Below are 115,343 nucleotides of genomic sequence, written 5' to 3'. Positions count from 1 at the left end.
TCCAAAAATCTTTTCTCACATTGATAAAGAAGGAACAACCTATACTATTCGTATATTACCGCTAGGTGGTTATGTCCGTATGGCTGGTTGGGGTGATGATAAGACTGAAATTAAGACAGGGACGCCGGCTAGCCTTACTTTAAATAAAGAAGGCATTGTAACTCGTATTAATTTATCAGGAAAACAATTAGACAATACTTCTTTACCAATCAATGTAACAGCTTATGATTTAGAAGGTAAACTAACTATCACAGGATTGGTCTTAAGTGAGACAAAAACCTATAGTGTTGATCACGATGCTACTATCATTGAGGAGGATGGTACTGAAATTCGTATTGCTCCCTTAGATGTGCAGTATCAGAATGCTTCTGTATGGGGGCGCTTAATTACCAATTTTGCAGGTCCGATGAATAATTTTATTTTAGGTCTTGTAGTCTTTATTGCACTTGCTTTTGTTCAAGGAGGTGTTCAAGATTTATCAACCAATCAGGTCCGTGTATCAGAAAATGGTCCTGCTGCTAGTGCAGGTTTAAAAAATAATGACCGTATTTTACAAATAGGGTCGCACAAAGTTTCTAACTGGGAACAGTTGACAGCAGCAGTAGAAAAGTCAACTAGTCATTTAGAAAAAAACCAAAAACTTGCCCTTAAAATTAAGAGCAAAGAGGTGGTGAAAACGATCAACGTTAAGCCACAGAAAGTTGATAAATCCTACATCATCGGTATTATGCCAGTTCTAAAGACAAGCTTTAAAGACAAGCTTTTAGGTGGATTTAAACTAGCATGGGAAAGTTTCTTTAGAATTTTAAATGAATTAAAGAAACTTATTGCTCATTTTAGTATTAATAAATTGGGAGGTCCAGTAGCTCTCTATCAGGCTAGTAGCCAAGCTGCTAAAAATGGTTTCGTCACAGTTCTCAACTTAATGGGATTAATCTCTATCAACTTAGGTATTATGAATCTCATCCCTATACCAGCCCTTGACGGGGGTAAGATAGTGATGAATATTTTAGAAGCCATTCGTCGCAAACCACTTAAACAAGAAACAGAAACTTATATTACGCTCGCTGGGGTAGCAGTTATGTTAGTATTAATGATTGCTGTAACCTGGAACGATATCATGCGAGCTTTCTTCTAAAAGATAATAAAACGTGAAAGGAAATACGAATTTTTCAATTGCAATTCTCAATTGAAAAAGAATCAACTTTGATTAGTCGTATCTTATTGTAATGAAACAAAGTAAAATGCTTATTCCAACACTTCGCGAAATGCCAAGTGATGCTCAGGTTATCAGCCATGCTCTTATGGTTCGTGCAGGATATGTCCGCCAAGTTTCGGCTGGAATCTATGCTTATTTGCCTCTAGCTAACCGTACTATTGAAAAATTTAAAACAATTATGCGTCAAGAATTTGAGAAGATTGGTGCAGTTGAAATGTTAGCTCCAGCTCTTCTTACAGCAGATTTATGGCGTGAATCTGGGCGCTACGAAACATATGGTGAAGACCTTTATAAATTAAAGAATCGTGATCAATCGGATTTTATCTTAGGACCAACTCATGAAGAGACTTTCACAACTCTTGTTCGTGATGCAGTAAAATCTTATAAGCAGTTACCACTAAACCTTTATCAAATTCAGTCTAAATATCGTGATGAGAAGCGTCCTCGTAATGGACTTCTTCGAACACGTGAATTTATCATGAAAGATGGATACAGCTTCCACAAAGATTATGAGGACCTTGATGTCACTTATGAAGATTACCGTAAAGCATATGAAGCCATCTTCACACGTGCTGGACTTGACTTTAAAGGTATTATAGGTGACGGAGGTGCTATGGGAGGTAAAGATAGTCAAGAATTTATGGCAGTAACTCCCAATCGTACAGATTTAAATCGTTGGTTAGTCCTTGATAAAACTATTCCTTCTATTGATGATATTCCAGAGGATGTTTTAGAAGAAATTAAGGCAGAACTCTCGGCTTGGCTAGTTTCTGGTGAGGACACTATTGCATACTCCACTGAATCAAGCTATGCTGCTAACCTTGAGATGGCAACGAATGAGTACAAACCATCTACTAAGGCTGCTACCTTTGAAGAAGTAACAAAAGTAGAAACTCCTAACTGCAAATCAATTGATGAGGTAGCTGGATTTTTATCAATTGATGAAAATCAAACTATCAAGACACTATTGTTTATTGCTGATGAACAGCCCGTGGTTGCTTTACTAGTTGGTAACGATCAAGTCAATGATGTGAAGTTAAAAAATTATTTAGCGGCTGATTTCTTAGAGCCTGCAAGTGAAGAGCAAGCAAAAGAGATTTTTGGTGCAGGTTTTGGTTCTCTTGGGCCAGTTAACCTACCTGAGTCTGTTAAAATTATTGCTGATCGTAAAGTTCAAGACCTTGCTAATGCTGTGTCTGGTGCTAACCAAGATGGTTATCATTTTACTGGAGTTAATCCAGAACGTGATTTCACAGCTGAATACGTTGATATTCGTGAAGTAAAAGAAGGGGAGATTTCTCCAGACGGTAAAGGTACTCTGAAATTTGCTCGTGGTATTGAAATTGGACATATCTTTAAACTAGGTACCCGTTATTCAGATAGTATGGGAGCAAACATCCTTGATGAAAATGGCCGCTCAAATCCTATTGTTATGGGGTGTTATGGTATTGGTGTTAGTCGTATTCTCTCAGCTGTCATTGAACAACATGCCCGACTTTTTGTGAATAAGACACCAAAAGGAGCTTATCGCTTTGCTTGGGGGATTAATTTCCCAGAAGAATTAGCCCCATTTGATGTACATTTGATTACTGTCAATGTCAAAGATCAAGAGTCACAAGACCTTACTGAGAAAATTGAAGCTGATTTGATGCTTAAAGGTTATGAAGTCCTGACAGACGATCGTAATGAACGTGTTGGTTCTAAATTCTCAGACAGTGACTTAATTGGACTTCCAATTCGAGTAACTGTTGGGAAGAAAGCTTCTGAAGGTATCGTTGAAGTGAAAATTAAAGCAAGTGGTGATACGATTGAGGTTCACGCTGATAACTTAATTGAAACTTTAGAGATTCTAACAAAAAAATAAGCCGATAAAAAAGTTAGTCTAATGTGCTAACTTTTTTATATGGAGTGAAATTTAGTATAGTTCTTATTGGTAAAAAGCAACTGCCTTTTGTTATAATGAAATGATATTTTAGAAAGGAGCCATCATGAAAAGTCGAAAAAAAGATAAATTGGTATTGAGGTTAACAACAACACTATTAGTTTTTGGTTTGGGTGGGGTTTGGTTTTACAATTATAAAAATGATAATGTCGAACCGACAGTCACTAGTGCATCGGATCAAACGACGACTTTTATTCAAACGATTTCCCCAACAGCTATTGAAATTTCTAAGACCTATGATTTGTATGCGTCAGTCTTATTAGCACAAGCTATTTTGGAATCATCCAGTGGACAATCAGATTTGTCTAAGGCTCCTAATTATAACCTCTTTGGCATCAAAGGAGAATATAAAGGTAAATCTGTTCAAATGCCTACTTTAGAAGATGATGGGAAAGGCAATATGACTCAAATCCAAGCTCCTTTTCGCGCCTATCCAAATTATTCTGCTTCACTATATGATTATGCTGAGTTAGTATCTAGTCAAAAGTATGCATCTGTTTGGAAATCAAATACTTCTTCTTATAAGGATGCTACTGCAGCTCTAACAGGTCTTTATGCGACAGATACTGCTTATGCTAGTAAATTAAACCAAATTATTGAAACCTACAGTCTAGATGCTTATGATAAATAGTTTCAGTTAAGAGAGTGTTGTTAAGAAGGCTAATAAATGCCTTTTTTAACAGCCTCCTTTTGTTATCTCGAAATATTTACAGATATGTGATAAAATGGAAGTAAGATATTCAGGAGAAAACTATGTCAGAATTGTTCAAGAAACTTATGGATCAGATTGAAATGCCGCTTGAAATTAAGAATTCAAGTGTTTTTTCGTCTGCTGATATTATCGAGGTAAAGGTTCATTCTCTATCACGCTTATGGGAATTTCATTTTTCATTTCCAGAATTATTGCCAATTGAGGTGTATCGTGAATTACAAACTCGTTTAGTGAATAGTTTTGAAAAAGCAGATATAAAGGCTACTTTTGATATAAGAGCAGAAACTATTGATTTTTCTGATGATCTGCTACAGGATTATTATCAACAAGCTTTTTGTGAACCCTTGTGTAATAGTGCAAGTTTTAAGAGTTCTTTTTCACAATTAAAAGTTCATTACAATGGCAGTCAGATGATTATTTCTGCACCTCAATTTGTCAATAATAATCATTTTCGTCAGAATCATTTGCCGCGTTTGGAACAACAATTTTCATTGTTTGGATTTGGTAAACTTGCTATTGATATGGTTTCTGATGAACAAATGACGCAAGACTTAAAATCATCATTTGAAACTAATCGCGAGCAATTGCTTGAAAAAGCTAACCAAGAGGCTATGCAAGCCTTGGAAGCACAAAAATCACTAGAAGATTCAGCGCCTCCATCAGAAGAAGTGACACCAACTCAAAATTATGATTTCAAAGAGCGTATCAAACAACGTCAAGCTGGCTTTGAAAAAGCAGAGATTACACCCATGATTGAGGTGACAACAGAAGAAAATCGTATCGTTTTTGAAGGAATGGTTTTTAGTGTTGAACGAAAAACAACCCGCACTGGACGTCATATCATTAATTTTAAGATGACTGATTATACCTCAAGTTTTGCTATGCAAAAGTGGGCTAAAGATGATGAAGAATTGAAGAAGTACGATATGATTTCTAAAGGTTCGTGGTTGCGAGTCAGAGGGAATATTGAGAACAATAACTTTACTAAATCTTTGACAATGAATGTTCAAGATATCAAAGAGATTGTGCATCATGAACGTAAAGACTTAATGCCAGCAGATCAAAAACGTGTGGAATTTCATGCTCATACCAATATGTCAACGATGGATGCTTTACCAACTGTCGAGAGCCTCATTGATACTGCAGCTAAGTGGGGACACCCAGCTATTGCAATTACTGACCATGCCAATGTTCAAAGTTTTCCGCACGGCTACCACAGAGCAAAAAAAGCAGGTATAAAAGCAATTTTTGGATTAGAGGCAAATATTGTTGAAGATAAAGTGCCTATTTCCTACAACGAAGTTGATATGAATTTGCACGAAGCAACTTATGTTGTATTTGATGTGGAAACTACAGGTCTTTCTGCAGCTAATAATGACCTAATTCAGATTGCAGCATCAAAAATGTTCAAGGGTAATATTATTGAGCAATTTGATGAGTTTATTGACCCAGGTCATCCTCTTTCTGCCTTTACAACTGAGTTGACAGGTATTACGGATAATCATGTCAGAGGTTCAAAACCTATTTTACAAGTCCTTCAGGAATTTCAGAATTTTTGTCAAGGTACGGTTTTAGTTGCGCATAATGCAACCTTTGACGTTGGTTTTATGAATGCGAATTATGAACGTCATAATCTGCCTTTGATCACACAGCCAGTCATTGATACCTTAGAATTTGCAAGAAATCTTTATCCTGAATATAAGCGTCATGGTTTGGGGCCTCTAACCAAACGTTTCCAAGTTGCTTTGGAACATCATCATATGGCCAACTACGATGCTGAAGCAACGGGTCGCTTACTCTTTATTTTCTTAAAAGAGGCGCGGGAAAATCGTGATGTGACTAATTTGATGGAGCTCAATACTAAATTGGTAGCTGAAGACTCTTACAAAAAGGCACGCATAAAGCATGCAACCATTTATGTCCAAAATCAGGTTGGACTTAAAAATATATTTAAGTTAGTTAGCCTTTCAAATGTTAAATATTTTGAAGGGGTGGCAAGAATTCCTAGATCAGTTTTAGATGCTCACAGAGAAGGTCTCTTGCTAGGTACTGCCTGTTCTGATGGAGAAGTTTTTGATGCCTTGTTATCAAATGGAATTGATGCAGCAGTGACCCTAGCTAAATATTATGATTTTATTGAAGTCATGCCACCTGCTATTTATCGCCCCTTGGTGGTACGTGATTTAATTAAAGATGAGGCGGGGATTCAACAAATTATTAGAGACCTAATAGAGGTCGGTCGGCGTTTAGATAAGCCTGTTTTAGCTACGGGAAATGTTCATTATATTGAGCCTGAAGATGAGATTTACCGTGAGATTATTGTTCGTAGTCTTGGACAAGGTGCCATGATTAATAGGACTATAGGTCGTGGGGAGGATGCTCAACCAGCGCCTTTGCCAAAAGCACATTTCCGCACAACAAATGAGATGTTAGATGAATTTGCCTTTCTTGGTAAAGATTTAGCCTATGAGATCGTTGTAACCAATACGAATACTTTTGCAGATCGATTTGAAGACGTTGAAGTTGTAAAAGGGGATCTCTATACCCCGTTTGTTGATCGTGCTGAAGAACGAGTTGCTGAATTAACTTATGCTAAAGCATTCGAAATATATGGTAATCCTCTTCCTGATATTATTGATTTACGTATCGAAAAAGAGTTAGCATCTATACTTGGTAATGGATTTGCCGTTATCTATCTTGCTTCGCAAATGTTGGTGCAACGTTCTAATGAACGTGGTTATCTAGTAGGATCACGTGGGTCTGTTGGGTCGAGTTTTGTAGCGACCATGATAGGAATTACTGAAGTTAATCCAATGCCACCTCATTATGTTTGCCCAAATTGTCAGCATTCTGAATTTATCACAGATGGTTCTTGTGGTTCAGGCTATGATTTACCAAATAAAAATTGTCCTAAATGTGGTACTTTGTACAAGAAAGATGGACAGGATATTCCGTTTGAAACTTTCTTAGGATTTGATGGAGATAAGGTTCCTGATATTGATCTGAATTTCTCTGGAGATGATCAACCTTCTGCTCACTTAGACGTTCGTGATATCTTTGGAGAAGAATATGCTTTTCGTGCAGGAACGGTAGGTACCGTAGCTGAAAAAACTGCCTTTGGTTTTGTCAAAGGTTACGAACGAGATTACAATAAATTTTATAACGATGCAGAGGTCGAACGGTTAGCGACTGGTGCTGCGGGAGTTAAACGTTCTACAGGTCAACACCCCGGTGGTATTGTTGTTATTCCTAACTATATGGATGTTTATGATTTTACTCCGGTTCAATATCCAGCAGATGATATGACAGCTGCTTGGCAGACAACTCACTTCAATTTCCATGATATTGATGAGAATGTCTTGAAGTTAGATATTCTAGGACATGATGATCCTACTATGATTCGTAAACTTCAGGATTTATCAGGAATTGATCCATCAAATATCCTTCCAGATGATCCAGACGTTATGAAGTTATTTTCTGGTACGGAAGTTTTAGGAGTGACAGAAGAGCAAATTGGAACTCCTACAGGAATGCTTGGTATTCCAGAGTTTGGTACGAACTTTGTTCGTGGTATGGTGAACGAAACCCATCCAACCACATTTGCAGAATTGTTGCAACTGTCAGGGCTATCACATGGTACGGATGTTTGGTTAGGTAATGCTCAAGACTTAATCAAGGAAGGTATTGCTACCTTATCAACTGTTATTGGTTGTCGTGATGACATCATGGTTTATTTAATGCACGCTGGCCTACAACCAAAGATGGCCTTTACAATCATGGAGCGCGTGCGTAAGGGGTTATGGTTGAAAATTTCAGAAGATGAGCGTAATGGTTATATCCAAGCAATGCGTGATAATAATGTCCCGGATTGGTATATTGAATCGTGTGGAAAAATCAAGTATATGTTCCCTAAAGCCCATGCAGCAGCCTATGTTTTAATGGCATTACGTGTGGCGTACTTTAAAGTACATTATCCAATATTTTATTATTGTGCTTATTTTTCTATTCGCGCCAAAGCTTTTGAATTACGCACAATGAGTGCTGGACTTGATGCCGTTAAGGCGCGCATGAAGGATATCACTGAGAAGCGTCAGCGTAATGAGGCGACGAATGTCGAAAATGATCTTTTTACGACATTAGAGTTGGTTAATGAAATGCTTGAGCGTGGCTTTAAATTTGGGAAATTAGATCTTTATCGTAGCCATGCGACTGACTTTATTATTGAAGAGGATACGCTAATCCCTCCATTTGTTGCTATGGAAGGCTTGGGAGAAAACGTTGCAAAACAGATAGTTCGGGCACGTGAAGATGGTGAATTTTTATCAAAAACAGAGCTTCGTAAACGAGGAGGAGTCTCAAGTACCTTAGTTGAAAAATTTGATGAGATGGGTATTTTGGGAAATTTACCAGAAGACAATCAGTTGAGTCTTTTTGATGATTTCTTCTAAGTAATAAGGTTGAGTAGTTACTCAACCTTATTATTTGCCAGCTGCTTTTGATAGGGCAAAGATGATATTCTTGCTTGAAATAACTAATTAGTGATAAAATAAGAAAAAATACGTTTGGGAGATGAAATGGGAAACTTTAAAAATTCAGCGGTTAAATCTATGGTTGTCATGCGAAAAGCATTTAGAACAATAGACGGAAAAGTCTCAGAATCATTTAAAGAATTTGAATTAACACCAACTCAGTTTGCAGTTTTGGATGTTCTCTATGCTAAAGGCACAATGAAAATTGGAGAATTGATTGAAAATATGCTTGCTACATCAGGTAATATGACTGTTGTTATTAAAAATATGGAAAAAAAGGGATGGGTATTACGCCATTCTTGTCCGAATGATAAGAGAGCCTTTTTGGTGAGTTTAACAACTGAAGGAGAAGAAGTGATAAAAAAAGCTCTACCAGAGCATATTAAACGTGTAGAAGATGCTTTTTCAGTCTTAACAGAAACAGAGCAAGAAGACTTGATTAACCTTTTAAAAAAATTTAAAACCTTGTGAGTCACATTCTTTGACTTTACGATATAGTGGTAATATAATTACTACATAGTAATAAATAACTTTAATCTAATTCATATGTCACTAGAACAAATGTAGTAAGATATCTGAGATTGAAGAACAAGGAGAAAAAATATGTCATTTTTGGAAGAATTAAAAAACCGTCGCTCTATTTACGCTCTTGGTCGCAATACAGAAGTTTCTGATGAGAAAATTGTAGAGATTATTAAAGAGGCAGTTCGCCAATCCCCATCTGCTTTTAATAGTCAAACTTCCCGTGTTGTCATTTTATTGAATGATGAAGTTACTAAGTTCTGGGATGAATTGGTTGCTAATGATTTGGTAGAAACAATGAAAGTACAAGGTGCTCCAGAGACAGCTATTGCTGGAACTAAGGAAAAATTAGCTAGTTTTGGAGCTTCAAAGGGAACAGTACTCTTCTTTGAAGATCAAGATGTTGTCAAATCTCTTCAAGAACAATTCGTTCTTTATGCGGATAACTTTCCAGTTTGGTCTGAGCAATCAACAGGTATTGCCTCAGTAAATACTTGGACAGCCCTTTCTGCAGAACTTGGACTTGGTGGTAATTTACAACATTACAATCCAGTTATTGATGCATCAGTACAAGCTGTTTATGGTGTTCCAGCTAGTTGGAAACTTCGTGGACAACTAAATTTTGGTTCAATCGAAGCTGAAACAGGAGAAAAAGAATTCATGAATGATGATGACCGCTTTAAAGTCATCGGATAATACTGTACAAAAAAAGGCAAGGATAGCAATGACACTGCATCTATGAAATAAAATGAAAAAACACTCCTACTTCTAGTAAAATAGAGGTAGGAGTGTTTTTAGTATATTCAAAAAAGCTACAATTCGCTTGATACAGAGACTTCTGTTATTTGATGTAGATATTTGAAAGGTTAATTCGTGTTCGTTTCTCCTTTTTCGGGATTTTCACTTAGTTTCATTTCTCCTTCTTTTAATTGTGAATAGAATGTTTCATTCAAATTTAGACTTTTTGTAAACTCTGTATACTCATGCTTGAATAATTTATCTTTTTGTAGTAGTTCTTCATATTCTTTCTCTAGATAATTTCGTATATTCTTTTCCCCAGGATTTTGTGTATTCTCTGGGATTTTTGATAATAATTCTTTATATTTATCAATCAAGTTGTTTTTTTCTGTTACTGAAACAAAATCATTGTTTTCAGCTGGAGTCTCCCTCTCTTTTACTGAATTTTCTCTTGGTTTTTCTTCTTTTTTGAGATTATCACTCGGTTTCATTTCTTCTTTCTTTAATTGTAGGTAGAATGATTCATTTAAATTTAGACTTTCTTTAAATTCTGCATGTTCATGCTCAAATAAATTATCTTTCTTTAATATTTCTTCATATTCATTTTTCAAATAATCTCTTATGTTTTTTTCTCCTGGATTTTGTGTGTTTTCAGGAATCTGTGACAATAATTTTTTATACTTATCTATCAGCTCGTTTTTTTCTTTTTCTGTTACTGGTACAAAATCATCTTTTGGTTTTTTATCTTTTAGAGCTGCAGATTCATTAATAAATAACATAGATTTGCTTCCATTATTATGTATCCAATTTTCAAACGCTTCATTTGATTCCATATACTTAACTTTAAATCTATTATTTGTTTTTGCGGGATCATAAACGTCATAACCATCTATACAGTATTCTTTAATAAAATCGGAATACGTTGTTTTGTAATTACCATTTTTCCAATATGTACTGGCTGTGATATCTATGATATGCCAACTTCTATTATAATACGCTCTCACAGCTGCATGAGATATTCCTTGAGGACTTTTACCAGAAACGACATAACTAGGTATCCCCATAATATTAAATGCCCTAGCGGCTGTTACACTATAGCCAACGCACATAGCAAGTTTTCTTTCTGTTACAGAAAATAAATCTGAAGCTCTGTAATATTCTGTGTCGACATTTCTAGCTCTGTAAGCTTCATTGTCATAATTAGTTATTTCACCTATATATTTAGTGAAAGCAATTACTTTTTCTTCATCTGTTAAGTTTTGATTATTAGCTCCAGATTTAACTATTAAATCTAGAATTTTTTGGTCATTTTCTTTTATTTTATCTTCACTAATATTAATGTTTGAAGAATATGAAGAATCTTTTGAATTATTTTCAAAGGCAAACTTATTATCTATAGATAATGTTTTAGTGTAAATAGGGATACCATTTACGCCCATATAATCAACTGGTTTACCCATAGATAACCCTGATGATTTCAATCTTTCCATGATAAAGTTTTCATCCTTAATTTCAAACGTAGAATGAACGGTATCATATGGGAACTTTCCTCTCTCAGTTAGCCTTTTTTGGGTTATCGTCTTAAATTCCTCTATATTTTTAAGTAATTTATGTTTTTTATTCATCAAGAATACTGTTGTATCATGTGCGATTTTCCCATTTAATTTGACAAAGACATATTCTTCATTTCTTTCTTTTTTTAATGTAGATTGGATATTTTTAATTTCTTCTAAATTGATAAGGTTTTTGTAATAGCCTTTATCACCTAAAATCCAAACATTAAAACCTTTGAAATTTGGTATCTCTGTTTTATACCTATTTAACTCTTGAATAAACTTATCTTCACTGTTTTTTTCAACTAGATTAGTTTCTTGAATATTATTTTGATTAGCATATGATATATTTAAATCAGATAGGTTGAATAATGTTGAAGCTACAGCAAATGATAAAACACAAGTTAATTTTAATCTTTTTTTCTTCATTTTTTAAAAATCTCCTCATTTATTAATAAATAAATAATAGCATATTAAAAAATGTTTTTCAATAAAAATCTTGGATTAATTTTGATTTTAAATGCATCTATTTAAATAGGTGATTATAAAGAGATATAACAGTAAAACGAGTCGTTATAAAAAATAAAATCGGTCAAATTAGAAAGGAGGTTTAGAATGTCTAAAAAATGACTATTAATGATATCACTCAACTATCAAAACTTCAAAATAACGGTACACCCAAAAGCTGAGACGCAGGAAAAATACTTCTGTTGAAATCTAATAAACTATAATCAGAAATGTTTTTAATTATGTTTAAAAAATGTATTTGATAGGAGCTAAGTTAGCCTGTGTTGAGATAGGAAAAGCGGGTAAGCCTGATAGGTCATTGCTAAGTTTTTGGATATAAAAATGATATCAAATCTATTATTTGCTGAAATGATATGAGAATGATGAGCTTCACTACTTATATCAATCTGCGGGCAAGTAGTATATCTTTGGTGAAGACATGGATCAGTTGTCGGAAGTAGAACGGTTATGTCTACAGGAAGATTAGCTAAAATTATCTCGGTCTGATAAGAAAATCGAGATAATGAGTCTGATTAAGATAAACGGTACTACAGAAAAATGGCTTTATAAAAGTTCTTTTCTTCTGTCTCATGATTGAGGTGTGGGGGTGCCTTGTCTTTTTATTGTGTTAATTCAGATTTAGCTGTATTTTGTATTGTTTAGCCATTTCTGTGATTTTATCAAATTCCCCCAAAGCTGCTAGTTTATTGAACTCTCCACCAATACCAATGGCTGTTACTCCAGATAGAAACCAGTCTTTGGCATTTGTGAGATTTACCCCACCAGTCACCATAATTTGTACTTGAGGTAAAGGTGCTTTTAGTGATGAGATGAAAGATGTTCCTAGAGTACCTCCTGGGAATATTTTAATTATTTCACAACCAGCTTCAAGTGCTGTTGTTATCTCTGATAAGGTCATGCAACCTGGTAAATAAGGAATAGCATAACGATTACATAATTTAGCAGTCTGTAGATTAAATGCGGGAGATACAATAAACTTTGCTCCTGCTAAAATAGCCATTCGGGCAGTTTCTGAGTCTAGAACAGTTCCTGCCCCAACGACAACTTGTTCTTGGTTAGTATATTGTGTGACTAGTTGTTCAATGACTTGGCTAGCTTTGCTATTAGTATAGGCGATTTCGATAGCAGAAATACCACCTTTTATGCATGCTTGAGCAGCTTGAAAAGCTTCTTCTTTGCTATTTCCACGAATGACAGCAACTATTTTTCCTTGCATTAATTGCAACAAAATCTTTGATTTTATCATAATTCTCCCTTTTAACGAATAATGTCTTTCGATTGATTTAGTACTTTGTTAACTGCGGCAACGGTCTCAAACATATTGTCTCCTTCCAAAGCACATTTTAAAGATGCACTAGCGACAGCGAAATCAATGACTGTCTTGCTGTCTGAGTGCTGAAGTAGTTGATATAGCGCTCCAGCCACAAAAGCATCTCCGCTTCCAATTCTCTGGTTTACAGCTGTGGTGATTTCTTTTGAAGTGACAAACTCTTGTTTACGATTTGCTATGTAAGCTTGGTAGTGATTTCGTCCCCATTCATCCTGTAGACGTTTAGTATGGAAAATGACTTGAAAGTCAAAGTGATTTATAAGAGAAATCATACGTTCTTTGATGTCCTCTATTGTAGCTTCATCGCGATTGAAGAAGGTAGTGTCCTGTGAGTCAACCATAAGAGGTTCAATACCAAAACAAATATCCGCAAAGGTAGCGAACTGAGAAAAAAGGATTTTGGCATTTTTAGGAGAAATTAGTTTACTGCGAAAATTGAGATCTAAGGAGATTGTTATCTCTCTTTTTTTAGCTTCTTTTAAAAGAAGCAATGTTATCTCTTGAATAGACTCATCCAATGATAGTGTAATGCCACTAAAATGAAAGAGAGAAACTCCTTCAAATAATTGATCGAAATCAATTTGGTTTATCCTAAAGTCATGTAAACTACTATGATCGCGGTCGTAGACCACCTCACCTTTTCTGCAAGCAAAGGAATTTTCTAAGAAATATAACCCAACACGTTCTCCAACACACTGAATAGAATGAGTATCAATACCCTGTGCTTTTAAAAATTGAAGAAAACTATTACCTATGGGATTATTGGGTAAGGCTGAGAGGAGTTTAGTATCTTGCCCAAAGCCTTGTAGAGCTCTTGCGATATTAACTTCAGAGCCACCATAGAATAGTTTAGTTGAGATACTATCTGCAAAATAGTCATTTTCTTTTGGAGTGATGCGAATGAGAGGTTCACCGAAAAAAAGAATCTTAGACATAAAAGTCCTTTCTAAAACAGACGCTTTAGTCTAAGACAGATTTCAAGTAGTCTGCTATATTTTGATTTTGGCAATTAGCGAAGAAATATTCTTGGAAATGCTCCCCAGAAATGGTTTCCTTTAAGAAATCTTGATCAATTTCTTTTAAAACAGAGAGTAAATCTCTGTAAGTAATCTGTTTTACTTCGCTAAGGATACGTGCGTTGCGTTGCTCAGGCACAGCCCTCTCTTTAGGGTATCCCCCTCCTTTTTCATCTTCGAAAAGACGTTCAAATAAATACCTCAGATTCAATTCAGCTCCCCAACCAAATCCTTTAGCAAAAGGAAGAGAAAGAGCATTTCCTCCGTTTACTTGAGAGAATAAGTAAGCGTCGACAGGATCAGCAGCGAATCCACAGACTACTCCAGGAAAACTATTACAAGCAAGCATCGCTCCAATTCCTGTCCCACAGCCTGTAATAACAAAATCTGCAGCACCGCTATTAAGTAAAATAGCAGTCAGTAAACCATTTTGTACATAAGTTAGCTGGCTTTCTTCTTCTTTGCCATACATCCCGTAGTTGAAAACATCAAATCCTTTTTTGTCAGAAACCGCTTTCAATTCTTTGTAGATAATAGTATTTTTACTTGCTTGGCTATTTTCGTTGATTAATGCAATTTTCATTTATATTACTCCTTTATTATTGAGGTTGTTTACCGATGTAAGCTAAAATACCGCCATCTACATAGAGTATGTGACCATTGATAAAGTTTGATGCATCGCTAGCAAGGAAGATAGCTGGTGCACCTAAATCTTCTGCCTCACCCCAGCGAGCGGCAGGTGTTTTAGCGATGATAAATTGGTCGAATGGATGACGTGAACCATCATCTTGACGTTCACGAAGGGGAGCTGTTTGTGGTGTGGCAATATAGCCGGGCCCGATACCGTTACATTGGATGTTAGCAGAACCGTATTCAGAAGCGATGTTCTTGGTTAACATTTTAAGTCCCCCTTTGGCAGCAGCATAGGCAGCAACTGTTTCGCGTCCAAGCTCACTCATCATGGAGCAAATATTGATGATTTTACCATGTCCTTTTTGGATCATTCCAGGTAATACCGCTTTTGATACGATAAAGGGAGCATTCAAATCAATATCAATAACTTGTCGAAAATCTGCAGCGCTCATCTCTAGCATAGGGGTGCGTTTTATAATACCTGCGTTGTTAACTAGAATATCAATTACCCCAACATCTTGAGAAATTTTGTTCACCATTTCGTTGATTCCATCTTCATCTGTAACATCACAAACATACCCATGGGCCTTAATGCCAAGTTTTTTATAGGCGGAGATGCCTTTGTCAACGAGTTCCTGCTTAATATCATTGAAGACAATAGTTGCTCCAGCTCTAGCAAAAGCAGTTGCTATTGAAAAACCAATGCCGTAAGAAGCGCCTGTTATTAAGGCGACTTTACCTTCTAGTGAAAAGTTGTCTTTTAAGAATTGTTCAGTCATAATATGACCTCCGTAAAAAAATTCAGGAAGTAAACCTGTTTACATGAATAGTAACAAAGTAAACCGGTTTTGTCAACCATAGAGTTCTTCTCCTATAAAACTTGGCAACATATATAATAAAGCTTTATCTAAGTTATGATTCTTAAAGATAAAAAAGACATCATTATAAAAAATCAAGTAAACTGCTCAAAAAATATAAAAAAGATGTTGACACCCAAAAATGAAAGCGCTATAATCTGATTATAAAAGTAAACCGGTAAACTCAAGAGGAGAAAATATGATAAAAATTATTATTGTAGCACACGGCAACTTTCCAGATGGTATTTTAAGCTCTTTAGAACTTATTGCTGGGCATCAGAAATATGTTGTTGGTATTAACTTTATTGCAGGCATGTCTTCTAATGATGTTAGAGTTGCATTGCAAAGAGAGGTTATCGATTTCAAAGAAATTTTAGTATTGACTGATTTGCTAGGTGGGACTCCTTTCAATGTTTCTTCCGCCTTATCAGTAGAATATACAGATAAAAAGATAAAAGTTTTATCGGGTTTGAACCTTTCAATGTTAATGGAAGCTGTTTTATCTAGAACGATGTTTGAACATGTAGATGACCTTGTTGATAAAGTTGTAACATCATCTCATGAAGGAATTGTTGATTTTTCTACTTGCCTTGCTACACAAACTGCAGAAGCAACTTTTGAGGGAGGCATTTAATAATGATGAAAATAAAACCGGTCAAGGTTGAGTCAATTGAAAATCCAAAGCGTTTTTTAAACAGTAGATTATTAACTAAGATTGAAGTTGAGGAAGCGATTGAAAAAGCCTTGAAGCAACTTTATATTAATATTGATTACTTTGGTGAAGAGTATCCAACGCCTGCAACATTCAATAATACTTATAAAGTTATGGATAACACAGAATGGACAAATGGTTTTTGGACAGGGTGCTTGTGGTTAGCTTATGAGTATAATCAGGATAAAAAGTTAAAAAACATAGCCCACAAAAATGTATTGTCATTTCTAAATCGTATTAATAATCGTATAGCATTAGATCACCACGACTTAGGATTTCTTTACACACCATCTTGTACAGCAGAATATCGTATCAATGGTGATGCTAAAGCTTTAGAAGCCACTATAAAAGCTGCAGATAAATTGATGGAGCGCTATCAAGAAAAAGGTGGATTTATTCAGGCTTGGGGAGAACTCGGGTATAAGGAACACTATCGCTTAATTATCGATTGCTTACTTAATATCCAACTCTTATTTTTTGCTTATGAACAGACAGGTGATGAAAAGTATAGACAAGTTGCGGTGAATCACTTCTACGCTTCAGCTAACAATGTGGTGCGTGATGATTCTTCTGCTTTTCATACTTTTTATTTCGACCCAGAAACTGGAGAACCGTTAAAAGGTGTCACACGACAGGGTTATAGTGATGAGTCATCTTGGGCAAGAGGGCAAGCATGGGGCATCTACGGTATTCCGCTTAGTTACCGGAAAATGAAAGATTATCAGCAGATTATCCTTTTTAAAGGTATGACAAACTATTTTCTAAATCGTTTACCTGAAGACAAGGTATCCTATTGGGACCTTATTTTTACGGATGGCTCGGGTCAGCCTAGAGATACATCCGCAACAGCAACAGCTGTGTGTGGGATTCATGAGATGCTTAAACATTTACCAGAAGTAGATCCTGATAAAGAGACATACAAATATGCTATGCATACAATGCTTCGTAGTCTGATTGAACAGTATAGTAATAGTGAATTTATAGCAGGACGTCCTCTTCTATTGCACGGTGTGTATTCGTGGCATTCAGGTAAAGGAGTAGATGAAGGTAATATTTGGGGAGATTATTATTACTTAGAAGCCTTAATAAGATTCTATAAAGACTGGGAACTTTATTGGTAAGAGTATTTTACTAACAAAATAAACAATAAATAATAGAAAACAAGGAGGTCAGAAATGGCAGCAGGACCAAATATTGTAATGACACGTGTTGATGAGCGTCTTATTCATGGACAAGGACAACTTTGGGTGAAATTTTTAAGTTGTAATACTGTTATTGTGGCAAATGATGATGTCTCCAAAGATCATCTTCAACAAACGTTAATGAAGACGGTGGTGCCAGAATCAATTGCATTGCGATTTTTTGATATTCAAAAAGTCATTGATATTATTCACAAGGCTAACCCAGCACAGACGATTTTTATAATTGTTAAAGATTTGAAAGATGTCTATAGACTTGTAGCAGGGGGCGTCCCAATTAAAGAGATTAATATTGGAAATATTCATAATGGAGAAGGTAAAGAGCAGGTAAGTCGCTCTATCTTCTTAGGGGTGAAGGATAAAGAGATAATTAGAAAATTAAACCAAGAATATCACATTGCATTTAATACTAAAACAACTCCAACAGGTAACGATGGTGCTGTGGAAGTTAATATTTTAGATTATATTTAGTTGGACAAACTTACTATCATATAAAGGAGAAAAATATGGATATTAGTATTCTTCAGGCTGTCTTAATTGGACTGTGGACGGCTTTCTGTTTTAGTGGCATGTTGCTTGGCCTCTATACAAATCGTTGTATCGTTCTCTCTCTAGGCGTTGGTGTTATTTTAGGAGATATTCAAACAGCTTTGGCAGTTGGAGCAATATCTGAACTGGCTTACATGGGATTTGGTGTGGGAGCGGGAGGGACAGTTCCTCCAAACCCAATCGGTCCTGGGATTTTTGGAACTTTGATGGCTATTACAACAGCTGGAACTAAAGGAAAAATCACACCGGAAGCTGCTCTTGCATTATCAACCCCAATTGCAGTTGGTATTCAATTTCTTCAAACAGCAACTTATACTGCTTTTGCAGGTGCGCCTGAAACAGCTAAAAAAGCTTTGCAAGCAGGTAATTTCCGAGGATTTAAAATTGCAGCAAATGGTACAATTTGGGCATTCGCTGGATTGGGATTTGGTTTAGGAGTACTGGGTGCTCTTTCAACGCAAACTTTGACAGATTTATTTGCTCTCATTCCCCCTGTTTTGCTTAATGGTCTAACCTTAGCTGGGAAAATGCTTCCTGCAATTGGTTTTGCGATGATTCTCTCTGTAATGGCTAAAAAAGAACTCATTCCTTATATCCTACTTGGATATGTTCTAGCTGTTTATTTTGGTTTGCCAGTTCTAACTCCAACAGCAAATGGAGACGGAGTTTTAACATCAGTGACTACTAACAGTGTGCTTGGGGTTCCAACTATCGGAGTAGCTATAATTGCAACAATATTTGCTTTGCTTGATATTTTCAGAAAACCAGCTGCACCTACTAAAGAAACTAAGACAGAAGGAGAAAACCAAGATGACTAGATCTAAAAAATTAGCAAAAAGTGATTACACTAAAACAGCTTTACGTGCCTTTTATTTACAAAATGGCTTTAATTACAGTAACTATCAAGGTCTTGGTTATGCTAATGTCATATATCCAGCTCTCAAAAAATATTATGGAGATGACAAAAAAGCTTTAGCGGGAGCTCTAGAAGAAAATGTGGAGTTTTACAATACAAACCCTCATTTCTTACCTTTTGTAACTAGTTTACATTTAGCAATGCTTGATAATGAGCGGCCAGAAGAAGAAATTCGCGGTATTAAGATGGCGCTTATGGGTCCTCTTGCAGGTATCGGTGATTCTTTATCACAATTTTGCTTAGCACCCTTGTTCTCAACGATTGCCGCCTCTTTAGCGACAGATGGTTTGGTGATGGGACCGATTCTGTTCTTTGTGGCTATGAATACTATTTTAACGGGAATTAAATTAGTTACTGGCATGTATGGTTATCGTCTTGGGACCAGTTTTATTGATAAATTGAGTGAACAAATGTCAGTTATCTCACGAGCAGCTAATATCGTTGGTGTAACGGTCATCTCAAGTTTAGCTGCAACACAAGTTAAGCTTACAATCCCTTACACTTTTGCTCCAGAAAAAGTAACTAGTACAACGCAAAAGATTGTTACTGTCCAAGGTATGCTTGATAAAATTGCACCAGCTCTACTTCCAGCACTCTACACTTTCCTTATGTTTTACCTTATTAAAAATAAAAAATGGACAACTTATAAGTTAGTTATCCTTACAGTTATTATTGGTATCCTTGGTAGCTGGTTAGGTATTTTAGCTTAATAAAATTTTGATAAATAAGGATTATGACATATCAATGACATAGTCCTTTTTATATCGGACGAGGACGTTTTGTAAAAAAATGAAAGATCGCTTATATAATAAATTCAAGGATTTTGATAGGGAATTTTGTCAAAAGTATATTAAAACATACCAATCTAATGCCTATCAAGAAATGAAAGCCTCTGTTAATTTGATGATGAGGAACACTTTTGTATTTAATGATAATTGGGATATGGAACCTTGTTCTAAAGCATATTGTCTTGATCCTTTGGAGTGGGATAATCCAGTAACAGATGATCCAGAATGGTTGTATATGCTAAATCGTCAAACTTATCTTTTTAAATTCCTGGTGGTCTACATTGTTGAAGGCGATAAGTCTTATCTTAGACAAATGAAATATTTTATGTACCATTGGATTGATTGTCAATTTACACTAAAGCCAGAAGGGGCGGTAAGTCGTACTATTGATACTGGGATACGTTGCATGTCATGGCTCAAAGTTTTGATTTTTTTAGATTATTTTGGATTAATAACAGAAACTAAAAAAATTAAACTATTAACTAGTTTACGGGAGCAGATAACTTATATGAGGGACTATTATCGTGAAAAAGATAGTCTAAGTAACTGGGGAATTTTACAAACAACAGCAATATTGGCGTGTTTATACTATTATGAAGATGAATTAAACCTACCTGAAATTCAGAGTTTTGCTGAAGAAGAATTATTACTTCAAATCAAGCTTCAAATTTTAGATGACGGGAGCCAGTATGAACAATCAATTATGTATCATGTAGAAGTCTTGAAGTCCTTAATGGAACTAGTTATCCTTGCGCCTAAATATTATCTACCATTAGAAGAAACTATTGAAAAAATGGTTACCTATCTAATTGCTATGACTGGTCCGGATTATTGTCAACTAGCTATAGGGGACAGTGATGTGACCGATACTCGTGATATTCTAACTTTGGCAACACTTGTGTTGAAATCTTCTAAAACAAAATCATTTTCTTTTGATAATGTTAATTTAGAAACTTTACTTTTGTTTGGGAAGCCATCAATTTATCTTTTTGAAGAAATACCGCGTGCAACAATAGGTGAGTCTGCTTATCTTTTTCCAGATTCTGGTCATGTGTGTTTACGTGATGATAGGCGTTATATATTTTTTAAGAACGGTCCATTTGGTAGCGCTCATACTCATAGTGATAATAATAGTGTTTGTCTCTATGATAAAAAGAAACCTATTTTCATTGATGCAGGAAGATATACTTACAAAGAAGAACAACTAAGGTATGATTTTAAACGTTCGACTAGTCATTCAACATGTACCCTTGATGGGCAATCCTTAGAAATGATCAAGGACTCTTGGACATACAATTCTTATCCAAAATGTGACTATTGTCAGCTGACTTCAAAGGATAGGTATCATTTAGTCGAAGGACAACTACATGTCCAAAGAGCTTCTGATATCTATTACCATAAGCGATGGTTGTTAACTTTACCGCAGGCCATTACCTTAGTTATTGATAAGGTGAATTGTCCAGGAGAGCATGTTTTAACAAATCAATATATTTTAGATGATCAGGTCATTTATGAAAATGGGCTTGTTAACGACTTGAAATTAGTAAGTCCTACGACCTTTAATCTAGAAGATTGCCTTATTTCTAAGCGGTATAATCAATTGACAGAAAGTCATAAATTAGTTAAGAAAATAAAATTTGTTGATGAGGTGATGGATTATACCTTGATAGTTGATCGGAACTGTCAGGTGAAATGTGTTCCTTTAGTGCAAACGAACAGTCATAAGGAACTAAGTAATAGCATTGCATTTGATATTAGGTCTCAAGACTTTCATTATTTAATTGGAGTGCATATGGATGATATTATCTTTGGGGATAAACTCTATTTGATGCAAGGGATAAAATGCAAAGGAAAAGTCATTGTATATGATAAAAATAATGGCAAAATGAGTCGTTTAAAAAATTAAGAGGGCTATTATTATGCTATACTAGTACTATATTAACCATAAAAAAATAAAATCAGTAAAATTAGAAAGGAGGTTTGTTATGTCTAAAAAAATGACCATTAATGACATCGCTCAATTATCAAAAACTTCCAAAACAACGGTTTCTTTTTTCTTGAATCAAAAATTTGAAAAAATGTCGGATGAGACGAGGCAACGTATTCAAGAGGTGATTGATGAAACAGGTTATAGACCAAGTACGATAGCAAGAAGTCTAAATTCTAAAAAAACAAAACTACTAGGTGTCTTAATTGGAGATATAACAAACACATTTTCAAATCAAATTGTAAAAGGAATTGAGCACATCACCAAACAAAAAGGCTATCAAATTATTGTGGGTAATAGTAATTACGATGCCAAAAGTGAAGAAGATTATATTGAAAATATGTTAAATTTAGGTGTTGATGGTTTCATTATTCAGCCTACATCAAATTTTCGAAAGTATTCTCGTATTTTAAAAGAAAAAAAGAAACCAATGGTATTTTTTGATAGTCAACTTTATGAACATAAGACGAGTTGGGTTAAGGCTAATAACTATGATGCTGTTTATGATATGACACAGGAGTGTCTAAATCGAGGGTATAAAAAGTTTATTATGATTACTGCTGATACGAGCTTGCTTAGTACACGTATTGAGAGAGCTTCGGGATTCATGGATGCTTTAAAGGACAATGGTTTCGGTTATGACACTTTGGTGATTGAAGATGATGATCATTCAAAAAGTGATATAGAAGACTTTCTAAAAGCGGTAGTTCCAGATAAGGAGGAGACATTAGTATTTGCACCAAATTGTTGGGCTTTACCAATGGTTTTTACTGCCATGAAAAATCTCAATTTTGATATGCCACGAGTTGGTTTAGTTGGGTTTGACAATATTGAATGGACAGACTTTTCATCTCCTAAAGTGTCAACAATTGTCCAGCCGGCTTATGAAGAAGGTGAACAAGTAGCACAGATTTTGATTAATCGTATTGAAGGAGATGACTCCGTCGATAACCAACAGATTGTAGATTGCCAGATGTTTTGGAAAGAGTCGACTTTTTAAAAAAGATTTCTTATTTATTTGCTATTAAAAAATAAAACCTAGAGAAAATTATCTCTAGGTTATTTGTCCTTATTCTAAAATAAGTAAGCCTTCTTTGACAGCGAAAGGATTTTTCTCATTGATACGGTCGTAAAACATAATACCATCAATGTGGTCAATTTCATGTTGAACAACAATAGAGTTGTAACCTTTTAATTTGAGTCGATGTTTTTCACCAGTTTTGTCGAAATATTCAATAGTTACACGCGCGTGGCGGACGACATAGCCAGGTACTTCACGATCTACTGATAGGCATCCCTCCCCGTCAGATAAAGCAGCATCTTGAACAGAATGCGATACAACTTTAGGGTTGTACATTACTTCTTGGAGGCTATAAGCTTCTTTAGGTGGATTTCCTTGAGCATCCTCAACGTTTGGAACAAGGACGGCAATGATGCGTTTTGAGATGTCTAATTGTGGTGCGGCTAAACCAACACCACCACGTAAGCCTAGCTTCTCAGCCATAATTGGATCTTGAGAGTGTTTTAAAAATTGCATCATTTTTTCTCCGAGAATTTCTTCTTTCTCAGAAAGTGGGAATGTGACTTCTTCAGCCACTTTGCGAAGGGTTGGATTGCCTTCGCGGATAATGTCATTCATGTCAATTAAATGACTAGCTTTTACTAATTTATCAATAGCAGACATATTTTCTCCTAACTGTATTCTCTGATTTAGTTTAGCATAAAATAATTAAATGATAAAGCTACGCTTCATGGCTGAATATTTAATGATTCTAGTGCGAAACGATTTTTGATAAAGTATTTTGGTTTTTCTTTTTGGATAAGGCCTTCTTTGACCATATCATGGATAACTCTTAATAAATGACGATAACTGACGCCAAACGAATCAGCTAAACTACTTAGTTCAAGGTGAAAGCAACCTTGTTCTTCAATTGCTAAAATATGACTTGCAAGTAACTCTTTGACGGTATACCCTAAATTAGTAGACGCTTTGATGTTTTGATCATGAAAAGCCTGAGCTAGCTCTTGACTAAGTTTTAGGAGGAAAGTTGCGTCTGTTAACAGTTTCTCTTTCCGTCCTTTAAGTGATAATTGAATGACTGTAAGATCCTCTAAGGCAATAACAGATGATACAATTTGTCTATTAGTCAAAAGTTCAATATCACCAATCAGTGTTGGTTTTGTTTTAATATCTAAAATATGTTCTTTGCCATTAAAGAGTCGACGTACAATTTTAAAACGTCCCTTGACGATGTAGTGCAAGTATTCTAATTGTTCTCCCTGTTTACATACGGGTTGGCCAGCAGTTAGGGTGATTACTTGTAAATCCTTGAAATAATGTTTTGGAAAGATAGTCTCCAAACAGTAGTCTTGGCAGTAGTTTTCTATATCCATGTATTGACTCCCTATTTGAGATAGTTTTAGGACATATGTCATATATTTCTAGTTTAATATTGATTATACTTTATTTATCTAAAAAAAGACATCAGAAAGAGGTATTGTCACTTGAAAATCTTTATGGAGAAGCTAAGTTTACTCTCTTTATCACTTATCTTGCTATCAACTTTTTCGACATCACCAGCCCTACCACAAATGATATCTTATTATAGAGATAAGGGCTTACCATCACCCCAAGTTGAATTATTATTTTCAATTCCTTCAATGGCTATTATCTTCATCTTGCTTATCACACCTTGGTTAAGTAAAAAACTTTCTGAGAAACATATGATTATCTTTGGGCTATTGCTAACAGCATTAGGGGGAGGATTGCCGGTTGTCAGTCAGAGCTACCTTTTAGTATTTGTATCGCGTCTTTTATTGGGGAGTGGTATTGGTTTTATTAATGCTAGGGCCATTAGTGTGATTAGTGAATATTATCAAGGCAAAGAAAGAAGAAAACTCTTAGGATTAAGGGGGTCCTTTGAAGTTTTAGGAAATGCTGGTTTGACAGCTTTAGTTGGGCTGTTGTTGACTTTTGGTTGGTCCAAATCATTTATGATTTATTTTTTAGCTTTACCAATCTTAGTTCTATATCTTGTTTTTGCGCCTAAGAAAGTGGTGAAAGATACAAATGACAAGATTAAAACTAAAGGTCAAAAAATCCCTAAAGCTGATTTGACTTATATTGTCGCCTTAGCTATTTTAGCAGGATTTGTCATAACTATAAATACTGGGATTAATCTTAGGATACCTCTGCTAGTAGTAGAATTTGGTTTGGGTACGCCAGCTCAAGCTAGTCTTGTTCTTAGTGCGATGATGCTTATGGGAATAATAGCAGGTATGAGTTTTGGTCAGTTGATAGCTATGTTTCATAAACAATTAATTCCAATCTGCCTTGTCTTATTTTCTTTAACATTGCTTGGAGTTGGATTGCCTTCTAATCTAATGGTACTAACAATTAGTGCGATGGCGTCAGGTTTCCTTTACAGCCTGATGGTCACTGCTGTATTTAGCCTAGTAGCAGACCGTGTTGAATATTCGTTGGTTGGTTCTGCAACGACATTAGTTTTAGTATTTTGTAATATTGGTGGAGCTAGTGCGGCTATTCTTCTGTCTTGTTTTGATCATTTACTAGGACAAATAAATGCAGTTTTCTATGTTTATGCTATTTTGAGTTTAGCAGTTGGTATGATTTATTTCTTTAAACGCCTATTTTTTAAGAAAATGTAATGTATATTAACTAAAAAGGGCTTGACAATCATTGTCAAGCTCTCTTCATTTTTCTTCTTCTGGGTAGGTAAATCCCCATTCTTGACGTAGCTGTGTCATGATATCCATAACGTCTTTGGTATAGTTTAAGTACATGTGGTTAGTTTTTCCTGAAACGGCTTCTTCCATATCAGCTACCTCATATTGGAGAGCATTTTCAGTTTTGCCAGCTTCGAGAATATCTTGATGCCCATCCTCAGTATAAGTGATAACTGCCTTTTGTCCTCGCGGATATTCAAAAAGTTCAATGTAGCCTTTATCGTAAGCGATAGTTGCTCGTTTAGGTTGTTTTGCATGTAAACTAAGGCTGACAGTCGCCATCTCATTTGCTGGATTGGTTAGTAGGATACCAACTTGTTCATCAACCCCTGTTGGTGCAAATGTAACTTGAGAGGTAATGTTGTGAGGTGCTTCTGACATAAACCAGCGAATACAAGAAAGTGCATAAACACCAATGTCCAGCAAAGCACCGCCTGCTAGGTCACGACTGAAAAAACGGTTAGTCATATCATATTCTTTATAACTTCCGAAATTCATTTGAATCATTTTTAACGGTCCTAATTTTCCACTATCAACTAATGTTTTTAATTGGCGGTAAATTGGCATATGAAAAATAGTCATGGCTTCAGCTAAGACAACATGGTTAGTTTCGGCTAAATCTATGGCTTCTTTAAGTTCAGTGCTGTTTAAAGTAATAGATTTTTCGCAAAGAACGTGCTTACCATTTGCTAAAGCCTTTCGTAAAAATGAGATGTGAGTATTGTGGGGAGTAGAGATATAAATGATATCCACTTCAGGGTCTTCAAATACTTGATCTATGTGATCATAAACTTTTTGGATACCATATTTGTTAGCAAATTCAAGTCCTTTGTCGTAAGTTCTATTAGCTACAGAATATAATTTTTGTCCACGTGCTTCCAGTGCTTGGGCTAATTCGTTGGCAATAACGCCGGTTCCAAGCGTTGCCCAATTATAATATTTGTCAATCATAACAACCTCCTTGTTGGTTTATAGTATAGCAAAAATAACAAAATGATATTTAGAGAAAGCACCAATATGAGAGTATTTTTAATAGTCAAACTCTGAATTTTCTGTTAGACTGTAAGAGATTACATATGAGATATTAAGGAGAAAATAATGATAAAATATCAAGATGATTTTTACCAAGCGGTTAATGGGGAGTGGGCTAAGACAGCTGTTATTCCTGATGACAAACCAAGGACAGGTGGTTTTTCTGATCTTGCTGATGACATTGAAGCATTAATGCTGTCAACGACAGATAAGTGGCTGGCTGATGAAAATAAACCAAGTGATACGATTTTAAATCATTTTATTGCTTTTCATAAAATGACAGCTGATTATCAAAAACGTGAAGAGGTAGGAGTATCACCAGTATTACCATTAATTGAAGAATATAAAGGCCTACAATCTTTCTCTGAGTTTGCATCAAAAGTTGCAGAATATGAACTAGAAGGTAAACCAAATGAATTTCCATTTGGTGTGGCTCCTGACTTTATGAATGCTCAATTGAATGTACTCTGGGCTGAAGCGCCTGGGATTATTTTACCAGATACAACTTATTATAGTGAAGATAATGAAAAAGGAAAGGAACTCCTTGCTCTTTGGCGTAAAAGTCAAGAAGACTTACTGCCTTTGTTTGGTCTTTCAGAACAGGAAATTAAAGATATCTTGGATAAGGTTTTAGCATTGGATGCAAAATTGGCACAATATGTCTTATCTCGCGAAGAGAGTTCGGAATATGTTAAACTTTACCATCCTTATAACTGGGAAGATTTCACAAAATTAGCACCTGAACTTCCATTAGATGCGATTTTCCAAAAGATATTAGGACAAAAACCAGATAAAGTTATTGTTCCTGAAGAACGTTTCTGGACAGAATTTGCATCTGACTATTACTCAGAATCTAATTGGGAATTATTAAAGGCAGATCTTATTTTATCAGCTGCGAATGCCTATAATGCTTACTTAACTGATGATATTCGTATCAAATCGGGAGTTTACAGTCGAGCTTTATCAGGCACACCACAAGCAATGGATAAGAAAAAAGCAGCTTACTACCTTGCTTCAGGACCTTACAATCAAGCTCTAGGTCTGTGGTATGCAGGGGAAAAATTCTCTCCAGAAGCTAAAGCTGATGTTGAGCATAAGATTGCAACGATGATTGATGTCTATAAGTCACGCTTAGAAAAGGCGGATTGGCTTGCACAGTCAACGCGAGAAAAAGCTATTGTGAAACTTAATGTTATCACACCACATATTGGATACCCTGAGAAACTACCAGAGACTTATACTAAAAAAATCATTGATCCTAAACTATCGCTTGTCGAAAATGCTACTAATTTAGACAAAATTTCAATAGCCTATGGTTGGAGTAAATGGAATAAACCAGTTGATAGAAGTGAATGGCATATGCCTGCCCACATGGTCAATGCGTATTATGATCCACAACAAAACCAAATTGTCTTCCCAGCAGCCATTTTACAAGCACCATTTTATGCTTTAGAGCAAAGTTCATCAGCAAATTATGGGGGAATTGGTGCAGTGATTGCACATGAAATATCACACGCTTTTGACACTAATGGAGCTTCATTTGATGAACATGGAAGTTTGAATAATTGGTGGACTGATGAAGATTTTGAAGCTTTCAAAAAACTTACAGATAAAGTAGTTGAACAGTTTGATGGACTAGAATCTTATGGCGCAAAAGTCAATGGTAAACTAACAGTATCAGAAAATGTTGCAGATTTAGGTGGAGTTGCTTGTGCTTTAGAAGCTGCGCAGCGTGAGTCAGATTTTTCAGCGAGAGATTTCTTTATTAACTTTGCGACAATTTGGCGTATGAAGGCACGTGATGAGTATATGCAAATGTTAGCTAGTGTAGATGTTCACGCCCCAGCACAATGGCGAACTAATATTACAGTAACGAATTTTGAAGAATTCCATAAAGAGTTTGATGTTAAAGATGGTGATAACATGTGGCGTCCAGTTGAAAAACGTGTTATTATTTGGTAACTCTAAATGATAAACTCCCGTTACTCAGATGAGTAGCAGGAGTATTTTTTTATTCTTTTATAGATAAAGATAATGTAGTAGTGTCAACGCTTATCTCAGCTCCAATAGTCACTGTCAAAAGAGGTTGGGTGTGCGCAAAATCCATATCATAAATAACAGGAATTTCCTTGAAAATAGCATGTTTTGAAAGGATATATTCAAAGACTTGTGGAGTCATGCCGCATTCTTTAGGAAAGCGCCCCATAAGAATAGCTTGTGGATGAGGATAAGCTTGTAAAATTGCAGCAAGGTTGCGGTCAAATTCATAAAAATTACTTTCCTCAGCCTCTTCAATCAAGAGGACATAGCGTTCAATTTTCGGTGCATAAGGAGTACCTTGAAGTAGGCCAAACGTAGAGAGATTACCTCCGATAATCGTACCGGAAGCTTTTCCGTGATTATAAATTTTCCATTCTGTTGGGAAAAATTGGCGTGGTTTGCTGGGATCATACCAGGGATCACTAGACCATTCTTCACTAGGCCAAAGTTCATAGTGGTTTTCTGTCATGGCAGTAAGCCAAGCTTGTGTTTGGTAAGGTTGACCTTCCTTCATTTTGAAAGAAGAATAAGCAGGGCCCATGTAAGTTTGAATTTTTGCTTTGGCAAAAATAGCATTAAGGAATGCCGTTGAATCTGAGTAACCACAAATTATTTTGGGATTCTTAGAGATTAAATCATAATCTAAATATGGTAAAAGCTCGTTGGAATTGAATCCGCCAATGGTTGCTAATATGGCATCAACAGAAGGGTCGGCAAATGCTTCATGTAAATCTTCTACACGGCTAGCAATCGAAGCAGAATAGAGGATATCATTTTCTAGATAGTGCTTAGAGAATGACACTTGAAATCCCAGCTTTTCTAGTACTTCTTTGGCTAATAGGTTAGCCTCAAAACCATCCAGACGTTCAATGGAAGAAGAGGGACTAAGAACACGAATGTGGCTGCCTTTTGTTAATTTTTTCATTGGTTAACCTCCTATTTAAATTGTTGTTAGTCTACCACATATGGAGATAATGAGCAACGATATTCTTAAATTCTATCAATTTAAGAAATGCGTGTTATACTAGAGATAGCCGATGAAAGAAAAAATACTTATTATTAATAATTTGGTTATTAAATAGGAGGTTATGATGTCTCAATTATCTTTGGAAGAACGATTGAATCGACTAAAAGATAAATACCTTTCTTCTAAAAATCAAGAATTTTCAAATGTTCACTTAAGTAAAGTAAAGAAGAAAAAGAAGAAATTAATAATACTTGAAAAAGAAAGATGTCGCTGTCGATTGGAGAGAGAAGATACTAAAAAAATCGATGATAAAATTGAGAAATTGAAGAAAGAATTGATAGATGTTATGAAGGAGGAATAATATGGAAGAAACTATTCTAATAGTCAGCTTTCTCCTGTTTTTGATTTTATCTAATGTTATCAATAGGATATTTCCTAAATTACCATTACCATTTATCCAGTTGGTCTTTGGGATTCTCTCTGGCTTAGTTTTTCATAAGTCACAAGTCCATATCGATCCTGAGTTATTCCTTGCCTTTGTTATTGCTCCTTTGAACTTTAGGGAAGGTCAAGAAAGTGATATTGGTAGTTTTATAAAGTATCGGACTATTATTCTTTACTTAATCTTACCAACGGTATTTTTAACAGCTATTGTCGTTGGTTATGTAGCAGGGCACCTTTTGCCAGTTAGTTTACCACTTGCGGCATGCTTTGCGCTTGGAGCAGCCTTAGGCCCAACAGATGCCGTTGCCTTTATATCGATTGCTAAGAGGTTTCAATTTCCTAAACGAGCAGAGAATATCCTCAAATTGGAAGGTCTTTTAAATGACGCTAGTGGTCTAGTTTCCTTCCAGTTTGCTTTAACAGCCCTTGTAACAGGTTATTTCTCCTTAGCAAAAGCTAGTCTCAAGTTAGCATTGGCCATAGTGGGTGGTTTTTTAATTGGCTTGCTTTTTGCTTTTCTAATGAGGTTATGTCTCACTGTCCTAGAGAAATTTGATGCTGCTGATGTTACAGGGGCTCTACTTTTGGAATTAACCTTACCTTTTGTTGCTTATTTCGTTGCTGATTTGTTGGGATTTTCAGCTATTATTGCGGTGGTAGTGGCAGGAGTAATGCAAGCAAATCGTTTGAAAAAAGTGACTCTCTTTGATGCTCAAGTAGATCGCGTTACCTCTGTTATTTGGGAAACCTTAAATTTTATTTTAAATGGTTTAGTTTTCTTAATATTTGGAAGAGAACTGACACGTATCATTGGTCCTCTTTTAACAAGTAACGCTTATAGTAATTTTGATCTTATTAGTATTGTTGTTTTAGTTACTTGCACACTTTTTCTAGTCCGCTTTCTAGCAGTTTCTTGCTTTTATGCTTGGAGATCTTTCAAATACCATAAATCATTTAAAAAGTATTGGGGAGAGATTCAACTGTTGACTTTTTCAGGAGTTAAAGGAAGTGTTTCCATAGCAACAATACTCTTATTACCCAAGCACTCAGTCATAGGAGAGTTGGGGTATAGTTTGATTCTTTTCACTGTTGGTGCAGTAACGCTAATGAGTTTTTTAACGGGACTTTTAGTATTACCAAAGTTAGCGCCTCCCTTACAGGTGAAAGATGATTATTTAATACGTCTATCAATTTTAACAAAAGTATTATCTGTCTTAGAAGAAGACGGTAAGAGTTCTGAAAATCAAGCTTCATTTTATGCAGTTATAGATAATTACAATAGCCGTATTCGTCATCTCATTTTAGAACAAGAATCTAGTGACATTAAGAAGGACTTAGCTGAATTGCAACTGATGATGCTTAGTATAGAAAGCGACGGGCTTGAAGCTGCTTATCGTTATAGCAATATTTCTATCAAAGAATATCGTATTTACCAGCGTTATTTAAAATACTTAGAACGTCAAGTTAATCGTAGCTTTGTGTCAAATATCACTTATAGTTTAACGATTCTTATGCGTGTTATTCGTGGTATTGTTCATGAGTTTTTAACATTTGGACAAGGAATACGAAATCGGAAAAAACATTTCAAAAATAGGAAACGGTTGTTAGCAGAAGTCAATCGTCAGCACTTAACAGATTTGTACTTATCAAATAATGAGCTCATTTTAGAAACGCTAGAAGATATGGAAGGTTATTATAATGCAACTTTGATAGATTTCTTACAAAATGAACGCATTCGAGACGCAGAATTAATTAAATCAGGTTTATTTGTAGAACGTGTCATTGCACGCATAACGCCAGATATTTTAAATGAAACTCTAAGAGGATATTACTTGGAACGCAGAACAATCTCTGAATTTGAAAGGGACGGTTTAATTAGTTCTAAAGAGTCTCAAATTTTAAGGGATAATGTCAATGAATTAGAAAGCTATTCATTAAGAGATAGTCAATCTTCTATACCTTATCAATTATTGGATTTAAAAAAATAATTCTGATAACAAAAAAATCAACGAACAATCGTTGATTTTTTGTTATCTTTGGATAAAATCTTTTATATTTAAGGCGGTAGACGGATTTGAACCGACGATCAAGCTTTTGCAGAGCCGTGCCTTACCACTTGGCTATACCGCCATAACAGATAATATTCTATCGAAAAAAAAAAGATTCGTCAAGCCTCTTTCGTAAAATAGCCAATTTTAGCTCTTAAACTTCCTCATATTACCCAAAAAAAGAGATTGATACCTATTGTATCAATCTCTTTTAGATTATTGTCTGATTAAATAATCAAATGCGCCAATGGCAGCTGTGGCACCAGACCCCATGGAAATAATGATTTGCTTGTAGGCAGCATCTGTACAGTCACCTGCAGCAAAAATACCAGGGATATTTGTTGAGCCAAATTTATCAACGACAATTTCTTGACGTTCATTGAGTTCAATGCCGCTATCCTTGAGCCAAGAAGTACTTGGTACAAGACCAATTTGTACAAAAACACCTTCTAAATCAATGTGTTTTTCTTCGTTTTTATCACGATCGGTATAGTTTAAACCAGTGACATGATCTTCACCAACGATATCTTTAGTAGCAACATTCTTAAGAATAGTTAAATTGTCAGTTTTAGCTGCTCGTTCTTGCAGTACTTGGTCTGCTTTGAGCTCAGGTAAGAATTCTAGGACTGTAACATGTTTAGTGACACCGGCTAGATCTAAAGCAGCTTCCATACCTGAATTACCACCACCTATAACAGCAACATCTTTTCCTTCGAAAAGAGGGCCATCACAATGTGGACAGTAAGTAACACCTTTATTGCGGAATTCTTCCTCGCCAGGAACGTTGATATTTCGCCACTTAGCACCCAGAGCTAGGATAGCAGTTTTAGCTTGTAAAATAGCTCCGTTAGCCAGTGTGACCTCAACTAATTCTTTTTTCTCAATGCCAGTTGCTAATTGACTCTTGATAATATCAATATCGTAAGATTTGGTATGCTCTTCAATTTGAGCCATCAATTTAGGGCCTTCTGTGTACAGTGTACCAATCATGTTCTCAATACCAACTGTTTCGATAACTTGTCCACCAAAAGTTTCTGCTAAAATACCTGTTTTTAACCCTTTACGGGCGGCATAAATTGCAGCACTATTACCTGCAGGACCACCACCAATAACTAGAACATCATAGACACCTTTGTCAGCAAATGCTTCAGCATCAAGAGGTCCATCTAGTTGTTCTAAAAGCTGTTCAATTGTAGCACGACCAGAAGTAAATTCTTCTTGGTCCTTATAAACAGTAGGAACAGACATGATACCTTTTGATTTGACTTCGTCTTGATACATGCCTCCTTCAATCATAGTATGAGTGATATTTGGATTCAAAACAGCCATTATATTAAAGGCTTGAACGACATCTGGACAATTATGGCAAGTTAATGAAACATAAGTTTCTAGATTGATAGTTTTCTCAATCCCCTTAATTCGTTTGATAATATCTTCATCAACTTTTGGTGCGCGACCAGAGACTTGCAACAAAGCTAAAATGAAAGATGTGAATTCATGCCCCATTGGCAAGCCTGAAAAAATAACGCGACTTTCTTGCCCTTTTTTTGCAATCCCAAAACTAGGTTGACGTTTTAAATGTGTTGATTCAAGGCTGATACGATCAGACATAGCGACAATTTCATCTAGAAAATCCTTTACTTTTTGAGAATTATCGTTATCTCCTAAATCAGCTTGTAATACAATATCAGATTCTAGCAAATCTAAATATTGCGCTAATTGAGCCTTGATTTCTTTATCTAAGACCATGGATTACCTCCTGGTTATTAAATTTTACCTACAAGGTCTAAACTAGGAGTTAAAGTTTCAGCTCCTTCTTTCCATTTAGCTGGACAAACTTCACCTGGATGTTGGCGGATGTATTGAGCAGCACGGACTTTATCAATGAGAGTACTTGCATCACGTCCGATGCCATCAGCATTAATTTCCATCATTTGGATGACACCGTCTGGATCAATGATAAATGTACCACGTTGTGCTAGACCGTCTTGACCAAGGACATCAAAACCTTGTGAAATAAGGTGTGAAGGGTCACCAATCATAGGATATGTGATAGTACCAACGACATCTGAGTCATCATGCCATGCTTTATGAACAAAATGAGTATCAGTAGAGACAGAATAAACTTCTACATCAAGAGATTTAAGTGTTTCATATTGCTCTTGAAGGTCACCAAGTTCAGTTGGGCAAACAAATGAAAAGTCTGCTGGGTAGAAACAAAAAACTGCCCATTTTCCTTTAACGTCTTCATTTGTAACAGTGATGAATTTTCCATCGTGATAAGCTTGAGCTGAAAATTCAATAATTTCTTTTCCGACTAATGACATAATAATGTCCTCCTTTATTTTTTAATAGCCTAATTATAAACGAAATACTTTTAAATCTCCAATAAAAACGTTTACATTTTTCTAAGAAAAGTATGATTTTTCTAATAGAGTAGAAGATTTTATAGCTTGTCAAATCTAACTTTTTTTGATAAACTATTATAGTTGCTTAAAGTGACAAATACTCATCTTAGATCAATTGTGGTCTTGTTGCCGAAAGGTTAGGCTGCAAGTCGAAGTCTGAGAGAGGAAAAAACATTTTTAAAGGAGAACTTACTCATGGCAGTAATTTCAATGAAACAACTTCTTGAGGCTGGTGTTCACTTTGGTCACCAAACTCGTCGCTGGAACCCTAAGATGGCTAAGTACATCTTCACAGAACGTAATGGTATCCACGTTATCGACCTTCAACAAACTGTAAAATTAGCTGACCAAGCTTACGAATTTGTTCGTGATGCTGCAGCAAACGATGCAGTTATCTTGTTTGTTGGTACTAAGAAACAAGCAGCTGAAGCTGTTGCTGAAGAAGCTAAACGTGCTGGTCAATACTTCATTAACCACCGTTGGTTAGGTGGAACTCTTACTAACTGGGGAACTATCCAAAAACGTATTGCTCGTTTGAAAGAAATCAAACGTATGGAAGAAGAAGGAACTTTTGAACTTCTTCCTAAGAAAGAAGTTGCATTGTTAAACAAACAACGTGCACGTCTTGAAAAATTCTTGGGTGGTATCGAAGATATGCCACGCATCCCAGATGTAATGTATGTTGTTGACCCACATAAAGAGCAAATCGCTGTTAAAGAAGCTAAAAAACTTGGTATTCCAGTTGTAGCTATGGTTGACACTAACGCTGATCCAGATGATATCGATGTTATCATCCCAGCAAACGATGACGCTATTCGCGCCGTTAAATTAATTACTTCTAAATTAGCTGATGCAGTTATTGAAGGTCGTCAAGGTGAAGATGCTGACATTGACTTCGCTCAAGAAGCACAAGCAGATTCAATTGAAGAAATCGTTGAAGTAGTTGAAGGATCAAACAACGACTAACATTTAATTTATTGTAAATCCTAAAACGGGGCAGATGCAAACCGCTCTGTCTCGTTTTTTTAATCATTATTTGAAATTAAGAGGAGAACGAAAATGGCAGAAATCACAGCTAAACTTGTAAAAGAATTGCGTGAAAAATCAGGTGCAGGCGTTATGGACGCTAAAAAAGCATTAGTAGAAACTGATGGTGACCTTGATAAAGCGATTGAATTACTTCGCGAAAAAGGTATGGCTAAAGCAGCTAAAAAAGCAGACCGTGTTGCTGCTGAAGGTTTAACAGGTGTTTATGTTGATGGTAACGTTGCAGCAGTTATTGAAGTTAACGCTGAGACTGACTTTGTTGCTAAAAACGACCAATTTGTAACATTAGTTAATGAAACTGCTAAAGTTATTGCAGAAGGACGTCCTTCAAACAATGAAGAAGCACTTGCTTTAACAATGCCTTCAGGTGAAACTTTAGAACAAGCATTTGTAACTGCAACTGCTACAATTGGTGAAAAAATTTCATTCCGTCGCTTCGCTTTAGTTGAAAAAACTGATGAGCAACATTTTGGTGCATACCAACATAATGGTGGACGTATCGGAGTAATTACTGTTGTTGAAGGTGGCGACGATGCACTTGCTAAACAAGTATCAATGCACGTTGCAGCTATGAAGCCAACTGTTCTTTCATATACTGAACTTGATGCACAATTTGTTCATGATGAATTAGCTCAGTTGAACCACAAAATTGAGCAAGACAACGAGAGTCGTGCTATGGTTAACAAACCAGCTCTTCCATTCCTTAAATATGGATCAAAAGCTCAATTGACTGATGAAGTTATTGCCCAAGCAGAAGAAGACATCAAAGCAGAATTAGCTGCAGAAGGTAAACCAGAAAAAATCTGGGATAAAATCGTTCCAGGTAAAATGGATCGTTTCATGCTTGACAACACTAAAGTTGACCAAGAGTACACACTCCTTGCTCAAGTTTACATCATGGATGATAGCAAAACAGTTGAAGCTTATCTTGAGTCAGTAAATGCTAAAGCAGTTGCTTTCGTACGTTTTGAAGTTGGAGAAGGTATTGAGAAAGCTTCTAACGACTTTGAAGCAGAAGTTGCAGCTACAATGGCAGCAGCACTTGAAAAATAATTAACACTCGCTTTATATTATAATTTGGCAGCAAAATGTTGTCAGTAAATATATTTTAAAATAAGACACTTGGCTTAAGTCAAGTGTCTTATTTTGGTATCGAATTGGTGGATTGGCAAATATTAAAAAAGGAGAGACAGTCATCTCACCTTAACTTTTCTAGAATAGGTTGAAGCCGATAATGGATAATGTTCCCATGATGCATCCAGCTAGTATAACACCTAGCATAACAGCAATAACACTATGTTTAAATTCCCAATCTAGGAGGCTAGCTGCAAGTGTGCCAGTCCATGCTCCTGTTCCGGGTAAGGGAATGCCTACAAACAATAGCAAGGCAATAAACAATCCTTTTTCTCCAGCTACTTTTTCAAGTTTTTGACCACCGCTATGTCCTTTTTTAAGGCACCATGTGAAAAACTTACCAGTATAAGGTTTATCTGCTCCCCATTCTAGAACTTTGCGAGCAAAGAAGAAGATGATAGGTACAGGTAGCATGTTTCCAACAACACCGATAGCTAGCGCTTCCCACAAAGGTATTCCATTAGCGATTGCAAATGGCACAGCTCCTCGTAGTTCCACTAAGGGAATCATTGAAATCAAAAATGTAATAATGTAATTCATTAAATAAAACCTTTCTATGGTATTATTCCATTTTATCTTATCTTGCTAGTAATGACAACTAAAATCCGCGGTCATTCTAGTTTTACTATCCTTAGATAGATTTCATTTCCGTATCTTTTAAAAATTTGATATAATAATAGTCAGTTATAGTCAAAGAGGAAGGAGTGAATTTGTGGCCATAAAAAATACTTCCGATAATATTGAAGAATATATAAAATCATTATTAGAACAATCAGGAATTGCTGAAATAAAGCGTTCCAATTTAGCTGATACTTTTCAAGTTGTTCCTAGTCAGATTAACTATGTCATTAAGACACGGTTTACTGAAAGCCGTGGTTATGTGGTTGAGAGTAAACGAGGTGGTGGAGGTTACATCCGCATTGCTAAGGTTCATTTTTCTGATCAACACCAATTATTTGGAAATATGTTATCAACGATTGGCGAGCGTATCAGTGAACAAGTCTTTGATGATTTGATTCAATTATTATTCGATGAAGAGATAATTACAGAACGTGAAGGAAATTTGATTCTGGCGACATCAGGTGATGACGTCTTAGGAGAGCAAGCCTCTGTTATTAGAGCTCGTATGCTCCGTAAATTATTACAACGATTAGATAGAAAAGGATTCCATTTATGAGTCATTATTCCATAAAATTACAAGAAGTATTCAGATTGGCGCAATTTCAAGCAGCACGCTATGAAAGTCACTATTTAGAAAGCTGGCATCTTCTTTTAGCAATGGTTTTAGTTCATGATTCAGTAGCTGGTTTGACATTTGCTGAATATGAGTCTGAAGTTGCAATTGAAGAGTACGAAGCAGCAACAATTTTAGCTTTAGGTAGAGCACCGAAAGAAGAGATTACCAATTATCAATTTTTAGAGCAATCACCAGCTTTGAAAAAGATCTTAAAGTTAGCAGAAAATATTAGTATCGTAGTAGGAGCTGAAGATGTGGGTACTGAACATGTCTTGCTTGCTATGTTGGTTAATAAAGATTTATTAGCCACACGTATCTTAGAATTAGTTGGCTTTAGAGGTCAAGACGATGGTGAATCAGTTCGTATGGTTGATTTACGTAAGGCTCTAGAACGTCATGCCGGTTTTACAAAAGATGATATCAAAGCAATTTATGAATTACGTAATCCTAAAAAAGCAAAGTCGGGTGCTTCTTTTTCTGATATGATGAAACCACCAAGTACTGCTGGTGATTTAGCTGATTTCACACGTGATTTATCACAGATGGCGGTTGATGGGGAAATTGAACCTGTTATTGGGCGTGATAAAGAAATTTCACGTATGGTCCAAGTCTTAAGTCGTAAAACAAAGAATAATCCTGTCTTAGTTGGAGATGCGGGTGTCGGTAAAACAGCTTTGGCGTACGGTCTAGCACAACGTATTGCTAATGGAAATATTCCTTATGAGCTTAGAGATATGCGTGTTCTAGAGTTAGATATGATGAGCGTTGTTGCTGGAACTCGTTTTCGTGGTGATTTTGAGGAACGTATGAATCAAATCATTGCAGATATTGAAGAAGACGGTCATATTATTCTTTTCATTGATGAACTGCATACTATTATGGGTTCTGGCTCTGGTATTGATAGCACACTTGATGCTGCTAATATTTTAAAACCAGCTTTGGCTCGAGGCACTTTACGCACTGTTGGAGCAACAACTCAAGAGGAATATCAAAAGCATATTGAAAAAGATGCTGCTTTATCCCGTCGCTTTGCAAAAGTTTTAGTAGAAGAACCAAATCTTGAAGACGCATATGAAATTCTACTTGGATTGAAGCCAGCGTATGAAGCCTTTCATAATGTTACTATTTCAGATGAAGCAGTTATGACTGCTGTAAAAGTGGCTCATCGTTATTTGACAAGTAAGAATTTACCAGACTCAGCTATAGACTTACTTGATGAAGCTTCTGCCACTGTGCAAATGATGATTAAGAAAAATGCTCCTTCGCTTTTAACAGAAGTTGACCAAGCTATTTTAGATGATGATATGAAATCTGCTTCTAAAGCTCTAAAAGCAAGTCATAAGGGTAAAAAGCGTAAGCCTATTGCCGTAACAGAAGATCATATTATGGCAACTCTCAGTCGTCTATCTGGTATTCCTGTTGAAAAATTGACACAAGCTGATAGTAAAAAATACCTCAATTTAGAAAAAGAATTGCATAAACGTGTTATCGGTCAAGATGATGCAGTTACTGCCATTAGTCGTGCTATCCGTCGCAATCAATCTGGCATTCGTACTGGTAAGCGTCCTATTGGTTCCTTTATGTTCTTGGGACCAACTGGTGTTGGTAAGACAGAGTTAGCAAAAGCCTTGGCAGAAGTGTTGTTTGATGATGAATCAGCCCTAATTCGTTTTGATATGTCGGAATATATGGAAAAATTCGCAGCTTCTCGCCTGAATGGGGCACCTCCAGGTTATGTTGGTTATGATGAAGGAGGAGAGTTGACTGAAAAAGTACGCAATAAACCATATTCAGTTTTACTTTTTGATGAAGTTGAAAAAGCTCATCCAGATATTTTTAATGTATTATTACAAGTGCTTGATGATGGCGTTTTAACAGATAGTCGAGGACGAAAAGTTGACTTTTCAAATACTATAATCATTATGACTTCTAATTTAGGAGCAACTGCATTACGTGACGATAAAACAGTTGGTTTTGGAGCTAAGGATATCAGCCATGATTATACTGCTATGCAAAAACGTATTATGGAGGAGCTTAAAAAAGCTTATCGACCGGAGTTTATCAATCGTATTGATGAGAAAGTTGTATTCCATAGTCTCAGTCAAGATAATATGCGTGAAGTTGTGAAAATTATGGTTAAACCTTTAATTTTAGCGCTTAAAGATAAAGGTATGGATCTGAAATTCCAGCCTTCAGCCTTGAAACACTTGGCAGAGGATGGCTATGATATAGAAATGGGTGCTCGTCCACTGCGTAGAACTATTCAAACGCAAGTAGAGGATCATTTATCAGAACTACTATTGGCAAATCAAGTGAAAGAGGGGCAAGTAATTAAGATTGGCGTATCCAAAGGCAAATTGAAATTTGATATTGCAAAATCATAAAACATTCCAGTACCGATGGGTACTGGAATTTTAATATAAAAAGAAAACGTCCAAAATATTTTGGACATTTTCTTATAGATTTATGAAAAGTAAAAGGATCTATATCTAACAATTGCACTTGTAGATATAGGTACGACTGAAAGTCGTTGAAAAATTTTAGGATAAATATATTATAATATCCTAATCTTTTGCTAACTTAAAATAAATCTAAAGATTACCTTAAGATTTCAATCGCTTTTGTAACCACACAATGTCATGCCATTGTTCAAATTTAAATCCGATTTTTGGGAAATGTGCGACTTGATTAAATCCTCTTTTTTTGTGGAATGCAATACTTATATCATTTGGTAAACTGATACAAGCGAGTAGATTAACATACCCTTGGCTAACTAATTCTTTCTCCAATGTATCATATAGTTGGCTACCAATTTTTTTGCTACGTGCATCTTTATCAAGGTAAATAGAAAGCTCGCAAGTCCAGTCATAGGCAGCTCTAGCGTAGTAAGTTGAAGCATATGCATAACCTAATATTTTCCCATTTTCTTCAGCAACTAAATATGGGAAAGATTTGCTGATATTTTTGATACGATTAGTGAATTCCGATATACTAGGAATATCGTATTCAAACGTTATTGTAGTGTCAGCAACGTAGGGAGCATAGATAGCAAGTAATTCTTTAGCATCTGAGGGTAGGACAGGTCTTATAATCATAGATATCACCTAATTATAGTAAATCAAGTTTTTGCAATTCGGAATCAATAGTGTCAAGGACGTGTTGAAGATCCTCTGGATTTTTGACGAAATCAAGTTTGTTACCATCAATCCGAATTTTAGGTGAAACGTCGTAATTTTCATACCATTCTGGATATTCAGAATGGACTTGTTTGTAGTAGTCGTATAACTCTGGGTTAGAATCAACTTGCTCAAAGCTGCGTCCTCGTTTGTCAATACGTTCTAACATTTTATCAAATGAAACATCAATGTAGACTAGCAAATCAGGTCTCTTCTTAGGCATACCTTCTAATTCTTCCAACATATTTGCAAGAAGTTCTTTATAGATATCTAGCTCTGTTTTAGTCACATTTCCATTCTTATAATTTAGAGTGAGGAATAGTTCATCTTCAAAAATAGAACGATCCAAAACATTGTTGTTAGCCTTATAGGCTTCTTTTATAGATTGGAATCGTTTATTTAAAAAGAATATTTGTAGTAAAAAAGCATATTTTTTGGGATCTTGATAGTAAAGATCTAAAACTGGGTTATTATCAACCGCCTCATAGAAAACATCTGTCCCTAGGTGTTGTCCTAGAGCAGCTGCAAGGGAGCTTTTACCTGCTCCAATGGTTCCAGCTAAAACAATCAACATAATTCTCCTTAATTCTGTTATGCTAAAATAATTTGTTATACTTTTGAGTTTTCATTACACAATGATTTATGCTAAATTTGTACAGAGATAGGAAAAAACAGTCAAAGGACTGTTTTTGATTTAGCGTAAACCTGCAAAAAGTTCTTGAACTTCTGCTAGTGTTTCTGCACGTGAAACAGCTCCTCTAATTTTTGCTGCGCCTGATTTTCCACGCAGATAATGAGGTGCTAACCCTCGAAATTCACGAACGGCAATAGTTTCACCTTTTAAATTAACTAGTCGAGTGAGATGATCCTCGGCAACATCTAACATCTTCTCAAATGGTAGGTCAGGAAGGATTTCGCCTGTTTCAAAGAAATGATTAATCTGTGTAAAGATGTAAGGATTGCTACGAGCACCACGTCCAACCATTATAGCGTCAGCTCCAATCTCTTCAATCATAAATTTGGCATCGTGAACAGTACGAATGTCACCATTAGCAATAAAAGGAATACTAGTAACAGCTTTAGCGACCTTGCCAAGTGTTTCATGGTCACACGTGCCAGTATACATTTGTTCACGCGTTCGACCGTGCATAGCAAGTGCAGATACACCAGCAGATTCGGCAGCGAGTGCATTTTCTACAGCATTAGATGAGTCAGACCATCCTGTACGCATTTTTACTGTTAATGGAATGTTAAGTACAGACGTTACCTCTTTAACAATATGATAAATTTTTTCAGGGTCACGTAACCATTTAGCTCCCGCTTCATTTTTAACAACTTTGTTAACTGGACATCCCATATTGATGTCTACGATATCTGCTTTCGTATTACTTTGGATAAAGTCAGCTGCACGTTTTAAGCCTTCTGCATCGCCACCAAATAGTTGAATTGACATAGGATGTTCATTTTCATCGATATGGAGCATATGTAAGGTCTTTTCGTTGTTATAAAGTAACCCTTTCTCAGAAATCATTTCCATAACAACGAGACCAGCACCAAATTCTTTAGCGATAGTACGAAAAGCAGAATTAGTAATACCTGCCATCGGTGCTAGTACGGTACGATGAGGAATTTCAACCTTCCCAATCATAAATGAACTATTTAATTGAGTCATTAATTATCTTCTCCAAATCTTCTTCTGTGAAATAGTAAGTCTGGTTGCAAAATTGACAAGTAATTTCAACACCTTTATCTTCATCCTTCATGGCTTGCAATTCTTTAGTTCCTAAAGTCAATAGAGCGGCTTCAAAACGTTCTTTTGAACAGTCACAGTAGAAGGCTAAAGAGTCTTCCGATAAGCGCTTGTAGTCGTCTTCTCCGTAAATAGCTGAAAGGAGAGATTCTATATGATTTTCAGACTCTAGCAGACTTGAAATAGAAGGCATCTCCTGAATGCGTTTTTCATAGCGAGAAATTTCTTCGTCAGAAGCACCTGGGAGCACCTGAAGCATGAATCCACCTGCAACTTTAACCTTATCCTCGTCATCTAAGAGGACATTTAAACCGATGGCAGAAGGTGTTTGCTCACTTTCGGTTAAATAATAAGCAAAATCTTCTCCAATTTCTCCTGTAATTAGTGGAGTTGTTGAAGTGTAAGGTTGCCCAGTTCCGTAATCGGTAATAACGACAAAGTGTCCATTCCCCATGAAAGGTCCAACTAAGACCTCTCCAGTAGCTGTTTTCTTGATATCAACACCCGTATTTTGGATGTAACCTTTAACATTTCCTTTAGTATCAGCTACAGAAATAATATGACCAAAAGAGCTATCTCCAATAACCTTGACAGTTACTTTACTATTTCCTTTTTGATTTGCTGCTAAAATTTGATTTGCAATTAATGTTCTCCCAAGAGCTACAGTAGAACTTGAAAGTGTCTGATGTTTTTCTTGAGCTGTTCTTACAGTTTCTGTACAATCAAGGACATAAGCCCGGAAAGAACCGGAAGTTGAAATTGATTTTATAATTTTATCCATAAGTCATATTATAGCATAAAAGGCTTATTTTGCATTGGAGATAGTCAGGAAAATATAGATGAAAACGGTATAAATTAATGATATAAAAACGATACTGTGTTTTACAGTATCGTTTTTATTTAGTGGATATGATAGTAAGTTAAGACTCATCAACTTTTTCTTGGGTAGATTTACCTTCGTTGAGTAAGGCTTCAACTATTTTTTTATCACGAATTTTGACAGAATCATTGATTGTTTCAGCCGATTTAATAACAGCAGATTCTAATTGGGCACGTTCCTTACGTCCTTTGTCTATGGCAGCGATAATACCATTATTTTGAGCCACTAAGCTTTCAGCTAATGCAGTGACAGATTTAATAGAAACAGTGGGGCTTTGTGCGGTCTTCTCTAACATCGGAATCGCTTCTTTACTAGTTTCAGCCAGCATCTGCAATGCTGCATTATTAGCGTTGACAATAGCATCAGCAGTGACACCGGATTTGACAGATTGTTGCATCATGCCTAACTGAGCGATTGAGAGTTTCATTGTTGGAATGGTATTTCGACGTAACATGCCAAGTTTTTGACGCATATCTGACGATACTTTGACCAAGTTTCGCATCTGTGGTGTTGTTGCCCATGCAACGTAGAGACGGCTGACATATTCAGTATGTTGCTGTTCGAGGGTATTGATAACTTCAGTCATTCGAGCTAATTGGTTACTTTTAATTTGATACTCGGACGTTTGGCTATCTAATGCTAGAATTTCTTGTTGTAAGTGGCTTGCACGATTGGCAGCCTCGGCTTGACTCGATTCAATAAAAGCAATAACTCCAACCAAATTTTCAATAGATTTAGTATTATCTTCAATGAGCATTTCAGCAGAGACGATATTTCTTGCTAAAGTATCTTCTTGTTTGACAACATTTGCTGCCATCATATCCATTTTTTGCTCGATGTTTTGTGAGTCAAAATAAAATTCCTGTAGCGAGGTCTTGCTTTGTTTGAATAATTTTTGAATCAAGTTTGGTTTTTTCTCTAATTCTGCCGGAGTAGCATCTTTATATTTGGCAATAAATCCATTTAGTTCGCGATTAGCATTTTTTAGTAAATCATCAACTTGAGGAATTTGAATTTTTTTCTGCTCAGACAAGATATGATTAACAGTGGTATTAACGCCTTCTACTGCGGATTGTCCAAAATCAAGGAGCGCATTTTGATCGCCGACAAAAGTATCTACCAAAGCTGGTGTTTTTTCAGAGATAGCAGACTTTTGTGCTGGTGTTAGTTTTTCAAAAAAGGCAATTTGCCCAGTTTGACTTGTTGTCTGGTTGGAAATAATTTCTGTTGTTTTATCTGTTTTAGTGATAGCATTGTCTGCAATTTGGTCAATATCAAAATTAAAGGTATCGCTCATTTATTGTTCCTTTCGTCTTGCATCATTCTTAGGCTAACGTCAAAATCTTTCATATCACTTTCATTCAATTGGCGCAGCGTTTCATCTAAATCTAAATTAAATTTTTTAATTGCTTGTAATGCTTGTTCTAGGCGTTCCTTAGCATTGTTAAAATTTTTAGGAGATTGTTTGATTCTGATGTAGCCAGCCAGAACATCTGTAAAACGTTTCATATTGGCTTGATGAATTGCTGCTAATTCAGCTTTGTTATCTGCCTCTTCAATCTTTTTTAAGATAGCATAGTGATCATCTTGAATATTGTGATAGAACGGTTTTAATTCCGGAGCAATGCGTATCATTTCATCTTCCTGATCAGAAATAGGTTCTAGTTCTGGAGAGGCATGTAGCTTTATTAATTGTTCGTTAATCTCATTACTAAATGTATTTGCTTTTTTGGTGATACGTTTATAGATATTAGGCTCAATGGCTTTTTGTAGTTGGTTTGCTTCATTACGAATTAGGTCCAATTGAGGTAATATTTGATGTGCTAATTTGATATATTCCTTAGAACGATTGTCTTTTTTTAAAATTTCTAAGTGTCTAATGTCTTGGTCAGTCTCTTCAATATCGGATTTTAAAGCTTCAATACGTTGGTTTGATGTAAAACGTTTAAGACGCTTTTTATCATAAACGTAATAGGCACAATAACCACCACCAATAATTAACAGAGTAGCAATCACCTCACTCCAAAAGTCTAAAATCAGGGAAGCAAGAACAACAATACCAAGTAATGTTATTAGATTATGAGAATTTTTGGAATAACGTTTTTTAACCATAATAATATTTAACCTGACTTTCTGTAGTTGTTAATATTTTATCTTAAATGAACTAGTGATGACAAGGGATAACTTTATTTTAACCAAAAATTCCTTAAGCTTAGCCTAAGGAACTCTTTTTAGTTATAATTCTGGGAACAGTTTAGCCAAAATTCGAGGTGTAATAGATTGACCAGGCCCCTCTTGACAGTAGGTGTGCATATACATCAATGGGTTAAAGTTTAGTTCAATGCAAGTAGCATTTTTCTTATCTTTTGAGTATGCTTGAGTGGCATTAGGAATAATTAAATCAACTCCACAAACCCAAGCCCCCATAGCCTCTGCCATCTCAGCTGCTAGTTGTTTATATGTAGGATCCATTGTATTTGTTACATCTATAGAGTCACCGCCAGTGGAAATATTAGAATTACGACGAAGTTCTATTTTTGTTCCTTCTGGAGGGATACTGTTAACAGTGTATCCTTGTTGTTCCAACATTAACTGTTCTACTTCTCCGAGCTCAATAACCTCTAGAGGAGAGCGATGATCATAGCCTCTGAGAGGGTTTTGGTTTTTAAGTTTAACTAGCTGACTAATAGTATGAATACCATCTCCAACGACATTAGCTGCTACCCTAAGCAATACAGCAATACAGTCCCCCTCAAGGACGAAGAAACGGTATTCGGTACCCTCAATATATTCTTCCACAAGAATAGCACTATCTTCGGCAAAAGCGATGTCAATTGCTTTTTCATAAGAAGCTAAGTTAGCTGATGTTTTAAAAATAGAAATGCCTAAACCAAAGTTTGTTGATTTTGGCTTAACGACGATTGGTTTATCTTGGATTTGTGAAAAATAGTTAAGTGCCTCTTTACGGTCAGTAAATTCATCTCCAAAAGGAGTTGGGAAATGCTTTTCATCTAGGATTTTTTTTGTAACAACTTTGTTAGCCATAGCGAGCGGTACAATATAGTTATCTTTTGAGGTCATATTACCATTTTTAACGTACTCAATATGACTATTGTGCCATAATTTTAGGAATTGATCTTGTTCATCCAGCACTTTGAAGTTGACTCCTTTTTGGATAACGTCAAATAGTAGCAATTGGGTAGAAAGTTCCATCGTTTCATATCCCTTTAAGGCGTAGGGAGCTTCCCAAGCATAATCGTGATAAATTTGTCCTTGTCTTTGTCCAAATGTTTCTAAGGAAAGTCCTTCAATCATTTCTAAAAGTTGACCAGCTACCGTTAATTCAGGTGACTGAATTTGCCTTTTTACAGATTCCAATAGGTCTTGATAGTGAGGTGGTAAGTTAAAATGTTGGATAACAGATTGCATAGCATCCACTAAGTCAGAAACTGGTGCTTGATTAGGTAATTTTTCTAATGGATGACTGAGTGCTATAAGGTCATTTAATCTATTGGCTTCCTTGATATCTTGGTCAATATGACTACTAGAATCTATCCACAAAAGCGCCAATAAGAAAAGGTGAACAGTATCAACAGTTTCCTGCGTTATACCGATTGGGCTAAATGGGTTGAGATCAAAAGTGCGAAATTCTAAATATGTAATTCCTTTTTCTAAATAATTACGACAGGACTTACTACCACGGAGACGAACAGGTGAATAAAATTCTTTCTCAGCAATCAATTGCCCACTTTTTACAGCATTTTCTAGATCGTTGACATAATCCTTCAAGCTAGTATAAGAAATACGAATATCTTTATGATTCACATAACCTAAGTGACTATTTCTAAGTGACCGGACAGGGTTATTAAGTTTCTGATTTAAAAAGTCTTCTTCAGCTACCGGGCTCGCTCCATATAGATAAGTTAGTAACCAACGGTAACGTAAAAAATTTTGAGACAATTTCATGTAAAGCTGGTTCTGAAAATCAATAGCATTGTCTGCTTGACTCAATTCAAAGAGAGAAGTTAATAACTCTTGACCTAAACCGAGATTATAGTGAATTCCAGAGATGGATTGTATTAGTTTTCCATAAGTTTTCTCCAAATATTTGCGATAATCATATTCAAAAGCATCCTCTAATTGGGCAATCTGTATGTCTTCTTCCCTCACTTTGGGTGGCATAGAAAGCGGCCATAAGTATTCATCGTGGTTGATAGAGCGTCCAGCAACATCACTTATAGCTTTCAAAAATCGAATGGCTTCTTGGCTATCCTTTGCAATAGGTGTAATGAGTTCTAATTGTGGTTCACTATAATCCGTTTGGATATAAGGATGATAGTTACGACTCCCTAATGTTTTGGGATGGGGTGTTTGAGCAACCCTTTGAGTGGGTTGGTGAATACGAAGGCTTTCTCTCTCTAAGCCAAATGTAGCTTGTAGAATCGGTAGATGAGAGTGGCTTCTTTGTAACAGTTGATCGATAATCACGACAACATTCCTCCTAGTAACAGATGATACTAGTTTATCAAAAAAATAATAAAAACTAAGTTTTACGGCACAGAAAACTAAAATAATCTTATACCGGTGTCATAAAAAATAAAAGATTGAACTTTTGAGTCCAATCTTATTAATCTATAAGTTAAAAAGAGTTTTAGAGTTAATGAGTTTCAATTTTTTTAAGATAACGATAGACGCTTGGTTCGGAGATGTTGAGAACTTCAGCGACCTTTGAAACGGCACCTTTTAATTGGAATACACCTTTTTCGTGAAGTTTAGAAACAATTTCTACCTTAACTTCTTGACTTAAATGAATATTCTGATTTAAAAGACTAGGATCAACAATCTCACTAATAATATCCTGAATATTGCCTGATAGAACTTCTACAGGTTCCTCCTGTTGAGGGAGAGAAATTTTTTGAGGGGACTTAGGTAGTATTTTGTTAACATTTAAATTAACTAAGTCCAGAATATCCAAAGCAAGATTTTGGTATGCAGAAATATCAAGGTTGATACATAACATCCCTTCAAGTTCATTTTGAGCATTCTTGATGAAGAAAGTAGATCCACGAACTTCTTTATTGAGAGGGCTGACAATCGCCTTATAGTTAGTAACAAAATCTTTTTCCTTATAAACTTTATTCTTGATTAAATCAAGGGCGAAAGTCGTTAGAGGTGAACTTATGGTTCGTCCACTAATGTGACTATTAACCAACTCACCAATATAGATATCATTTTCATCTACTACATGCAAAACAATTTCGTAATTATCACCTAAAACATTATGGAGAAACGTTATTATCGTCTTCCAATAGTCTAATTTTTCTTTATCCATATCGTAGTTCCTCTATGCTAATCTTACTATTATAGTAATATATTTATGGTTAAAAGACAATATCAGACTATTTTAAAAGATTAATGTAATAAAAAATTATCGTAATAAAAAAAAGTTAAGAAAATAAAAAATTATTATTGACTATGGTTATGCTTTCAGGTAAAATGTGATTATATTAGCAACTAAGGAGTAATCCATGAGATAAGCCTAATAATTATGTCGGACTTCTTTATTGCACCTTATCCAGTTCGTAGTACAATTAAGTTTCAGTATTACCTAAAGGCGCCTTTATTGAAATTGAAGCAGTAGTACACAGACACTGAGAATAAAAAACTTAACTATTTTTAGCGGGAGTATATTTATGAATATCATTATTGGGACCAGTCTTTTAATACTTGTATTAGCGATTTTCACTTTATTTAATTATAAAGCACCCTACGGAACAAAAGCAATGGGAGCATTGGCATCTGCGGCTTGTGCATCCTTCCTTGTAGAAGCTTTTCAAGATTCTTTCTTTGGTAAAGTTTTGGGATTTCAATTTTTAAGTGAAGTGGGTGGTGCTAATGGTTCACTTTCTGGTGTAGCTGCAGCTATATTGGTTGCTATTGCTATTGGTGTAACCCCAGGATATGCAGTATTAATTGGTTTATCTGTTTCTGGCACAGGTATTATTCCTGGTTTCCTTGCAGGATATTTAGTGGGATTTCTTGTTAAGTGGATGGAAAGAAATATTCCTGGTGGTTTAGATCTCATTTCAATTATTATTATTGGTGCACCATTAACACGTCTTGTCGCAAAACTGTTGACGCCGCTTATTAATAGCACTTTGCTCACCATTGGAGATATCTTAACATCAGGTGCTCATAGCAACCCTATTTTAATGGGGATTATACTTGGCGGGACAATTGTAGTAGTGGCGACAGCACCACTTTCTTCTATGGCATTGACAGCTATGCTAGGATTAACCGGAATGCCTATGGCTATAGGAGCCTTGTCTGTCTTTGGTTCATCATTTATGAATGGTGTACTTTTCCATAAATTAAAACTTGGAAGTCGTAAAGATAATATAGCTTTTGCTGTTGAGCCTCTAACTCAAGCTGACGTGACTTCAGCTAACCCTATTCCAATCTATGTCACTAATTTTGTTGGTGGTGCAGCTTGTGGTATTTTAATTGCCTTGATGAAATTAGTTAATGATACTCCTGGAACAGCGACACCAATTGCAGGATTTGCTGTCATGTTTGCCTATAACCCAATGATAAAAGTACTAATAACCGCTCTAGGTTGTATTATCCTATCTTTACTAGCAGGCTATTTTGGAGGCATTGTTTTTAAAGATTATAAATTAGTTACAAAAGAAGAGCTACAGGCTAGAGATAACTAGTTACTTCATGAAAAGATAATAGTAAATATCATTAACATAGATATGATATCTGACTTGTGATAACTGTTCTTGGTAATTTAAAATTCAACGACTCTAATAAAAAGATCGTTGAATTTTTTTATTGTTAAGAATGCTGGTATCAGTAAATTTCAAGATTTCTTTATCAACTATAATGTTAGTTTTTTACCGTTTTTTTACACTTCTAATAATTATTTTTTTCTTTTTTTCCGATAATATTTGAGGAATTTGGCAAAAAAAAACATTTTTTGCTATAATAAGGTGTCAGACAAACTCGCAGGTGAAATTCCTGCCATGTTTTTCCAGAAAGGATTGGGGAGTCCCAAAAAGGCTCACTCAGTGTTAAATAAATATGACTTCAGTTGTTGTAGTAGGTACCCAATGGGGTGACGAAGGTAAAGGTAAAATTACAGATTTTTTATCTGCTGACGCAGAAGTAATTGCACGTTATCAAGGTGGTGATAACGCTGGGCATACTATCGTTATTGATAACAAAAAATTTAAACTTCATTTAATTCCTTCAGGAATTTTCTTCAAAGAAAAAATTTCTGTCATTGGTAATGGTGTTGTCGTTAATCCGAAATCATTAGTTAAAGAGTTAGCTTATCTTCACGGAGAAGGTGTAACAACGGATAACCTTCGTATTTCAGATCGTGCGCATGTTATCTTGCCATACCACATCAAGCTTGACCAACTACAAGAAGATGCTAAAGGTGATAATAAAATTGGAACAACCATCAAAGGAATTGGGCCAGCTTACATGGACAAGGCTGCGCGTGTCGGTATCCGTATTGCTGACCTTCTTGATAGAGAAGTTTTTGCTGAGCGTTTGAAAATTAATTTAGCTGAGAAAAATCGTTTATTTGAAAAAATGTATGACAGTACACCTCTTGAATTTGATGATATTTTCGAAGAATATTATGAATATGGTCAACAAATTAAGCAATATGTGACTGATACATCCGTTATCTTAAATGATGCTCTTGATGCCGGTAAACGTGTTCTTTTTGAAGGAGCACAAGGAGTTATGCTCGACATTGATCAAGGAACATACCCATTTGTAACATCTTCCAATCCAGTAGCAGGTGGTGTCACAATTGGTTCGGGAGTTGGACCAAGTAAAATTAATAAAGTGGTAGGTGTATGTAAAGCTTACACTAGCCGTGTTGGCGATGGACCATTCCCAACAGAACTTTTTGATGAGGTTGGTGACCGTATTCGTGAGATTGGTAAAGAGTATGGTACAACGACTGGTCGTCCTCGTCGCGTTGGATGGTTTGATTCTGTTGTTATGCGTCACAGCCGTCGAGTATCAGGTATTACTAACCTCTCTCTGAATTCAATTGATGTTCTTTCAGGGCTTGATACGGTGAAAATTTGTGTGGCTTATGACCTTGATGGGAAACGTATTGACTATTACCCAGCAAGCCTTGAACAGCTAAAACGTTGTAAACCAATCTATGAAGAATTACCGGGCTGGTCTGAAGATATTACAGCTTGCCGTAGCTTAGATGATCTTCCAGAAAATGCACGTAATTACGTTCGCCGTGTTGGCGAATTGGTTGGTGTTCGTATTTCTACTTTCTCGGTAGGGCCTGGTCGTGAACAAACAAACATTCTTGAGTCTGTTTGGTCAAATATTTAATATTAAAAGTCTGACTGTACAGTCAGACTTTTTGATGTTTACTTTTTCTTTTTAATAGATAGATACTAATAAGACTTAAGGACTTCCCAGAAATCAATAAAACTACTATAATTGATAAAAAAAGAAGTGAATTGATATTGTGAATCAAAGTATGTAATAATACTAGCGATACAACTGTTAGAATACTACCAGTCATCAATAAGCGTTCCAGAGGATAGTAGCCATGTTGCTTATGCATTTCTAATTTTAATAGTAGACCAGCTGACAATTCTGCTAGGAAGCAAATAGGTAGAGCTATCAAATTAATAAGAATCATAGACCAACCAAATCCTTGACCATAACCTATATATGATAGACTATTTTTGGGAATTGTTGACGTGTGAATTATAAAATCAATCGTAAAGATAATGTCTATAAGAAGTAGTAGCGCTAACAGATAATGTAGTAAGAAGATTGTTCTTAACCGTTTATTAATCAATATTTCATTTCCTCCTACTTATTTACCAATAAGCTTATTATATCATAATGTATAATCAAACATTCGTTAGTACTGATTAAAAGGTTTATGGAGGGGCGGTTACTATTGTTTCATTGAATTAGTAACTTTAACGACGAAATGTTATAATGTTATTAGTTTATAAAAGAGGAGATTGTATGCGTAAATTTTTCCAAGATGTTATTGTAGAGGTGGCTTATTATTTAGAGATTGCTTTGTCAGTTATTCTGGCAACAGCTATTATTTTTTTTAGTTTAGCACTCTTTCATGATTTGTTTAGCATGTTGTCTGTTGATCAAAATGTTGATAAGTTGTTCCAGACTTTCCTTGCTCGCGCCATGACAATAGCAGTCGGGATTGAGTTGATCAAAATGTTTTCAAAACCTTCCCCAGATACTTTAATTGAAGTGTTATTGTTTGCCTTAGCTCGTCAACTTGTAATTGAACATGGTAGTGTTTCAGATTACCTTATGGGGATTGCTTCAGTTGCTATTTTGTTTGCTGTTCGTAAATATCTTTTCACCCATTTTGATGGGTCAAGCAACATTGTTTTACGTGCTAATAACAAAGTCAAAAAAGCTAATATTTTAGCTAGGGTTCAACTACCTTGTCAACCCAATGAAACTTTAGGAGACTTACTTGTTCGTCATTTAAATGATGAGGAAAAGGACGTTGCTATTGGTTCAGTAGTCTATATTAATAACGTTGCATTGCGTGTTGATAGTATGCACGATGGTCTTGTGACGCGTGTAGAAATCATTAGGAGTCTACATTAAAAAATATGAAAAATCATGTATCTTAGGATACATGATTTTTTTGTAAATTAGGTTCAGCACAATTTTGCACACTTAAGTGTGTACTTCTTGGTCTTTTTTAAAACGCTTACAAAAAATATAATAAAGATACAAAAAAACATTACTTAAATAAAGAGAGGTCTTTAGTTATGGAAAACTTCCTAGCTCCCCTTAATTGGTTCTCGCAAAATATCTTGCAGAATCCAGCCTTCTTCGTAGGTCTATTGGTACTCATTGGGTATCTTTTATTGAAGAAACCACTTCATGATGTCTTTGCTGGTTTTATCAAAGCGACCGTTGGATATTTGATTTTGAACGTAGGTGCAGGAGGATTGGTTAATACATTCCGTCCAATCTTAGTTGCTCTTGCTAAAAAATTTAATTTAGAAGCTGCTGTTATTGACCCTTACTTTGGTTTAGCATCAGCAAATGCTAAGTTAGAAACAATGGGCTTTATCAGTGTTGCAACAACAGCACTCTTGATTGGTTTTGGGATTAACATTCTCTTGGTTGCTCTTCGTAAAGTAACTAAAGTCCGTACTCTTTTTATTACTGGTCATATCATGGTACAACAAGCTGCAACAATTTCAGTATTTGTACTGCTCTTGATTCCACAACTTCGTAATGGTTTTGGTGCATGGGCTGTTGGTATCATTTGTGGTCTATATTGGGCGGTAAGTTCTAATATGACCGTTGAAGCAACTCAACGCCTTACAGGTGGTGGCGGATTTGCCATCGGACACCAACAACAATTTGCAATTTGGTTTGTTGATAAAGTTGCGCCATTCTTCGGTAAAAAAGAAGAAAACCTTGATAACTTAAAATTACCAACATTCTTAAATATTTTCCATGATACAGTTGTTGCATCAGCAACATTGATGCTAGTTTTCTTTGGAGGAATCTTAGCTGTCCTTGGTCCAGACATTATGTCTAATGTTAAATTAATCGGACCTGGTGCATTTGTACCAACTAAGCAAGCTTTCTTCATGTACATCCTTCAAACATCATTGACATTCTCAGTTTACCTTTTCATTTTGATGCAAGGTGTACGCATGTTCGTTACAGAATTGACAAATGCCTTCCAAGGTATCTCAAACAAACTTCTTCCAGGATCATTCCCAGCGGTTGACGTTGCAGCTTCATATGGTTTTGGTTCTTCAAATGCAGTTCTTTCAGGATTTGCTTTTGGTTTGATTGGTCAATTAATTACAATCGCTCTACTTGTTGTCTTCAAAAATCCAATCTTGATTATCACAGGATTCGTTCCAGTATTCTTTGATAATGCGGCAATCGCTGTTTATGCAGATAAACGTGGTGGCTGGAAAGCAGCAGTAGCTCTATCATTTATCTCAGGTATTATTCAGGTGGCACTTGGTGCTGTTGCTGTAGGTCTTTTAGGACTTGCAGGTGGTTATCATGGAAATATCGACTTTGAATTCCCATGGTTAGCATTTGGTTACATCTTCAAGTATTTAGGTATCGCTGGTTACGTGATTGTATGTCTCTTCTTCTTAGCTATTCCACAACTTCAATTTATGAAATCTAAAGATAAAGAAGCATACTATCGTGGTGATGCGCCTGCAGAATAATAGAAATTTATAACGGAGGAAATAAAAATGGTTAAAGTTCTTACAGCATGCGGAAACGGCATGGGATCATCAATGGTTATCAAAATGAAAGTCGAAAATGCGCTTCGTCAATTAGGCGTTAGCAACTTTGAGTCAGCATCTTGTTCAGTCGGAGAAGCAAAAGGTTTAGCTGCAAACTACGATATCGTGGTTGCTTCAAACCACCTTATCCATGAATTAGACGGACGTACAAAAGGTCATTTAGTAGGTCTTGATAACCTTATGGATGACAATGAAATAAAAACAAAACTACAAGAAATTTTGTAAGTTAATAGACAAAGGGAGTGAGACAAAAGTTTCTCTCCCATATCTTTAGACTTTTAAGGAGAAATCATGAATTTAAAACAAGCCTTTATCGAAAATGACTCAATTCGTCTTAAATTATCTGCAAGCGATTGGAAAGAAGCAATCAAATTATCAATTGATCCATTGATTGAAAGTGGTGCTGTTGATGCAGAATATTACGATGCCATTATTGAATCTACAGAGGAATTTGGTCCGTACTACATTCTTATGCCGGGTATGGCGATGCCTCATGCACGTCCAGAAGCAGGCGTAAAACGTGATGCATTTTCATTAATTACATTAACAGAGCCAGTAGTCTTTCCAGATGGCAAAGAAGTCTCAGTATTGTTAGCACTTGCTGCAACAAGTTCAGCTATTCATACTTCTGTTGCTATCCCTCAAATTATTGCCCTTTTTGAATTGGAAAATTCAATTCAGCGCTTGACGGAATGCCAAGAAGCAAAAGAAGTCCTTGCAATGGTAGAGGAATCAAAAAACAGCCCATATTTAGAAGGTTTAGATTTAGAAAGCTAATCAATAAACTGATATTAATAGAAAGGATAGGACCTATAAAAAATCTCTGTGATAAGAAACTCTTTGCCACAAATAAAGTGAGTATTTTTATCAGGTCCTTAGAATAAACAACATGACAAAACGTTTACCAAATTTACAAGTTGCACTTGACCACTCAGATTTACAAGGAGCTATCAAAGCTGCCGTATCAGTAGGACATGAAGTTGATGTTATTGAAGCTGGAACTGTTTGCCTTCTTCAAGTAGGTAGTGAATTAGTTGAGGTCCTTCGCAGTCTCTTCCCTGACAAAATAATTGTTGCTGATACAAAATGTGCTGATGCTGGTGGGACTGTTGCTAAAAATAATGCTGTTCGCGGTGCAGACTGGATGACTTGTATCTGTTGTGCTACTATTCCAACAATGGAAGCAGCCTTAAAAGCTATCAAAGAAGAACGCGGCGATCGTGGAGAAATTCAAATCGAACTATATGGTGATTGGACTTATGAGCAAGCGCAACAATGGTTGGATGCAGGTATTTCACAAGCCATTTATCACCAATCTCGTGATGCGCTTCTTGCTGGCGAAACATGGGGAGAAAAAGATCTTAATAAGGTTAAAAAATTGATTGATATGGGCTTCCGAGTTTCTGTAACTGGTGGTTTATCAACTGATACTCTTCAATTATTTGAAGGTGTTGATGTCTTTACTTTTATTGCGGGTCGTGGTATTACAGAGGCAGATGATCCAGCCGCAGCAGCACGTGCATTTAAGGATGAAATTAAACGTATTTGGGGGTAATGTATGACACGTCCAATAGGAATTTACGAGAAGGCAACACCAAAACATTTTAACTGGTTAGAACGCCTACAATTTGCTAAAGAATTGGGATTTGATTTTGTAGAATTATCCATTGATGAGTCAGATGAACGTTTGGCACGTTTGGAGTGGTCAAAAGAAGAACGACTTGAGTTGGTCAAAGCTATTTTTGAGACAGGAGTTCGTGTTCCAACAATTACATTTAGTGGTCATCGTCGTTTCCCAATGGGATCTAATGATCCTGAGAAAGAAGCGCGTGCGATGGATATGATGAAAAAATGTATCGTCTTTGCTCAAGATATTGGTATTCGTAATATTCAATTAGCAGGATATGATGTGTACTATGAAGAAAAATCTCCAGAGACACGTGCACGCTTTATTAAGAATCTTCGTCAAGCTTGTACTTGGGCCGAAGAAGCACAAGTTATTCTGTCTATTGAGATTATGGATGACCCATTTATGAATTCCATTGAAAAATATTTGGCTGTGGAAAAAGAGATTGATTCTCCTTATCTCTTTGTCTACCCAGATACTGGAAATGTATCAGCATGGCATAATGATCTTTGGAGTGAATTTTATAATGGACATCGCTCAATTGCAGCGCTTCATATTAAAGATACCTATGCTGTTACCGAAACGTCTAAAGGTCAATTCCGTGATGTTCCATTTGGTCAAGGGTGTGTTGATTGGGAAGAAATGTTTGCTGTCATTAAGAAAACAAATTATAATGGTCCATTCTTGATTGAAATGTGGTCGGAGAACTGTGAGACTGTAGAGGAAACACGTGCAGCCATTAAAGAGGCGCAAGATTTTCTTTACCCATTAATGGAGAAAGCAGGAGTGAAATAATATGGCAAAATCATTGCAAGAAATGCGTGAACGCGTGTGTGAAGCTAATAAATCACTACCAGTTCATGGTTTAGTTAAATTTACTTGGGGTAACGTTTCTGAAGTTGACCGCGAAGCAGGATTGATTGTTATCAAACCTTCAGGAGTTGACTATGACCAATTGACACCTGAAAATATGGTTGTCACAGACTTAGAGGGAAATATAGTGGAGGGGGATTTGAATCCATCATCTGATCTTCCAACTCATGTTCAACTTTATAAAGCATGGCCAGAAGTCGGTGGTATTGTTCATACTCATTCAACAGAAGCAGTTGGCTGGGCACAAGCGGGTCGCGATATTCCATTTTATGGAACAACACATGCAGATTATTTTTATGGGCCAGTACCATGTGCTAGGTCACTTAGTGAAGATGAAGTTAACACTGCTTATGAAAAAGAAACAGGTAGTGTTATTATAGAGGAATTTGAACGTCGGAATTTAGATCCAATGGCTGTTCCTGGTATTGTTGTACGTAATCATGGACCATTTACTTGGGGGAAAGATCCAGCACAAGCAGTTTATCACTCAGTCGTTCTTGAAGAAGTTGCCAAGATGAATCGTTTCACTGAACAAATTAATCCACGTGTTGAACCAGCTCCAAAATATATTATGGATAAACACTATTTACGTAAGCATGGACCAAATGCTTATTATGGTCAAAAAGGACAAGAACATTAAGGAGAATAATATGAAATACTTTTTAGATACTGCCGATGTTTCTGAAATTCGTCGTCTTAATCGTTTAGGAATCGTTGATGGTGTTACTACCAATCCTACTATTATTTCACGTGAGGGGCGTGACTTTAAAGAAGTTATTAACGAAATTTGCCAAATCGTTGATGGCCCAGTTAGTGCAGAAGTGACAGGTTTAACTTGTGATGAAATGGTTACCGAAGCTAGAGAAATCGCTAAGTGGTCACCAAATGTTGTTGTTAAAATTCCAATGACTGAAGAAGGTTTAGCAGCAGTTTCACAATTATCAAAAGAAGGTATAAAGACAAATGTGACATTAATATTTACTGTGGCTCAAGGGCTTTCGGCAATGAAAGCTGGTGCAACCTTTATTAGTCCTTTTGTGGGTCGTCTTGAAGATATTGGAACAGATGCTTATGCTTTGATTCGTGACCTTCGTCACATTATTGATTTTTATGGTTTCCAATCTGAGATTATTGCTGCTAGCATTCGTGGATTGGCGCATGTGGAGGGCGTCGCTAAATGCGGTGCGCACATTGCCACTATTCCAGATAAAACATTTGCATCACTATTTACTCACCCGCTTACTGATAAAGGGATTGAAACTTTCTTAAAAGATTGGGATAGTTTCAAGAAGAAGTAGTGTTACGATAAAGCAAACTCTTAATTATACTAGTGCAAGACAAACTTTGATAATGGGTTTGTCTTTTTTTATAATCTTCTCCAATAAGAACACTTATTTTCATTTTTCTTATTAAATGATATAATACGGATAAATTAAGTCTAATTAGAATAAGGAAATAGAGATGTTTGAGAAGGTAACCATTAGTGATATTGCAAATTTAGTAGGTGTGTCAAAAGCTACAGTTTCCTATTATCTCAATGGGAACTATAAGAAGATGTCTCTGCAAACGAAAGAAAAAATACGTTTAGCTATTAAGGAGACTGGTTATCAACCAAGTAAGATTGCTCAAAGTTTAGTTACAAAAAATACCCGTACTATTGGGGTCGTTATTGCTGATATTACTAATCCCTTTATTTCGTCTGTGATGAAGGGAATACATGATACTTGTCAACAATTTGGTTACTCGGTTAACTTTACTAACTCGGATAATGATATTGACATTGAGTTGGAAAATTTAAACCGTTTAAATCAGCAAAACGTTTCAGGAATTATTTTAGATTCTGTAGATCCTAATCATTCATTTATAGAAACTTTGAGTAATGATCGTCTTGTCATGGTTGATAGACAAGCTAAAGATATTAAGGTAGATACTGTAGTATCCGACAATAAAGAATCGACTCAAATATTTCTTGAAAAAATGCAAGAAGCTGGGTATCATGACATCTATTTTGTCACTTATCCCATTGAAGGGATTTCAACCCGTGAGCTTCGTTATGAAGGTTTTAAAGAAGTGGTCAGTTCAAATCCTGATAAGTTGATTGTTATCACTGAAGATGGTAGTACACAGAGAATTCTTGATATTATTGAACATTCAGAGCAAAAACCAGGGTTCTTAATGATGAACGGTCCAACTCTTTTGAATTTTATGAAAAAATTAAATCAATCAACGGTCAGCTACCCTGAGGATTATGGCCTTGGGAGTTATGAAGATTTAGAATGGATGCAGGTACTTACACCAAACGTTTCCTGTATAAAACAGGATTCATATGGCATTGGTTGCCTGGCTGCCCAATGTTTAATTGAAAAAATTAGTCAAGGAAACGAGCCAACTACTGCAAGGTTACTAGAAGTAAAAAATCAAATCGTTATTCGTCAATCTTTTTAAAAATGTTTGCGAGAGCAAGCATTTTTTTATAAAAAAGCAAAAAACACTATGTAAACGCTTGCTTTTATAAAAAATGATAGTATAATAGAATTATAAATGAGTTAACCGTTTAACTTAAGAATAGGTAAGCTTTTAACCAACCATCTCTAACTCTCTTAACTCAAATGTTTTTATTTTTTTGCACCATTAGTTAAACGGTTAACTCAAGTTTTATCTTCACCAAAGGAGGATAGAATGAAGATTAATAAATTATTGTCAGACAGACTTGAAGCTTGTTATTCAGTTTGTCGTTTGCAAAATCAAGACTATGATTTTTTATTAGTAGCTTCAGAGGTTGATCAAGCCTGCTTTGCTTATGATTTGAATAGCGATTTAGCAAAAATTGTTGTTTGGGAAGATGTGGGAGGTACCATGAGTATTATTCCAATTCCCGGAACCATGGATTTTTTGGCAACCCAGAAATTTTACCCAGGGTTTAAGGCCAAAGATTGTCAGGTTGTTTATGCAAGTTTTCAAGGAGATCATTGGGACATTTGTAACGCATTTGATTTTCCGTATTTACATCGCTTTGATCTCATTAAAGGTAAAGAAAATCAACTTTACTTTATAGGTTGTACAATTGCTAACAGTAAAGCCTACACTGAGGATTGGAGTGATAAAGGCCGAATTTTTGTTGCTCGTTTTAATACTCAAAACCATACATTGGAAGGATTGCAACAATTGCCTCAAACTTTATTAAAAAATCATGGATACTATGCCATTCAGGATGAAGGATATTCATTGATTACTTCAGTAGAAGGGGTATTCAAACTCACTTATCCAGAATTTTCTACTACAGGCGACTGGCAATTAGAACGGCTTTTCGATGAGGAGACAAGCGATGTGGTGAAAGTGGATATTAATCAGGATGGCAAGGATGAGTATATGATTATCCAAGGTTTTCATGGAGATCGTTTACGTATCTTCACAGAAGATTTCGGTCGAGAATTATTCCATTATCCAGAAAAAACCCCATTTGGTCACGCTATTTGGAGTGGTCGTTTACTTAATCAGACTTGTTTTGTATTCGGGTGGCGATCAGAAAAAGCAGAATTAAGGCTTTTTCACTTTGTAGATGGGCACTTGGTTTCAGAATTAGTAGATGCAAAAGCAGCTTCTAGTAATGTCTTAGCTTTTGAAAAAGATGGAAAAGCTTATCTTTTCTCAGCCAATAACGGACGTGGCGAAGTTGCTCTTTATCAATTAGTAAAATAAATTTAAGAAGGAGACAATATGGACAAGAAAAAAATCTTAGTAACGGGTATTGTGCCTAAAGAAGGTCTAAGAAAGCTTATGGACCGATTTGATGTTACTTATTCAGAAGATCGCCCATTTTCACGTGACTATGTGTTAGAGCATTTATCTGAATATGACGGATGGTTACTCATGGGACAAAAAGGCGATAAAGAGATGATTGATGCAGGTGAAAACTTACAAATTATTTCTTTAAATGCGGTTGGTTTTGATCATGTAGATACTGCGTATGCTAAAGAAAAAGGAATTGTAGTCTCTAATTCCCCTCAAGCAGTACGAGTTCCGACAGCGGAAATGACTTTTGCTTTAATTTTAGCTGCCAGTAAGCGCCTTGCATTTTATGATAGTATTGTAAGAAGTGGAGAGTGGATTGATCCGAGCGAACAACGTTATCAAGGTTTGACTTTGCAAGGTTCAACATTAGGTATTTACGGAATGGGACGCATCGGTTTGACAGTCGCAAATTTTGCTAAAGCATTTGGGATGACTGTTGTTTACAATGATGTTTATCGACTTCCTGAAGATAAGGAAAAAGAGCTTGGTGTAACCTATCTCGAATTTGATCAGCTTATTGAAACAGCTGATGTCATAACCATCCACGCCCCAGCATTACCATCAACAATCCACAAATTCAATAAAGATGTTTTTGCTAAGATGAAAAATCGAAGCTACTTAATCAACGCTGCTAGAGGCCCAATCGTTTCTGAAGAAGCACTTATTGAAGCTCTGAAAGAAGGTGAAATCGCGGGTGCGGGATTAGATGTTTTTGAGAATGAACCACAGGTATCTGAAGGCTTGAGAAGTCTTGATAATGTTATCATGAGTCCACATGCTGGGACAGGTACTATTGAGGGACGTAGAACTTTGGCTGAAGAAGCAGCTGACAACATCATTGCCTTCTTTGATGGCAAGCCACAAAATATTGTCAATAAATAATTGGCTAGTGAGCGCAGAGCCATCTTTTGAAAAAATGGGACCTCCCATTTTTTTACGGGTAAATGTAAGCGCTTAATAATTTAATAAAGGTGAACTTATGCTAGAAGCTTTACATAAATTCTTTGAAGTTTTTGGTGCAGCAACTGTTGTACCCGCTATGATTTTTATTGTCAGCCTTTTTCTAAAGGTCAATCCAAGGCGAGCTTTCTTTAGCGCCTTACGAGCTGGTGTTGGACTCACAGGCTTTGGTTGGATTATATCAGCTTTTGCTCCTATGGTGACTAAGTATATCCAGCAGATGGTTAAAACTACTGGGCTCCATTTACCAATTGTAGATATTGGTTGGCAGGCTGGTTCTCTTACTGCCTTTTCTTCTGAGATTGGCCTCTCTTTCTTTGTTTTTGGCTTGCTAATTGAATTGGGGCTTTTCTTGCTTGGGATTACCCGAGTATTTGTCCCATCTAATCTTTGGAATAACTTTGGCTATATGATTTGGGGTACAATGGCCTATGCAGCAACAGGTAATTTTATATTGTCTTTCGCATTTATGGTTTTTGTCTTACTCTATTCATTAGTGATGTCAGAAGTATTGGCAGATCGATGGTCGGAGTATTACGGTGTTAAAAATGCAACGATCAACTCGATTCATAATATTGAAACCCTTATTCCAGCTCTTATTCTTGATCCTCTTTGGAACCTACTTGGTGTCAATAAGGTAAAGTTGAATCCAGAATCATTAAAGACTAAGTTAGGGATATTTGGTGAGCCAATGACACTTGGTTTTATACTTGGTGTGATTATTGGTGTATTAGGTAGTTTACGTAACCTTGCAAGTATTGATACTTGGGGAGGTATACTTGGTTTTGCAGTTGCTCTTGCAGCGGTTATGACTATTTTTCCTTTGATTACGGGGGTATTTGCTAGTGCTTTTGCTCCTCTTGCTGAAGCAGTTGAACGCAATAAGAAAAAAGAAAGTCAAGCTGAGCAAGGAGCACTGGATAAAAAACGTTGGTTTATTGCAGTTGATGACGGTGTTGGTTTTGGTGAACCAGCAACTATTATCGCAGGTCTCATTTTAGTACCAATAATGGTTGTTATTTCCTTGATTTTACCTGGAAATGAAGCTTTACCAGTCGTTGACCTTATTGCTATCCCTTTTATGATTGAAGCTATGATAGCTGTGTCAAAAGGAAATATTCTTAAAGCTATTTGAATGGAATCATATGGTTTTCACTAGGTCTTTATGCTGCTAGTGCCCTAGGTCCAATCTACACAGAAGCTGTTAAGCATTTTGGAACTGCTTTACCAGCAGGGGTAACTTTGATTATGAGCTTTAATCTCCTAGCTCATCCTTTGACAGCTCTAGTCTTCTTTGCTTGGATATCTGGGAATCCACTCTATATTGGTGTGACAGTTATTATCTATCTTGCTTTCTTGTTCTTGCTTCGTACTCGTCGTGAATCTATTTACGCATACCTTAAAACTATGGCTGATAAGAATAGCGGATATGAAGGTAGTTGTGAAAAAATCTTTATTGCTGAAGATTAAAAATCTGTTGGAGGAATACTCATGAAAAAAATTGATGGACATGCTCATATTGTTGATACAATTGCAGGATTTAATGGTAAAGGACGTCTTAATGCCCTTGGAAACGGTTATGCTATTTGGGATGATGGTGATTTAATTAAGCTCATCCCAGACGAATACGGTGACAAAGCATTTACAGCTGAAGCTTTTTTGAAGTATATGGATGCTAATGGTGTAGATAAAGCAGTCATTTTGCAAGGTCATCTTAATGGCTATCAAAATTATTATACGCATTTAGCTATTAAACGTTATCCAGAACGTTTTACAGGCGCATTCTCTGTTGATCCATTTGCAGATAATGCAATGCAAATTGTAAAACGTCATGTTGAAGTCCTTGGTTTTCGAGCTATTAAATTTGAAATTAGTCAAGGAGGGGGTATCCATGGATACCGTGGACAAAAAACGCCTTTCCGTCTTGATACAGACCCACATGTGAGTCGTATTTTGACTTATCTGTTAGACTATCCAGGATTTGTAGTTACAGTTGATTATGGCAATTGGGATCAAATTAGTCACCAACCTGATGCTATTGCTAATTTAGCTCGCCTTTATACGAGTCTCGATTTTGTTGTTTGTCACCTCTCTTTTCCACATGTTGAGCATTCAAATCGATTGCGTGCTGAACTTAATATGTGGAAAAACTTCAACAATATCTATACTGATATTTCAGCTATTCAAGATATTGATGCCCCAGATAGTTTTCCTTTTCCAAAATCAGAACAAAATGTACGTATTGCTAAAGAAGTTCTTGGGGCTAAGCGTATCATTTGGGGAACTGATTCTCCATGGTCAGCGACCTTCAATACTTACGAAGAATTAGCTACTTGGCTAGAGAATGTTGATATTTTCAGTCAAGAGGAACTAGAAGATGTTATGTACAATAATGCTGAGCGTGTTTACTTTAAAGAAGAACATGTAAAGGCTAACAGAGCAGGTATAGATGATACAACCAAAGAGCTTAATCTCTATTAGAAGAGTTTTCAAGGTACAAGAGTTTCTTGTACCTCCTTTTTAAATCAACAATGAGGAGACAAATTATGACTTATTACCTTAGTATTGACTACGGCGGTACAAATACCAAGGCGCTTATTTTTGACAAATTAGGACACCAAATCGCTGTTTCGAGTTTTGAAACTTTAAAAAATGAGGCTCAATCTGGTCATCGTCAAGTAAACCTTGTTAAAACGTGGAATGCTATAACTTCTGCTATTAGAGAGGTTATTCAAATCTCAAAACTCAGCCCTGAGCAGATTAGTGCAGTAGCATGTATTGGACATGGGAAAGGTCTTTATCTGCTAGATAATAAGTTGGAGCCACTTGAACAAGGAATTTTGTCTACAGATAATCGTGCCAAAGATTTGGCGCAATATTTCGAATCTAAACTTGATAATATTTGGGAGTTGACTCGGCAACATATTTTCCCTTCACAAAGTCCAGTTATTTTACGTTGGCTTAAAGATTATCAGCCCGAAACCTATAAATCAATAGGGGCGGTCCTTTCTGCAAAGGACTTTATTCGGTATAAGCTTACAGGAAAAGTACAGCAAGAATATGGTGACGCTTCAGGTAATCATTGGATAAATTTCCAAACAGGAACTTATGATCCAGCTATTTTAGATTTTTTTGGCATTAGAGAGATAGAAAACTCACTTCCTGAACTTATAGATAGTGCAGATTTAGTTCCTAGGGGAATTAGTTCTCAAGCAGCAAAAGAGACTGGTCTTGTAGAAGGGACCCCCGTTGTTGGAGGGCTCTTTGACATCGATGCTTGTGCTCTTGGATCAGGTGTTTTAGAGTCAGATACTTTTAGTGTTATTTCGGGAACTTGGAATATTAATACATATCCAAGTTTAAAACCAGCAAAGCAAGATAGTGGTCTTATGACTTCCTATTTTCCAGATCGTCGTTATCTCTTAGAGGCAAGTAGCCCTACTTCTGCAGGGAATCTTAATTTTATGTTAAAAATGCTCATGCATCAAGAAATTGATAACGCTAAATCTAGTGGAGGTTCTATCTATGATAATTTAGAAGAATTTCTCACTCATACTGATGCTACACATCATGGACTTATTTTCTTTCCGTTTCTTTACGGTAGTAACACATCACAAGATGCTAGCGCTTGCTTTTTTGGGCTAACAACTAAATCGACGAAATCTCAGATGATACGTGCGGTATATGAAGGTATTGCGTTTGCACATAAGCAGCATATCACTGATTTAATAAAAAGTAGGGGCAGTGTGCCAAAAATAATTCGTTTCTCTGGCGGAGCTACCAACTCACCAGCATGGATGCAAATGTTTTCTGATATCTTAAACCTTCCTATTGAAACAGTAGAAGGCACAGAATTAGGAGGATTAGGAGGAGCTATTTTAGCACGTCATGCTTTAGATAAGATTTCGTTAAAGGAAGCAGTCCAAGATATGGTTCGTGTAAAAGCTATTTATAAACCTCAATTATCCGAAGTAAAGGGGTACGAAAAAAAATATCACGCCTACCAAAAATTATTGGAAACACTGGATCCTATTTGGTCGGAACTGGGTCATCTGAATAAGTAGGGATATCAAAGGAGTTGTTATGAAACAAGAAGATATTATTATCAATAGTATTGTATTCAAAAAACAGTTAGACAAAGGTTTTACACAAGTTCAGCTCATTAAGTTAGTAAAGGATTTAGGATTTTCACGATTTGAGATACGTCAAGAATTGCTTCAAGATCCAGATAGAGAGCTTCCCGCTTTAAAAGCAGAGGCTGACTTTTATGATATCAATCTTTACTATAGTGCTAATGAAGACCTTATCAAAGGAGGGAAAGTTAATCCTTATCTTAATAAAGGCCTTAAAGAAGCATCACAGTTAGGAGCTCCTTTCATTAAGCTAAATGTTGGACAAACCAGAAACTTAAGTAAAGAAGAGTTAGAACCTCTTAAAGAGATATTGAAAAGCCAAACTATTGGTATAAAGGTGGAAAATAATCAAGACCCTAAAGCAGCTACAGTGGAGAATTGCCAATATTTTATGACTCTAGTGAAAGAATTACAAATACCAATAAGTTTTGTTTTTGATACTGCTAATTGGGCCTTTATCAACCAAGATCTATACCAAGCGGTAAATAGCTTAGCTTGTGATACCACCTACCTTCACTGTAAAAATTTTTTACAGATAGCTGGAAAGCCTCACCTCTCGAAGAGCCTCTTCGAAGGAGAGATTGATCTGACTGATTTGTTAAAGAGTTTCTCTAATTGTGAGTATCTAGCTCTAGAATACCCCACAGAGTTGGAGGTATTAAAAAGGGATGTTCAACGTTTAATCTCTATCAGCAATAGTCAAAACTTTTAATGAAAAGGCTTTAAAAAGATGTTATAATAAGTCTGTATGAATTCGAGTAGAAAAGAGGTATATTCTTGATTATTCTCGATAAAAAAAGTTATGACCTCCTCTTTTACCTATTGAAATTAGAGGAACCTGAAACAGTTATGGCAATTGCCAACGCACTTAATCAGTCTAGGCGTAAAGTGTATTATCACTTAGAGAAGATAAACGATGCACTGCCTAGCGATGTGCCTCAGATTGTTAGTTATCCACGTGTAGGAATCTTGCTAACAGAAAAACAAAAAGCAGCCTGTCGTCTTTTATTAGATGAAGTGACTGATTATAGTTACGTCATGAAAAGTAGTGAGAGGTTGCAGCTGTCTTTAGTATCTATCGTGGTAGCTAAGGACCGCATAACGATTGATAGGTTGATGCAACTAAACGATGTTTCTCGAAATACTATCTTAAACGATTTAAACGAATTAAGAAGTGAGTTAGCAGAGAAAGAATATAATTTACAGTTACAATCAACAAAATGTCGCGGTTATTTTTTAGATGGTCACCCACTGTCCATTATCCAGTACTTATATAAGCTCTTAGATGATATCTACCATAATGGAAGCAGTAGTTTTATAGACCTTTTTAATCATAAACTGTCTCAAGCTTTTGGTGCCAGCACTTATTTTTCTAAAGAGGTTCTTGATTATTTTCACCATTATCTCTTCATTTCTCAACGAAGTCTAGGTAAGAAAATCAACAGTCAAGATGGTCAGTTTATGATTCAGATTTTGCCTTTTATACTAATGGCTTATCGAAAGATGCGATTAAGTCCTGAAGTACAGACCTCTCTTAATAGTGATTTTAGCTTGGTTTGGCAACGTAAGGAATATGAGATTGCTAAAGAGTTGGCTGATGAGCTGGAAGAAAATTTTCAGTTATCACTGGATGAGATTGAAGTGGGATTAGTGGCCATGCTTATGCTTAGTTTCCGCAAGGACCGTGACAATCATTTAGAGAGTCAGGATTATGATGATATGCGAGCTACTCTAACCAGTTTTTTGAAAGAATTGGAAGAACGATATCACCTTCACTTTGTTCATAAAAAGGACTTACTAAGACAACTTCTTACTCACTGCAAGGCACTCTTATATCGTAAACGTTATGGTATTTTTTCTGTTAATCCTTTAACAGAGCATATTAAAGACAAATATGAAGAACTTTTTGCCATAACCTCGTCTTCTGTAAAGCTTTTAGAGAAAGCTTGGCAAATCAAATTGACCGATGATGATGTAGCATATCTAACGATTCATTTAGGAGGGGAACTTCGTAATAGTCAACAATCTCCTAATAAACTTAAGTTAGTTATTGTATCTGATGAAGGAATAGCGATTCAGAAACTTCTTTTAAAGCAATGTCAACGCTACTTAACAAACAGTGATATAGAAGCTGTTTTTACAACCGAACAGTATCAAAGTGTGAGTGATCTTATGCATGTAGATATGGTTGTCTCTACTAGTGATGCTTTAGAATCTCGTTTTCCAATGTTAGTAGTTCACCCTGTTTTGACCGATGATGATATTATTCGCTTGATTCGCTTTTCTAAAAAAGGTAACTGTGCAAATAGTAATCAATTTACCAATGAACTTGAAAAAACGATTGCTCAATATGTCAAGGAAGATAGTGAACGCTACGTGCTGAAATCTAAGATTGAGAAACTTATTCATCAAGAATTGCTCCAAGACGTCCTTCCCCTTCAAAGTACAGTTTGTTAAAATATAATTTTATGGTAGCCTCTCAGCTTTTCTGAAGACAGAAAAAGAAGCTGGGGCTTTTTTGGTGCTTTTAAACAATGTGCTAGATATTTAATCCCAATGAGTTCCTCTATGACATGATAATTAAAGTTGAGAAAGCTAGTACTTTTAATGGGAGTACTTTTTATTTGTGCTTATTTTAATTAAAATTATGAGTCTAATTTGGAACAGACAGCCCAGTTTTGAACACATAAATGTGTGACACTTGGTCTTTTTTTCAAAAGTGTTTGAACTTATACTAGTAGATGTAAGAAACAATTAATCAGGAGGAAATAAAATGCCTAACGTTAAAGATATTACTAGAGAATCATGGATTTTATCAACATTCCCAGAATGGGGAACATGGCTAAACGAAGAAATTGAAGAAGAAGTTGTTGCTGATGGCAACTTTGCAATGTGGTGGTTAGGAAACTGTGGTGTTTGGATTAAAACACCAGGTGGTGCTAATGTTGTTATGGACCTATGGTCAAACCGCGGTAAATCAACAAAAAAAGTAAAAGATATGGTTCGTGGACACCAAATGGCTAATATGGCAGGTGTTCGTAAACTCCAACCAAACTTACGCGCACAACCAATGGTTATTGATCCATTTGCTATTAATGAATTGGATTACTATCTTGTTTCACATTTCCACAGTGACCACATTGATATCAACACTGCGGCAGCCATTATTAATAATCCTAACTTAGACCATGTTAAATTTGTTGGGCCATATGAATGTGGTGAAATTTGGAAAAAATGGGGAGTTCCAGAAGAACGAATCATCGTGATTAAACCAGGTGAATCATTTGAGTTTAAAGACATCAAAGTTACTGCTGTTGAATCATTTGACCGCACTTGCTTAGTGACACTTCCAGTAGATGGTGCAGAAGAACATGATGGAGAACTTGCTGGTTTAGCCGTGACTGATGAAGAAATGGCTCGTAAAGCAGTTAACTATATTTTTGAAACACCAGGTGGAACAATCTACCATGGAGCTGACTCACATTTTTCAAATTATTTTGCTAAACATGGTAAAGACTACAAGATTGACGTAGCTATTAACAACTATGGTGATAACCCAGTTGGTATTCAGGATAAAATGACTTCAATCGATCTTCTTCGTATGGCAGAAAATCTCCGTGCCAAAGTCATTATTCCTGTACACTACGATATCTGGTCTAACTTCATGGCTTCTACAGACGAAATCTTACAATTGTGGAAAATGCGTAAAGAACGCCTTCAATATGACTTCCATCCATTTATTTGGGAAGTTGGAGGTAAATATACTTATCCACAAGATAAAGATAGAATTGAATACCATCACCCACGTGGTTTTGATGATTGCTTCGAACAAGAATCAAATATTCAATTTAAAGCACTTCTATAATGGCTAATGAGAGACTGTATGTCGCATGATATGCAGTTTTTCAATTTTAAAATATGTTACTAAAATCACAATTAAGATTAGGAGAAATAATGTCAGAATTTGATACAAAATCATATTTAGAAAAACTTGATGCATGGTGGAGAGCAGCTAATTATATTTCTGCAGCACAAATGTATCTAAAGGATAACCCTCTCTTGAGACGAGAGCTGGTTGAAAACGACTTAAAGGTTCATCCAATTGGTCACTGGGGCACTGTACCTGGACAAAATTTTATCTATGCTCACTTAAATCGCGCTATTAATAAATACGATTTAGACATGTTCTATATTGAAGGTCCAGGTCATGGTGGTCAAGTTATGGTATCTAATTCATATTTAGATGGTTCATATACTGAATTAAACCCAAATATTGAGCAAACAGAGGATGGCTTTAAGCAGTTATGTAAAATCTTCTCTTTCCCAGGTGGAATTGCATCCCATGCAGCACCAGAAACACCAGGGTCAATTCATGAAGGCGGTGAACTTGGTTACGCTCTTTCTCATGCGACAGGTGCCATCCTAGACAATCCAGATGTTATTGCTGCGACTATTATTGGTGATGGTGAAGGTGAAACAGGACCACTTATGGCTGGTTGGCTATCTAATACCTTTATCAATCCAGTAAATGATGGTGCTGTTCTACCAATCTTCTATTTAAATGGTGGTAAAATCCATAACCCAACTATCTTTGAACGTAAGACAGATGAAGAATTATCTCAGTTTTTTGAAGGATTAGGTTGGAAACCTATTTTTGCAGATGTTGTTGAACTCTCTGAGGATCATGCGGCTGCTCATGCTTTGTTTGCAGAAAAATTAGATCAAGCTATTCAAGAGATTAAAACCATTCAATCAGAAGCACGACAAAAACCAGCAGAAGAAGCTATCCAAGCAAAATTCCCTGTCTTGGTTGCACGTATTCCTAAGGGTTGGACTGGTCCAAAAGCTTGGGAAGGAACACCAATTGAAGGTGGCTTCCGCGCTCACCAAGTACCAATTCCAGTAGATGCCCACCATATGGAACATGTTGATTCTCTTTTGTCATGGCTTCAATCATACCGTCCAGAAGAATTATTTGATGAAAATGGTAAAATCGTTGATGAGATTGCTGCTATTTCACCAAAAGGTGATCGTCGCATGTCCATGAATCCAATAACCAATGCTGGTATTGTTAAAGCAATGGATACAGCAGATTGGAAGAAATTTGCTCTTGATATTAATGTTCCAGGTCAAATTATGGCACAAGATATGATTGAATTTGGAAAATATGCAGCAGATTTGGTAGATGCTAATCCAGATAATTTCCGTATTTTTGGTCCAGATGAAACGAAATCAAATCGTCTTCAAGAAGTGTTTACACGTACTAGCCGTCAATGGCTTGGTCGTCGTAAACCAGATTATGACGAAGCTTTAAGTCCAGCTGGACGTGTTATTGATTCCCAATTGTCTGAACATCAAGCAGAAGGTTTCTTAGAAGGTTATGTTTTAACTGGTCGTCACGGCTTCTTTGCTTCATACGAATCATTCCTTCGCGTTGTAGATTCAATGGTAACACAACATTTCAAATGGTTACGTAAATCAAAAACACACACAACATGGCGTAAAAATTATCCAGCGCTTAACCTAATTGCAGCTTCAACTGTTTTCCAACAAGATCATAATGGTTATACTCACCAAGATCCAGGTATTTTAACTCACTTAGCTGAAAAAACACCTGAATACATTCGTGAATATTTACCAGCAGATACTAACTCACTTCTAGCTGTTATGGATAAAGCGTTTAAAGCTGAAGATAAAATTAATTTAATTGTGACATCTAAGCACCCTCGTCCACAATTTTACTCTATTGCTGAAGCAGAAGAGTTAGTGGCAGAAGGATATAAGGTGATTGACTGGGCTTCAAATGTGTCGCTTAATCAAGAGCCAGATGTTGTCTTTGCTGCGGCGGGAACAGAACCAAACTTAGAAGCTTTAGCAGCAATTAGCATTCTTCATAAGGCTTTCCCAGAACTTAAGATTAGATTTGTTAATGTATTAGACATCCTAAAACTTCGTCATCCTTCACAAGATGCTCGCGGTTTATCAGATGAAGAGTTTAACAAAGTCTTTACTACAGATAAACCTGTTATTTTTGCTTTCCATGGTTATGAAGATATGATTCGAGATATTTTCTTTAGTCGTCACAATCATAATTTGCATACGCATGGTTATCGTGAAAATGGTGACATCACAACACCATTTGATATGCGCGTGATGTCAGAATTGGACCGATTCCATCTGGCACAGGATGCAGCTCTTGCTTCTTTAGGAAATGAAGCACAAGTCTTCAGTGATGAAATGAATCAAATGGTTGCTTATCACAAAGACTATATTCGTGAACACGGAGACGATATTCCAGAAGTACAAAATTGGAAATGGGAAAATATCAAGTAGTCACTTTTTTCAGGCCTATACTTACAAACAAAAACACTTTTAGATTTTTTCTAAGGGTGTTTTGTTATTTTATAGAAGAATGACCGCTTTTTCAAAAGTATTAAGTGGTCACTTTTAAAGTTGTAATATTAATACTAATAAGTCTTTAAATAATTCAATAATGCCATAACAATAATGGTGTGGGCTAATTAAAATATCTCTAAGCAAAGGTGTTGACATAAAGAGACCATACATGATATTATGGTTATGTTCTGTTTCGGCAGTTTATTTTTTTGAGTAAAAAAGTGACTACCCTTTTACGATAACTTAACGTCACTTTATAGATAAGACACATAACCTTAAAAATAAGATACGAAATTTTTAGTAGGAGATAAGAATGACAAATATTTTAGAAGTGAAGAATTTAACCAAAATTTTTGGGAAAAAGCAAAAAGCTGCTCTTGAAATGGTTAAGCAAGGAAAAAGTAAGACAGAAATTCTTGAAAAAACAGGAGCGACTGTAGGTGTCTATGATGCGAGTTTTGAAATAAAAGAAGGCGAAATTTTCGTTATCATGGGACTTTCTGGTTCAGGAAAATCAACTTTAGTTCGGATGTTAAACCGTTTGATTGACCCATCATCAGGAAATATCTATTTAGATGGTAAAGATATTGCAAAGATGAATGTAGAAGATTTACGTAACATTCGTCGTCACGATATCAACATGGTTTTCCAAAATTTTGGTCTTTTCCCACATCGTACAATTTTAGAAAATACAGAGTTTGGGTTAGAGATGCGTGGTGTTTCTAAGGAAGAACGTACAACGTTAGCTGAAAAAGCTTTGGACAATGCAGGTCTATTACCGTTTAAAGATCAGTACCCCAGTCAATTATCAGGAGGAATGCAACAGCGTGTTGGTTTAGCGCGTGCTCTTGCTAACAGCCCTAAAATCCTTCTGATGGATGAGGCCTTCTCAGCTTTAGACCCATTAATTCGTCGTGAAATGCAAGATGAGCTTCTTGATCTTCAAGACACGAATAAACAAACTATTATTTTTATCAGCCATGATTTGAATGAAGCATTACGTATTGGTGATCGTATTGCTCTGATGAAAGATGGAGAAATCATGCAGATTGGTACAGGAGAAGAGATTTTGACTAATCCGGCTAATGATTTTGTTCGTGAGTTTGTTGAAGACGTTGATCGCTCAAAAGTGTTAACTGCTCAAAATATTATGATAAAACCTTTAACAACTGTTTTAGAAATTGATGGCCCACAAGTTGCTTTAACAAGAATGCATCGTGAGGAAGTCTCAATGTTAATGGCAACGAATCGTCGTCGCCAACTTCTGGGATCCCTAACCGCAGATGCTGCAATTGAAGCTCGTAAGAAAGGTTTGCCGCTTTCTGAAGTGATTGATAAAGATGTTGTAACGGTCTCAAAAGATACAGTTATTACAGATATCATGCCTTTAATTTATGATTCATCTGCTCCGATAGCCGTTACTGATGATAATGATAGACTCCTAGGGGTTATCATTAGAGGACGTGTGATCGAAGCACTTGCTAACGTTCAAGATGAAACAGTAGTAGAATCGCCAAAAGAAACGGTAGAAGCTTAATAGAGAGGACAAATCATTTTGGAAAATTTATTACAACATAAGTTACCGGTCGCACCATTTGTAGAGTCAACGACCAATTGGATTACGAAAACTTTTTCTGGTTTATTTGACTTTATCCAGACAATCGGTAATGCATTGATGGATTGGATGACAAAAACATTACTATTCATTAATCCTTTACTTTTTATTGTACTAATTACAATTGCTGTATTTTTCTTAGCTAAGAAAAAATGGCAATTACCGACATTTACTTTCATTGGTTTGCTATTTATCTATAACCAAGGGCTGTGGGAACAGTTGATTAACACTTTTAACTTGGTTTTAGTAGCAAGTTTAATTTCTATTATTATTGGTGTACCACTAGGTATTTGGATGGCAAAAAGTGATAAAGTTAAACAAGTTGTTAATCCAATTCTTGACTTTATGCAAACTATGCCGGCATTCGTTTACCTTATTCCTGCAGTAGCCTTCTTTGGTATCGGTATGGTACCAGGTGTCTTTGCCTCTGTTGTATTTGCTCTGCCTCCAACAGTGCGCTTTACTAACTTGGCTATTCGTGAAATCCCACTTGAATTAATAGAAGCATCTGATTCATTTGGTTCAACAGCTAAGCAAAAATTATTCAAAGTTGAACTACCACTTGCTAAGAACACTATTATGGCAGGAATCAATCAAACTATGATGTTGGCTCTTTCTATGGTGGTTACAGGATCTATGATCGGTGCACCTGGACTTGGTCGTGAGGTGTTATCGGCGCTTCAACATGCTGATATTGGTACAGGATTTGTTAGTGGTCTATCGCTAGTTATTTTAGCAATCGTGTTAGACCGTGTTAGTCAATTCTTTAATTCCAAACCGGGTGAGAAGCAAGCTAAAACATCAAAAGTTAAAAAATGGGTAGGTTTAGGGGCCCTGGCCCTCTTCATTCTAGCAGCTCTTGGTCGCATTGTTGTCAATATGACTTCAGGAAATGAAGCCAAAGGTCAAAAAGTGAAGATAGCTTATGTCCAATGGGATTCAGAAGTTGCTTCAACCAACGTTATTGCTGAAGTTTTAAAATCTAAAGGATATGATGTTGAATTGACACCACTTGACAATGCGGTCATGTGGCAAACAGTCGCCAATGGGAATGCTGATTTTACAACAAGTGCTTGGTTACCAAAGACCCACGGGCAATATTTTAATAAATACAAAAATAGTTTAGATGACTTAGGCCCTCACGTTGAGAACGTCAAAATAGGTTTAGTTGTTCCTAAATACATGAACGTAAATAGTATTGAAGAATTATCAAATCAAGCAGATAAACAAATTACAGGTATCGAACCAGGTGCAGGTATTATGAAATCTGCTAAACAATCCCTTAAAGATTATCCAAACCTTTCAAGTTGGAAGTTGTTATCAGCATCAACAGGAGCTATGACAACAACCTTAGGGAAGGCTATTAAAAACAAAGATCAAGTAGTCATTACAGGTTGGTCACCTCACTGGATGTTTGCTAAGTATGATTTAAAATACCTTAAAGATCCTAAGAAATCATTTGGTGGTGAAGAACATATCAATACAATAGCACGCAAGAATTTGAAAAAAGATATGCCAAAAGTATATAAAATTATCGATAAGTTCAAGTGGACTAAAGAAGATATGGAATCTATCATGTTAGATATGGATAAAGGTATGGAGCCTGCTAAAGCAGCTCAAAAATGGATTAAAAACCACAAAAAAGAAGTTTCAGAGTGGACTAAATAGTATAGAAAAAAACACGTCTCTTTTAGAGCGTGTTTTTTAATGTGACTTAAGTCGTTTTAGCTATTTAATATAAGTTTTATATTATTTTAATACATCAAAAGTGAGAGAATAAAAGAAATAGCAGGCTATAAAGTATTACTAAGTAAAATTTTCTTTAATTCAAGGTTGTTTTTTTTATTATAAAATTTTACAATGGAAGTTATGAGTATATTTAGAAACAATTCCATATTATCCAGGAGGATTGTATGAAAAAAGAAAGTATATCTATTAAAGATATCTTGTGGTTTATTATTCCGTCGTTATTTGGAGTATTATTATTAATGACTCCATTTAAATATAATGGTATGACAACAGTAGCTGTCTCTGTAATCTCTAAGACAATTAATCAATGGATTAACGCTGTTTTTCCTATACATTATATTATTTTACTAATCATTTTTATTTCATGTGTGTTAGCACTTTGTTATCGTCTGTTTAGACCTAGCTTTATTGAAAAAAATGCCTTGCTAAAAGAAATTTCTGACATTACCATTTTCTGGTTGATTATTCGTTTGATCGGTTTGGCACTTGGTCTGATGACGGTTTTACATATTGGTCCTGAAATGGTATGGGGGAAAGAGACAGGCGGCCTTATCCTTTTTGATTTGATTGGTGGTTTGTTTACCATTTTCCTTGCTGCAGGTTTTATTCTTCCATTTTTGACAGAATTTGGTCTACTGGAGTTTGTTGGTGTCTTCTTAACCCCTATTATGCGTCCATTCTTTCAGCTACCTGGTCGGTCAGCAGTTAATTGTGTAGCCTCATTTGTAGGTGATGGTACTATTGGAATTGCTTTGACCGATAAGCAGTATGTTGAGGGTTATTATACCAGTAGAGAAGCTGCAACGATTTCCACTACTTTTTCAGCAGTATCAATCACTTTTTGTCTTGTTGTTTTGCAGAATGTTGGCTTAACTGATTATTTTGGCCATTTTTATCTAACAGTCATCATTAGCAGTGTTGTCTGTGCATTCATTATCCCTTATATCCCTCCCTTATCTCGTCAATCAAATAGTTATTACACTAAACCAAAGAAAGAAACATCTGAGGTAATTCCGGATGGTTATAACAAGATAGAGTGGGGACTTAAGCTTGCCATCGATAAATCAAAAGCAAATGGAAACATGAAGACTTTTGTCAATAATGCCTCTAAGACAGTACTTAGTTTATGGTTTGGCGTTATGCCAACAATTATGACTGTCGGAACAATAGCTTTGATTATTTCAGTATCAACACCTATTTTTAAAATTTTAGGTACACCATTCCTTCCATTCCTTGAACTTTTAGGGATTCCAGAAGCAGATATTGCGAGTCAAACCATGATTGTTGGTTTTTCAGATATGGTTGTTCCTTCGATAATGGCGGCTGAAATTCACAGTGAGATGACAAGGTTTATTGTCGCAACAGTTTCTATTGTGCAATTAATTTATATGTCTGAGACTGGTGCGGTGATATTAGGTTCCAAGATCCCTATCAACATTCTAGAATTATTTATCATTTTTATAGAGAGAACAATTATTTCATTACCTATTATTGTTTTGATGGCACATCTTTTCTTTTAGTTGGAGAAAATAGAGAAGCATTTCTTGCTAACAAATGAAACTATTTACTGAAAAAAGACAAATGAACTTGAAAGTATTTCTTGACAAGAGGCCTAAAATTGTTATAAAATAGTATGGTATGTTTAGTAACTGATCAAAATAGCCGGCTAAACGAATACGAAAATCTATCAGGAGGTATTCAACGTGAAACGTACTTATCAACCAAGTAAAATCCGTCGCCAACGTAAACACGGATTCCGTCACCGTATGTCAACTAAAAACGGACGTCGCGTGCTTGCTAGCCGCCGTCGTAAAGGACGTAAAGTGTTATCAGCTTAATATAGATAGCAAAATAATATCAAGCCAACAGGTACTCGAGTCTGGTGGCTTTTTTGGTACCTTCATAACGATAAAGGTTTTTGTGAGAGTAGCTTGAGTATATTATAGATAAAGTTAATGAAAAGTGAGTTTATAATGCGGAAATTCGTAGACAAATAACCCCTATTTTTGTTAAAATATGAGGAGATTTCTTATTGAGAAATATCTTTATAGCGAGTGATATTTTATTTTTTAGACGCTTGTATTATTGAAGTAGTTTAGTGACTTAGGAAATACTTTCATTAATATCGTTTTTTCAAGGTTATTTCAATTTTGCTAGTTTATACTATAATATATAAGGTAAGGTGACTAGAAAATGAGACTTCTTGTAGTTGAGGATGAAAAAAGTATAGCAGAGGCTATTCAGGCTTTATTGGCAGATAAAGGTTATTCTGTTGATTTAGTATTTGATGGAGATGACGGGTTAGAATACATTTTGACAGGTCTCTATGATTTAGTCTTGTTGGATATTATGTTACCCAAACGCTCAGGATTATCTGTTTTAAAAAGAGTGAGGGAAGCTGGTTTAGAAACCCCAATAATCTTTTTAACTGCAAAATCACAGACTTATGATAAAGTTAATGGTTTAGATTTAGGGGCAGATGATTATATCACAAAACCCTTTGAAGCAGATGAATTGCTAGCTAGAATTAGGCTGAGAACCAGACAATCTTCTCTGATCAGAGCAAATCAATTGCGGCTTGGAAATATAAGGCTTAACACAGATTCACATGAGCTAGAATCTAAAGAAAGTAGTGTAAAATTATCCAATAAAGAATTTCTCTTGATGGAAGTTTTTATGCGAAATGCAAAGCAGATTATTCCTAAAAATCAGTTGATTTCTAAGGTTTGGGGACCTTCAGACAATTCAGAATATAACCAGTTAGAAGTATTTATTTCTTTTTTGCGAAAAAAATTGCGCTTTTTAAAAGCAGACATTGAAATAATAACCACTAAGGGCTTTGGATATTCCTTGGAGGAGATGACATAATGTTTAGTGATTTACGCAAAAAATTTGTCTTTTTGACCATGTCAATCCTTATTGTCGTTGTTCTCTTTCTCTTTGCAGTGAGTAATCGCTACAATCAATATTGGGATGAATATGATGCATATAGGATTGTTAAATTAGTTGCCAAAAATGATTATTTAGGAATACCAGGCGATGAACCGATTGCTTTGGTGACTATAGATAACCAAAAGATGGTTAAGATTCAAAGCAATAATACTGATTTGACAAATGATGTTATCGAAAAATCTAGTTTGAAGTTCCTTGAGCAAGGAAAGAAGTCACGAAAATGGAAGTCTTTTATATATTCCATAAAAGAATATAAAGATAAAACTTACACCATAGCTATTATGGATTTGGCTAGTTATGAAGTCCCTTATGCAAGGCGTTTTCTAATTCTTGTTTTTACTATTTTTGGATTTTGTTTATTAGCAGCTGTAAGTCTTTATCTTTCTCGATTTATCGTAGGGCCTGTAGAGACAGAAATGACTCGCGAAAAACAGTTCGTTTCAGATGCGAGTCATGAGCTAAAGACCCCTATTGCAGCTATACGAGCTAACGTTCAGGTTCTGGAACAGCAAATTCCAGGGAATCGTTATCTGGATCATGTTGTTTCGGAGACTAAGCGAATGGAGTTTTTAATTGAAGATTTGCTTAATTTGTCTAGACTTGATGAAAAACGCTCCAAGGTAAATTTCAAAAAGTTAAACTTATCTGTCTTATGTCAAGAAGTACTTCTAACATATGAAAGTTTGGCATATGAAGAAGAAAAATGTTTAAATGATACGATTGAAGATGATGTCTGGATTGTTGGAGAAGAGAGTCAAATTAAGCAAATTTTAATAATTCTTTTGGATAATGCTATTAGGCATTCTTTGTCAAAATCAGAAATCCAGTTTAGTCTTAAACAGGCTCGAAGAAAAGCTATTCTGACAATATCAAATCCAAGTGCTATCTATTCCAAAGAGGTTATGGATAATCTCTTTGAGCGTTTTTATCAAGCTAAAGATGATCATGCAGATTCTCTCAGTTTTGGTCTAGGCTTATCTATTGCTAAGGCAATCGTGGAACGCCATAAGGGGAGAATTAGAGCATATCAAGAAAAAGACCAATTACGTCTTGAAGTCCAGTTACCAATTGATGGGTTTTGGACCAATACCATGATTAATTAAAGGAAGAATGATGAAACCATATTTATCTTTTATTGGTAGAACGTTATTATACTTCGGTATTTTATTGTTACTAATTTACTTTTTTGCATACCTTGGTCGCGGACAAGGCAGTTTTATTTATAATGAATTCTAGGAGATGGTACAAATGATACATGATATGATTAAAACAATTGAGCATTTTGCTGAGACACAAGCTGATTTTCCAGTGTATGATATTTTAGGGGAAGTCCATACTTATGGACAACTTAAAGTAGACTCTGACTCTCTAGCTGCTCATATTGATAGCCTAGGCCTTGTTGAAAAATCACCTGTCTTAGTATTCGGTGGTCAAGAATATGAAATGTTGGCGACATTTGTCGCTTTAACAAAGTCAGGGCATGCTTATATACCGGTTGACCAACACTCTGCTTTGGATAGAATACAGGCTATTATGACAGTTGCTCAACCAAGCCTTATCATTTCAATTGGTGAATTTCCTCTTGAAGTTGATAATGTCCCAATCCTAGACGTTTCTCAAGTTTCAGCTATTTTTGAAGAAAAGACTCCTTATGAGGTAACACATTCTGTTAAAGGTGATGATAATTACTATATTATTTTCACTTCAGGGACTACTGGTTTACCAAAAGGTGTGCAAATTTCACATGACAATTTATTGAGCTTTACAAATTGGATGATTTCTGATGATGAGTTTTCAGTTCCTGAAAGACCGCAAATGTTGGCGCAACCGCCATATTCATTTGACTTATCAGTTATGTATTGGGCACCAACACTAGCTATGGGAGGCACCCTGTTTGCCCTACCAAAAACAGTGGTTAATGATTTCAAAAAACTATTTGCTACCATTAATGAATTGCCAATACAGGTTTGGACTTCGACACCATCATTTGCTGATATGGCGCTACTATCTAACGATTTCAATTCAGAGACCTTGCCACAGTTAACACATTTTTATTTTGATGGGGAAGAGTTAACTGTCAAGACTGCACAAAAACTTCGTCAACGTTTTCCAAAAGCTCGTATCGTTAATGCATATGGGCCAACAGAAGCAACAGTTGCTCTATCCGCAGTAGCAATTACTGATGAAATGTTAGAAACATGCAAACGCCTTCCAATTGGTTACACTAAAGATGACTCACCAACGTATGTGATTGATGAAGAAGGTCATAAATTACCAAACGGAGAGCAAGGTGAAATCATTATTGCTGGACCAGCAGTATCAAAAGGCTATCTTAACAATCCAGAAAAGACAGCTGAGGCATTTTTCCAATTCGAAGGTCTACCTGCTTACCATACCGGTGACTTAGGAAGTATGACCGATGAAGGTCTTCTGCTTTACGGTGGGCGTATGGATTTCCAAATTAAATTTAACGGCTATCGTATTGAATTAGAAGATGTTTCTCAAAACTTAAACAAATCGCAGTATGTAAAATCAGCAGTAGCAGTGCCACGTTATAACAAGGATCATAAAGTTCAAAACTTATTAGCCTATATTGTCTTAAAAGAAGGTGTAAGAGATGATTTTGAACGTGATTTGGATTTGACAAAAGCAATTAAGGAAGACTTAAAGGACATTATGATGGATTACATGATGCCATCTAAATTTATCTATCGAGAAGATTTACCTTTGACACCAAATGGGAAAATTGATATCAAAGGTCTTATGAGCGAGGTAAACAAGTGATACAGGCATTTTTAGAAAAACTTCCTCACTTGGATGTTTATGGGAATCCACAATATTTCTTCTACCTTATCTTAGCTGTCCTACCAATTTACATCGGCTTATTCTTTAAGAAGCGTTTTGCCTTATATGAGATTATTTTTAGTCTAAGTTTTATTGTAATGATGTTGACTGGTAGTACTTTTAATCAATTGAAGTCACTATTGGCATACGTTGTCGGACAGTCTCTGCTAGTTTTTATCTATAAAGCTTACCGGAAACGATTTAATCATACTTTGGTCTTTTATGTAACGGTTTGTTTATCTATTTTTCCGCTATTTTTGGTAAAATTAATTCCAGCTATATCTGAGGATGGGCATCAGTCACTTTTTGGGTTTCTAGGAATTTCTTACCTTACTTTTAGAGCTGTTGCTATGATTATTGAAATGAGAGACGGTGTCTTGAAAGAATTTACTTTATGGGAATTCTTAAGATTTTTACTCTTCTTTCCAACTTTCTCAAGTGGACCAATTGATCGTTTTAAACGATTCAATGAGGATTACATTAATATCCCAGATCGAAACGAACTCCTAGATATGTTAGGTCAAGCGATTCATTATTTGATGTTAGGTTTTCTCTATAAGTTTATTTTAGCCTATATTTTTGGAAGTCTGATTATGCCTCCTCTAAAAGAATTAGCGCTAGAACAGGGTGGTGTGTTTAATTGGCCAACACTTGGGGTTATGTATGCCTTTGGTTTTGATTTGTTCTTTGATTTTGCAGGTTACACAATGTTTGCGTTGGCTATTTCTAACCTAATGGGGATTAAGTCTCCGATTAACTTTGACAAACCTTTCAAATCACGCGACCTAAAAGAATTTTGGAATAGATGGCATATGAGCCTTTCTTTCTGGTTTAGAGACTTTGTTTTCATGAGGCTTGTTAAGCTTTTAGTTAAAAATAAAGTTTTTAAAAACCGTAATGTTACTTCAAGTGTAGCTTATATTATCAATATGCTTCTTATGGGATTCTGGCATGGTTTAACTTGGTACTATATAGCCTATGGTCTCTTTCATGGGATCGGCCTAGTTATTAATGACGCTTGGGTACGTAAGAAGAAAAATATTAATAAAGAAAGAAGATTGGCTAAAAAACCACTTTTACCAGAAAACAAATGGACTTATGCTTTGGGTGTCTTCATCACCTTTAATGTAGTTATGTTTTCTTTCTTGATTTTTTCAGGATTTTTAGATCTTTTGTGGTTCCCACAACCGCATAACAAATAATAAGGAGTATTATAATGGATATTAAATCAGAAGTATTAGCAATTATTGATGACCTATTTATGGAGGATGTTTCTTCTATGATGGATGAAGACTTATTTGACGCAGGAGTTCTAGACAGCATGGGTACTGTTGAACTAATTGTTGAGTTGGAAAGCCACTTTAATATTGATATTCCGATTGCGGAATTTGGTCGTAATGACTGGAACACAGCTAATAAAATTGTTGCTGGAGTAACGGAGCTCTGCAATGCTTAAACGTCTAGGTAAAGTATTTGGACCTCTAGTTTGTGCTTTACTATTGTTGGTAGGATTATATCTTGTTTTTCCTGTTTCTCAGCCTCATCATTTAGGTAAGGAAAAAAACAGTGCAGTAGCGTTGACGAAGGCAGGTTTTAAAAGCAGAGTTCAAAAAGTTAGAGCTTTCAGTGATCCTAAAGCCAATTTTGTCCCTTTCTTTGGTTCAAGTGAGTGGTTAAGATTTGATGCAATGCATCCATCAGTTTTAGCAGAGGCTTACAAAAGGCCTTATATCCCATATCTTTTAGGTCAAAAAGGGGCGGCTTCTCTGACACAATACTATGGCATTCAACAGATTAAAGGACAAATCAAAAATAAAAAAGCTATCTATGTTATTTCTCCGCAATGGTTTGTTCGCAAGGGAGCCAACAAAGGTGCTTTTCAAAACTATTTCAGCAACGATCAAACCATTCGATTTTTGCAAAATCAAACAGGGACAACCTACGATAGGTATGCTGCTCGTCGATTGTTAAAATTATATCCTGAAGCTTCTATGTCAGATTTGATAGAAAAAGTTGCAGATGGCCAAAAACTATCAAATAAAGACAAACAAAGACTAAAGTTTAATGATTGGGTATTTGAGAAGACAGATGCTATTTTTAGCTATCTACCACTAGGAAAAACTTATAATCAGGCAATAATGCCTCATGTTGGTAAATTACCGAAAGCATTCTCATATAATCATTTATCGCGTATTGCATCACAAGATGCTAAAGTAGCAACGAGATCAAATCAATTTGGTATTGATGATCGCTTTTACCAAACAAGAATTAAAAAGCACTTAAAAAAATTGAAAGGGTCACAACGACATTTCAATTATACTAAGTCACCAGAATTTAATGATTTACAGTTGGTTCTTAATGAATTCTCAAAACAAAATACAGATGTCCTTTTTGTCATACCACCAGTAAATAAAAAGTGGACAGACTACACAGGGCTTGATCAAAAAATGTATCAAAAATCTGTAGAAAAAATAAAACACCAACTTCAAAGTCAAGGTTTCAATCATATCGCTGACCTTTCTCGAGATGGAGGTAAGCCATACTTTATGCAAGATACAATCCATTTAGGTTGGAATGGTTGGTTAGAGCTAGATAAGCATATCAATCCATTTTTAACAGAGGAAAACAGTAAGCCAAATTATCACATTAATAATAAATTTTTGAAGAAATCTTGGGCAAAATATACAGGACGTCCAAGTGATTACAAGTAAATAGTAGAGTCAGATGATTTATAGCATTAGAGCTATTAATCATCTTTTTTAATATCTTTGTATTTGGTAATCCTAAGATAACTAATCCATGTTTTATAGTTTTTCGTTTATAATGAGAATAAATTTATGATAAACTAGATATCAAATGAGTGTTATATGATAAAAGGAGGAGAGATGAAGTCAATAAAATTACTTAGTTTTATTGTAATAATCCTTTTAGGGCTTGGTTTCACTGTAGGAGGTTTAAAAGTGACTGAAAACAATAAACAACAAGAATTATGGGAAATAGCCAATAGCAAGGACGCTAAAAATGCTTATCAAAAGTGGATTTATGCAGAAGATAAAGACGCTTTCAAAGAGAATGCTGTTATTAAGTCGTATGATATTGACAAAGAAAGTATCAAAAAAAATCCTATGGGAGGGATTTCGGTAAGGTTAATCATTAATAAAGATCCTAACTTATATATTACTTGTAATTTGGATAAGGATAATCAAGGGCATTTGGTCAGTCAAAGTAGCCATCAATCTCCCCAGTTAACTCATTTATTGGAAAGTAGAGGTCATTAATGGAAAAAGTCTTGACTGATTTAGATAGGGTAAATATAGCGAAGCAAGAGTATGAATTAGGTAGCCAACTTGATACACTAGTCAAAATAATGAGCCAAGATAAGGTACTCCCCATCGGTAAAGTTGCTCACGTTCAAGATGGAGGCAAAGAAACTGGGGAACAAATTTATACCATCACTCCAAATGGAACTTTAGACAAGCCAGAGGATGTTAAGGAAGTTACGGTTTTATTTAAGGGGTCAACAGCACCATTTGGAGGAGATGATTGGAAAACAGACTGGTTTAAAAATGATATTCCAATAGCTAGTAAACTATTATTAAAGAAATTTGGTTCACAAAGTGTATCTCATAAACAAGGCACAAAGCAGTTAGAACAATCAGCTCATCTGCTAAAAGAAGTTATGAATAAATATCCTAACGCAAAAATTTCGGTCTACGGACACTCGTTAGGGTCAATGAATGCACAGTATGCTATTGCAGAATTGGATGATAATCAAATTTATCGAGTTCAAGGAGCTTGGATATATAACGGTCCAAACCTTTATAGTATTTTGACAGATAAACAAAAAGAACAGGTTGATAAAATAAAAGGGGTGGTCAATAATTATGTTGATTCCAAGGATAAAATTGGAATAGGTTATCCTAAAGAAGGAAGCGATAATGCTGTCGGAATTGTTAAAATAGTTGACAGTAAAGCTGTTTCAGGAGGTAGCTGGGTTGCTAATTTTACCAATCAACATATTTGGGGAGGCTACCAGTACAATCAAGATGGTTCTTTAAAATTAGCAGAAGATAAATTTGCTTACAAAGAAAACTATTCAGTAGTTCATACGAATGTGAATCAAAGAATGCATGCTATCAAAGCGAAACTTAGTAGCTTTAAAAGTACGGGAAAAGAAGTTAGTAAGAATCAAGCTATTTTCCTAGATAGTCAACAAGCAAAAGTGATTTCTAGTGGTTTGGTAACGATATCAAAAGAAGCAGTTGAAGAAGTTAAAAAAGTTGAGCAAAAAGCAGTTGCTAAAGCAGAAGAGCTTTATCAATCTTTAAAAGTAGCTCCTACAGGAGTTACTGAACTAAGTCCTCAAGAATTGGAAGAAGTGTATGCTCAGTCAGGTGTTAGCTATGCGAGCATTGTCGGAGAAGCTCAAACCTTTTTCTCAAATAAAATTCAAGCGGCAGAAAGCATTTCTCACGCTTACGTTGAATTAGAAAACCAAATTAATAAAGGGGTTGAAGCTATGTTGCAACAAGATAGTAACTTGTCAGGGGAGTTTAAACAATGGCACTGATTGATATCATTGAAAAACAATTAGCTGATACTCAGAGAAAAATATCAGATTTAGATGATGCCTATCACCATAGTTGTTGCCAGTTTGAAGAAAAATTAGACGATCTCTCAGTAAGAAAAAATAAGATTACTAATATGCTTCAAGAAACTTACGACGCTGTTGAATATGATTTGAGATATAGTAATGATAGCTCAGATATGATGACGCTCAATCGTATTTTAGATTCTTATCATGACGACTTAGAGCAAGCTTACCATAAAGAGTACTATGCCTTGTCCGCTCAAGAAGAAGAATATAGAGCTAACTATATTCGGCAACGTTCAGAACATGAACTAACCTTTGAAGAGTTGCAAAGGGAAAAGAAAAGAGAATTAATGAAGTAGGAGAAATTATTGAGTTTAATGTGGGATGTCCTGACTGGTAAGGAGTCAGTAAGGACTTTAAAAAAACAATTGGATAAAGAATTGATACATAGCGTGTACGCGCCACGCAAGAGATCTAAGTTTCACGATATTATTACGTTGCATCATAAAGAAATAGACGAAGTAGCCATCAACACAAAGACAGCTATTCATAAAGTTGCTAATCAATTGGACGAGGCAATAAAAGGAGAATTTCGTTCAAAGGTTGAGGAGGCTATTGAAAGCAATCAGCAAAAATATAATCATTTATAGTCTAGTTTCTCTACCATTAGCTAGACACTTGTAGAGGATTTTTACAGCAAGTATTCAAAAGTCAGAGCAAAAATGTTTTGACTTTTTTGATTTACTCTTTCTGATCAGAATGCTTCAGTCTTATGTTATAATAATAAAGATTAATGCTTGTAGCTACGATAAGCAAAGAAAGAACAGTGATATGATAAAAATATTTGATACCCATACCCACCTTAACGTGGAAAATTTTGAAGGAAAGATAGACGAGGAAATTAATTTAGCTAGCGAACTCGGTGTTATAAAAATGAATGTTGTCGGCTTTGACCAAGATACCATTTCAAAATCTTTGGAATTATCTTCCCAATATGCACAGGTATATAGCACAATAGGATGGCATCCAACTGAAGCTGGTTCTTATGATGATAATATTGAGTCAATGATTATCAGTCATTTAGAAAATCCCAAGGTTATTGCACTTGGTGAAATTGGTCTGGATTATTATTGGATGGAGGATCCCAAAGATATTCAGATCGAGGTGTTTAAGCGTCAAATTGAACTTTCAAAAGAGTATAACCTTCCTTTTGTCGTTCATACACGTGATGCGTTAGAAGACACTTATGAAGTCATTAAGGAATCTGGAGTTGGGCCTTTTGGTGGTATAATGCACTCTTTTTCTGGTTCTTTGGAAATGGCTCAGAAATTTATTGATTTAGGGATGATGATTTCCTTTTCTGGTGTTGTGACCTTTAAGAAGGCATTAGATGTACAAGAAGCTGCACGAGAGTTGCCATTAGATAAGATATTAGTGGAAACAGATGCTCCTTATTTGGCTCCTGTACCTAAAAGAGGTCGAGAAAACAAAACCGCTTATACGAGATATGTCGTTGAAAAAATAGCAGAGCTACGAGGCATAACTGTGGAAGAGGTAGCGGAGGCTACATACCAAAATGCAGTAAGGATATTTAGACTTGATGAAAAAAATTGATATTCAAGAAGTAATCGTTGTCGAAGGGAAAGATGATACTGCTAATCTGCGACGCTTTTACAATGTTGATACCTATGAAACTAGAGGTTCAGCAATTGATGAAGATGATTTAGAGCGTATCGAACGTTTGCACAATTTGCGGGGAGTTATCATCTTTACCGACCCAGATTATAATGGCGAGCGTATCCGAAAAATTATCATGAATGCCGTTCCGACAGTTCGCCATGCCTTTCTCAATCGAGACGAGGCAAAGCCAGGCTCAAAGACCAAGGGACGATCTCTGGGTGTCGAGCATGCCAGTTTTGAAGATTTGCAGAAGGCACTCTCAAAAGTGACTCAGCATTTCGATGATGAAGATCATTTCGATATCACCCAAGCAGACCTCATTCGTTGGGGATTCATTACTGCTAGCGATAGCCGAAAACGCCGTGAGTATCTTGGGAATCAACTCCGTATCGGCTACTCAAATGGTAAACAACTCCTCAAACGCCTCAGACTCTTCGGAGTGACCAAGGCAGAAGTTGAAGAGTGTATGGAGGGGTATTAATAGAAAAGGAGAAAAATAGTGGAGTATAATGTAACGGAAGCATTGACTAGAGCTGGGGTAGATTTAGCAACGCTTGCAGTCAAAGGGACTGCAACTATGGTAACCAGTAAAATTCAATCAATAAAGGATGTAAAAGATGCTGCAACATTGAGAGCTACTTATGATGATTTAATTAACGAATTATTAGCTGAACGGGAGCAAGCAATTCGCATTGCACAGTCATATAAAGAAGAGTATGAAAAAATTAATATAGATGATGAGGATATTGAATATCTATCCAATACTCTCGAGCAAGGAATCTCATTGTTATATAATTTTTCTAGTCTAAATGAGGAACAGGAACGAACAATGAAACAATTGGTTACATTATTGAATAAAGATACTTTAAAAACAATGCAGTTGATTGGATTTAATTATAAGCAAGCAATAGGAGAACCACTAACCGAAGCTTGTGCAACTGCAATTAAAAATAAGTTTATAACTCAGAATAGTAAAGGCAAAAGGAAGTAGTGGTATAATCCAGTTGTAATATCACAAATAGCCTCAAATGTTATTTCAAAAATGATCAATATTAAGAAATAGAGGAATTATGAGAATCGCAGATAAAACCGTTACCCGCGCTATTTTGGAGCGTCATGGGTTTACATTTAAGAAATCATTCGGTCAGAACTTTTTGACCGATACTAATATTTTACAGAAGATTGTTGACACGGCAGAGATTGACAAGGGTGTCAACGTGATTGAGATTGGTCCTGGTATCGGGGCTTTGACAGAGTTTTTGGCTGAGAATGCAGCTGAGGTAATGGCTTTTGAGATTGATGATCGTCTCATTCCTATCCTTGCTGATACGCTCCGCGATTTTGACAATGTCCAAGTGGTCAATAAGGATATCCTCAAGGCTGATTTGCAGACGCAAATTCAAGCCTTCAAGAATCCTGACCTGCCTATCAAGGTAGTAGCAAACTTACCTTACTACATCACAACACCAATCCTTATGCACTTGATTGAGAGTAAGATTCCTTTTGCGGAGTTTGTAGTCATGATGCAAAAAGAAGTGGCAGATCGTATTTCAGCTATGCCAAATACTAAAGCATACGGTTCTTTGTCAATCGCAGTGCAGTATTATATGACTGCCAAAGTATCATTTATCGTTCCGAGAACTGTTTTTGTTCCTGCTCCAAATGTAGATTCAGCTATTTTGAAAATGGTCCGTAGAGATCAACCAGTAGTGAGTGTTCAAGATGAGGATTTCTTTTTCAGAGTGTCAAAAGTAGCCTTCGTACATCGTCGTAAAACACTTTGGAATAATCTAACGAGTCATTTTGGAAAATCAGAAGATACTAAAGCAAAATTGGAAAAAGCATTAGAAATAGCAAAAATTAAGCCATCTATTCGCGGAGAAGCCTTATCTATCCCTGATTTTGCAAGTTTAGCGGATGCCTTGAAAGAGGTTGGGATATAAACTATGTTGGTTGACAAGAAGTGGCGTTTTGAAGATAGTGCAAGTTATTTCGCTTGTCCTAAATGTCAAAATCCCTTGATAAAAGAAAGTAACAGCCTCAAATGCTCTGATAATCATTGTTTTGATTTATCCAAATTTGGATATGTTAATCTTCTTGGAGGAAAGAAGGTAGATGAACATTATGATAAAAAATCATTTGAAAATCGGCAGCTTGTCTTAGAAAACGGGTATTATAATCATATTTTAGAAGCTATTTCAAAGGTTTTGGAAAATAATTCTCAGTTTCATTCGGTTTTAGATATTGGTTGTGGAGAGGGCTTTTATTCTCGTCAATTAGTTAACAAGCATGAGAAGACTTTCTTGGCTTTTGATATTTCTAAAGATTCGATTCAATTAGCTGCTAAAAGTGATCAGTCTAGGCTTGTGAAATGGTTTGTTTCTGATTTAGCTAACCTTCCTATTCAAGACTCATCAATTGATATCATTTTAGACATTTTTTCTCCTGCAAATTATAAAGAATTTAGGCGGGTACTGAGTGATGATGGTATCCTTGTAAAGGTTGTTCCTGTAGCTGAACATGTTCAAGAATTACGAGAAAAAGCTAGTCAATACTTGAAACAGAAAGATTACTCTAATCAAAAAATTCTAGATCACTTTAGAGAAAATTTTGAAATTATTTCTGAGCAGAAAGTTGTTCAAAGCTATAACTGTTCTCAACAAGAACGTCAAGCTTTCATTGATATGACACCGTTGTTATTTAGCGTAGATAAAACGACTATTGATTGGGCGAGTATATCAGAAATTACAGTAGGTGCCTTAATAGTAATTGGAAAAAAGCGCAGTGTATCTAAATAAGATCACTGCTTTTATGTTGGGAATTCATAAAATTGAGGTTATTTGAGAGAAATCAAACACCTGCAAATAGTTTCTATTTAGCTTATCTCTGAGAGTAGAGCTTATTTCTCATTTTATGATATAATAGTGGTATTCTAAACAATTAAGGAGAACAATTGCAAGGTAGAATTGTCAAGTCGCTAGCAGGTTTTTATTATGTGGAATCTGACGGTGTTGTTTATCAGACACGTGCGCGTGGAAATTTTAGAAAAAAAGGTCAAATTCCCTACGTTGGGGATTGGGTGGAATTTTCTTCGCAAGATCAATCAGAAGGATATATTCTATCAATTGAAGAGCGTAAAAATAGCCTCGTACGACCACCTATTGTTAATATTGACCAAGCTGTCGTTATCATGTCTGCTAAAGAACCTGATTTTAACGCTAACTTATTAGACCGGTTCTTAGTACTTCTAGAATATAAGATGATTCAGCCTATCATTTACATTTCCAAGTTGGATTTGTTAGACGATTTGGTTGTTATTGATGATATTCGCGAACATTATCAGAATATAGGCTACGTTTTCTGTTATTCTCAAGAGGAACTCTTGCCTCTGTTAGCAGATAAAGTGACTGTTTTTATGGGGCAGACAGGTGTCGGAAAATCAACGCTTCTCAACAAAATTGCTCCTGAGTTGAAACTTGAAACTGGTGAAATTTCGGATAGTTTAGGCCGTGGCCGACACACCACAAGAGCAGTTAGTTTCTATAACGTTCATAAAGGAAAAATTGCAGACACTCCTGGTTTTTCTTCTTTGGACTATGAAGTGGACAATGCAGAGGACTTAAACGAATCCTTTCCAGAGCTTCGTAGACTTAGTCATTTTTGTAAATTCCGCTCGTGTACGCATACACATGAGCCTAAATGTGCTGTAAAAGAAGCCTTAACTCAAGGTCAGTTATGGCAAGTCCGCTATGATAACTACCTCCAATTTTTAAGTGAAATTGAGAACCGTCGTGAAACATATAAGAAAGTTATTAAAAGAAAGTAGGTTTCTATGTCAACCAATAAAATTGCCCCATCGATATTAGCAGCAGACTATGCTAATTTTGCTAACGAATTGAAACGTATTGAAGAGACAACAGCAGAATACGTTCATATTGATATCATGGATGGTCAATTTGTCCCTAATATTAGTTTTGGTGCGGATGTTGTATCCAGCATGCGTAAACACAGTAAACTTGTTTTTGATTGTCATCTGATGGTTGTTGATCCAGAACGTTATATTGAGGCTTTTGCTCAAGCTGGTGCTGATATCATGACCATTCATGTTGAAGCAACGAAACATATACATGGTGCGCTTCAAAAGATAAAAGAGGCAGGAATGAAAGCAGGTGTGGTTATTAACCCAGGAACACCCGTAGAATCTCTTATTCCTATTTTAGATTTGGTTGACCAGATTTTAATTATGACTGTTAATCCTGGCTTCGGTGGACAAGCCTTTATTCCAGAAATGATGTCAAAAGTAAAGACAGTTGCAGCATGGCGCAAAGAGTACGGTCATCATTATGATATTGAAGTTGATGGCGGTATAGATAATACTACAATTAAGGCAGCAGCAGAGGCTGGTGCAAATGTCTTTGTTGCAGGTTCTTATCTCTTTAAAGCAAGTGATTTACCTGCACAAGTAGAAACCTTAAGGGTGGCGCTCGATGACTAAAATTGCTTTATTTGCTGGCGGTGACTTAACTTATTTTGAATATGATTTTGACTATTTTGTCGGAATTGACCGTGGAAGCCTATTTTTATTAAAAAATGGGCTTTCTTTGGACATGGCAGTGGGTGATTTTGATTCTATAACAGAAGATGAACTGCTTTATATCAAACACTATTGTAGCAATATCGTTTCTGCTAGTGCAGAAAAAAATGATACAGATACAGAATTAGCTTTAAAAACTATTTTCAAAGAATTTCCAGAAGCTCAGGTGACCGTATTTGGAGCATTTGGTGGCAGGATTGACCATATGATGTCTAATATCTTTTTACCAAGTGACACAGATTTAGAACCATTTATGTCACAAATCAGACTCAAAGATGAACAAAACATAGTGACTTATCTACCATCCGGGAAAAATCAAGTCTCAAGGATTGAAGGGATGTCCTATGTCTCGTTCATGCCTGAGGGTGAGTCTACTTTGCAGATTTCTGGGGCTAAATATGAATTGAACAAAAGTAATTATTTTAAGAAAAAAATGTATTCCAGTAATGAATTTATGACTTCGCCAATTGAAGTAGAGCTCAAAGATGGTTACTTAATCATTATTTATAGTAAGGATAGAGGTTAATATGCTTGTCATCATTTTGATCATTGCACTAGCTAGTCTGACAGTGACGATAATTTCTTACCAAAAAATGACGGAATTAACAAAGTCCGTTGAAAAACAACTTGAAGATAATGCTGATAATCTATCAGACCAACTGACATATCAGATAGAAGCGGCGCAAAAAGATCAAATTCTAACGTTGACTAATCAGCTAAACCGTATGCAACAGGAAATTTATCAGTTGCTTACCGATATGCGTACAGAATTAAATCAGCATTTAACGGAGAGTCGAGATCGATCGGACAAACGCTTGGAATTGATTAACTCCAATTTATCTCAGTCAGTTCAGAAAATGCAAGATTCCAATGAAAAACGCTTGGATCAAATGCGCCAAACTGTTGAGGAAAAGCTAGAAAAAACGCTACAAACGCGTTTGCAAACTTCTTTTGAAACTGTATCGCGTCAACTAGAGAGTGTCAATCAAGGTCTTGGGGAGATGAAAACTGTTGCCCAAGATGTTGGTACACTGAACAAAGTCTTGTCAAATACTAAGACAAGGGGAATATTAGGGGAGCTACAACTCGGCCAAATTATAGAAGATATTATGACAGTTAGTCAATATGAGAGAGAATTTCCTACGGTGTCTGGCTCTTCTGAGCGTGTTGAATATGCTATTAAATTACCTGGAAATGGTCAGGGAGATTATATCTATTTGCCTATTGACTCTAAGTTTCCTCTAGAAGATTATTACCGATTGGAAGATGCTTATGAATTGGGTGACAAGGTTCAAATAGAACTCTATCGTAAATCTTTACTGACAAGTATTCGTAAATTTGCAAAAGATATAAACAATAAGTACTTAAATCCTCCTGAAACGACAAATTTTGGTATCATGTTCTTACCAACTGAAGGGCTCTATTCTGAAGTGGTAAGAAATGCAACATTCTTTGATAGTCTAAGACGTGACGAAAATATTGTAGTAGCTGGACCGTCAACCTTATCTGCTTTACTAAATTCATTATCTGTTGGCTTTAAAACCTTAAATATTCAAAAGAATGCTAATGATATTAGTAAAATTTTAGGGAATGTCAAGGTTGAATTTGGAAAATTTGGTGGCATGTTATCAAAAGCTCAAAAACAATTAAATACAGCAAGTAAAAGTATTGATAGTTTACTCACAACGCGGACAAACGCTATTATCAGAGCCTTAAATACAGTTGAAGAACATCAAGATCAAGCAACCACTAGCTTGTTAAACCTTCCTATAACAGAAGAAGAGGAAATTAATGAAAATTAACCAAATGAAAAAAGACGAGCTTTTTGAGGGGTTTTACCTTATAAAGAAAGCAGAAGTTCGTAAAACGCGTGCAGGTAAAGACTTTATTGCCTTTACCTTTCAAGATGATACTGGCGAAATTTCAGGAAATATGTGGGATGCACAAACCTATAATGTAGAAGAGTTTGTAGCCGGTAAAATTGTTCATATGAAAGGGCGTCGTGAAGTTTATAATGGAACTCCCCAAGTCAACCAAATTACATTAAGAAACATCAAAGATGGTGAACCTAATGATCCTAGAGATTTTAAAGAAAAACCTCCAATCAATGTTGACAACGTGAGAGAGTACATGGAACAAATGCTCTTTAAAATTGAAAATGCAACCTGGCAGCGTGTGGTAAGAGCACTTTATCGTAAATACAATAAGGAATTTTTTACCTATCCAGCCGCCAAAACAAACCATCACGCCTTTGAATCAGGATTGGCATATCACACGGCAACGATGGTTCGTTTGGCAGATAGTATTGGAGATATCTATCCAGAACTTAATAAAAGTTTGATGTTTGCTGGTATTATGCTACATGATTTAGCCAAGGTCATTGAGTTATCGGGTCCTGATAATACAGAATATACTATTCGAGGTAATCTTATCGGTCATATTTCACTTATTGATGAGGAATTAACAAAAATACTAGCAGAGCTTAATATTGATGATACAAAAGAAGAGGTTACAGTGTTACGCCATGTTATTCTGAGTCATCATGGACAATTAGAATATGGAAGCCCGGTTCGTCCTAGAATCATGGAGGCAGAAATTATCCATATGATCGATAACATTGATGCAAATATGATGATGATGACAACAGCTTTAAATCGTGTCAACGAAGGTGAAATGACAAATCGCATTTTTGCCATGGATAACCGTTCTTTTTATAAACCGAACATTAAATAATTTAGGTAGAATAATTAAGACCTAAAATAAAATGTTCGTTTTTAGCATTTGTTATGTTATACTATATGTAAAGATTGCTATGAATAAGGAGAAAATATGAAATTAAGACGTAGCGAACGCATGGTTGTTATTTCAAATTACCTAATAAATAATCCCTATACATTAACTAGTTTAAATACATTTGCTAGTAAATACGGTGCCGCGAAATCTTCGATTTCAGAAGATATTGCTATTATCAAAAAAGCTTTTGAACAAGCTCAAATCGGAGATATTAAAACTGTGACTGGTGCAAGTGGAGGTGTTATCTTTACACCAACTATTGCTGAAGCAGAAGCGAAAGAAATCGTTGAAGAATTAAGACAGCGTTTATCTGAAAACGATCGTATTCTTCCGGGAGGTTACATTTATCTTTCAGATCTACTCAGTACACCAAAAATGTTACAAAGTATTGGTCGCATTATAGCGAACGCTTACAGAGGTCAAAAAATTGATGCTGTCATGACGGTTGCAACAAAAGGTGTTCCTTTAGCAAACGCAGTAGCAAATGTTTTAGATGTTCCTTTTGTTATTGTGAGACGTGATTTGAAGATTACGGAAGGTTCTACTGTGTCAGTAAACTACGCTAGTGGTTCAAGTGGCCGTATTGAAAAAATGTTTCTTTCTAAGCGTAGCTTAAAACCTAACAGTCGAGTTTTAATAGTTGATGATTTCTTGAAAGGTGGAGGTACTGTTTCGGGGATGATTAGTTTACTCTCAGAATTCGATAGCACATTAGTAGGTGTCGCTGTATTTGCAGAAAATGCTCAGGAACAACGTGAGAAGATGGCCTATAAATCTCTTCTGAGAGTATCTGAAATTGATGTAAAAAATAATAGAGTCTCTGTAGAAGCGGGGAATATATTTGATTAAAGAGTCAAGGTGACATCCTTGATTCTTTTTGCTTGTAAAAGTAATAAAAGCTTGACACATCATGTGTAAAATGATACTATGATAAACGGTACTTTTACTTTTGGTCTCTCAAAAGTGTACAGAGACGTGCTGACAATTGTTGCAAAAGTACACGCAGATATAGGCTGTCACCAAGTGCTATATCAACCAAAAATAAAAAACTTACAGGAGAAATGTAGATGCCTACAATTAACCAGTTGGTACGTAAACCACGTAAATCTAAAGTTGAAAAATCAGATTCACCTGCTTTGAATATTGGTTACAACAGTCACAGAAAAGTTCACACTAAATTATCTGCACCACAAAAACGTGGTGTTGCAACTCGTGTTGGAACTATGACACCTAAAAAACCTAACTCTGCCCTTCGTAAATTTGCTCGTGTACGTTTGAGCAACCTTATTGAAGTTACTGCTTACATTCCAGGTATCGGACACAACTTGCAAGAACACAGTGTTGTGCTTATCCGTGGTGGACGTGTAAAAGACCTTCCAGGGGTACGTTACCATATCGTTCGTGGTGCACTTGATACTGCAGGTGTAGCTGATCGTAAACAAGGCCGTTCTAAATACGGTGCTAAACGTCCTAAAGGGTAATTAGAAGGGGGATAAGAGAAAATGAGTCGTAAAAATCAAGCGCCTAAACGCGAAGTATTACCAGATCCATTGTATAACTCAAAAATCGTTACACGTCTTATCAACCGTGTAATGCTTGATGGTAAACGTGGTACTGCTGCAACTATCGTATATGATGCTTTTGAAGCAATTAAAGAAGCTACTGGAACAGATGCTCTTGAAGTATTCGAAACAGCTATGGAAAACATCATGCCTGTACTTGAGGTACGCGCACGCCGTGTTGGTGGATCAAACTACCAAGTTCCTGTCGAAGTTCGTCCAGAACGTCGTACAACTTTAGGACTTCGTTGGTTGGTTAACGCATCACGTGCTCGTGGTGAACACACTATGAAAGATCGTCTTGCAAAAGAAATCATGGATGCTGCAAACAACACAGGAGCATCAGTTAAGAAACGTGAAGATACTCACAAAATGGCTGAAGCTAACCGTGCCTTTGCACACTTCCGTTGGTAAGATTACTCTCTTTTTGAGACTTATCATATCTACTAAACAAATTGTTTGGTAGATAGCAATGTTAGCAATTAGAACGGGTAGGTCCTGCCTATCCGTTTTTTATAAATAGTGTTATAATAAAGAAGTAAATAATTTAAAATATAGGAGAAACCAAATGGCTCGCGAATTTTCACTTGAAAAAACTCGTAATATCGGTATCATGGCTCACGTTGATGCTGGTAAAACAACAACAACTGAGCGTATTCTTTACTATACTGGTAAAATCCACAAAATCGGTGAAACACACGAAGGTGCTTCACAAATGGACTGGATGGAACAAGAACAAGAACGTGGTATCACAATTACATCAGCTGCAACAACAGCACAATGGGATGGTCACCGTGTTAACATCATCGATACACCAGGACACGTGGACTTCACAATTGAAGTTCAACGTTCACTTCGCGTACTTGATGGTGCGGTAACAGTTCTTGATGCTCAATCAGGTGTAGAACCTCAAACTGAAACAGTGTGGCGTCAAGCAACAGAATACGGAGTTCCACGTATCGTTTTTGCTAATAAAATGGATAAAATCGGTGCTGACTTCCTCTATTCAGTACAATCACTTCATGACCGTCTTCAAGCGAATGCACACCCAATTCAATTGCCAATTGGTTCAGAAGACGATTTCCGTGGTATTATTGACTTAATCAAAATGAAAGCTGAAATCTATACTAATGATCTTGGTACAGATATCCTTGAAGAAGATATTCCAGAAGAGTATGTTGATCAAGCAAATGAATACCGTGAAAAATTAGTAGAAGCAGTTGCTGATACTGATGAAGATTTGATGATGAAATACCTTGAAGGTGAAGAAATCACTAACGAAGAGTTGATGGCTGCTATTCGTAAAGCAACTATCAATGTTGAATTCTATCCTGTATTGTGTGGTTCAGCCTTCAAGAATAAAGGTGTTCAATTGATGCTTGATGCTGTTATTGATTACCTTCCAAGCCCACTTGATATTCCTGCAATCAAAGGTATTAACCCTGATACTGACGAAGAAGAAACACGTCCTGCTTCAGATGAAGAGCCATTTGCAGCGCTTGCCTTCAAGATTATGACAGATCCTTTCGTGGGTCGCTTAACATTCTTCCGTGTGTACTCAGGTGTTCTTAATTCAGGTTCATACGTGTTGAATACATCTAAAGGTAAACGTGAACGTATCGGACGTATCTTACAAATGCACGCAAATAGTCGTCAAGAAATTGAAACTGTTTATGCTGGTGATATCGCAGCGGCTGTTGGTTTGAAAGATACAACTACAGGTGATTCATTGACTGATGAAAAATCAAAAGTTATTCTTGAATCAATTGAAGTTCCAGAACCAGTTATCCAATTGATGGTTGAGCCAAAATCTAAAGCTGACCAAGATAAAATGGGGATCGCCCTTCAAAAACTTGCTGAAGAAGATCCAACGTTCCGCGTTGAAACTAACGTTGAAACTGGTGAAACAGTTATCTCAGGAATGGGTGAACTTCACCTTGATGTCCTTGTTGACCGTATGAAACGTGAATTCAAAGTTGAAGCAAACGTTGGTGCACCTCAAGTATCATACCGCGAAACATTCCGCGCTTCTACACAAGCACGTGGATTCTTCAAACGCCAATCTGGTGGTAAAGGTCAATTTGGTGATGTTTGGATTGAATTTACACCAAACGAAGAAGGTAAAGGATTCGAATTCGAAAATGCTATCGTCGGTGGTGTGGTTCCTCGTGAATTTATTCCAGCCGTTGAAAAAGGACTTGTAGAATCTATGGCAAACGGTGTTCTTGCTGGATATCCAATGGTTGACGTAAAAGCTAAACTTTACGATGGTTCATACCATGATGTTGACTCATCTGAGACAGCCTTCAAGATTGCTGCATCACTTGCACTTAAAGAAGCTGCTAAATCAGCGCAACCAGCTATCCTTGAGCCAATGATGCTTGTTACAATTACAGCTCCAGAAGACAATCTTGGTGACGTTATGGGCCACGTGACTGCACGTCGCGGTCGTGTTGATGGTATGGAAGCACGTGGTAACACACAAGTTGTTCGTGCTTTTGTTCCACTTGCTGAAATGTTTGGTTATGCAACAGTTCTTCGTTCTGCAACACAAGGACGTGGTACATTCATGATGGTATTTGACCACTACGAAGATGTTCCTAAGTCAGTTCAAGAAGAAATCATCAAGAAAAACTCTGGTGAATAATTTCTGAAAACTTATGAAAGGTACTCGAAAGAGTATCTTTTTTTCTTTTTGAAAGTGGTAAATTCATTGCAATTTTTCTCGAAAAAAGATATAATAATTGTGTTGAAAGATTTTTGCACATATGTACAAGTTAATCTTTTCACATTGGTTAGGGGGATCCCTAAAATAAAATATTTGAGATTTTCATAAGGAGGAAATCACTAATGGTAGTTAAAGTTGGTATTAACGGTTTCGGTCGTATCGGTCGTCTTGCATTCCGTCGCATCCAAAACGTAGAAGGTGTTGAAGTTACTCGTATCAACGACCTTACAGATCCAAACATGCTTGCACACTTGTTGAAATATGACACAACTCAAGGTCGTTTCGACGGTACTGTTGAAGTTAAAGAAGGTGGATTCGAAGTTAACGGTCAATTTGTTAAAGTTTCTGCTGAACGCGAACCAGCAAACATTGACTGGGCTACTGATGGCGTAGAAATCGTTCTTGAAGCAACTGGTTTCTTTGCATCAAAAGAAAAAGCTGAACAACACATCCATGAAAATGGTGCTAAAAAAGTTGTTATCACAGCTCCTGGTGGAAACGACGTTAAAACAGTTGTTTTCAACACTAACCACGATATCCTTGATGGAACTGAAACAGTTATCTCAGGTGCTTCATGTACTACAAACTGTCTTGCTCCAATGGCTAAAGCTTTACAAGACAACTTTGGTGTTAAACAAGGTTTGATGACTACTATCCACGCATACACTGGTGACCAAATGATCCTTGACGGACCACACCGTGGTGGTGACCTTCGTCGTGCTCGTGCAGGTGCTGCAAACATCGTTCCTAACTCAACTGGTGCTGCAAAAGCTATCGGTCTTGTTATCCCAGAATTGAACGGTAAACTTGATGGTGCTGCACAACGTGTTCCTGTTCCAACTGGATCAGTAACTGAATTGGTTGCAACTCTTGAAAAAGACGTAACTGTTGAAGAAGTAAATGCAGCTATGAAAGCAGCAGCTAACGATTCATACGGTTATACTGAAGATCCAATCGTATCATCTGATATCGTTGGTATTTCATACGGTTCATTGTTTGATGCTACTCAAACTAAAGTTCAAACTGTTGACGGTAACCAATTGGTTAAAGTTGTTTCATGGTACGATAACGAAATGTCATACACTTCACAACTTGTTCGTACACTTGAATACTTTGCAAAAATTGCAAAATAATTTTTAATTAATATGATGTAAAAGAGGGATTTATCCCTCTTTTATTTTTATAAATAAAAAATAATACGAATGTTTTTTCATTTTATTGTAGAAAATTATCAGAAAAGAAATGAAAACTGAATTATATTGGCTATAAGTTAAAATAAGGTTTGATTTTGAAAGTAAGCAGTGGTATGATTTAATTGAAAAAATATAGAGGAGAAGTTTTATGAAGACTACAAAAGTTTTTTCAGTTTTATCGTTATCTGTTGCTGCATTTATGATGACAGCATGTCAGTCAAACCACAGCACTAAAAAAGCTGATATGTCTCCAGATAAGGTGGAGCAAAAGACGAAATTTAAAAATATTTCTCTAAGTTCTAATAAACTGTTGGCTAAGGAAAACACTATGTCTGTCCTTTGGTATCAAAATTCTGCAGAAGCCAAGGCTTTATATTTACAAGGTTATAATGTTGCTAAAATGAAGTTAGATGATTGGTTACAAAAGCCCAGTGAAAAACCATATTCAATTATCTTAGATTTAGATGAAACAGTTTTAGATAATAGCCCATATCAAGCAAAGAATATTAAAGATGGCTCTAGTTTCACGCCAGAGAGTTGGGATAAATGGGTGCAAAAGAAGTCAGCTAAGGCTGTTGCGGGTGCCAAAGCATTTTTGAAGTATGCTAATGAAAAGGGAATAAAAATTTATTATGTCTCAGATCGTACAGATGCTCAAGTTGATGCGACTAAAGAAAATTTAGAGAAGGAAGGTATACCTGTTCAAGGGAAAGACCACTTGCTTTTCCTTAAAAAAGGAATGAAATCTAAAGAGAGTCGCCGTCAGGCAGTTCAAAAAGATACTAATTTAATTATGCTTTTTGGAGATAATTTAGTTGATTTTGCTGATTTTTCTAAATCATCTAGTACAGATAGAGAACAACTACTAACTAAACTTCAAAGTGAGTTTGGTAGTAAATTTATTGTTTTCCCAAATCCTATGTACGGTTCTTGGGAAAGTGCTATTTATCAAGGAAAACATCTGGATGTTCAAAAACAATTGAAAGAACGACAAAAAATGTTGCATTCGTATGATTAATAAGTATACGAATTCTCTTGAAAACAACTAGGAAAATCTATGAAATCTATTTGTGAAAAAGTAATCAATAATTACAACTGTTCACAAAAATATGTTATAATAAATAATATCAAATTATATAAGGAGTTTTACTAATGGCTAAATTGACTGTTAAAGACGTTGATTTGAAAGGTAAAAAAGTCCTCGTTCGTGTTGACTTTAATGTGCCTTTGAAAGACGGCGTTATCACTAACGACAACCGTATCACTGCGGCTCTTCCAACAATCAAGTATATCATCGAACAAGGTGGTCGTGCTATCCTCTTCTCTCACCTTGGACGTGTTAAAGAAGAAGCTGACAAAGAAGGAAAATCACTTGCACCGGTAGCTGCTGATTTAGCTGCTAAACTTGGTCAAGATGTTGTATTCCCAGGTGTTACTCGTGGTGCAAAATTAGAAGAAGCAATCAATGCTTTGGAAGATGGACAAGTTCTTTTGGTTGAAAACACTCGTTTTGAAGATGTTGACGGTAAGAAAGAATCTAAGAATGACGAAGAACTTGGTAAATACTGGGCTTCACTTGGAGATGGAATCTTCGTTAACGATGCATTTGGTACAGCACACCGTGCTCATGCATCAAACGTAGGTATTTCAGCAAACGTTGAAAAAGCTGTAGCTGGTTTCCTTCTTGAAAACGAAATTGCTTACATCCAAGAAGCAGTTGAAACTCCAGAACGCCCATTCGTAGCTATTCTTGGTGGCTCAAAAGTTTCTGATAAGATTGGTGTTATCGAAAACCTTCTTGAAAAAGCTGATAAAGTTCTTATCGGTGGTGGTATGACTTACACATTCTACAAAGCTCAAGGTATCGAAATCGGTAACTCACTTGTAGAAGAAGACAAATTGGATGTTGCTAAAGACCTCCTTGAAAAATCAAACGGTAAATTGATCTTGCCAGTTGACTCAAAAGAAGCAAACGCATTTGCTGGTTATACTGAAGTTCGCGACACTGAAGGTGAAGCAGTTTCAGAAGGGTTCCTTGGTCTTGACATCGGTCCTAAATCAATCGCTAAATTTGATGAAGCACTTACTGGTGCTAAAACAGTTGTATGGAACGGACCTATGGGTGTCTTTGAAAACCCTGACTTCCAAGCTGGTACAATCGGTGTAATGGACGCTATCGTTAAACAACCAGGCGTTAAATCAATCATCGGTGGTGGTGATTCAGCAGCAGCTGCTATCAACCTTGGCCGTGCTGACAAATTCTCATGGATCTCTACTGGTGGTGGAGCAAGCATGGAATTGCTCGAAGGTAAAGTATTACCAGGTTTGGCAGCATTGACTGAAAAATAATAGTCATTATAATTTATATTAAAGGACATGCTGATGCATGTCTTTTTTTAGTTGATAATGTAGAGTTATTGAATTTTCCTTGACTTCACTTATCATTTACTAGTTTTTAGATATAGTGGTATTTGGTTGACACTGCAATTTTCAAAAGTTTATGACGATTTCATATAAATTGGTTTATAAAAGATATACTAGTAATAAATAAAACGTTTACAAAAAGGGTTTTATGGATTGATATGTTAGAATATATAGTGAAGGGATAGGTATGAAAACGTTAAAAAAATTATTATCTAATTACAAATTTGATATTAAAAAGTTTAAATTGGGAATGAGAACATTTAAAACAGGCTTATCGGTCTTTTTAGTTTTATTGGTTTTTCATTTATTTGGTTGGAAAGGGCTTCAAATTGGTGCTCTAACTGCTGTATTTAGTTTAAGAGAAGACTTTGATAAAAGCGTGCACTTTGGTTTTTCTAGAATTATTGGTAATAGTATAGGTGGCTTACTCTCCTTAGTATTTTTTGCATTCAATGAGATATTTCATCAAGCTTTTTGGGTTACTTTATTAATTGTTCCTATTTGTACCATGTTATGTATCATGATTAATGTTGCTTGTAATAATAAATCAGGTATTATTGGGGGGACAGCCGCATTACTTATTATAACTTTATCAATCCCAAGCGGAGAGACAATTCTATACGTTTTTGCACGTATTTTTGAAACTTTTTGTGGTGTTTTTATTGCAATGATGGTTAATACAGATATTGAAATACTTCGGAAAAAACTAAAAAATAACAAATTATAGTTTGATGTCATAAAATCTCACATGAGAGTTGACATCAAACTTTTTAAAGTTTATAATGGTTTAATGAAAGGAGGCCATCATGAAAGAAAGAGAACTTAGGCGTACAATGGCTGTATTCCCAATTGGAGCTGTTATGAAGTTGACAGATTTAACTGCCAGACAAATTCGCTATTATGAGGATCAAGGGTTAATCACACCTGAACGTACTGAAGGTAACCGTCGCATGTTTTCACTGAATGATATGGACCGCTTACTGGAAATAAAAGACTTCATTAGCGATGGTTTGCATATTTCTGATATTAAAAATGAATACATGCAAAGACAACATAAGTCCAAAGAGAAACAAAAGTCATTATCAGATGCCGAGGTTCGTCGACTTTTACAAGATGAGCTCCGTAATCAAGGGCGTTTTTCAAGTCCTTCACAGCACATTGGAAATATGCATTTGTAAACATGCAGTCAAGCTAGATATTAAGGAGACTATATGACTATCACAGCAGAAGATATTCGTCGCGAAGTTAAGGAAAAAAATGTTACCTTCCTCCGTTTGATGTTCACAGATATCTTAGGAGTAATGAAAAATGTCGAAATTCCGGCTACAGATGAACAATTAGACAAAGTTTTATCAAATAAAGCAATGTTTGATGGATCTTCTATTGAGGGCTTTGTTCGTATCAATGAATCTGATATGTATTTATATCCTGATTTAGATACTTGGATTGTCTTTCCTTGGGGAGATGAAAATGGAGCTGTTGCAGGTCTAATCTGTGATATCTATACAGCAGAAGGAGAACCTTTTGCCGGAGATCCACGTGGAAATCTTAAGCGTAATATGAAACGTATGCAAGAGATGGGCTATAAGTCATTTAACTTAGGACCAGAACCTGAATTTTTCCTATTTAAAATGGATGAAAATGGTAACCCAACACTTGATGTTAATGACAAAGGAGGCTACTTTGACTTAGCTCCAACAGACTTAGCAGATAATACACGTCGTGAAATTGTTAATGTCTTAACACAAATGGGCTTTGAAGTTGAAGCTAGTCATCATGAAGTAGCAGTTGGACAGCATGAAATTGACTTTAAATATGATGATGTTTTAAAAGCCTGTGACAACATTCAATTATTTAAATTGGTTGTTAAAACAATTGCTCGTAAGCATGGTTTATATGCTACTTTTATGGCAAAACCTAAGTTTGGTATCAATGGTTCAGGTATGCATTGTAATATGTCTCTTTTTGATAATGAAGGGAACAATGCTTTCTTTGATCCAGAAGATCCACGTGGAATGCAATTATCAGAGGATGCCTACTACTTTTTAGGTGGGTTAATGAAACATGCTTACAATTACACAGCTATCATTAATCCAACTGTTAATTCTTATAAACGTTTGGTACCAGGATACGAAGCACCAGTTTACATTGCTTGGGCAGGTCGCAATCGTTCGCCACTTATTCGTGTACCTGCATCTCGAGGTATGGGAACACGCCTAGAATTGCGCTCGGTTGACCCAACAGCAAATCCTTATCTTGCTTTATCAGTACTTTTGGGATCAGGACTTGAGGGAATCGAGAATAAAATTGAAGCACCAGAACCAATTGAGACAAATATCTATGCTATGACTGTAGAAGAACGTCGTCAAGCAGGTATTGTTGATTTACCATCTACTCTTCATAATGCTCTTAAAGCACTTGAAGAAGATGAAGTGGTAAAAGCGGCCCTAGGAACTCATATCTATACTAATTTCTTAGATGCTAAGCGTATTGAATGGGCAAGTTATGCGACTTATGTTTCACAATGGGAAATTGATAATTACCTAGATTTATATTAATCATAAGAATGTTTATAACTAGTTTTAGGCTTTATTTTGTAAAGTCTAAAACTAGTTTTTTTGTAAATTATTGTAAAAAATTGCCTAAAACTTGTTACAGGTTTTCATTTATTTGTTATATGGATTTGATAAACTAGGAGTCATCAGATGGAGGAAAACATGAACATAAAACAATTAAAGTCTAAAACAATGCTTGGAACAGTGGCTTTGGTGTCCGCTTTTTCATTTGCTTCAACAAATGCAGATGTGAATACATATAACTATGCAGTAGATGTAGACTATCTAGCAAGTGCGGAGGAAATTGCTCAAGCACATCCAGCTAGTAATACGTTTCCACTAGGTCAATGCACATGGGGTGTAAAGGAGATGGCAACATGGGCAGGTAACTGGTGGGGAAACGGTGGTGATTGGGCTGCGAGCGCCGCATCAGCTGGTTATACAGTAGGAACACAACCGCGCGTGGGTTCTATCGTATGTTGGACTGATGGTAGTTATGGACATGTGGCTTATGTTACAGCTGTAGATCCTGTCACTAATAAAATTCAGGTTTTAGAATCTAATTATGCAGGTCATCAATGGATTGATAATTATCGTGGTTGGTTTGATCCACAAAATACAGTGACACCAGGGGTAGTTAGCTACATTTATCCGAATTAATCTATAAAGAACTCCTCACATAGACGGTATAAAAGTACGATACTGTTTGGATGGAGTTCTTTTATATTCTATAGTTATCCCAGAAGTAATTTGATATATTAACTTATTTTGCTAATATAGGCAATTAAAAAGAACGGAAAAGGTATTTTCCGTTCTTTTGTTTATTTATCAGGGGTAAGGACCATAGGAATAATGATAGGCTCACGCTCAGTTTTTTCATATAAGAATGGTCGTAAGGCATTAACAATAGCTCCATTTACTGATTGGATACTTGCATCTTTATTTTTCAGTGCAATACGAATAGCATTGAATAAGATATGTTGGCTTTCGCGAATAAGGTCCCCAGATTCTCTCATATAGATAAAGCCTCGGCTAAGGATGTCTGGTCCAGCTAAAATCATTTTTGAATCGAAATCAACGGTAGCAACGGCAAGGACAACACCATCTTCAGATAAGTCGTGGCGATCACGTAGAACTGCCGCACCAATATCGCCAATACCATTCCCATCAACGTAGATATCTTGAGCATTGAAATGTCCAGCAATGCGAGCAGAGTCGCTCGTTAAAGCTAAAACATCACCGTTTTCCATAATGAAGATATTCTCTTTAGGAATACCTGTGTCAACTGCTAAACCAGCATGGACTTTTTGCATGCGATACTCACCGTGTACGGGCATGAAATACTTTGGTTTAATCAAGCGTAACATTAATTTTTGTTCTTGTTGACCACCATGGCCGGAGGTATGGATATTGTTAATTTTACCATGAATAACATCGACACCAGCTTCTTGAATGGTATTGATTAATTTATTGACACTTGTTGTATTACCAGGGATTGGGCTTGATGAGAAAATCACAGTATCACCAGGTTGCAAAGTAACTTGACGATGAGTACCGTTAGCGATACGAGCAAGTGCTGCCATAGACTCACCTTGACTACCTGTACACATAATTAAAACTTCACTAGCATGAAGATTTTTAAGTTCGCTTGGCTCAATGAAGGTACCTTTTGGAACTTTAATATAGCCAAGTTCAATACCGTTAACAATTGCCTTTTCCATTGACCGTCCAAAAACAGCAATTTTACGACCAGTTTTAACAGCAGCTTCAGCAGCCTGTTGGAGTCGGAAGATGTTTGAAGCAAAAGAGGCGAAAATAATACGTCCCTCGATACCTTCGATAATCTTCATAATAGATTGCCCAACAATTTTTTCGGAATTAGTGAAGGTTGGAACTTCAGCATTTGTCGAGTCTGATAAAAGGCAGAGGACACCGTCTTCGCCTAGAGCAGCCATACGATGTAAGTCAGCTGGCTCCCCAACAGGTGTAAAGTCAAATTTGAAGTCACCTGTACAAATAACCTTACCTTGAGGGGTATGAATAACAATACCTAATGGTTCAGGAATGGAGTGAGTAGTGCGGAAAAATGTAACGCTTAAGTTTTTAAAAGTCAGCTCTGTATTAGCGTGGATTTCGTATAATGTAGCGTCACGAAGTAAACCATGTTCTTCTAACTTACCTTTGATTAGAGCAAGAGCGAGAGGGCCTGCATAAATCGGTAAATTAGCTTGTTTTAATAGAAAAGGAATACCACCGATGTGGTCCTCGTGCCCATGAGTTATAACAAGGGCCTTGATACGGTCAATGTTTTCAACGATATATGAATAGTCTGGGATAACATAATCTATTCCCAAAAGATCATCTTCAGGGAATTTAATACCAGCGTCTACAATAATAATTTCGTCTTGATATTCGATACCGTAAGTATTTTTTCCGATTTCACCGAGACCACCAATCGCATAAACCCCAACTTCTTCGGGTTTTAAGTTGATATTTGACATAATAAGTTTATCATAATGGGTAGATTACTCTAGCTATTATGTTTAACTCCTTTCTAGAACTCAGTGAGCTCGAAAACACCAGTTTCTTTTTCATATTCAAGGTGTTTGTCTGAAAGTAACTCGATGAATTCGATATTGTAAGCTGTATTTTCTTCAACTAGTTTACGTGCAGCAATGCGACCTTCTAATTCATTAGCTGCATCAATAGTAACGTAAAGTGTTTTGGTTTGCTCACGACGTGGGTTGCGTTCTTTTGTTTCTTGATAGAAAACTTTATAAATCATAATAATCCTTTCTTATCTCTCGGTTTTTCTAACTATAAAAAAATGGGTCAATGCCGTTAAGTGAGACAATGACAAACCATTATTAAGTTTTTATAGAGTAATAGAATTAACCTTGATTCGTTGCAATTATCATGATTATATCATAAAATAAGAGGTAGAATCAAGTAAGGGAAGTTAAATGATGAAAGTTTTAGCCTTTGATACTTCAAGCAAAGCACTATCAGTGGCTGTACTAAACAATATGGAATGTTTAGCGACTGTCACTATCAATATCAAAAAGAATCATAGCATTAATTTGATGCCAGCCATTGATTTTTTAATGCAATCAATTGATTTAGAACCTCAAGATTTGGACCGTATCGTAGTAGCAGAGGGTCCAGGATCTTATACGGGCTTACGTGTAGCTGTTGCTACAGCAAAAATGCTAGCTTATACGCTTAAGATTGACTTAGTTGGAGTATCTAGCCTGTACGCTTTAACAAATGGATTTTCAGAAAATGATTTATTGGTACCACTTATAGATGCACGACGTAACAATGTTTATGTTGGTTTCTATCAAAATGGTGATACTGTTAAACCAGACTGTCACACTTCTCTTGAAGAAGTCTTACAAGAGGTGGGGAATAAAGCCAATGTTCATTTTGTCGGAGAGGTTGCAGCATTTTTTGACCAGATTAAGAAAGCTTTACCACATGCTAAAATTACAGAAACTTTACCTTGTGCAGTGGCAATTGGGCGCAAAGGACAAAAAATGAAAAGCGTTAATGTAGATGCGTTTGTTCCACGATACTTAAAACGTGTTGAAGCTGAGGAAAATTGGTTAAAAAACCACTGTGAAACGAATACAGAAGAATATATTAAGAGAGTTTGAGATGGAATCATCAGAACAAGCACTGGCTATATGGAGCGTACTATCTGATGTCTATGACAAATCTCCGTGGAGTTTATCGCAGATTTCAGAAGATTTAAAAAAAGATTCAACAGATTATTTTTTTGTTTATAATGACGGTGAGGTCATTGGTTTTTTGGCTCTTCAACAATTGGTAGGTGAAGTAGAAATTACTAATATTGCTGTAAAAAAAAATTATCAAGGTAAAGGTTATGCTTACCAGTTAATGTCAATGATCGCTGATATAGAGGTGCCAGTTTTTCTTGAGGTTCGTTATTCAAATATCGTAGCACAAAAACTTTATGAGAGGTGTGGTTTTGTAGTTTTAGGAAAGCGCAAAAATTATTACCATGATCCAATTGAAGATGCTATAGTGATGCGCAAGGGATAAATAGTTGATGATAGAAAGGATATGAATAGTCCTCAATACTAATGGAAAAGACGATATTGATGGATTAATATCATTATGAAAGATAGATATATTTTAGCAGTGGAAAGTTCATGTGATGAAACTAGTGTTGCTATTTTAAAAAATGATAAAGAGTTACTAGCTAATATTATTGCAAGTCAAGTTGAAAGTCACAAACGTTTTGGTGGTGTTGTTCCTGAAGTGGCAAGCCGTCATCACGTTGAAGTAGTAACAACCTGTTTTGAGGATGCTATTCAAGAAGCAGGTATTGTTGCTAGCGATTTGGATGCTGTTGCTGTAACATATGGTCCGGGATTAGTAGGAGCCTTATTGGTAGGTATGGCTGCAGCAAAAGCTTTCGCTTGGGCAAATAAATTACCTCTAATTCCTGTAAACCACATGGCGGGTCATTTAATGGCAGCACGTGACGTTAAGGAACTTCAATACCCATTGTTAGCTTTGCTTGTCAGTGGAGGACATACAGAATTAGTATATGTTTCTGAACCGGGAGATTACAAAATAGTAGGAGAAACTCGGGATGATGCTGTTGGAGAAGCTTATGATAAAGTAGGCCGTGTTATGGGCTTAACTTATCCAGCAGGTCGCGAGATTGATCAGTTAGCTCATAAGGGTCAAGATACTTACCATTTTCCTAGAGCGATGATCAAAGAAGATCATCTTGAATTTTCTTTTTCTGGATTAAAATCTGCATTTATCAATTTACATCATAATGCAGAACAAAAGGGTGAAGCATTGGTTCTTGAAGATTTATGTGCTTCCTTTCAGGCGGCTGTTTTGGATATTTTATTGGCCAAAACTCAAAAAGCTTTGTTAAAGTATCCAGTGAAAACTTTAGTCGTTGCTGGTGGAGTTGCAGCTAATCAAGGACTTCGGGAACGCTTGGCTACTGATATTTCTCCTGATATTGATGTGGTTATTCCTCCTCTTAGATTATGTGGGGATAATGCAGGAATGATTGCATTAGCAGCAGCGATAGAGTTTGAAAAAGAGAATTTTGCTTCTTTAAAATTGAATGCCAAACCTAGTTTAGCTTTTGAGAGTTTATAGTGTTCATAATATCAAAACGCTTGTTTTGATATTTTTTATTTGTTATAATGATTGAATATTCAAAAATATTAGCAAATGATATTGTCGCTATTTTTTTAACTAATAAAGGAGTTAAGGAATGTTACATTTTGAAAATGATTATAATAAAGGAGCTCATCCAGAGCTTTTAAATGCCCTTATTGAAACTAATGATCAAGGTCTATCGGGATATGGGACAGATAGTTACTGTCAACAAGCGGCAGATAAAATTCGAGAAGTCTGTTCCTGTCCACAAGCTGAAGTTGAGTTTTTAGTGGGTGGTACTCAAACAAATCAAGTAGTTATCAGTAGTATGCTTGCTTCTTATGAAGGAGTTATTGCTGCAGAAACAGGTCATGTGAGTAGTCATGAAGCAGGAGCCATAGAATTTTCAGGGCATAAGGTATTGACTTTACCTTCTCATAATGGGAAATTACTCTCAAGCGAAGTTGCAACTTATATTGAGACTTTTTATGCTGATGGTAATTACCAACACATGGTTTTTCCAGGAATGGTTTATATATCACATCCAACAGAATATGGAACACTTTATAGTAAAGCAGAACTAGAAGAGTTGTCGAAGATTTGTAAACATTATCAAATCCCCTTATTTATTGACGGTGCTCGTCTGGGGTATGGTTTGGCTGCGAAAGATACAGATGTTGATTTCCCAACGATTGCAGCCTTATCAGATGTTTTTTATATTGGTGGAACCAAAATGGGGGCTCTTGCTGGGGAAGCAGTTGTTTTCACAAAGAAAAATCGTCCAAAACAGTTTACTACAATTGTAAAGCAGCATGGTGCGTTATTAGCCAAGGGAAGATTGCTGGGGCTTGCTTTTGATCGTTTCTTTACGGATAACCTTTACTTAAAAATTGGAAAGCATGCGATCGACTTAGCAGAGGAATTAAAAATCATTTTAGAAGAAAAAGGTTACTCATTCTATTTAAAATCACCAACTAATCAACAATTTATTATTGTAGAAAATACAAAACTAGCAGATTTAGCAAAGAATGTAGCTTATAGTTTTTGGGAAAAATATGATGACCATCATACTGTAATACGTCTAGCAACTAGTTGGTCAACTAGTCGCGAAGATGTAACTGCTTTAAGAAATGTCTTGTGAGTTTTTAATAAAAGAAATATTATTCAGTAGTGACTATTACAAAATAATAGTCTTGTTTTTGGGATTAACTAAAAGAATTTTATCAGTATTTATAATAATAAAAAGCTCGGTATCTTGGCATACCGGGCTTTTTGAAAATAAATAAATTGGCATCTATGATTTGAGATAAGAAAAATTTTTTCATCTTTTATTATTAGTCATTTAAGGATTGATGAGATCCTACATTCCTATGATAATAAAATTTTGAAGAAGTTTGTAATAGCTGAGTAAATACTCAACAGGTTAAATAATTACAATGTATTAACTATTCGTCCACACTCAATAGAATAGTCATAAAAAGTAACTATTTGTCTTCACGAATTACCAGCTTGCTTTTTTAATGCCAGGAATTTGGCCTTTGTAAGCTAGGTTACGGAAGTTAATACGACTCATACCGAATTTACGCATGTAAGCGTGAGGACGGCCATCGATTAAATCACGATTTTTAAGTCGGTTAGGGTTAGAATCTTTAGGAAGTTTACGAAGTGCTTCGTAATCACCCTTTTCTTTTAACTCACGACGTAGTTCAGCATATTGTTCTACGAGTTTTTGCTGTTTTTGAAATTTAGCAATTTTTGATTTCTTAGCCATGATTTCTCCTTTCCCAAAAAGATTTTTCTATCCCAAAACAGGGTGCCTAGTTAACTGGTAATTAACCAGTAAACAAGACATGATTCTATTATACTCTTTTCAGCTAAGAATGCAAGGAAAATGTTAACTGGATAAGTATTATATTGTAATGGTGATGAATGTGTTACAATAACAGTATGAATGAAAGATATATCCGATTTAACCCTAATATCGCGAAACAAAAACCCAGTAATAAAGACAAATGTCCATTTTGTGATAAAAGCCAATTAGGAAAAATCCTAGACGTGAAAGACGATATGATCTGGGTAGAAAATAAATACCCAACTTTAGAAGAAACCTATCAAACATTGGTGATTGAATCAAATAATCACAATGGGGATATTTCAGTTTATAGTGAGTCAAAGATGCGCCAATTGTTAGATTATCTTTTGTCAAAATGGCAATTAATGGAAGAAAGTGGTCATTACCGTTCGGTCGTTCTTTATCGAAATTTTGGGCCCTTATCTGGCGGAAGTTTACGACATCCTCATAGCCAAATTGTTGGCTTAAAAAACGTAGATGCTTATGAAACGTTGAACTTAGATTGGTTTGATGGTATCGAGGTTTGTTCGGAAACGAGTCAACAAGCAGAGATTAGTATTGCCAATCGTCCTATGCTTGATTTCACAGAGTTCACAATTAAAGTATCCAAATTGGAAAACGCTATTTTGATTGCAGATAGTTTACCAATTTTGTGTCATTATATTTTAAATGAATTCTTGGGAGGGCGCTGTAAATCTTATAATCTCTTTTTCTATAAGCATGATGGGGGTCTTATTTGTAAAATTGTTCCTCGTTTTATAGTATCCCCTTATCAGATTGGGTATGCTATTCATCAGGTAAATTTACCAGATGAATTGGAAAAAATCAAAGAAGCCTTAAGAGCCAAATATTATCTTTAAATTCTATATAAAAAAGCTGACGGAATTGTTCAGCTTTTTTGTATTAATAGTGTAAGCTACCAGCTACCCAGCCTGTACATAAGGCAGAAGTAATGTTAAATCCTCCCGTATGAGCATTGATGTCTAGAACTTCACCAGCAAAATGTAAACCAGCTACCTTTTTACTTTCAAGTGTTTTTGGGTTTATTTCTTTAAGATCAACTCCACCTTTTGTTACAAAGGATTTTGCTAGAGACATCTTGCCAGTTACTAAAATAGGAAGTTTTTTAAGTTTTTGAATTAACGTTTCTAAGTCTTTTACAGATACTTGTTTTACTTTTTCGGGTAAGTCTTCAGCGTAAAATTCAGCTAAACGCTCAGGAAGAAGTATTTTAAGAGCGTTTTTCAAAGATTTTTCTCTTTCATTTTGGAAGTGTGTTTCCAATTCTTTAACAGAGATATTGGGCAAAACATCTAGGTATATAGTTTCTCCGCCTTTGACAAAGCTAGAAATTCGCAAGGCTGCTGGTCCTGATAATCCAAAATGAGTAAAGAGAAGATCGTGTGTAATAATATGCTTTTCAAATGACAAAGTGACATCATCTAAGGAGATACCTTGTAGTTTTTTATGGGGAAAATCAGTTAAAAGAGGGCTTTCGGCGGCTTCCATATCTGTGACTTCTAATTTAAAGTGACGAGCAATGTCATGACCGAAACCAGTAGAACCTGTAGACGGATAGGATTTACCACCAGTTGTTACGATAAGTTTATCGGATGCGAACTGTGTATCTTTAGTTTTGATATAGAATGAATCTCCTATCTTTTTGACAGAGACAACTTCTGTGTCAGTCATAATTTGACCACCAAGTTCTTTTATTTTATTTTCAAGGGCGTTAATGATAGTACGAGATTTATCAGTAGTAGGGAACATACGCCCATGATCTTCTTCTTTAAGTGTGACGCCGTTGTCTTGAAAGAAGTTAATAATATCATGGTTATCAAATTGTGAGAAGACGCTATATAGGAAACGGCCATTTCCAGGTATACCAGCTAAGAGCTCATCAAGGTTTCCATTATTGGTGACATTACAGCGGCCACCACCTGTTCCAGCTAGTTTTTTGCCTAAACGTTTATTTTTCTCAATAAGAAGTGTTTTGTTGCCGTAAAAATTTGAGGAAATAGCGGCCATCATTCCAGCAGGTCCACCACCTATAATTATTGTGTCATAATGCTTCATAATCTTATTCTAGCATATAAATAGAGAAATAGACGTCAAAATGTCTTGTTTGACACTTTAAGTTGACAGTAAATTGACACTAGATTAGGATTGTGATATTCTTTTATAAGAAAATCAGTACAAAAGAGGAAGTTATGACAGTTGAAAAGACGGTTAGTGAATTAGCTGAAATTTTAGGGGTTAGTCGTCAAGCGATGAATAACAGAGTTAAAACACTCCCT

The 115,343-nt window shown here is 35.9% G+C and carries 107 protein-coding genes, 1 tRNA gene and 1 pseudogene (2 of these 109 only partly in view); 83 read left to right on the top strand and 26 right to left on the bottom strand.

Annotation, left to right across the window (positions count from 1 at the left end; translation table 11 throughout):
- From rseP to QOR44_RS09045, 6 genes are all read left to right on the top strand, one after another.
- A protein-coding gene (gene rseP / locus QOR44_RS09070) for an RIP metalloprotease RseP (protein ID WP_000900645.1) crosses the window boundary here: on the top strand, nucleotides 1-1,138 show its 3' portion. 122 nt of this gene lie to the left of the window's left edge; only the last 1,138 of its 1,260 coding nucleotides appear in the window; the start codon falls outside the window, past its left edge; the stop codon is at nucleotides 1,136-1,138.
- A 91-nt stretch (nucleotides 1,139-1,229) separates the two neighbouring features.
- Entirely contained in the window at nucleotides 1,230-3,083 is a 1,854-nt protein-coding gene (locus QOR44_RS09065; protein ID WP_000814042.1) for a proline--tRNA ligase, read from the top strand.
- Between the two features lie 124 nt (nucleotides 3,084-3,207).
- Nucleotides 3,208-3,792 (top strand): glycoside hydrolase family 73 protein, encoded by a 585-nt coding sequence (locus QOR44_RS09060; RefSeq protein WP_000842268.1) that lies wholly within the window; start codon nucleotides 3,208-3,210, stop codon nucleotides 3,790-3,792.
- Nucleotides 3,793-3,914: 122 nt separating this feature from the next.
- Nucleotides 3,915-8,321: a PolC-type DNA polymerase III gene (locus QOR44_RS09055; protein ID WP_001292134.1), complete on the top strand. Its 4,407-nt coding sequence runs from the start codon at nucleotides 3,915-3,917 to the stop codon at nucleotides 8,319-8,321.
- A 126-nt stretch (nucleotides 8,322-8,447) separates the two neighbouring features.
- Nucleotides 8,448-8,873, top strand: a complete 426-nt coding sequence (locus QOR44_RS09050; RefSeq protein ID WP_000526288.1) for a MarR family winged helix-turn-helix transcriptional regulator — start codon at nucleotides 8,448-8,450, stop codon at nucleotides 8,871-8,873.
- A 132-nt stretch (nucleotides 8,874-9,005) separates the two neighbouring features.
- Nucleotides 9,006-9,620 carry a nitroreductase family protein gene (locus tag QOR44_RS09045; RefSeq protein ID WP_000008878.1) on the top strand — a complete coding sequence of 205 codons (615 nt, stop codon included), beginning with the start codon at nucleotides 9,006-9,008 and terminating at the stop codon, nucleotides 9,618-9,620.
- A 170-nt stretch (nucleotides 9,621-9,790) separates the two neighbouring features.
- On the opposite strand, the gene QOR44_RS09040 is transcribed toward QOR44_RS09045, so the two are convergent.
- From QOR44_RS09040 to dhuD, 5 genes are all read right to left on the bottom strand, one after another.
- Nucleotides 9,791-11,644 carry a hypothetical protein gene (locus tag QOR44_RS09040; protein WP_000730232.1) on the bottom strand — a complete coding sequence of 618 codons (1,854 nt, stop codon included), beginning with the start codon at nucleotides 11,642-11,644 and terminating at the stop codon, nucleotides 9,791-9,793.
- Nucleotides 11,645-12,350: 706 nt separating this feature from the next.
- On the bottom strand, nucleotides 12,351-12,989 hold the full coding sequence (locus QOR44_RS09035; protein WP_000597404.1) for a bifunctional 4-hydroxy-2-oxoglutarate aldolase/2-dehydro-3-deoxy-phosphogluconate aldolase: 639 nt from the start codon (nucleotides 12,987-12,989) through the stop codon (nucleotides 12,351-12,353).
- 11 nt (nucleotides 12,990-13,000) lie between these two features.
- Nucleotides 13,001-14,008 (bottom strand): sugar kinase, encoded by a 1,008-nt coding sequence (locus tag QOR44_RS09030; RefSeq protein ID WP_000034932.1) that lies wholly within the window; start codon nucleotides 14,006-14,008, stop codon nucleotides 13,001-13,003.
- Nucleotides 14,009-14,033: 25 nt separating this feature from the next.
- On the bottom strand, nucleotides 14,034-14,672 hold the full coding sequence (gene dhuI / locus QOR44_RS09025; RefSeq protein ID WP_000684794.1) for a 5-dehydro-4-deoxy-D-glucuronate isomerase DhuI: 639 nt from the start codon (nucleotides 14,670-14,672) through the stop codon (nucleotides 14,034-14,036).
- A gap of 16 nt (nucleotides 14,673-14,688) precedes the next feature.
- Nucleotides 14,689-15,501: a monomeric 2-dehydro-3-deoxy-D-gluconate 5-dehydrogenase DhuD gene (gene dhuD / locus QOR44_RS09020; protein ID WP_000139173.1), complete on the bottom strand. Its 813-nt coding sequence runs from the start codon at nucleotides 15,499-15,501 to the stop codon at nucleotides 14,689-14,691.
- Nucleotides 15,502-15,778: 277 nt separating this feature from the next.
- Between dhuD and QOR44_RS09015 the strand changes: the two genes are divergently transcribed.
- From QOR44_RS09015 to QOR44_RS08985, 7 genes are all read left to right on the top strand, one after another.
- Nucleotides 15,779-16,213: a PTS sugar transporter subunit IIA gene (locus QOR44_RS09015; RefSeq protein ID WP_000590446.1), complete on the top strand. Its 435-nt coding sequence runs from the start codon at nucleotides 15,779-15,781 to the stop codon at nucleotides 16,211-16,213.
- A gap of 2 nt (nucleotides 16,214-16,215) precedes the next feature.
- A complete protein-coding gene (locus tag QOR44_RS09010) occupies nucleotides 16,216-17,412 on the top strand; it encodes a glycoside hydrolase family 88 protein (RefSeq protein ID WP_000975717.1) in 1,197 nt (398 codons plus the stop codon).
- A 54-nt stretch (nucleotides 17,413-17,466) separates the two neighbouring features.
- On the top strand, nucleotides 17,467-17,961 hold the full coding sequence (locus QOR44_RS09005; RefSeq protein ID WP_000718803.1) for a PTS sugar transporter subunit IIB: 495 nt from the start codon (nucleotides 17,467-17,469) through the stop codon (nucleotides 17,959-17,961).
- Between the two features lie 35 nt (nucleotides 17,962-17,996).
- The gene (locus QOR44_RS09000) at nucleotides 17,997-18,857 is read left to right on the top strand and encodes a PTS mannose/fructose/sorbose/N-acetylgalactosamine transporter subunit IIC (RefSeq protein WP_283572697.1); all 861 of its coding nucleotides are present in this window, start codon (nucleotides 17,997-17,999) and stop codon (nucleotides 18,855-18,857) included.
- On the top strand, nucleotides 18,850-19,665 hold the full coding sequence (locus QOR44_RS08995) for a PTS system mannose/fructose/sorbose family transporter subunit IID (RefSeq protein WP_283572696.1): 816 nt from the start codon (nucleotides 18,850-18,852) through the stop codon (nucleotides 19,663-19,665). Before QOR44_RS09000 ends, QOR44_RS08995 begins: the two co-directional genes overlap by 8 nt.
- 79 nt (nucleotides 19,666-19,744) lie before the next feature.
- Entirely contained in the window at nucleotides 19,745-21,649 is a 1,905-nt protein-coding gene (locus QOR44_RS08990; protein WP_000654960.1) for a heparinase II/III domain-containing protein, read from the top strand.
- 79 nt (nucleotides 21,650-21,728) lie between these two features.
- The gene (locus QOR44_RS08985; protein ID WP_000038817.1) at nucleotides 21,729-22,730 is read left to right on the top strand and encodes a LacI family DNA-binding transcriptional regulator; all 1,002 of its coding nucleotides are present in this window, start codon (nucleotides 21,729-21,731) and stop codon (nucleotides 22,728-22,730) included.
- A 69-nt stretch (nucleotides 22,731-22,799) separates the two neighbouring features.
- On the opposite strand, the gene def is transcribed toward QOR44_RS08985, so the two are convergent.
- Both def and QOR44_RS08975 read right to left on the bottom strand, forming a co-directional pair.
- Entirely contained in the window at nucleotides 22,800-23,414 is a 615-nt protein-coding gene (def, locus tag QOR44_RS08980; protein WP_001272875.1) for a peptide deformylase, read from the bottom strand.
- 65 nt (nucleotides 23,415-23,479) lie between these two features.
- A complete protein-coding gene (locus tag QOR44_RS08975; RefSeq protein ID WP_000350695.1) occupies nucleotides 23,480-24,124 on the bottom strand; it encodes a cyclic nucleotide-binding domain-containing protein in 645 nt (214 codons plus the stop codon).
- A 111-nt stretch (nucleotides 24,125-24,235) separates the two neighbouring features.
- Between QOR44_RS08975 and QOR44_RS08970 the strand changes: the two genes are divergently transcribed.
- Nucleotides 24,236-25,399 (top strand): MFS transporter, encoded by a 1,164-nt coding sequence (locus tag QOR44_RS08970; protein WP_000689140.1) that lies wholly within the window; start codon nucleotides 24,236-24,238, stop codon nucleotides 25,397-25,399.
- 45 nt (nucleotides 25,400-25,444) lie between these two features.
- On the opposite strand, the gene QOR44_RS08965 is transcribed toward QOR44_RS08970, so the two are convergent.
- On the bottom strand, nucleotides 25,445-26,428 hold the full coding sequence (locus QOR44_RS08965) for a Gfo/Idh/MocA family protein (RefSeq protein ID WP_000566094.1): 984 nt from the start codon (nucleotides 26,426-26,428) through the stop codon (nucleotides 25,445-25,447).
- Between the two features lie 147 nt (nucleotides 26,429-26,575).
- Here QOR44_RS08965 and QOR44_RS08960 point away from each other — a divergent pair, with 147 nt between their 5' ends.
- Nucleotides 26,576-28,471 (top strand): M13 family metallopeptidase, encoded by a 1,896-nt coding sequence (locus QOR44_RS08960; protein ID WP_000599041.1) that lies wholly within the window; start codon nucleotides 26,576-26,578, stop codon nucleotides 28,469-28,471.
- 49 nt (nucleotides 28,472-28,520) lie between these two features.
- Here QOR44_RS08960 and QOR44_RS08955 read toward each other — a convergent pair whose 3' ends face one another.
- Nucleotides 28,521-29,474 (bottom strand): S66 family peptidase, encoded by a 954-nt coding sequence (locus QOR44_RS08955; RefSeq protein ID WP_000737078.1) that lies wholly within the window; start codon nucleotides 29,472-29,474, stop codon nucleotides 28,521-28,523.
- Nucleotides 29,475-29,640: 166 nt separating this feature from the next.
- On the opposite strand from QOR44_RS08955, the gene QOR44_RS08950 reads away from it, so the two are divergent.
- Nucleotides 29,641-29,877, top strand: coding sequence for a hypothetical protein (locus tag QOR44_RS08950; RefSeq protein WP_000080855.1), 237 nt, complete (start codon nucleotides 29,641-29,643; stop codon nucleotides 29,875-29,877).
- Nucleotide 29,878: 1 nt separating this feature from the next.
- A complete protein-coding gene (locus tag QOR44_RS08945; protein WP_000393094.1) occupies nucleotides 29,879-31,948 on the top strand; it encodes a cation:proton antiporter in 2,070 nt (689 codons plus the stop codon).
- A gap of 71 nt (nucleotides 31,949-32,019) precedes the next feature.
- Here QOR44_RS08945 and QOR44_RS08940 read toward each other — a convergent pair.
- From QOR44_RS08940 to ahpC, 3 genes are all read right to left on the bottom strand, one after another.
- Nucleotides 32,020-32,090 (bottom strand) — tRNA-Cys (locus QOR44_RS08940).
- Nucleotides 32,091-32,224: 134 nt separating this feature from the next.
- On the bottom strand, nucleotides 32,225-33,757 hold the full coding sequence (gene ahpF, locus QOR44_RS08935; RefSeq protein WP_000242130.1) for an alkyl hydroperoxide reductase subunit F: 1,533 nt from the start codon (nucleotides 33,755-33,757) through the stop codon (nucleotides 32,225-32,227).
- A 17-nt stretch (nucleotides 33,758-33,774) separates the two neighbouring features.
- The gene (gene ahpC / locus QOR44_RS08930; protein WP_000060538.1) at nucleotides 33,775-34,335 is read right to left on the bottom strand and encodes an alkyl hydroperoxide reductase subunit C; all 561 of its coding nucleotides are present in this window, start codon (nucleotides 34,333-34,335) and stop codon (nucleotides 33,775-33,777) included.
- A 276-nt stretch (nucleotides 34,336-34,611) separates the two neighbouring features.
- Here ahpC and rpsB point away from each other — a divergent pair, with 276 nt between their 5' ends.
- Together rpsB and tsf are read left to right on the top strand one after the other, a co-directional pair.
- Nucleotides 34,612-35,382, top strand: coding sequence for a 30S ribosomal protein S2 (rpsB, locus tag QOR44_RS08925; protein WP_000268452.1), 771 nt, complete (start codon nucleotides 34,612-34,614; stop codon nucleotides 35,380-35,382).
- Between the two features lie 93 nt (nucleotides 35,383-35,475).
- Nucleotides 35,476-36,516 carry a translation elongation factor Ts gene (gene tsf / locus QOR44_RS08920; protein WP_000808080.1) on the top strand — a complete coding sequence of 347 codons (1,041 nt, stop codon included), beginning with the start codon at nucleotides 35,476-35,478 and terminating at the stop codon, nucleotides 36,514-36,516.
- A 159-nt stretch (nucleotides 36,517-36,675) separates the two neighbouring features.
- On the opposite strand, the gene QOR44_RS08915 is transcribed toward tsf, so the two are convergent.
- The gene (locus tag QOR44_RS08915; protein WP_001106578.1) at nucleotides 36,676-37,137 is read right to left on the bottom strand and encodes a COG2426 family protein; all 462 of its coding nucleotides are present in this window, start codon (nucleotides 37,135-37,137) and stop codon (nucleotides 36,676-36,678) included.
- 172 nt (nucleotides 37,138-37,309) lie between these two features.
- Between QOR44_RS08915 and QOR44_RS08910 the strand changes: the two genes are divergently transcribed.
- Both QOR44_RS08910 and QOR44_RS08905 read left to right on the top strand, forming a co-directional pair.
- Nucleotides 37,310-37,774, top strand: coding sequence for a CtsR family transcriptional regulator (locus QOR44_RS08910; protein ID WP_000985641.1), 465 nt, complete (start codon nucleotides 37,310-37,312; stop codon nucleotides 37,772-37,774).
- Complete coding sequence (locus tag QOR44_RS08905) at nucleotides 37,771-40,218, top strand: ATP-dependent Clp protease ATP-binding subunit (protein WP_000020288.1); 2,448 nt, start codon at nucleotides 37,771-37,773, stop codon at nucleotides 40,216-40,218. The genes QOR44_RS08910 and QOR44_RS08905 overlap by 4 nt, the downstream gene beginning before the upstream one ends.
- 219 nt (nucleotides 40,219-40,437) lie before the next feature.
- Here the strand turns inward: QOR44_RS08905 and QOR44_RS08900 are convergent, their stop codons facing one another.
- The 8 genes from QOR44_RS08900 to QOR44_RS08865 all read right to left on the bottom strand — a co-directional run bounded on the left by QOR44_RS08900 (nucleotide 40,438) and on the right by QOR44_RS08865 (nucleotide 48,972).
- Complete coding sequence (locus tag QOR44_RS08900; RefSeq protein ID WP_000586896.1) at nucleotides 40,438-40,929, bottom strand: GNAT family N-acetyltransferase; 492 nt, start codon at nucleotides 40,927-40,929, stop codon at nucleotides 40,438-40,440.
- Nucleotides 40,930-40,942: 13 nt separating this feature from the next.
- Entirely contained in the window at nucleotides 40,943-41,584 is a 642-nt protein-coding gene (locus QOR44_RS08895; RefSeq protein ID WP_000909522.1) for a deoxynucleoside kinase, read from the bottom strand.
- Nucleotides 41,585-41,704: 120 nt separating this feature from the next.
- A complete protein-coding gene (gene dusB, locus QOR44_RS08890; RefSeq protein WP_000192735.1) occupies nucleotides 41,705-42,682 on the bottom strand; it encodes a tRNA dihydrouridine synthase DusB in 978 nt (325 codons plus the stop codon).
- On the bottom strand, nucleotides 42,666-43,541 hold the full coding sequence (gene hslO / locus QOR44_RS08885) for an Hsp33 family molecular chaperone HslO (RefSeq protein ID WP_000357827.1): 876 nt from the start codon (nucleotides 43,539-43,541) through the stop codon (nucleotides 42,666-42,668). Before hslO ends, dusB begins: the two co-directional genes overlap by 17 nt.
- A gap of 139 nt (nucleotides 43,542-43,680) precedes the next feature.
- Nucleotides 43,681-44,937 carry a toxic anion resistance protein gene (locus QOR44_RS08880; RefSeq protein WP_001285395.1) on the bottom strand — a complete coding sequence of 419 codons (1,257 nt, stop codon included), beginning with the start codon at nucleotides 44,935-44,937 and terminating at the stop codon, nucleotides 43,681-43,683.
- Nucleotides 44,934-45,752 carry a hypothetical protein gene (locus QOR44_RS08875; RefSeq protein WP_000239566.1) on the bottom strand — a complete coding sequence of 273 codons (819 nt, stop codon included), beginning with the start codon at nucleotides 45,750-45,752 and terminating at the stop codon, nucleotides 44,934-44,936. Before QOR44_RS08875 ends, QOR44_RS08880 begins: the two co-directional genes overlap by 4 nt.
- Before the next feature lie 123 nt (nucleotides 45,753-45,875).
- Complete coding sequence (gene gshAB, locus QOR44_RS08870) at nucleotides 45,876-48,128, bottom strand: bifunctional glutamate--cysteine ligase GshA/glutathione synthetase GshB (protein ID WP_000582664.1); 2,253 nt, start codon at nucleotides 48,126-48,128, stop codon at nucleotides 45,876-45,878.
- A gap of 169 nt (nucleotides 48,129-48,297) precedes the next feature.
- Nucleotides 48,298-48,972, bottom strand: a complete 675-nt coding sequence (locus QOR44_RS08865; protein WP_000356664.1) for a helix-turn-helix transcriptional regulator — start codon at nucleotides 48,970-48,972, stop codon at nucleotides 48,298-48,300.
- Nucleotides 48,973-49,333: 361 nt separating this feature from the next.
- Between QOR44_RS08865 and QOR44_RS08860 the strand changes: the two genes are divergently transcribed.
- Both QOR44_RS08860 and QOR44_RS08855 read left to right on the top strand, forming a co-directional pair.
- Complete coding sequence (locus tag QOR44_RS08860) at nucleotides 49,334-50,356, top strand: PTS sugar transporter subunit IIC (protein WP_001021300.1); 1,023 nt, start codon at nucleotides 49,334-49,336, stop codon at nucleotides 50,354-50,356.
- A 370-nt stretch (nucleotides 50,357-50,726) separates the two neighbouring features.
- A complete protein-coding gene (locus QOR44_RS08855) occupies nucleotides 50,727-52,019 on the top strand; it encodes an adenylosuccinate synthase (protein ID WP_000205037.1) in 1,293 nt (430 codons plus the stop codon).
- A 22-nt stretch (nucleotides 52,020-52,041) separates the two neighbouring features.
- Here QOR44_RS08855 and QOR44_RS08850 read toward each other — a convergent pair whose 3' ends face one another.
- The gene (locus tag QOR44_RS08850) at nucleotides 52,042-52,335 is read right to left on the bottom strand and encodes a hypothetical protein (RefSeq protein ID WP_000600816.1); all 294 of its coding nucleotides are present in this window, start codon (nucleotides 52,333-52,335) and stop codon (nucleotides 52,042-52,044) included.
- Between the two features lie 338 nt (nucleotides 52,336-52,673).
- Here QOR44_RS08850 and QOR44_RS08845 point away from each other — a divergent pair, with 338 nt between their 5' ends.
- The 54 genes and pseudogenes from QOR44_RS08845 to QOR44_RS08580 all read left to right on the top strand — a co-directional run bounded on the left by QOR44_RS08845 (nucleotide 52,674) and on the right by QOR44_RS08580 (nucleotide 106,700).
- Nucleotides 52,674-53,291: a hypothetical protein gene (locus QOR44_RS08845; protein ID WP_001224528.1), complete on the top strand. Its 618-nt coding sequence runs from the start codon at nucleotides 52,674-52,676 to the stop codon at nucleotides 53,289-53,291.
- A gap of 167 nt (nucleotides 53,292-53,458) precedes the next feature.
- Entirely contained in the window at nucleotides 53,459-54,898 is a 1,440-nt protein-coding gene (locus QOR44_RS08840) for a PTS sugar transporter subunit IIC (RefSeq protein ID WP_000427087.1), read from the top strand.
- Nucleotides 54,899-54,925: 27 nt separating this feature from the next.
- Nucleotides 54,926-55,204, top strand: coding sequence for a PTS sugar transporter subunit IIB (locus tag QOR44_RS08835; RefSeq protein ID WP_000241475.1), 279 nt, complete (start codon nucleotides 54,926-54,928; stop codon nucleotides 55,202-55,204).
- Nucleotides 55,205-55,270: 66 nt separating this feature from the next.
- Nucleotides 55,271-55,756 carry a PTS sugar transporter subunit IIA gene (locus tag QOR44_RS08830; RefSeq protein WP_001049921.1) on the top strand — a complete coding sequence of 162 codons (486 nt, stop codon included), beginning with the start codon at nucleotides 55,271-55,273 and terminating at the stop codon, nucleotides 55,754-55,756.
- Between the two features lie 112 nt (nucleotides 55,757-55,868).
- Nucleotides 55,869-56,534, top strand: a complete 666-nt coding sequence (locus QOR44_RS08825; RefSeq protein ID WP_000166859.1) for a 3-keto-L-gulonate-6-phosphate decarboxylase UlaD — start codon at nucleotides 55,869-55,871, stop codon at nucleotides 56,532-56,534.
- Between the two features lie 3 nt (nucleotides 56,535-56,537).
- Nucleotides 56,538-57,401, top strand: coding sequence for an L-ribulose-5-phosphate 3-epimerase (locus QOR44_RS08820; RefSeq protein WP_000197816.1), 864 nt, complete (start codon nucleotides 56,538-56,540; stop codon nucleotides 57,399-57,401).
- 1 nt (nucleotide 57,402) lies between these two features.
- Nucleotides 57,403-58,119 (top strand): L-ribulose-5-phosphate 4-epimerase, encoded by a 717-nt coding sequence (locus tag QOR44_RS08815; RefSeq protein WP_001129980.1) that lies wholly within the window; start codon nucleotides 57,403-57,405, stop codon nucleotides 58,117-58,119.
- 10 nt (nucleotides 58,120-58,129) lie between these two features.
- A complete protein-coding gene (fsa, locus tag QOR44_RS08810; protein ID WP_000873297.1) occupies nucleotides 58,130-58,777 on the top strand; it encodes a fructose-6-phosphate aldolase in 648 nt (215 codons plus the stop codon).
- 163 nt (nucleotides 58,778-58,940) lie between these two features.
- On the top strand, nucleotides 58,941-59,924 hold the full coding sequence (locus QOR44_RS08805) for a LacI family DNA-binding transcriptional regulator (protein WP_000462139.1): 984 nt from the start codon (nucleotides 58,941-58,943) through the stop codon (nucleotides 59,922-59,924).
- Nucleotides 59,925-60,158: 234 nt separating this feature from the next.
- Nucleotides 60,159-61,178, top strand: a complete 1,020-nt coding sequence (locus QOR44_RS08800) for a hypothetical protein (protein WP_000700537.1) — start codon at nucleotides 60,159-60,161, stop codon at nucleotides 61,176-61,178.
- An 18-nt stretch (nucleotides 61,179-61,196) separates the two neighbouring features.
- The gene (locus QOR44_RS08795) at nucleotides 61,197-62,153 is read left to right on the top strand and encodes an NAD(P)-dependent oxidoreductase (RefSeq protein WP_000358400.1); all 957 of its coding nucleotides are present in this window, start codon (nucleotides 61,197-61,199) and stop codon (nucleotides 62,151-62,153) included.
- A gap of 97 nt (nucleotides 62,154-62,250) precedes the next feature.
- A pseudogene (locus tag QOR44_RS08790) lies at nucleotides 62,251-63,701 on the top strand (PTS galactitol transporter subunit IIC).
- 21 nt (nucleotides 63,702-63,722) lie between these two features.
- Nucleotides 63,723-64,712, top strand: coding sequence for an amidohydrolase family protein (locus QOR44_RS08785; RefSeq protein ID WP_000717730.1), 990 nt, complete (start codon nucleotides 63,723-63,725; stop codon nucleotides 64,710-64,712).
- 65 nt (nucleotides 64,713-64,777) lie between these two features.
- On the top strand, nucleotides 64,778-66,295 hold the full coding sequence (locus QOR44_RS08780) for an FGGY-family carbohydrate kinase (protein ID WP_000222913.1): 1,518 nt from the start codon (nucleotides 64,778-64,780) through the stop codon (nucleotides 66,293-66,295).
- Between the two features lie 19 nt (nucleotides 66,296-66,314).
- Nucleotides 66,315-67,076, top strand: a complete 762-nt coding sequence (locus tag QOR44_RS08775) for a sugar phosphate isomerase/epimerase family protein (protein ID WP_000806823.1) — start codon at nucleotides 66,315-66,317, stop codon at nucleotides 67,074-67,076.
- Between the two features lie 65 nt (nucleotides 67,077-67,141).
- A complete protein-coding gene (locus QOR44_RS08770) occupies nucleotides 67,142-68,821 on the top strand; it encodes a BglG family transcription antiterminator (protein WP_000584678.1) in 1,680 nt (559 codons plus the stop codon).
- Between the two features lie 316 nt (nucleotides 68,822-69,137).
- Nucleotides 69,138-70,229: an L-ascorbate 6-phosphate lactonase gene (ulaG, locus tag QOR44_RS08765; RefSeq protein ID WP_001134211.1), complete on the top strand. Its 1,092-nt coding sequence runs from the start codon at nucleotides 69,138-69,140 to the stop codon at nucleotides 70,227-70,229.
- A gap of 89 nt (nucleotides 70,230-70,318) precedes the next feature.
- Nucleotides 70,319-72,697: a phosphoketolase family protein gene (locus QOR44_RS08760; RefSeq protein WP_001288401.1), complete on the top strand. Its 2,379-nt coding sequence runs from the start codon at nucleotides 70,319-70,321 to the stop codon at nucleotides 72,695-72,697.
- Between the two features lie 376 nt (nucleotides 72,698-73,073).
- Nucleotides 73,074-74,297: a quaternary amine ABC transporter ATP-binding protein gene (locus QOR44_RS08755; protein WP_000181804.1), complete on the top strand. Its 1,224-nt coding sequence runs from the start codon at nucleotides 73,074-73,076 to the stop codon at nucleotides 74,295-74,297.
- 18 nt (nucleotides 74,298-74,315) lie between these two features.
- Complete coding sequence (locus tag QOR44_RS08750) at nucleotides 74,316-76,043, top strand: ABC transporter permease/substrate binding protein (RefSeq protein ID WP_000429361.1); 1,728 nt, start codon at nucleotides 74,316-74,318, stop codon at nucleotides 76,041-76,043.
- A gap of 245 nt (nucleotides 76,044-76,288) precedes the next feature.
- Complete coding sequence (locus QOR44_RS08745; protein ID WP_000712225.1) at nucleotides 76,289-77,644, top strand: YjiH family protein; 1,356 nt, start codon at nucleotides 76,289-76,291, stop codon at nucleotides 77,642-77,644.
- A gap of 183 nt (nucleotides 77,645-77,827) precedes the next feature.
- Nucleotides 77,828-77,962 carry a 50S ribosomal protein L34 gene (rpmH, locus tag QOR44_RS08740; RefSeq protein WP_000831903.1) on the top strand — a complete coding sequence of 45 codons (135 nt, stop codon included), beginning with the start codon at nucleotides 77,828-77,830 and terminating at the stop codon, nucleotides 77,960-77,962.
- Nucleotides 77,963-78,317: 355 nt separating this feature from the next.
- On the top strand, nucleotides 78,318-78,992 hold the full coding sequence (gene dltR / locus QOR44_RS08735) for a two-component system response regulator DltR (RefSeq protein WP_001238601.1): 675 nt from the start codon (nucleotides 78,318-78,320) through the stop codon (nucleotides 78,990-78,992).
- Nucleotides 78,992-80,179, top strand: coding sequence for a two-component system sensor histidine kinase DltS (dltS, locus tag QOR44_RS08730; protein ID WP_000490527.1), 1,188 nt, complete (start codon nucleotides 78,992-78,994; stop codon nucleotides 80,177-80,179). The genes dltR and dltS overlap by 1 nt, the downstream gene beginning before the upstream one ends.
- A gap of 10 nt (nucleotides 80,180-80,189) precedes the next feature.
- A complete protein-coding gene (locus QOR44_RS08725) occupies nucleotides 80,190-80,312 on the top strand; it encodes a teichoic acid D-Ala incorporation-associated protein DltX (protein WP_000806141.1) in 123 nt (40 codons plus the stop codon).
- A 12-nt stretch (nucleotides 80,313-80,324) separates the two neighbouring features.
- Nucleotides 80,325-81,860: a D-alanine--poly(phosphoribitol) ligase subunit DltA gene (gene dltA / locus QOR44_RS08720; protein WP_000581010.1), complete on the top strand. Its 1,536-nt coding sequence runs from the start codon at nucleotides 80,325-80,327 to the stop codon at nucleotides 81,858-81,860.
- The gene (dltB, locus tag QOR44_RS08715; protein WP_000613595.1) at nucleotides 81,857-83,122 is read left to right on the top strand and encodes a D-alanyl-lipoteichoic acid biosynthesis protein DltB; all 1,266 of its coding nucleotides are present in this window, start codon (nucleotides 81,857-81,859) and stop codon (nucleotides 83,120-83,122) included. Before dltA ends, dltB begins: the two co-directional genes overlap by 4 nt.
- Nucleotides 83,123-83,136: 14 nt before the next feature.
- Entirely contained in the window at nucleotides 83,137-83,376 is a 240-nt protein-coding gene (gene dltC / locus QOR44_RS08710; RefSeq protein WP_000351975.1) for a D-alanine--poly(phosphoribitol) ligase subunit DltC, read from the top strand.
- Entirely contained in the window at nucleotides 83,369-84,631 is a 1,263-nt protein-coding gene (gene dltD / locus QOR44_RS08705) for a D-alanyl-lipoteichoic acid biosynthesis protein DltD (RefSeq protein ID WP_000919743.1), read from the top strand. Before dltC ends, dltD begins: the two co-directional genes overlap by 8 nt.
- Before the next feature lie 174 nt (nucleotides 84,632-84,805).
- Nucleotides 84,806-85,198: a DUF1310 domain-containing protein gene (locus QOR44_RS08700; RefSeq protein ID WP_000835881.1), complete on the top strand. Its 393-nt coding sequence runs from the start codon at nucleotides 84,806-84,808 to the stop codon at nucleotides 85,196-85,198.
- A complete protein-coding gene (locus QOR44_RS08695; protein WP_000416818.1) occupies nucleotides 85,198-86,490 on the top strand; it encodes an Mbeg1-like protein in 1,293 nt (430 codons plus the stop codon). The genes QOR44_RS08700 and QOR44_RS08695 overlap by 1 nt, the downstream gene beginning before the upstream one ends.
- Nucleotides 86,481-86,873, top strand: coding sequence for a hypothetical protein (locus tag QOR44_RS08690; protein WP_001173857.1), 393 nt, complete (start codon nucleotides 86,481-86,483; stop codon nucleotides 86,871-86,873). Before QOR44_RS08695 ends, QOR44_RS08690 begins: the two co-directional genes overlap by 10 nt.
- A 9-nt stretch (nucleotides 86,874-86,882) precedes the next feature.
- Nucleotides 86,883-87,164 (top strand): hypothetical protein, encoded by a 282-nt coding sequence (locus QOR44_RS08685; protein ID WP_000055642.1) that lies wholly within the window; start codon nucleotides 86,883-86,885, stop codon nucleotides 87,162-87,164.
- Nucleotides 87,165-87,345: 181 nt separating this feature from the next.
- Nucleotides 87,346-88,128, top strand: a complete 783-nt coding sequence (locus QOR44_RS08680; protein ID WP_000590333.1) for a TatD family hydrolase — start codon at nucleotides 87,346-87,348, stop codon at nucleotides 88,126-88,128.
- On the top strand, nucleotides 88,115-88,675 hold the full coding sequence (gene rnmV, locus QOR44_RS08675; protein ID WP_000717743.1) for a ribonuclease M5: 561 nt from the start codon (nucleotides 88,115-88,117) through the stop codon (nucleotides 88,673-88,675). Before QOR44_RS08680 ends, rnmV begins: the two co-directional genes overlap by 14 nt.
- A gap of 18 nt (nucleotides 88,676-88,693) precedes the next feature.
- A complete protein-coding gene (locus QOR44_RS08670) occupies nucleotides 88,694-89,185 on the top strand; it encodes a hypothetical protein (RefSeq protein WP_000456289.1) in 492 nt (163 codons plus the stop codon).
- Between the two features lie 79 nt (nucleotides 89,186-89,264).
- Nucleotides 89,265-90,137, top strand: a complete 873-nt coding sequence (rsmA, locus tag QOR44_RS08665; RefSeq protein ID WP_001216823.1) for a 16S rRNA (adenine(1518)-N(6)/adenine(1519)-N(6))-dimethyltransferase RsmA — start codon at nucleotides 89,265-89,267, stop codon at nucleotides 90,135-90,137.
- 3 nt (nucleotides 90,138-90,140) lie between these two features.
- Entirely contained in the window at nucleotides 90,141-90,992 is an 852-nt protein-coding gene (locus tag QOR44_RS08660) for a putative RNA methyltransferase (protein WP_000959497.1), read from the top strand.
- A gap of 155 nt (nucleotides 90,993-91,147) precedes the next feature.
- Nucleotides 91,148-92,020 carry a ribosome small subunit-dependent GTPase A gene (rsgA, locus tag QOR44_RS08655; protein ID WP_001162033.1) on the top strand — a complete coding sequence of 291 codons (873 nt, stop codon included), beginning with the start codon at nucleotides 91,148-91,150 and terminating at the stop codon, nucleotides 92,018-92,020.
- 6 nt (nucleotides 92,021-92,026) lie between these two features.
- Nucleotides 92,027-92,689: a ribulose-phosphate 3-epimerase gene (gene rpe, locus QOR44_RS08650; RefSeq protein ID WP_000106173.1), complete on the top strand. Its 663-nt coding sequence runs from the start codon at nucleotides 92,027-92,029 to the stop codon at nucleotides 92,687-92,689.
- Entirely contained in the window at nucleotides 92,682-93,314 is a 633-nt protein-coding gene (locus QOR44_RS08645) for a thiamine diphosphokinase (RefSeq protein WP_000160922.1), read from the top strand. Before rpe ends, QOR44_RS08645 begins: the two co-directional genes overlap by 8 nt.
- A gap of 1 nt (nucleotide 93,315) precedes the next feature.
- Nucleotides 93,316-94,590 (top strand): DNA recombination protein RmuC, encoded by a 1,275-nt coding sequence (locus QOR44_RS08640; protein ID WP_000960181.1) that lies wholly within the window; start codon nucleotides 93,316-93,318, stop codon nucleotides 94,588-94,590.
- The gene (locus tag QOR44_RS08635) at nucleotides 94,580-95,521 is read left to right on the top strand and encodes a 3'-5' exoribonuclease YhaM family protein (RefSeq protein WP_000700694.1); all 942 of its coding nucleotides are present in this window, start codon (nucleotides 94,580-94,582) and stop codon (nucleotides 95,519-95,521) included. The genes QOR44_RS08640 and QOR44_RS08635 overlap by 11 nt, the downstream gene beginning before the upstream one ends.
- A gap of 96 nt (nucleotides 95,522-95,617) precedes the next feature.
- Nucleotides 95,618-96,430 carry a pur operon repressor gene (purR, locus tag QOR44_RS08630; protein ID WP_000776878.1) on the top strand — a complete coding sequence of 271 codons (813 nt, stop codon included), beginning with the start codon at nucleotides 95,618-95,620 and terminating at the stop codon, nucleotides 96,428-96,430.
- Nucleotides 96,431-96,648: 218 nt separating this feature from the next.
- On the top strand, nucleotides 96,649-97,062 hold the full coding sequence (gene rpsL, locus QOR44_RS08625; protein WP_001142328.1) for a 30S ribosomal protein S12: 414 nt from the start codon (nucleotides 96,649-96,651) through the stop codon (nucleotides 97,060-97,062).
- Nucleotides 97,063-97,083: 21 nt separating this feature from the next.
- Nucleotides 97,084-97,554: a 30S ribosomal protein S7 gene (gene rpsG / locus QOR44_RS08620; protein WP_000087842.1), complete on the top strand. Its 471-nt coding sequence runs from the start codon at nucleotides 97,084-97,086 to the stop codon at nucleotides 97,552-97,554.
- A gap of 154 nt (nucleotides 97,555-97,708) precedes the next feature.
- Complete coding sequence (fusA, locus tag QOR44_RS08615) at nucleotides 97,709-99,787, top strand: elongation factor G (protein ID WP_000090327.1); 2,079 nt, start codon at nucleotides 97,709-97,711, stop codon at nucleotides 99,785-99,787.
- Nucleotides 99,788-99,990: 203 nt separating this feature from the next.
- Nucleotides 99,991-101,001 (top strand): type I glyceraldehyde-3-phosphate dehydrogenase, encoded by a 1,011-nt coding sequence (gene gap, locus QOR44_RS08610; RefSeq protein WP_000260656.1) that lies wholly within the window; start codon nucleotides 99,991-99,993, stop codon nucleotides 100,999-101,001.
- Between the two features lie 208 nt (nucleotides 101,002-101,209).
- Complete coding sequence (locus QOR44_RS08605) at nucleotides 101,210-102,079, top strand: 5'-nucleotidase, lipoprotein e(P4) family (RefSeq protein ID WP_000858923.1); 870 nt, start codon at nucleotides 101,210-101,212, stop codon at nucleotides 102,077-102,079.
- A 134-nt stretch (nucleotides 102,080-102,213) separates the two neighbouring features.
- Nucleotides 102,214-103,410 (top strand): phosphoglycerate kinase, encoded by a 1,197-nt coding sequence (locus QOR44_RS08600; RefSeq protein ID WP_001096753.1) that lies wholly within the window; start codon nucleotides 102,214-102,216, stop codon nucleotides 103,408-103,410.
- A gap of 262 nt (nucleotides 103,411-103,672) precedes the next feature.
- Nucleotides 103,673-104,212 carry an FUSC family protein gene (locus QOR44_RS08595; protein ID WP_000854121.1) on the top strand — a complete coding sequence of 180 codons (540 nt, stop codon included), beginning with the start codon at nucleotides 103,673-103,675 and terminating at the stop codon, nucleotides 104,210-104,212.
- Nucleotides 104,213-104,291: 79 nt separating this feature from the next.
- The gene (locus QOR44_RS08590) at nucleotides 104,292-104,663 is read left to right on the top strand and encodes a MerR family transcriptional regulator (protein ID WP_000664338.1); all 372 of its coding nucleotides are present in this window, start codon (nucleotides 104,292-104,294) and stop codon (nucleotides 104,661-104,663) included.
- Nucleotides 104,664-104,696: 33 nt separating this feature from the next.
- Nucleotides 104,697-106,043: a type I glutamate--ammonia ligase gene (gene glnA / locus QOR44_RS08585; RefSeq protein ID WP_000156225.1), complete on the top strand. Its 1,347-nt coding sequence runs from the start codon at nucleotides 104,697-104,699 to the stop codon at nucleotides 106,041-106,043.
- 147 nt (nucleotides 106,044-106,190) lie between these two features.
- Entirely contained in the window at nucleotides 106,191-106,700 is a 510-nt protein-coding gene (locus QOR44_RS08580) for a CHAP domain-containing protein (protein WP_001883456.1), read from the top strand.
- Between the two features lie 161 nt (nucleotides 106,701-106,861).
- On the opposite strand, the gene rnjA is transcribed toward QOR44_RS08580, so the two are convergent.
- Nucleotides 106,862-108,541 (bottom strand): ribonuclease J1, encoded by a 1,680-nt coding sequence (rnjA, locus tag QOR44_RS08575; RefSeq protein ID WP_000065498.1) that lies wholly within the window; start codon nucleotides 108,539-108,541, stop codon nucleotides 106,862-106,864.
- A gap of 53 nt (nucleotides 108,542-108,594) precedes the next feature.
- Nucleotides 108,595-108,825: a DNA-dependent RNA polymerase subunit epsilon gene (locus tag QOR44_RS08570; RefSeq protein ID WP_000639570.1), complete on the bottom strand. Its 231-nt coding sequence runs from the start codon at nucleotides 108,823-108,825 to the stop codon at nucleotides 108,595-108,597.
- Between the two features lie 178 nt (nucleotides 108,826-109,003).
- Between QOR44_RS08570 and tsaB the strand changes: the two genes are divergently transcribed.
- From tsaB to QOR44_RS08550, 4 genes are all read left to right on the top strand, one after another.
- A complete protein-coding gene (gene tsaB, locus QOR44_RS08565; RefSeq protein WP_000978604.1) occupies nucleotides 109,004-109,696 on the top strand; it encodes a tRNA (adenosine(37)-N6)-threonylcarbamoyltransferase complex dimerization subunit type 1 TsaB in 693 nt (230 codons plus the stop codon).
- A 1-nt stretch (nucleotide 109,697) separates the two neighbouring features.
- Nucleotides 109,698-110,105, top strand: a complete 408-nt coding sequence (gene rimI, locus QOR44_RS08560; protein ID WP_000445943.1) for a ribosomal protein S18-alanine N-acetyltransferase — start codon at nucleotides 109,698-109,700, stop codon at nucleotides 110,103-110,105.
- 75 nt (nucleotides 110,106-110,180) lie between these two features.
- Nucleotides 110,181-111,191: a tRNA (adenosine(37)-N6)-threonylcarbamoyltransferase complex transferase subunit TsaD gene (tsaD, locus tag QOR44_RS08555; RefSeq protein WP_000655084.1), complete on the top strand. Its 1,011-nt coding sequence runs from the start codon at nucleotides 110,181-110,183 to the stop codon at nucleotides 111,189-111,191.
- A gap of 118 nt (nucleotides 111,192-111,309) precedes the next feature.
- Complete coding sequence (locus tag QOR44_RS08550; protein ID WP_000902190.1) at nucleotides 111,310-112,335, top strand: threonine aldolase family protein; 1,026 nt, start codon at nucleotides 111,310-111,312, stop codon at nucleotides 112,333-112,335.
- 360 nt (nucleotides 112,336-112,695) lie between these two features.
- Here the strand turns inward: QOR44_RS08550 and rpsN are convergent, their stop codons facing one another.
- A complete protein-coding gene (gene rpsN, locus QOR44_RS08545; RefSeq protein WP_001085659.1) occupies nucleotides 112,696-112,965 on the bottom strand; it encodes a 30S ribosomal protein S14 in 270 nt (89 codons plus the stop codon).
- Nucleotides 112,966-113,141: 176 nt separating this feature from the next.
- Here rpsN and QOR44_RS08540 point away from each other — a divergent pair, with 176 nt between their 5' ends.
- Nucleotides 113,142-113,906, top strand: a complete 765-nt coding sequence (locus tag QOR44_RS08540) for a DUF4931 domain-containing protein (RefSeq protein ID WP_032458824.1) — start codon at nucleotides 113,142-113,144, stop codon at nucleotides 113,904-113,906.
- Between the two features lie 43 nt (nucleotides 113,907-113,949).
- Here QOR44_RS08540 and aao read toward each other — a convergent pair whose 3' ends face one another.
- Nucleotides 113,950-115,122 carry an aminoacetone oxidase gene (gene aao / locus QOR44_RS08535; RefSeq protein ID WP_000683564.1) on the bottom strand — a complete coding sequence of 391 codons (1,173 nt, stop codon included), beginning with the start codon at nucleotides 115,120-115,122 and terminating at the stop codon, nucleotides 113,950-113,952.
- A 134-nt stretch (nucleotides 115,123-115,256) separates the two neighbouring features.
- Between aao and QOR44_RS08530 the strand changes: the two genes are divergently transcribed.
- A protein-coding gene (locus QOR44_RS08530; protein ID WP_000215421.1) for a DUF536 domain-containing protein crosses the window boundary here: on the top strand, nucleotides 115,257-115,343 show its 5' portion. The gene runs 450 nt beyond the window's last position; 87 of the gene's 537 nt are visible here — the first part of the coding sequence; the start codon lies at nucleotides 115,257-115,259; the stop codon falls past the right edge of the window.

Source organism: Streptococcus agalactiae, from assembly GCF_949788565.1.
GTDB lineage: Bacteria > Bacillota > Bacilli > Lactobacillales > Streptococcaceae > Streptococcus > Streptococcus agalactiae.
Note: the sequence above shows the minus strand (reverse complement) of the source record. Positions and strands in the feature narration are given on the sequence as shown.

Bases quoted from the DNA above. Each gene is read 5' to 3' on its own strand.
- QOR44_RS09065 (WP_000814042.1), top strand. From the start codon at position 1,230: ATGAAACAAAGTAAAATGCTTATTCCAACACTTCGCGAAATGCCAAGT.
- QOR44_RS09060 (WP_000842268.1), top strand. From the start codon at position 3,208: ATGAAAAGTCGAAAAAAAGATAAATTGGTATTGAGGTTAACAACAACA.
- QOR44_RS09055 (WP_001292134.1), top strand. From the start codon at position 3,915: ATGTCAGAATTGTTCAAGAAACTTATGGATCAGATTGAAATGCCGCTT.
- QOR44_RS09050 (WP_000526288.1), top strand. From the start codon at position 8,448: ATGGGAAACTTTAAAAATTCAGCGGTTAAATCTATGGTTGTCATGCGA.
- QOR44_RS09045 (WP_000008878.1), top strand. From the start codon at position 9,006: ATGTCATTTTTGGAAGAATTAAAAAACCGTCGCTCTATTTACGCTCTT.
- QOR44_RS09040 (WP_000730232.1), bottom strand. From the start codon at position 11,644: ATGAAGAAAAAAAGATTAAAATTAACTTGTGTTTTATCATTTGCTGTA.
- QOR44_RS09035 (WP_000597404.1), bottom strand. From the start codon at position 12,989: ATGATAAAATCAAAGATTTTGTTGCAATTAATGCAAGGAAAAATAGTT.
- QOR44_RS09030 (WP_000034932.1), bottom strand. From the start codon at position 14,008: ATGTCTAAGATTCTTTTTTTCGGTGAACCTCTCATTCGCATCACTCCA.
- dhuI (WP_000684794.1), bottom strand. From the start codon at position 14,672: ATGAAAATTGCATTAATCAACGAAAATAGCCAAGCAAGTAAAAATACT.
- dhuD (WP_000139173.1), bottom strand. From the start codon at position 15,501: ATGACTGAACAATTCTTAAAAGACAACTTTTCACTAGAAGGTAAAGTC.
- QOR44_RS09015 (WP_000590446.1), top strand. From the start codon at position 15,779: ATGATAAAAATTATTATTGTAGCACACGGCAACTTTCCAGATGGTATT.
- QOR44_RS09010 (WP_000975717.1), top strand. From the start codon at position 16,216: ATGATGAAAATAAAACCGGTCAAGGTTGAGTCAATTGAAAATCCAAAG.
- QOR44_RS09005 (WP_000718803.1), top strand. From the start codon at position 17,467: ATGGCAGCAGGACCAAATATTGTAATGACACGTGTTGATGAGCGTCTT.
- QOR44_RS09000 (WP_283572697.1), top strand. From the start codon at position 17,997: ATGGATATTAGTATTCTTCAGGCTGTCTTAATTGGACTGTGGACGGCT.
- QOR44_RS08995 (WP_283572696.1), top strand. From the start codon at position 18,850: ATGACTAGATCTAAAAAATTAGCAAAAAGTGATTACACTAAAACAGCT.
- QOR44_RS08990 (WP_000654960.1), top strand. From the start codon at position 19,745: ATGAAAGATCGCTTATATAATAAATTCAAGGATTTTGATAGGGAATTT.
- QOR44_RS08985 (WP_000038817.1), top strand. From the start codon at position 21,729: ATGTCTAAAAAAATGACCATTAATGACATCGCTCAATTATCAAAAACT.
- def (WP_001272875.1), bottom strand. From the start codon at position 23,414: ATGTCTGCTATTGATAAATTAGTAAAAGCTAGTCATTTAATTGACATG.
- QOR44_RS08975 (WP_000350695.1), bottom strand. From the start codon at position 24,124: ATGGATATAGAAAACTACTGCCAAGACTACTGTTTGGAGACTATCTTT.
- QOR44_RS08965 (WP_000566094.1), bottom strand. From the start codon at position 26,428: ATGATTGACAAATATTATAATTGGGCAACGCTTGGAACCGGCGTTATT.
- QOR44_RS08960 (WP_000599041.1), top strand. From the start codon at position 26,576: ATGATAAAATATCAAGATGATTTTTACCAAGCGGTTAATGGGGAGTGG.
- QOR44_RS08955 (WP_000737078.1), bottom strand. From the start codon at position 29,474: ATGAAAAAATTAACAAAAGGCAGCCACATTCGTGTTCTTAGTCCCTCT.
- QOR44_RS08950 (WP_000080855.1), top strand. From the start codon at position 29,641: ATGTCTCAATTATCTTTGGAAGAACGATTGAATCGACTAAAAGATAAA.
- QOR44_RS08945 (WP_000393094.1), top strand. From the start codon at position 29,879: ATGGAAGAAACTATTCTAATAGTCAGCTTTCTCCTGTTTTTGATTTTA.
- ahpF (WP_000242130.1), bottom strand. From the start codon at position 33,757: ATGGTCTTAGATAAAGAAATCAAGGCTCAATTAGCGCAATATTTAGAT.
- ahpC (WP_000060538.1), bottom strand. From the start codon at position 34,335: ATGTCATTAGTCGGAAAAGAAATTATTGAATTTTCAGCTCAAGCTTAT.
- rpsB (WP_000268452.1), top strand. From the start codon at position 34,612: ATGGCAGTAATTTCAATGAAACAACTTCTTGAGGCTGGTGTTCACTTT.
- tsf (WP_000808080.1), top strand. From the start codon at position 35,476: ATGGCAGAAATCACAGCTAAACTTGTAAAAGAATTGCGTGAAAAATCA.
- QOR44_RS08915 (WP_001106578.1), bottom strand. From the start codon at position 37,137: ATGAATTACATTATTACATTTTTGATTTCAATGATTCCCTTAGTGGAA.
- QOR44_RS08905 (WP_000020288.1), top strand. From the start codon at position 37,771: ATGAGTCATTATTCCATAAAATTACAAGAAGTATTCAGATTGGCGCAA.
- QOR44_RS08900 (WP_000586896.1), bottom strand. From the start codon at position 40,929: ATGATTATAAGACCTGTCCTACCCTCAGATGCTAAAGAATTACTTGCT.
- QOR44_RS08895 (WP_000909522.1), bottom strand. From the start codon at position 41,584: ATGTTGATTGTTTTAGCTGGAACCATTGGAGCAGGTAAAAGCTCCCTT.
- dusB (WP_000192735.1), bottom strand. From the start codon at position 42,682: ATGACTCAATTAAATAGTTCATTTATGATTGGGAAGGTTGAAATTCCT.
- hslO (WP_000357827.1), bottom strand. From the start codon at position 43,541: ATGGATAAAATTATAAAATCAATTTCAACTTCCGGTTCTTTCCGGGCT.
- QOR44_RS08880 (WP_001285395.1), bottom strand. From the start codon at position 44,937: ATGAGCGATACCTTTAATTTTGATATTGACCAAATTGCAGACAATGCT.
- QOR44_RS08875 (WP_000239566.1), bottom strand. From the start codon at position 45,752: ATGGTTAAAAAACGTTATTCCAAAAATTCTCATAATCTAATAACATTA.
- QOR44_RS08865 (WP_000356664.1), bottom strand. From the start codon at position 48,972: ATGGATAAAGAAAAATTAGACTATTGGAAGACGATAATAACGTTTCTC.
- QOR44_RS08860 (WP_001021300.1), top strand. From the start codon at position 49,334: ATGAATATCATTATTGGGACCAGTCTTTTAATACTTGTATTAGCGATT.
- QOR44_RS08855 (WP_000205037.1), top strand. From the start codon at position 50,727: ATGACTTCAGTTGTTGTAGTAGGTACCCAATGGGGTGACGAAGGTAAA.
- QOR44_RS08850 (WP_000600816.1), bottom strand. From the start codon at position 52,335: ATGATTCTTATTAATTTGATAGCTCTACCTATTTGCTTCCTAGCAGAA.
- QOR44_RS08845 (WP_001224528.1), top strand. From the start codon at position 52,674: ATGCGTAAATTTTTCCAAGATGTTATTGTAGAGGTGGCTTATTATTTA.
- QOR44_RS08840 (WP_000427087.1), top strand. From the start codon at position 53,459: ATGGAAAACTTCCTAGCTCCCCTTAATTGGTTCTCGCAAAATATCTTG.
- QOR44_RS08835 (WP_000241475.1), top strand. From the start codon at position 54,926: ATGGTTAAAGTTCTTACAGCATGCGGAAACGGCATGGGATCATCAATG.
- QOR44_RS08830 (WP_001049921.1), top strand. From the start codon at position 55,271: ATGAATTTAAAACAAGCCTTTATCGAAAATGACTCAATTCGTCTTAAA.
- QOR44_RS08825 (WP_000166859.1), top strand. From the start codon at position 55,869: ATGACAAAACGTTTACCAAATTTACAAGTTGCACTTGACCACTCAGAT.
- QOR44_RS08820 (WP_000197816.1), top strand. From the start codon at position 56,538: ATGACACGTCCAATAGGAATTTACGAGAAGGCAACACCAAAACATTTT.
- QOR44_RS08815 (WP_001129980.1), top strand. From the start codon at position 57,403: ATGGCAAAATCATTGCAAGAAATGCGTGAACGCGTGTGTGAAGCTAAT.
- fsa (WP_000873297.1), top strand. From the start codon at position 58,130: ATGAAATACTTTTTAGATACTGCCGATGTTTCTGAAATTCGTCGTCTT.
- QOR44_RS08805 (WP_000462139.1), top strand. From the start codon at position 58,941: ATGTTTGAGAAGGTAACCATTAGTGATATTGCAAATTTAGTAGGTGTG.
- QOR44_RS08800 (WP_000700537.1), top strand. From the start codon at position 60,159: ATGAAGATTAATAAATTATTGTCAGACAGACTTGAAGCTTGTTATTCA.
- QOR44_RS08795 (WP_000358400.1), top strand. From the start codon at position 61,197: ATGGACAAGAAAAAAATCTTAGTAACGGGTATTGTGCCTAAAGAAGGT.
- QOR44_RS08785 (WP_000717730.1), top strand. From the start codon at position 63,723: ATGAAAAAAATTGATGGACATGCTCATATTGTTGATACAATTGCAGGA.
- QOR44_RS08780 (WP_000222913.1), top strand. From the start codon at position 64,778: ATGACTTATTACCTTAGTATTGACTACGGCGGTACAAATACCAAGGCG.
- QOR44_RS08775 (WP_000806823.1), top strand. From the start codon at position 66,315: ATGAAACAAGAAGATATTATTATCAATAGTATTGTATTCAAAAAACAG.
- ulaG (WP_001134211.1), top strand. From the start codon at position 69,138: ATGCCTAACGTTAAAGATATTACTAGAGAATCATGGATTTTATCAACA.
- QOR44_RS08760 (WP_001288401.1), top strand. From the start codon at position 70,319: ATGTCAGAATTTGATACAAAATCATATTTAGAAAAACTTGATGCATGG.
- QOR44_RS08755 (WP_000181804.1), top strand. From the start codon at position 73,074: ATGACAAATATTTTAGAAGTGAAGAATTTAACCAAAATTTTTGGGAAA.
- QOR44_RS08745 (WP_000712225.1), top strand. From the start codon at position 76,289: ATGAAAAAAGAAAGTATATCTATTAAAGATATCTTGTGGTTTATTATT.
- dltR (WP_001238601.1), top strand. From the start codon at position 78,318: ATGAGACTTCTTGTAGTTGAGGATGAAAAAAGTATAGCAGAGGCTATT.
- dltS (WP_000490527.1), top strand. From the start codon at position 78,992: ATGTTTAGTGATTTACGCAAAAAATTTGTCTTTTTGACCATGTCAATC.
- QOR44_RS08725 (WP_000806141.1), top strand. From the start codon at position 80,190: ATGAAACCATATTTATCTTTTATTGGTAGAACGTTATTATACTTCGGT.
- dltA (WP_000581010.1), top strand. From the start codon at position 80,325: ATGATACATGATATGATTAAAACAATTGAGCATTTTGCTGAGACACAA.
- dltC (WP_000351975.1), top strand. From the start codon at position 83,137: ATGGATATTAAATCAGAAGTATTAGCAATTATTGATGACCTATTTATG.
- dltD (WP_000919743.1), top strand. From the start codon at position 83,369: ATGCTTAAACGTCTAGGTAAAGTATTTGGACCTCTAGTTTGTGCTTTA.
- QOR44_RS08700 (WP_000835881.1), top strand. From the start codon at position 84,806: ATGAAGTCAATAAAATTACTTAGTTTTATTGTAATAATCCTTTTAGGG.
- QOR44_RS08695 (WP_000416818.1), top strand. From the start codon at position 85,198: ATGGAAAAAGTCTTGACTGATTTAGATAGGGTAAATATAGCGAAGCAA.
- QOR44_RS08690 (WP_001173857.1), top strand. From the start codon at position 86,481: ATGGCACTGATTGATATCATTGAAAAACAATTAGCTGATACTCAGAGA.
- QOR44_RS08680 (WP_000590333.1), top strand. From the start codon at position 87,346: ATGATAAAAATATTTGATACCCATACCCACCTTAACGTGGAAAATTTT.
- rnmV (WP_000717743.1), top strand. From the start codon at position 88,115: ATGAAAAAAATTGATATTCAAGAAGTAATCGTTGTCGAAGGGAAAGAT.
- rsmA (WP_001216823.1), top strand. From the start codon at position 89,265: ATGAGAATCGCAGATAAAACCGTTACCCGCGCTATTTTGGAGCGTCAT.
- QOR44_RS08660 (WP_000959497.1), top strand. From the start codon at position 90,141: ATGTTGGTTGACAAGAAGTGGCGTTTTGAAGATAGTGCAAGTTATTTC.
- rpe (WP_000106173.1), top strand. From the start codon at position 92,027: ATGTCAACCAATAAAATTGCCCCATCGATATTAGCAGCAGACTATGCT.
- QOR44_RS08645 (WP_000160922.1), top strand. From the start codon at position 92,682: ATGACTAAAATTGCTTTATTTGCTGGCGGTGACTTAACTTATTTTGAA.
- QOR44_RS08640 (WP_000960181.1), top strand. From the start codon at position 93,316: ATGCTTGTCATCATTTTGATCATTGCACTAGCTAGTCTGACAGTGACG.
- QOR44_RS08635 (WP_000700694.1), top strand. From the start codon at position 94,580: ATGAAAATTAACCAAATGAAAAAAGACGAGCTTTTTGAGGGGTTTTAC.
- purR (WP_000776878.1), top strand. From the start codon at position 95,618: ATGAAATTAAGACGTAGCGAACGCATGGTTGTTATTTCAAATTACCTA.
- rpsL (WP_001142328.1), top strand. From the start codon at position 96,649: ATGCCTACAATTAACCAGTTGGTACGTAAACCACGTAAATCTAAAGTT.
- rpsG (WP_000087842.1), top strand. From the start codon at position 97,084: ATGAGTCGTAAAAATCAAGCGCCTAAACGCGAAGTATTACCAGATCCA.
- fusA (WP_000090327.1), top strand. From the start codon at position 97,709: ATGGCTCGCGAATTTTCACTTGAAAAAACTCGTAATATCGGTATCATG.
- gap (WP_000260656.1), top strand. From the start codon at position 99,991: ATGGTAGTTAAAGTTGGTATTAACGGTTTCGGTCGTATCGGTCGTCTT.
- QOR44_RS08605 (WP_000858923.1), top strand. From the start codon at position 101,210: ATGAAGACTACAAAAGTTTTTTCAGTTTTATCGTTATCTGTTGCTGCA.
- QOR44_RS08600 (WP_001096753.1), top strand. From the start codon at position 102,214: ATGGCTAAATTGACTGTTAAAGACGTTGATTTGAAAGGTAAAAAAGTC.
- QOR44_RS08595 (WP_000854121.1), top strand. From the start codon at position 103,673: ATGAAAACGTTAAAAAAATTATTATCTAATTACAAATTTGATATTAAA.
- QOR44_RS08590 (WP_000664338.1), top strand. From the start codon at position 104,292: ATGAAAGAAAGAGAACTTAGGCGTACAATGGCTGTATTCCCAATTGGA.
- glnA (WP_000156225.1), top strand. From the start codon at position 104,697: ATGACTATCACAGCAGAAGATATTCGTCGCGAAGTTAAGGAAAAAAAT.
- QOR44_RS08580 (WP_001883456.1), top strand. From the start codon at position 106,191: ATGGAGGAAAACATGAACATAAAACAATTAAAGTCTAAAACAATGCTT.
- rnjA (WP_000065498.1), bottom strand. From the start codon at position 108,541: ATGTCAAATATCAACTTAAAACCCGAAGAAGTTGGGGTTTATGCGATT.
- QOR44_RS08570 (WP_000639570.1), bottom strand. From the start codon at position 108,825: ATGATTTATAAAGTTTTCTATCAAGAAACAAAAGAACGCAACCCACGT.
- tsaB (WP_000978604.1), top strand. From the start codon at position 109,004: ATGATGAAAGTTTTAGCCTTTGATACTTCAAGCAAAGCACTATCAGTG.
- rimI (WP_000445943.1), top strand. From the start codon at position 109,698: ATGGAATCATCAGAACAAGCACTGGCTATATGGAGCGTACTATCTGAT.
- tsaD (WP_000655084.1), top strand. From the start codon at position 110,181: ATGAAAGATAGATATATTTTAGCAGTGGAAAGTTCATGTGATGAAACT.
- QOR44_RS08550 (WP_000902190.1), top strand. From the start codon at position 111,310: ATGTTACATTTTGAAAATGATTATAATAAAGGAGCTCATCCAGAGCTT.
- rpsN (WP_001085659.1), bottom strand. From the start codon at position 112,965: ATGGCTAAGAAATCAAAAATTGCTAAATTTCAAAAACAGCAAAAACTC.
- QOR44_RS08540 (WP_032458824.1), top strand. From the start codon at position 113,142: ATGAATGAAAGATATATCCGATTTAACCCTAATATCGCGAAACAAAAA.
- aao (WP_000683564.1), bottom strand. From the start codon at position 115,122: ATGAAGCATTATGACACAATAATTATAGGTGGTGGACCTGCTGGAATG.